Source organism: Mesorhizobium sp. BAC0120, from assembly GCF_033542235.1.
GTDB lineage: Bacteria > Pseudomonadota > Alphaproteobacteria > Rhizobiales > Rhizobiaceae > JAWRCU01.
Genome location: NZ_JAWRCU010000002.1, coordinates 508,150 through 620,781, shown reverse-complemented (window position 1 = coordinate 620,781; position 112,632 = coordinate 508,150). Strand labels below are relative to the sequence as shown.

General features: G+C 62.2%; 108 protein-coding genes, 2 tRNA genes and 1 pseudogene (1 of these 111 only partly in view). 48 read left to right on the top strand and 63 right to left on the bottom strand.

Annotated features, from left to right (window positions below; genetic code table 11):
• From SAZ10_RS06455 to SAZ10_RS06425, 7 genes are all read right to left on the bottom strand, one after another.
• Nucleotides 1-384, bottom strand: the 5' portion of a protein-coding gene (locus SAZ10_RS06455) for a M10 family metallopeptidase (RefSeq protein ID WP_318608359.1). The gene continues 1,056 nt to the left of window position 1, outside the view; the window shows 384 of its 1,440 coding nt (coding positions 1-384); the start codon lies at nt 382-384; the stop codon falls past the left edge of the window.
• A gap of 220 nt (nt 385-604) precedes the next feature.
• A complete protein-coding gene (locus tag SAZ10_RS06450) occupies nt 605-1,144 on the bottom strand; it encodes a MerR family transcriptional regulator (protein ID WP_318608358.1) in 540 nt (179 codons plus the stop codon).
• Nucleotides 1,145-1,290: 146 nt separating this feature from the next.
• Complete coding sequence (locus SAZ10_RS06445) at nt 1,291-1,617, bottom strand: integration host factor subunit alpha (protein WP_318608357.1); 327 nt, start codon at nt 1,615-1,617, stop codon at nt 1,291-1,293.
• A gap of 247 nt (nt 1,618-1,864) precedes the next feature.
• Nucleotides 1,865-2,836 carry a beta-ketoacyl-ACP synthase III gene (locus SAZ10_RS06440; RefSeq protein WP_318608356.1) on the bottom strand — a complete coding sequence of 324 codons (972 nt, stop codon included), beginning with the start codon at nt 2,834-2,836 and terminating at the stop codon, nt 1,865-1,867.
• Between the two features lie 21 nt (nt 2,837-2,857).
• Nucleotides 2,858-3,925: a phosphate acyltransferase PlsX gene (plsX, locus tag SAZ10_RS06435; protein WP_318608355.1), complete on the bottom strand. Its 1,068-nt coding sequence runs from the start codon at nt 3,923-3,925 to the stop codon at nt 2,858-2,860.
• 109 nt (nt 3,926-4,034) lie between these two features.
• Complete coding sequence (locus tag SAZ10_RS06430; RefSeq protein WP_318608354.1) at nt 4,035-4,589, bottom strand: DUF177 domain-containing protein; 555 nt, start codon at nt 4,587-4,589, stop codon at nt 4,035-4,037.
• Entirely contained in the window at nt 4,586-5,086 is a 501-nt protein-coding gene (locus SAZ10_RS06425) for a ubiquinol-cytochrome C chaperone family protein (RefSeq protein WP_412535167.1), read from the bottom strand. Before SAZ10_RS06425 ends, SAZ10_RS06430 begins: the two co-directional genes overlap by 4 nt.
• A gap of 175 nt (nt 5,087-5,261) precedes the next feature.
• Between SAZ10_RS06425 and SAZ10_RS06420 the strand changes: the two genes are divergently transcribed.
• Nucleotides 5,262-5,783, top strand: a complete 522-nt coding sequence (locus tag SAZ10_RS06420; protein ID WP_412535166.1) for an outer membrane protein assembly factor BamE — start codon at nt 5,262-5,264, stop codon at nt 5,781-5,783.
• 200 nt (nt 5,784-5,983) lie between these two features.
• Here SAZ10_RS06420 and SAZ10_RS06415 read toward each other — a convergent pair whose 3' ends face one another.
• From SAZ10_RS06415 to ribH, 4 genes are all read right to left on the bottom strand, one after another.
• Nucleotides 5,984-8,128: a sodium-translocating pyrophosphatase gene (locus SAZ10_RS06415; RefSeq protein ID WP_318608352.1), complete on the bottom strand. Its 2,145-nt coding sequence runs from the start codon at nt 8,126-8,128 to the stop codon at nt 5,984-5,986.
• Nucleotides 8,129-8,463: 335 nt separating this feature from the next.
• Nucleotides 8,464-9,831: a DUF2235 domain-containing protein gene (locus SAZ10_RS06410; protein ID WP_318608351.1), complete on the bottom strand. Its 1,368-nt coding sequence runs from the start codon at nt 9,829-9,831 to the stop codon at nt 8,464-8,466.
• A gap of 247 nt (nt 9,832-10,078) precedes the next feature.
• Entirely contained in the window at nt 10,079-10,579 is a 501-nt protein-coding gene (gene nusB / locus SAZ10_RS06405) for a transcription antitermination factor NusB (RefSeq protein WP_318608474.1), read from the bottom strand.
• A 5-nt stretch (nt 10,580-10,584) separates the two neighbouring features.
• The gene (gene ribH / locus SAZ10_RS06400; protein WP_318608350.1) at nt 10,585-11,040 is read right to left on the bottom strand and encodes a 6,7-dimethyl-8-ribityllumazine synthase; all 456 of its coding nucleotides are present in this window, start codon (nt 11,038-11,040) and stop codon (nt 10,585-10,587) included.
• Between the two features lie 203 nt (nt 11,041-11,243).
• Between ribH and SAZ10_RS06395 the strand changes: the two genes are divergently transcribed.
• The 4 genes from SAZ10_RS06395 to SAZ10_RS06380 are packed head-to-tail and all read left to right on the top strand — an operon-like array spanning nt 11,244 to nt 13,950.
• The gene (locus tag SAZ10_RS06395; protein WP_318608349.1) at nt 11,244-12,194 is read left to right on the top strand and encodes a metallophosphoesterase family protein; all 951 of its coding nucleotides are present in this window, start codon (nt 11,244-11,246) and stop codon (nt 12,192-12,194) included.
• A gap of 21 nt (nt 12,195-12,215) precedes the next feature.
• On the top strand, nt 12,216-12,557 hold the full coding sequence (locus SAZ10_RS06390) for a cupredoxin domain-containing protein (protein ID WP_318608348.1): 342 nt from the start codon (nt 12,216-12,218) through the stop codon (nt 12,555-12,557).
• Entirely contained in the window at nt 12,554-13,159 is a 606-nt protein-coding gene (locus tag SAZ10_RS06385) for a sigma-70 family RNA polymerase sigma factor (protein ID WP_318608347.1), read from the top strand. Before SAZ10_RS06390 ends, SAZ10_RS06385 begins: the two co-directional genes overlap by 4 nt.
• Entirely contained in the window at nt 13,159-13,950 is a 792-nt protein-coding gene (locus tag SAZ10_RS06380) for an anti-sigma factor (protein ID WP_318608346.1), read from the top strand. Before SAZ10_RS06385 ends, SAZ10_RS06380 begins: the two co-directional genes overlap by 1 nt.
• Before the next feature lie 29 nt (nt 13,951-13,979).
• On the opposite strand, the pseudogene SAZ10_RS33560 reads toward SAZ10_RS06380, so the two are convergent.
• The 7 genes and pseudogenes from SAZ10_RS33560 to glyA form a co-directional block, all read right to left on the bottom strand.
• Nucleotides 13,980-14,105 (bottom strand): annotated as a pseudogene (locus SAZ10_RS33560) (CopG family transcriptional regulator); the annotation flags it as partial.
• 98 nt (nt 14,106-14,203) lie between these two features.
• The gene (locus SAZ10_RS06375) at nt 14,204-14,815 is read right to left on the bottom strand and encodes a riboflavin synthase (RefSeq protein ID WP_318608345.1); all 612 of its coding nucleotides are present in this window, start codon (nt 14,813-14,815) and stop codon (nt 14,204-14,206) included.
• Entirely contained in the window at nt 14,815-15,945 is a 1,131-nt protein-coding gene (gene ribD / locus SAZ10_RS06370; protein ID WP_318608344.1) for a bifunctional diaminohydroxyphosphoribosylaminopyrimidine deaminase/5-amino-6-(5-phosphoribosylamino)uracil reductase RibD, read from the bottom strand. Before ribD ends, SAZ10_RS06375 begins: the two co-directional genes overlap by 1 nt.
• 2 nt (nt 15,946-15,947) lie before the next feature.
• A complete protein-coding gene (gene nrdR, locus SAZ10_RS06365; protein WP_318608343.1) occupies nt 15,948-16,412 on the bottom strand; it encodes a transcriptional regulator NrdR in 465 nt (154 codons plus the stop codon).
• Nucleotides 16,413-16,424: 12 nt separating this feature from the next.
• Nucleotides 16,425-16,832, bottom strand: a complete 408-nt coding sequence (locus SAZ10_RS06360) for a type II toxin-antitoxin system VapC family toxin (protein WP_318608342.1) — start codon at nt 16,830-16,832, stop codon at nt 16,425-16,427.
• Complete coding sequence (locus tag SAZ10_RS06355) at nt 16,829-17,062, bottom strand: AbrB/MazE/SpoVT family DNA-binding domain-containing protein (RefSeq protein ID WP_318608341.1); 234 nt, start codon at nt 17,060-17,062, stop codon at nt 16,829-16,831. The genes SAZ10_RS06360 and SAZ10_RS06355 overlap by 4 nt, the downstream gene beginning before the upstream one ends.
• Nucleotides 17,063-17,154: 92 nt before the next feature.
• Entirely contained in the window at nt 17,155-18,468 is a 1,314-nt protein-coding gene (glyA, locus tag SAZ10_RS06350) for a serine hydroxymethyltransferase (RefSeq protein WP_318608340.1), read from the bottom strand.
• A gap of 205 nt (nt 18,469-18,673) precedes the next feature.
• Between glyA and SAZ10_RS06345 the strand changes: the two genes are divergently transcribed.
• The gene (locus SAZ10_RS06345; RefSeq protein ID WP_318608339.1) at nt 18,674-19,237 is read left to right on the top strand and encodes an isoprenylcysteine carboxylmethyltransferase family protein; all 564 of its coding nucleotides are present in this window, start codon (nt 18,674-18,676) and stop codon (nt 19,235-19,237) included.
• Nucleotides 19,238-19,418: 181 nt separating this feature from the next.
• On the opposite strand, the gene SAZ10_RS06340 is transcribed toward SAZ10_RS06345, so the two are convergent.
• The 4 genes from SAZ10_RS06340 to SAZ10_RS06325 all read right to left on the bottom strand — a co-directional run bounded on the left by SAZ10_RS06340 (nt 19,419) and on the right by SAZ10_RS06325 (nt 23,158).
• Nucleotides 19,419-20,690: a L,D-transpeptidase family protein gene (locus SAZ10_RS06340; protein WP_318608338.1), complete on the bottom strand. Its 1,272-nt coding sequence runs from the start codon at nt 20,688-20,690 to the stop codon at nt 19,419-19,421.
• A gap of 349 nt (nt 20,691-21,039) precedes the next feature.
• Nucleotides 21,040-21,555: a transcriptional regulator LdtR gene (gene ldtR, locus SAZ10_RS06335; protein ID WP_318608337.1), complete on the bottom strand. Its 516-nt coding sequence runs from the start codon at nt 21,553-21,555 to the stop codon at nt 21,040-21,042.
• A gap of 146 nt (nt 21,556-21,701) precedes the next feature.
• Nucleotides 21,702-22,121: a DUF6163 family protein gene (locus SAZ10_RS06330; RefSeq protein ID WP_318608336.1), complete on the bottom strand. Its 420-nt coding sequence runs from the start codon at nt 22,119-22,121 to the stop codon at nt 21,702-21,704.
• Nucleotides 22,118-23,158 carry an enoyl-CoA hydratase/isomerase family protein gene (locus tag SAZ10_RS06325; RefSeq protein WP_318608335.1) on the bottom strand — a complete coding sequence of 347 codons (1,041 nt, stop codon included), beginning with the start codon at nt 23,156-23,158 and terminating at the stop codon, nt 22,118-22,120. The genes SAZ10_RS06330 and SAZ10_RS06325 overlap by 4 nt, the downstream gene beginning before the upstream one ends.
• 126 nt (nt 23,159-23,284) lie before the next feature.
• On the opposite strand from SAZ10_RS06325, the gene hemB reads away from it, so the two are divergent.
• The 3 genes from hemB (at nt 23,285) to SAZ10_RS06310 (ending at nt 26,834) form a co-directional block, all read left to right on the top strand.
• Complete coding sequence (gene hemB / locus SAZ10_RS06320; RefSeq protein ID WP_318608334.1) at nt 23,285-24,316, top strand: porphobilinogen synthase; 1,032 nt, start codon at nt 23,285-23,287, stop codon at nt 24,314-24,316.
• 125 nt (nt 24,317-24,441) lie between these two features.
• Nucleotides 24,442-24,972 (top strand): FecR domain-containing protein, encoded by a 531-nt coding sequence (locus SAZ10_RS06315; RefSeq protein ID WP_318608333.1) that lies wholly within the window; start codon nt 24,442-24,444, stop codon nt 24,970-24,972.
• 8 nt (nt 24,973-24,980) lie between these two features.
• Entirely contained in the window at nt 24,981-26,834 is a 1,854-nt protein-coding gene (locus SAZ10_RS06310; RefSeq protein WP_318608332.1) for an adenylate/guanylate cyclase domain-containing protein, read from the top strand.
• 66 nt (nt 26,835-26,900) lie between these two features.
• On the opposite strand, the gene SAZ10_RS06305 is transcribed toward SAZ10_RS06310, so the two are convergent.
• The gene (locus SAZ10_RS06305; protein ID WP_318608331.1) at nt 26,901-27,338 is read right to left on the bottom strand and encodes a CBS domain-containing protein; all 438 of its coding nucleotides are present in this window, start codon (nt 27,336-27,338) and stop codon (nt 26,901-26,903) included.
• Nucleotides 27,339-27,548: 210 nt separating this feature from the next.
• Between SAZ10_RS06305 and SAZ10_RS06300 the strand changes: the two genes are divergently transcribed.
• Entirely contained in the window at nt 27,549-28,445 is an 897-nt protein-coding gene (locus SAZ10_RS06300; RefSeq protein WP_318608330.1) for an arginase family protein, read from the top strand.
• Between the two features lie 5 nt (nt 28,446-28,450).
• On the opposite strand, the gene SAZ10_RS06295 is transcribed toward SAZ10_RS06300, so the two are convergent.
• Nucleotides 28,451-29,458 carry an FUSC family protein gene (locus SAZ10_RS06295; RefSeq protein ID WP_318608329.1) on the bottom strand — a complete coding sequence of 336 codons (1,008 nt, stop codon included), beginning with the start codon at nt 29,456-29,458 and terminating at the stop codon, nt 28,451-28,453.
• Between the two features lie 120 nt (nt 29,459-29,578).
• Nucleotides 29,579-30,184 carry a dihydrofolate reductase family protein gene (locus tag SAZ10_RS06290; RefSeq protein ID WP_318608328.1) on the bottom strand — a complete coding sequence of 202 codons (606 nt, stop codon included), beginning with the start codon at nt 30,182-30,184 and terminating at the stop codon, nt 29,579-29,581.
• A gap of 571 nt (nt 30,185-30,755) precedes the next feature.
• Between SAZ10_RS06290 and SAZ10_RS06285 the strand changes: the two genes are divergently transcribed.
• A complete protein-coding gene (locus tag SAZ10_RS06285; RefSeq protein WP_318608327.1) occupies nt 30,756-31,814 on the top strand; it encodes a LacI family DNA-binding transcriptional regulator in 1,059 nt (352 codons plus the stop codon).
• Between the two features lie 573 nt (nt 31,815-32,387).
• Entirely contained in the window at nt 32,388-34,235 is a 1,848-nt protein-coding gene (locus SAZ10_RS06280; RefSeq protein WP_318608473.1) for an ABC transporter ATP-binding protein/permease, read from the top strand.
• An 18-nt stretch (nt 34,236-34,253) separates the two neighbouring features.
• Here the strand turns inward: SAZ10_RS06280 and SAZ10_RS06275 are convergent, their stop codons facing one another.
• Nucleotides 34,254-34,934, bottom strand: a complete 681-nt coding sequence (locus tag SAZ10_RS06275) for an alpha/beta hydrolase (RefSeq protein ID WP_318608326.1) — start codon at nt 34,932-34,934, stop codon at nt 34,254-34,256.
• A 221-nt stretch (nt 34,935-35,155) separates the two neighbouring features.
• Between SAZ10_RS06275 and SAZ10_RS06270 the strand changes: the two genes are divergently transcribed.
• On the top strand, nt 35,156-36,346 hold the full coding sequence (locus tag SAZ10_RS06270; RefSeq protein WP_318608325.1) for an NADH-quinone oxidoreductase subunit D: 1,191 nt from the start codon (nt 35,156-35,158) through the stop codon (nt 36,344-36,346).
• A gap of 42 nt (nt 36,347-36,388) precedes the next feature.
• On the opposite strand, the gene SAZ10_RS06265 is transcribed toward SAZ10_RS06270, so the two are convergent.
• On the bottom strand, nt 36,389-37,276 hold the full coding sequence (locus SAZ10_RS06265; RefSeq protein WP_318608324.1) for an NAD(P)-dependent oxidoreductase: 888 nt from the start codon (nt 37,274-37,276) through the stop codon (nt 36,389-36,391).
• Nucleotides 37,277-37,466: 190 nt separating this feature from the next.
• Between SAZ10_RS06265 and SAZ10_RS06260 the strand changes: the two genes are divergently transcribed.
• Nucleotides 37,467-37,817 carry a DUF423 domain-containing protein gene (locus tag SAZ10_RS06260; protein ID WP_318608323.1) on the top strand — a complete coding sequence of 117 codons (351 nt, stop codon included), beginning with the start codon at nt 37,467-37,469 and terminating at the stop codon, nt 37,815-37,817.
• A gap of 152 nt (nt 37,818-37,969) precedes the next feature.
• Here SAZ10_RS06260 and sthA read toward each other — a convergent pair whose 3' ends face one another.
• Nucleotides 37,970-39,373 carry a Si-specific NAD(P)(+) transhydrogenase gene (sthA, locus tag SAZ10_RS06255; RefSeq protein ID WP_318608322.1) on the bottom strand — a complete coding sequence of 468 codons (1,404 nt, stop codon included), beginning with the start codon at nt 39,371-39,373 and terminating at the stop codon, nt 37,970-37,972.
• A 175-nt stretch (nt 39,374-39,548) separates the two neighbouring features.
• On the opposite strand from sthA, the gene SAZ10_RS06250 reads away from it, so the two are divergent.
• The 3 genes from SAZ10_RS06250 to SAZ10_RS06240 all read left to right on the top strand — a co-directional run bounded on the left by SAZ10_RS06250 (nt 39,549) and on the right by SAZ10_RS06240 (nt 41,870).
• Nucleotides 39,549-40,019: an RDD family protein gene (locus SAZ10_RS06250; RefSeq protein ID WP_318608321.1), complete on the top strand. Its 471-nt coding sequence runs from the start codon at nt 39,549-39,551 to the stop codon at nt 40,017-40,019.
• A gap of 140 nt (nt 40,020-40,159) precedes the next feature.
• Entirely contained in the window at nt 40,160-40,918 is a 759-nt protein-coding gene (locus tag SAZ10_RS06245; RefSeq protein ID WP_318608320.1) for an arginyltransferase, read from the top strand.
• A 55-nt stretch (nt 40,919-40,973) separates the two neighbouring features.
• Nucleotides 40,974-41,870, top strand: coding sequence for a DMT family transporter (locus SAZ10_RS06240; protein WP_318608319.1), 897 nt, complete (start codon nt 40,974-40,976; stop codon nt 41,868-41,870).
• Between the two features lie 23 nt (nt 41,871-41,893).
• Here the strand turns inward: SAZ10_RS06240 and SAZ10_RS06235 are convergent, their stop codons facing one another.
• The 4 genes from SAZ10_RS06235 to SAZ10_RS06220 form a co-directional block, all read right to left on the bottom strand.
• The gene (locus tag SAZ10_RS06235) at nt 41,894-43,105 is read right to left on the bottom strand and encodes an AI-2E family transporter (protein ID WP_318608318.1); all 1,212 of its coding nucleotides are present in this window, start codon (nt 43,103-43,105) and stop codon (nt 41,894-41,896) included.
• A 141-nt stretch (nt 43,106-43,246) separates the two neighbouring features.
• Complete coding sequence (locus SAZ10_RS06230) at nt 43,247-44,509, bottom strand: RNA polymerase sigma factor (RefSeq protein ID WP_318608317.1); 1,263 nt, start codon at nt 44,507-44,509, stop codon at nt 43,247-43,249.
• Complete coding sequence (locus tag SAZ10_RS06225; RefSeq protein WP_318608316.1) at nt 44,506-44,883, bottom strand: YciI family protein; 378 nt, start codon at nt 44,881-44,883, stop codon at nt 44,506-44,508. Before SAZ10_RS06225 ends, SAZ10_RS06230 begins: the two co-directional genes overlap by 4 nt.
• Nucleotides 44,884-44,888: 5 nt before the next feature.
• Complete coding sequence (locus tag SAZ10_RS06220) at nt 44,889-45,245, bottom strand: YciI family protein (protein ID WP_318608315.1); 357 nt, start codon at nt 45,243-45,245, stop codon at nt 44,889-44,891.
• Nucleotides 45,246-45,464: 219 nt separating this feature from the next.
• On the opposite strand from SAZ10_RS06220, the gene SAZ10_RS06215 reads away from it, so the two are divergent.
• The 4 genes from SAZ10_RS06215 to SAZ10_RS06200 all read left to right on the top strand — a co-directional run bounded on the left by SAZ10_RS06215 (nt 45,465) and on the right by SAZ10_RS06200 (nt 48,667).
• Nucleotides 45,465-45,698, top strand: a complete 234-nt coding sequence (locus SAZ10_RS06215) for a hypothetical protein (RefSeq protein ID WP_318608314.1) — start codon at nt 45,465-45,467, stop codon at nt 45,696-45,698.
• Between the two features lie 87 nt (nt 45,699-45,785).
• A complete protein-coding gene (locus SAZ10_RS06210) occupies nt 45,786-47,495 on the top strand; it encodes an HAD family hydrolase (protein ID WP_318608313.1) in 1,710 nt (569 codons plus the stop codon).
• 105 nt (nt 47,496-47,600) lie between these two features.
• The gene (locus SAZ10_RS06205) at nt 47,601-48,260 is read left to right on the top strand and encodes a MarC family protein (RefSeq protein ID WP_318608312.1); all 660 of its coding nucleotides are present in this window, start codon (nt 47,601-47,603) and stop codon (nt 48,258-48,260) included.
• Nucleotides 48,257-48,667, top strand: a complete 411-nt coding sequence (locus SAZ10_RS06200) for a VOC family protein (RefSeq protein ID WP_412535165.1) — start codon at nt 48,257-48,259, stop codon at nt 48,665-48,667. The genes SAZ10_RS06205 and SAZ10_RS06200 overlap by 4 nt, the downstream gene beginning before the upstream one ends.
• A 260-nt stretch (nt 48,668-48,927) precedes the next feature.
• Here SAZ10_RS06200 and SAZ10_RS06195 read toward each other — a convergent pair whose 3' ends face one another.
• On the bottom strand, nt 48,928-49,431 hold the full coding sequence (locus SAZ10_RS06195; protein WP_318608311.1) for a single-stranded DNA-binding protein: 504 nt from the start codon (nt 49,429-49,431) through the stop codon (nt 48,928-48,930).
• A 1,325-nt stretch (nt 49,432-50,756) separates the two neighbouring features.
• Between SAZ10_RS06195 and uvrA the strand changes: the two genes are divergently transcribed.
• The 3 genes from uvrA to SAZ10_RS06180 all read left to right on the top strand — a co-directional run bounded on the left by uvrA (nt 50,757) and on the right by SAZ10_RS06180 (nt 54,712).
• Nucleotides 50,757-53,678, top strand: a complete 2,922-nt coding sequence (uvrA, locus tag SAZ10_RS06190; protein WP_318608310.1) for an excinuclease ABC subunit UvrA — start codon at nt 50,757-50,759, stop codon at nt 53,676-53,678.
• 159 nt (nt 53,679-53,837) lie between these two features.
• Entirely contained in the window at nt 53,838-54,260 is a 423-nt protein-coding gene (locus SAZ10_RS06185) for a hypothetical protein (RefSeq protein ID WP_318608309.1), read from the top strand.
• 44 nt (nt 54,261-54,304) lie between these two features.
• Entirely contained in the window at nt 54,305-54,712 is a 408-nt protein-coding gene (locus SAZ10_RS06180) for a DUF302 domain-containing protein (protein WP_318608308.1), read from the top strand.
• Nucleotides 54,713-54,762: 50 nt separating this feature from the next.
• On the opposite strand, the gene SAZ10_RS06175 is transcribed toward SAZ10_RS06180, so the two are convergent.
• Together SAZ10_RS06175 and SAZ10_RS06170 are read right to left on the bottom strand one after the other, a co-directional pair.
• Nucleotides 54,763-55,194: a hypothetical protein gene (locus tag SAZ10_RS06175; protein ID WP_318608307.1), complete on the bottom strand. Its 432-nt coding sequence runs from the start codon at nt 55,192-55,194 to the stop codon at nt 54,763-54,765.
• A gap of 60 nt (nt 55,195-55,254) precedes the next feature.
• Complete coding sequence (locus tag SAZ10_RS06170; RefSeq protein ID WP_318608306.1) at nt 55,255-55,716, bottom strand: DUF1579 domain-containing protein; 462 nt, start codon at nt 55,714-55,716, stop codon at nt 55,255-55,257.
• A gap of 250 nt (nt 55,717-55,966) precedes the next feature.
• On the opposite strand from SAZ10_RS06170, the gene SAZ10_RS06165 reads away from it, so the two are divergent.
• Entirely contained in the window at nt 55,967-56,872 is a 906-nt protein-coding gene (locus SAZ10_RS06165; protein WP_318608305.1) for a LysR family transcriptional regulator, read from the top strand.
• A gap of 302 nt (nt 56,873-57,174) precedes the next feature.
• Nucleotides 57,175-57,981 carry a DUF72 domain-containing protein gene (locus SAZ10_RS06160; protein ID WP_318608304.1) on the top strand — a complete coding sequence of 269 codons (807 nt, stop codon included), beginning with the start codon at nt 57,175-57,177 and terminating at the stop codon, nt 57,979-57,981.
• Between the two features lie 28 nt (nt 57,982-58,009).
• Here SAZ10_RS06160 and SAZ10_RS06155 read toward each other — a convergent pair whose 3' ends face one another.
• Both SAZ10_RS06155 and parC read right to left on the bottom strand, forming a co-directional pair.
• Nucleotides 58,010-58,183 (bottom strand): hypothetical protein, encoded by a 174-nt coding sequence (locus SAZ10_RS06155; protein WP_318608303.1) that lies wholly within the window; start codon nt 58,181-58,183, stop codon nt 58,010-58,012.
• Between the two features lie 220 nt (nt 58,184-58,403).
• Entirely contained in the window at nt 58,404-60,674 is a 2,271-nt protein-coding gene (gene parC, locus SAZ10_RS06150) for a DNA topoisomerase IV subunit A (RefSeq protein WP_318608302.1), read from the bottom strand.
• Nucleotides 60,675-60,872: 198 nt separating this feature from the next.
• On the opposite strand from parC, the gene SAZ10_RS06145 reads away from it, so the two are divergent.
• Nucleotides 60,873-62,069 (top strand): hypothetical protein, encoded by a 1,197-nt coding sequence (locus SAZ10_RS06145; protein WP_318608301.1) that lies wholly within the window; start codon nt 60,873-60,875, stop codon nt 62,067-62,069.
• Nucleotides 62,070-62,199: 130 nt separating this feature from the next.
• Here the strand turns inward: SAZ10_RS06145 and aspS are convergent, their stop codons facing one another.
• Nucleotides 62,200-63,987: an aspartate--tRNA ligase gene (gene aspS / locus SAZ10_RS06140; protein WP_318608300.1), complete on the bottom strand. Its 1,788-nt coding sequence runs from the start codon at nt 63,985-63,987 to the stop codon at nt 62,200-62,202.
• Nucleotides 63,988-64,207: 220 nt separating this feature from the next.
• Here aspS and SAZ10_RS06135 point away from each other — a divergent pair, with 220 nt between their 5' ends.
• Complete coding sequence (locus SAZ10_RS06135) at nt 64,208-65,452, top strand: MFS transporter (protein ID WP_318608299.1); 1,245 nt, start codon at nt 64,208-64,210, stop codon at nt 65,450-65,452.
• A 72-nt stretch (nt 65,453-65,524) separates the two neighbouring features.
• Complete coding sequence (rnd, locus tag SAZ10_RS06130; protein WP_318608298.1) at nt 65,525-66,688, top strand: ribonuclease D; 1,164 nt, start codon at nt 65,525-65,527, stop codon at nt 66,686-66,688.
• A 122-nt stretch (nt 66,689-66,810) separates the two neighbouring features.
• Here rnd and ppx read toward each other — a convergent pair whose 3' ends face one another.
• Nucleotides 66,811-68,331 (bottom strand): exopolyphosphatase, encoded by a 1,521-nt coding sequence (gene ppx / locus SAZ10_RS06125; RefSeq protein ID WP_318608297.1) that lies wholly within the window; start codon nt 68,329-68,331, stop codon nt 66,811-66,813.
• Nucleotides 68,328-70,538, bottom strand: coding sequence for an RNA degradosome polyphosphate kinase (locus SAZ10_RS06120; RefSeq protein ID WP_318608296.1), 2,211 nt, complete (start codon nt 70,536-70,538; stop codon nt 68,328-68,330). The genes ppx and SAZ10_RS06120 overlap by 4 nt, the downstream gene beginning before the upstream one ends.
• Nucleotides 70,539-70,705: 167 nt before the next feature.
• Here SAZ10_RS06120 and SAZ10_RS06115 point away from each other — a divergent pair, with 167 nt between their 5' ends.
• A complete protein-coding gene (locus SAZ10_RS06115; protein ID WP_318608295.1) occupies nt 70,706-70,954 on the top strand; it encodes a zinc-finger domain-containing protein in 249 nt (82 codons plus the stop codon).
• 11 nt (nt 70,955-70,965) lie between these two features.
• Nucleotides 70,966-72,192, top strand: coding sequence for an FAD-dependent monooxygenase (locus tag SAZ10_RS06110; RefSeq protein ID WP_318608294.1), 1,227 nt, complete (start codon nt 70,966-70,968; stop codon nt 72,190-72,192).
• 69 nt (nt 72,193-72,261) lie between these two features.
• On the opposite strand, the gene cml is transcribed toward SAZ10_RS06110, so the two are convergent.
• The 7 genes from cml to SAZ10_RS06075 all read right to left on the bottom strand — a co-directional run bounded on the left by cml (nt 72,262) and on the right by SAZ10_RS06075 (nt 79,826).
• Nucleotides 72,262-73,470, bottom strand: coding sequence for a CmlA/FloR family chloramphenicol efflux MFS transporter (cml, locus tag SAZ10_RS06105; RefSeq protein ID WP_318608293.1), 1,209 nt, complete (start codon nt 73,468-73,470; stop codon nt 72,262-72,264).
• Nucleotides 73,471-73,741: 271 nt separating this feature from the next.
• A complete protein-coding gene (locus tag SAZ10_RS06100; RefSeq protein ID WP_318608292.1) occupies nt 73,742-74,410 on the bottom strand; it encodes a TIGR02117 family protein in 669 nt (222 codons plus the stop codon).
• A 95-nt stretch (nt 74,411-74,505) separates the two neighbouring features.
• A complete protein-coding gene (locus SAZ10_RS06095) occupies nt 74,506-75,309 on the bottom strand; it encodes an amino acid ABC transporter ATP-binding protein (protein WP_318608291.1) in 804 nt (267 codons plus the stop codon).
• Nucleotides 75,310-75,327: 18 nt separating this feature from the next.
• Nucleotides 75,328-76,485, bottom strand: a complete 1,158-nt coding sequence (locus tag SAZ10_RS06090) for an amino acid ABC transporter permease (protein ID WP_318608290.1) — start codon at nt 76,483-76,485, stop codon at nt 75,328-75,330.
• 5 nt (nt 76,486-76,490) lie between these two features.
• On the bottom strand, nt 76,491-77,681 hold the full coding sequence (locus SAZ10_RS06085; protein ID WP_318608289.1) for an amino acid ABC transporter permease: 1,191 nt from the start codon (nt 77,679-77,681) through the stop codon (nt 76,491-76,493).
• Nucleotides 77,682-77,741: 60 nt separating this feature from the next.
• A complete protein-coding gene (locus SAZ10_RS06080) occupies nt 77,742-78,770 on the bottom strand; it encodes an amino acid ABC transporter substrate-binding protein (protein ID WP_318608288.1) in 1,029 nt (342 codons plus the stop codon).
• 240 nt (nt 78,771-79,010) lie between these two features.
• Complete coding sequence (locus SAZ10_RS06075; protein ID WP_318608287.1) at nt 79,011-79,826, bottom strand: phosphatase PAP2 family protein; 816 nt, start codon at nt 79,824-79,826, stop codon at nt 79,011-79,013.
• Between the two features lie 124 nt (nt 79,827-79,950).
• Here SAZ10_RS06075 and SAZ10_RS06070 point away from each other — a divergent pair, with 124 nt between their 5' ends.
• From SAZ10_RS06070 to SAZ10_RS06060, 3 genes are all read left to right on the top strand, one after another.
• Entirely contained in the window at nt 79,951-81,135 is a 1,185-nt protein-coding gene (locus SAZ10_RS06070; protein ID WP_318608286.1) for a cystathionine beta-lyase, read from the top strand.
• Between the two features lie 333 nt (nt 81,136-81,468).
• Entirely contained in the window at nt 81,469-82,989 is a 1,521-nt protein-coding gene (locus tag SAZ10_RS06065; protein ID WP_318608285.1) for a hypothetical protein, read from the top strand.
• A gap of 205 nt (nt 82,990-83,194) precedes the next feature.
• A complete protein-coding gene (locus tag SAZ10_RS06060) occupies nt 83,195-83,527 on the top strand; it encodes a hypothetical protein (RefSeq protein WP_318608284.1) in 333 nt (110 codons plus the stop codon).
• 397 nt (nt 83,528-83,924) lie between these two features.
• On the opposite strand, the gene SAZ10_RS06055 is transcribed toward SAZ10_RS06060, so the two are convergent.
• From SAZ10_RS06055 to SAZ10_RS06025, 7 genes are all read right to left on the bottom strand, one after another.
• Nucleotides 83,925-84,740, bottom strand: coding sequence for a substrate-binding periplasmic protein (locus tag SAZ10_RS06055; RefSeq protein WP_318608283.1), 816 nt, complete (start codon nt 84,738-84,740; stop codon nt 83,925-83,927).
• Nucleotides 84,741-84,777: 37 nt separating this feature from the next.
• A complete protein-coding gene (locus SAZ10_RS06050; protein WP_318608282.1) occupies nt 84,778-85,437 on the bottom strand; it encodes an amino acid ABC transporter permease in 660 nt (219 codons plus the stop codon).
• Nucleotides 85,434-86,078, bottom strand: a complete 645-nt coding sequence (locus SAZ10_RS06045) for an amino acid ABC transporter permease (RefSeq protein WP_318608281.1) — start codon at nt 86,076-86,078, stop codon at nt 85,434-85,436. Before SAZ10_RS06045 ends, SAZ10_RS06050 begins: the two co-directional genes overlap by 4 nt.
• Nucleotides 86,075-86,836, bottom strand: coding sequence for an amino acid ABC transporter ATP-binding protein (locus tag SAZ10_RS06040; RefSeq protein ID WP_318608280.1), 762 nt, complete (start codon nt 86,834-86,836; stop codon nt 86,075-86,077). The genes SAZ10_RS06045 and SAZ10_RS06040 overlap by 4 nt, the downstream gene beginning before the upstream one ends.
• A 47-nt stretch (nt 86,837-86,883) precedes the next feature.
• Nucleotides 86,884-88,050 carry an FAD-binding oxidoreductase gene (locus tag SAZ10_RS06035; protein ID WP_318608279.1) on the bottom strand — a complete coding sequence of 389 codons (1,167 nt, stop codon included), beginning with the start codon at nt 88,048-88,050 and terminating at the stop codon, nt 86,884-86,886.
• Between the two features lie 59 nt (nt 88,051-88,109).
• Complete coding sequence (locus tag SAZ10_RS06030) at nt 88,110-89,408, bottom strand: aspartate aminotransferase family protein (protein WP_318608278.1); 1,299 nt, start codon at nt 89,406-89,408, stop codon at nt 88,110-88,112.
• Nucleotides 89,409-89,496: 88 nt separating this feature from the next.
• Entirely contained in the window at nt 89,497-91,044 is a 1,548-nt protein-coding gene (locus SAZ10_RS06025; RefSeq protein ID WP_318608277.1) for an aldehyde dehydrogenase family protein, read from the bottom strand.
• Between the two features lie 264 nt (nt 91,045-91,308).
• Between SAZ10_RS06025 and SAZ10_RS06020 the strand changes: the two genes are divergently transcribed.
• A complete protein-coding gene (locus tag SAZ10_RS06020; RefSeq protein ID WP_318608276.1) occupies nt 91,309-92,151 on the top strand; it encodes an IclR family transcriptional regulator in 843 nt (280 codons plus the stop codon).
• Between the two features lie 224 nt (nt 92,152-92,375).
• Here SAZ10_RS06020 and SAZ10_RS06015 read toward each other — a convergent pair.
• A tRNA-Pro gene (locus SAZ10_RS06015) sits at nt 92,376-92,452 on the bottom strand.
• A 711-nt stretch (nt 92,453-93,163) separates the two neighbouring features.
• Here SAZ10_RS06015 and SAZ10_RS06010 point away from each other — a divergent pair.
• On the top strand, nt 93,164-93,469 hold the full coding sequence (locus SAZ10_RS06010; protein ID WP_318608275.1) for an ETC complex I subunit: 306 nt from the start codon (nt 93,164-93,166) through the stop codon (nt 93,467-93,469).
• 33 nt (nt 93,470-93,502) lie between these two features.
• A tRNA-Arg gene (locus SAZ10_RS06005) sits at nt 93,503-93,579 on the top strand.
• Between the two features lie 161 nt (nt 93,580-93,740).
• On the opposite strand, the gene SAZ10_RS06000 is transcribed toward SAZ10_RS06005, so the two are convergent.
• The gene (locus SAZ10_RS06000) at nt 93,741-94,313 is read right to left on the bottom strand and encodes an NADPH-dependent FMN reductase (RefSeq protein WP_318608274.1); all 573 of its coding nucleotides are present in this window, start codon (nt 94,311-94,313) and stop codon (nt 93,741-93,743) included.
• A gap of 240 nt (nt 94,314-94,553) precedes the next feature.
• Between SAZ10_RS06000 and SAZ10_RS05995 the strand changes: the two genes are divergently transcribed.
• Nucleotides 94,554-95,828 carry a M20 family metallopeptidase gene (locus tag SAZ10_RS05995; protein WP_318608273.1) on the top strand — a complete coding sequence of 425 codons (1,275 nt, stop codon included), beginning with the start codon at nt 94,554-94,556 and terminating at the stop codon, nt 95,826-95,828.
• A 75-nt stretch (nt 95,829-95,903) separates the two neighbouring features.
• Here SAZ10_RS05995 and SAZ10_RS05990 read toward each other — a convergent pair whose 3' ends face one another.
• On the bottom strand, nt 95,904-97,133 hold the full coding sequence (locus SAZ10_RS05990; protein ID WP_318608272.1) for an amidohydrolase family protein: 1,230 nt from the start codon (nt 97,131-97,133) through the stop codon (nt 95,904-95,906).
• A 649-nt stretch (nt 97,134-97,782) separates the two neighbouring features.
• Here SAZ10_RS05990 and SAZ10_RS05985 point away from each other — a divergent pair.
• Nucleotides 97,783-98,067: a hypothetical protein gene (locus tag SAZ10_RS05985; RefSeq protein WP_318608271.1), complete on the top strand. Its 285-nt coding sequence runs from the start codon at nt 97,783-97,785 to the stop codon at nt 98,065-98,067.
• A gap of 27 nt (nt 98,068-98,094) precedes the next feature.
• Here SAZ10_RS05985 and hdaA read toward each other — a convergent pair whose 3' ends face one another.
• The 3 genes from hdaA to SAZ10_RS05970 are packed head-to-tail and all read right to left on the bottom strand — an operon-like array spanning nt 98,095 to nt 100,490.
• Nucleotides 98,095-98,796 carry a DnaA regulatory inactivator HdaA gene (gene hdaA / locus SAZ10_RS05980; RefSeq protein WP_318608270.1) on the bottom strand — a complete coding sequence of 234 codons (702 nt, stop codon included), beginning with the start codon at nt 98,794-98,796 and terminating at the stop codon, nt 98,095-98,097.
• A complete protein-coding gene (locus SAZ10_RS05975; RefSeq protein ID WP_318608269.1) occupies nt 98,780-99,961 on the bottom strand; it encodes an AI-2E family transporter in 1,182 nt (393 codons plus the stop codon). Before SAZ10_RS05975 ends, hdaA begins: the two co-directional genes overlap by 17 nt.
• Nucleotides 99,933-100,490: a CDP-alcohol phosphatidyltransferase family protein gene (locus SAZ10_RS05970; protein WP_318608268.1), complete on the bottom strand. Its 558-nt coding sequence runs from the start codon at nt 100,488-100,490 to the stop codon at nt 99,933-99,935. The genes SAZ10_RS05975 and SAZ10_RS05970 overlap by 29 nt, the downstream gene beginning before the upstream one ends.
• 275 nt (nt 100,491-100,765) lie before the next feature.
• Between SAZ10_RS05970 and purM the strand changes: the two genes are divergently transcribed.
• The 4 genes from purM to SAZ10_RS05950 all read left to right on the top strand — a co-directional run bounded on the left by purM (nt 100,766) and on the right by SAZ10_RS05950 (nt 103,735).
• Nucleotides 100,766-101,848: a phosphoribosylformylglycinamidine cyclo-ligase gene (purM, locus tag SAZ10_RS05965; protein WP_318608267.1), complete on the top strand. Its 1,083-nt coding sequence runs from the start codon at nt 100,766-100,768 to the stop codon at nt 101,846-101,848.
• Nucleotides 101,845-102,552: a phosphoribosylglycinamide formyltransferase gene (gene purN / locus SAZ10_RS05960; protein ID WP_318608266.1), complete on the top strand. Its 708-nt coding sequence runs from the start codon at nt 101,845-101,847 to the stop codon at nt 102,550-102,552. Before purM ends, purN begins: the two co-directional genes overlap by 4 nt.
• A gap of 318 nt (nt 102,553-102,870) precedes the next feature.
• On the top strand, nt 102,871-103,128 hold the full coding sequence (locus SAZ10_RS05955) for a hypothetical protein (RefSeq protein ID WP_318608472.1): 258 nt from the start codon (nt 102,871-102,873) through the stop codon (nt 103,126-103,128).
• Between the two features lie 91 nt (nt 103,129-103,219).
• Entirely contained in the window at nt 103,220-103,735 is a 516-nt protein-coding gene (locus SAZ10_RS05950; protein ID WP_318608265.1) for a histidine phosphatase family protein, read from the top strand.
• A gap of 28 nt (nt 103,736-103,763) precedes the next feature.
• Here SAZ10_RS05950 and SAZ10_RS05945 read toward each other — a convergent pair whose 3' ends face one another.
• Nucleotides 103,764-105,014, bottom strand: a complete 1,251-nt coding sequence (locus tag SAZ10_RS05945; protein WP_318608264.1) for an RNA polymerase sigma factor — start codon at nt 105,012-105,014, stop codon at nt 103,764-103,766.
• 128 nt (nt 105,015-105,142) lie between these two features.
• Nucleotides 105,143-107,272, bottom strand: a complete 2,130-nt coding sequence (locus SAZ10_RS05940) for a molybdopterin oxidoreductase family protein (RefSeq protein ID WP_318608471.1) — start codon at nt 107,270-107,272, stop codon at nt 105,143-105,145.
• Between the two features lie 74 nt (nt 107,273-107,346).
• On the opposite strand from SAZ10_RS05940, the gene SAZ10_RS05935 reads away from it, so the two are divergent.
• From SAZ10_RS05935 to SAZ10_RS05920, 4 genes are all read left to right on the top strand, one after another.
• A complete protein-coding gene (locus SAZ10_RS05935; protein ID WP_318608263.1) occupies nt 107,347-108,195 on the top strand; it encodes a 23S rRNA (adenine(2030)-N(6))-methyltransferase RlmJ in 849 nt (282 codons plus the stop codon).
• A gap of 236 nt (nt 108,196-108,431) precedes the next feature.
• On the top strand, nt 108,432-108,881 hold the full coding sequence (locus tag SAZ10_RS05930; protein WP_318608262.1) for a hypothetical protein: 450 nt from the start codon (nt 108,432-108,434) through the stop codon (nt 108,879-108,881).
• 20 nt (nt 108,882-108,901) lie between these two features.
• Entirely contained in the window at nt 108,902-109,597 is a 696-nt protein-coding gene (locus SAZ10_RS05925) for a ribonuclease T2 (protein ID WP_318608261.1), read from the top strand.
• A 52-nt stretch (nt 109,598-109,649) separates the two neighbouring features.
• Nucleotides 109,650-110,246: a glutathione S-transferase family protein gene (locus SAZ10_RS05920; protein ID WP_318608260.1), complete on the top strand. Its 597-nt coding sequence runs from the start codon at nt 109,650-109,652 to the stop codon at nt 110,244-110,246.
• A 70-nt stretch (nt 110,247-110,316) separates the two neighbouring features.
• On the opposite strand, the gene SAZ10_RS05915 is transcribed toward SAZ10_RS05920, so the two are convergent.
• Nucleotides 110,317-110,973, bottom strand: a complete 657-nt coding sequence (locus SAZ10_RS05915) for an outer membrane protein (RefSeq protein ID WP_318608259.1) — start codon at nt 110,971-110,973, stop codon at nt 110,317-110,319.
• Nucleotides 110,974-111,337: 364 nt separating this feature from the next.
• Between SAZ10_RS05915 and SAZ10_RS05910 the strand changes: the two genes are divergently transcribed.
• A complete protein-coding gene (locus tag SAZ10_RS05910) occupies nt 111,338-112,102 on the top strand; it encodes an SDR family oxidoreductase (protein WP_318608258.1) in 765 nt (254 codons plus the stop codon).
• Nucleotides 112,103-112,632 lie beyond the last annotated feature (530 nt).

Here is a 112,632-nt window from a genome sequence, read left to right as displayed (position 1 = left end):
ATAAGCGTGAGCGGCTGAGCCCGGACTGCTGTGAGTAGTGTAGCCGAAGCGGAGGTCGCCTGCGACGGTGGCGCTGTCGGTTACTTCGCGGAACGTGAGGTTGGCGAAACTCGACCAAGCGCCCAGAGCGGCCCTGACAGCGGCTTCTTCCCCTGCCGTCAGTTCATAGGCCTGTTCAGGCTCCTTGTCGGAGGAGTAGCTCGAATCCCCATTGTATCCGTAATATTCGGAGTAACCTCTGTGGAAAAAACTGAAATCGAGCGTTACGCCGGCACCGAGCGCGCCGCCCCATTTTTCGCCATCCGCGACGTATTTGCCGATACCAAGCGCTGCTGTGTCGAGGTTCGAAGTTACGCCAACCGAGTTATGCGTCGGTGTCGTCACGGCTGTTCCTTTCTTGCTTGATATCAAGTTCGATAAGTCCGCAGATTTCCGAGGAAATTCCGACAGCCACCCCAGCCAAATCCGAGGTTTCTATGAGATCACGGCAAAGTTAAGGCACGATGGCCAACAAGAAAATCCAATGTTCAGGATCGGAATACCGGCGCCGTATCTACTTGCGGGACTGGCGTTGCCCAAGCAAGAGCGGCCGTTTCTTGTTAATTTACCTAACCTGATCCAATAACCGCTTGCATTCGAGCAAGTCGAACAAAGCCTCCTGCAACAGAGCGCGATTGTCGCGCGACAGCTTGCCCGCGTCTGGTTGCACCGGCCCGTCATCATCGGACTTGCCGAAACCGAAGAAACGGCGGGAAGGCTTCACCTTCGGCTCGCCGACCAGCATCTCTTCGTCGGGCACGCGCGATGGCTGAGGTTGCGCGTTCGCGGCTTCGGCCTGCTTGCGCTGCGCAATCGCCTCGATAGCGGCAAGATTGCCGCTACCGATCGCCACGAGGAACTGATTGCCGTTCTCCCGCAGCAGCTTCTGGACGCCCTTGATGGTGTAGCCCTGGTCGTAGAGCATGTGGCGAATGCCCTTGATCAGCTCGATGTCCTGAGGCCGGTAGTACCGCCGGCCACCGCCACGCTTCATTGGCTTGATCTGGGAAAAACGAGTTTCCCAGAAGCGCAGGACATGCTGCGGAAGATCGAGGTCGTCGGCAACTTCGCTGATCGTACGGAACGCGTCGGGACTCTTTTCCATAGGACAGTCTCCCCATCGCTAAGCCCCCGCCCAGGCTCGGCCGAATCGCACTACATCTCAGCGGTTTACTGGGAAATATTCAATCCCCGAAACAGCGCTGGACTTTGACCTTCGTGAAATATTGGCAATTTCCGAAATCAAACCAATCAGGCTTTTGCGACTTTGGCCTTGCTGCTCTGATGCGCCCGCAGGATACGCCCCTTGAGAACATTGGATGCCTTGAAGGTCATCACACGGCGCGGGAGGATAGGAACTTCCTCGCCGGTCTTCGGGTTGCGGCCGATCCGCTCGTTCTTGTCGCGGACATGGAACGTGGCGAAGGACGACAGCTTGACGGTCTCGCCGCGCACGATCGCGTCACAGATCTCATCGAGGACGGCCTCGACAAGCTCGGCGGATTCCGTGCGTGAAAGCCCAACTTTCCGGTACACGGCCTCCGCAAGGTCGGCACGAGTCAACGTCTTTCCTCCCATGTGACCGTAACCGTCCCCTCAGGCGCATTGTTTCTGGAGCCTTGAGACGTTAAGAAATTGCCCCGATGAGGTCAAGGACAGAACCTCAAGCAAATGCAGTTAGATAGAACCGTTTTGCGGCACTAAGCTTCAGCGCTTCACGGGCCAAAGCAGGCATTCACGATTAGCCCACGAGCGCCTGCTCACAATCCTTTTGTCCCACGTCCCGATCGAAAAGTCTGGCGCGCTTTTGCGAAGCCTGCTGGGCTCACCAGCGCAGCAGCAGCGCGCCCCAGGTGAATCCGCCGCCCATTGCTTCCAGCAAGACGAGATCGCCCTGCCTGATGCGGCCGTCGGCAACGGCGACGGACAGCGCCAGTGGCACGGAAGCCGCCGAGGTGTTGCCATGCAGATCGACGGTCGTCACCACCTTCTTCTCGGCGATGCCGAGCTTCTTTGCGGAAGCGTCGATAATGCGCTTGTTCGCCTGGTGAGGCACAAACCAGTCGAGGTCCTTGGCCGAGATCCCGGCATCGGCGAATACCGCCTCAACCACGTCCGTGATCATGCCCACCGCATGTTTGAAGACCTCACGGCCCTCCATGCGCAGATGCCCGACCGTGCCGGTCGTCGAAGGCCCGCCGTCGACATAGAGCTTTTCCATGTGGCAGCCGTCCGAGCGCAGACTTGCCGCAAGCAAGCCGCGGTCGGCGATGGACCCCTTGCCTTCCACGGCTTCGATGACCAGGGCGCCGGCCCCGTCACCGAACAGAACACAGGTCGATCGGTCCGACCAGTCGAGAATCCTCGAGAAGGTTTCTGCCCCGATCACCAGGGCGCGCCTTGCCGCGCCGCCGCGAAGGTAGAGGTCAGCGGTGTTCAGCGCATAGACAAAGCCCGAGCAGACTGCCTGCAGGTCGAAGGCGAAGCCGCTGCGCAGGCCAAGCCGCTGCTGGATCTCGACGGCAGTTGCCGGAAATGTGTGGTTGGGAGTCGAGGTGGCGAGCACGATGAGATCGATATCACCGGCGTCGAGCCCGGCCGACTGCAGCGCGGCTCGCGCGGCCGCTTCACCGAGCGAGGCAGTGGTCTCGCCGCTGCCGGCGATATGGCGCTGCCTGATCCCCGTGCGCTGGACGATCCACTCGTCGGAGGTCTCGACGACGCCCTCGAAGTCGGTGTTCTTCATGATGCGCGGGGGCAAGGCAGAGCCAATACCGCGCACGACTGATCTGATCACGATTAACCTCTTGTTTCGACCCTATTGCGCGGCGTTGCGCGCCGGATCGGCCGGTTTCTGCGCCGGTGCGGGCTGGCGCGAGTGGAAGCTGTCTAAATCGGCCTTGATGCGGGGGAGCAGCCTGTTGCGGACCATGTCGTAGCCGAGCTCGATGGCGGCTGCAAAGCCTTCATCGTCGGTGCCGCCGTGGCTTTTCACAACGATGCCGTTCAGCCCCAGGAACACGCCGCCATTCGATTTGCGGACGTCCATCTTTTCGCGCAGCCTGGCGAATGCCCCCTGCGCAAAGACGTAGCCGATGCGCGCCATCAGCGTTCTGCTCATGGCAGCTCTCAGATATTCGGCAAGTTGCCGGGCAGTCCCCTCCGCGGTTTTCAACGCGATATTGCCCGCGAAGCCCTCTGTCACCACCACGTCGACCGTGCCTTTGCCGATGTCGTCGCCCTCGACGAAGCCGCGGTACTCCAGCGATGCCAGCCCGACCTCGCGCAGCACCCGGCCGGCTTCCTTGACCTCCTCCTGGCCCTTGACCTCCTCGACGCCGACGTTGAGCAGTCCGACGGTCGGCCGCTCCAAGTCGAATAAAGCGCGCGCCATCGCCGCGCCCAGGATGGAGAAGTCGATCAGCTGATGCGCGTCGGCTCCGATCGTAGCGCCGACGTCGAGCACCACGCTCTCGCCGCGCAGCGTCGGCCAGATCGCTGCGATGGCCGGCCGCTCTATGGTCGCGATCGTGCGCAAGCAGAATTTCGCCATCGCCATCAACGCGCCGGTATTTCCGGCCGAGATGCAGACATCGGCCTCGCCGAGCTTCACCGCTTCGATCGCCTTCCACATCGACGACTTCCAGCGGCCATGTCGCAAAGCCTGACTGGGCTTGTCGTCCATGCGAACGGCAATCTCGCAGTGGGTGAAGCTCGACGCCTTCGCAACGCGTTCATGTTGCGAAAGAAGCGGCGCCACCTGCTCCTCGCGGCCGAAGATCAGGAACCGCACGTCCGGACGGCGCTCGATGACCTTGTTCAAGGCGGGAATCACCACCTTGGGCCCGTGGTCGCCACCCATGGCGTCGATAGAAATCCGTATCACGCGGGAATTGTCTCACTGTCTCCCGAACAATCGGGGTTTGGCAGAAGCGGGGCGAAAATAGCGTTTTTGGTAGGCCGTACAACTGGAATTGACGAATGCACGCGTGTTTTCAGGATTTCTCCCGCAGCGACTTGAGCTTTTCGTGCATCGGTCCGAAGTTGTCGGCGGGCCGGGCCTCCGCTTCCGCAGGCTCGATCGCCGCCCCTTCCTTGCGCGGATAAGGGTCGATCGCAAGCGCGAAGAACTCCTCGGCAAGTGCGCCCACGTCGATCGTATCGCCCGCAAACGTCTCAGGGCTGTCCGGCCCTTCGGCGTCGAGATGGATTTCCCCATCGGAGTGGAAGCCCAGTCGGCCGAGCTTGGAGCCCTCAGGAAAGTAGATCTGCGACACCTCTTCGGAGATCGTCACGGCGATCGGCTCGAGCGTCACCACGCATTCCTGCCTGATCTCGCCTTCAACCTTTCCCGAAATCCTGACGCCGTTGCGCTTCCAGGGCGCAACAAGCAGATCAGCCTGCCAGGATTCGACCGAAAGCAGGCCATGATCGGCTGCAAGCGCCTCGCGCTGCCCCTCATCGGCAGTGAGGACAACCGGCATGCCCTTTTGCGGCAGACGTGCGACATTTGCGAGGAAAGAAACCGGGCTCGTGGATTGCTTTGTCATCGCAATTCCTCCCTTTCGGTTGTGTCGGGCAACGGAAAAGTGACCTGCCCCGAAAGGATGTCCGTCAGACTTTGCTCAGCCAGGGCGCTCTGGACCTTGACCACATGGCGGCTCAACTCCGCGGACTCCCTCCACAATGTTTCGCCGGGCCTGACGTTGCGCGCAAGGGCTGCGGCAAGCAATTCGGCATCTCCGCGATCGATAGCCTCGCCATAGGACGCCACGCGCCCGTAGAACATGCGCGCGAACTTCTTCATCCGCTTCGGCACGCTGAGGTCGCCGACACCGAGCTCACGGATCGAATGGTCGAGCTCTGCGAAGAACCGGTCAGTGAGGCCTTGGGCCAGCTCACGGGCTCCGGTCTCACCCCGCAAGCGGTGCAGGACCAGGAACAGATGCAGCGAGATCATCTCGTAACGGCCGAGCGGCGTGTCGGGCACGTTCCAGTCGGCATAGAGCACCGGCTGCCGCGCCGCTGCCACGATTCGGTCATACACGCCCCCTGTTATCCGTTCTTTGGCGGCTCGTTCGCTGCCGAAGATTCGTTTGAACATAATGGGGAATCCTTCCAGGGGACGCCGTCTGCCCAGGTTGCATCGTCGGGGAAGCTGGTTTACCGGTTTTGCGCCCCGCGGCAAGCCGTCGGTGCGGCGGAATGACAGGGAGTTGTTATTGAGCGTGCTGAATTTCAAGGCGAACCGTTCCGCGAGAGCCGGAGTGACGGTTTCGGTGCTTGCCGCGGCATTTGCATTTGCGGGCTGCAAATCGGATGTGCTGTCGACCAGCGAGACACTTACTCAGGGCTACGTCATCGACCAGCAGCAGATCGACCAGGTACCGGTCGGCTCGAGCCGCGAGCAGGTGCAGCTCGCGCTCGGCACACCTTCCACGACGGCAACCTTCGACAACGAGGTCTTCTACTACATCTCGCAGAAGCGGGTTCGAACCGTCGCTTTCCAGAACCCGAGACTGGTCGACCAGCGCGTGCTCGCGGTCTATTTCGGAGATGACGGCCGCGTCAGCCGCGTCGCCAACTACGGCATGCAGGACGGCAAGCTGTTCGACTTCGTCTCGCGCACCACGCCGACCGGCGGTCGCGACCACAACTTCCTGAGCCAGCTGCTCACAGGTGTCGGCAAGGTGCCGGCCGGCCTTCTCGGAGGCAATACGGGCATGCCTGGCGGCGGCCCGTGATAGCCGGCCGCTCTCTACCTGTCCCAGCATAGCTTCCAATCAAAAACCCCGCCGGATCGCTCCGGCGGGGTTTTTGATTGTGTATGCGCCGTTTTCTATGAGAGCGGCGTGCGTTCAAGGTGGATCGCCACGCCGCTCTATCTCATTGTCTGCGCATCGGATTTATCCGAAAACCGCTGCGCACGTTTCGGTCCGATGCTCTAGGCCGAGTGCGCGAGCACCGCGAGCAGCAGGAGCGCAACGATGTTGGTGATCTTGATCGCAGGATTCACGGCCGGGCCGGCGGTATCCTTGTAGGGATCGCCGACGGTGTCGCCGGTCACGGATGCCTTGTGCGCTTCCGAGCCCTTCAGGTGCTTGATGCCGTCCTTGTCGGTGAAGCCGTCCTCGAAGGACTTCTTGGCGTTGTCCCATGCGCCGCCACCCGAGGTCATCGAAATGGCCACGAACAGGCCGTTGACGATCACGCCGAGCAGCGAAGCGCCAAGCGCGGCAAAGGCCGAAGCCTTGGAGCCGGAGATCAGGTAGACGCCAAAATAGACGACCAACGGCGCCAATACCGGCAGCAGCGACGGAATGACCATCTCCCGGATGGCGGCACGGGTCAAAATGTCCACCGCCCTCGCATAGTCCGGCTTGTCGGTTCCCTGCATGATGCCCGGCTTTTCCCGGAACTGCTTGCGCACCTCCTCGACGATCGAGCCGGCCGCGCGTCCGACCGCCGTCATGGCGATACCGCCGAACAGATACGGGATCAGGCCGCCGAACAGCAGGCCGGCCACGACATAGGGATTGGACAGATCGAACGAAACCACGCCCAGGTCGGAGAAGTAGGGGTATTGCGCGGCATTGGCCGCGAAATATTGCAGGTCGTTCGAATAGGCCGCAAAGAGCACGAGGGCGCCGAGGCCTGCAGAGCCGATAGCGTAGCCCTTGGTGACGGCCTTTGTCGTATTGCCCACCGCGTCCAGCGCGTCGGTCGAGTGGCGCACTTCCTTTGGCAGGCCCGACATCTCCGCGATACCGCCGGCATTGTCGGTGACCGGGCCAAAGGCGTCGAGCGCGACGATCATGCCGGCAAGGCCGAGCATGGTGGTCACCGCGATCGCCGTGCCGAACAGGCCGGCGAGCTGGTAGGTCGCGATGATGCCGCCGACAATAACGATCGCCGGAAGGGCGGTCGCCTCCAGTGAGACGGCGAGGCCCTGGATGACGTTGGTGCCATGGCCCGTCACCGACGCCTGCGCGATCGAAACGACCGGACGCTTGCCCGTGCCGGTGTAATACTCGGTGATGATGACGATCAGGCCCGTCACCAGCAGGCCGATCAGGCCGCAGATGAACAGGTTGGTGCCCGTCACGACGATATTGCCGGCCGTGCCGATGTCGCCCCAGCCGATCGTGAGCGACGTTGCCGCGCCCAGGCCGATGATGGAGAGCAGCCCGGTCACGATCAGGCCCTTGTAGAGCGCACCCATGATCGAGCCGTTCGAGCCGAGCTTCACGAAGAAGGTGCCTATGATCGAGGTGATGATGCAGGCGCCGCAGATCGCGAGCGGATAGAGCATCACCGTGCCGAGCACAGCGGACGAGCCGAAGAAGATCGCACTCAGGACCATGGTGGCGACGACGGTCACCGCGTAGGTCTCGAAGAGGTCGGCAGCCATGCCGGCGCAATCGCCGACATTGTCGCCGACATTATCCGCAATCGTGGCCGGATTGCGCGGATCGTCCTCGGGAATGCCTGCTTCCACCTTGCCGACGAGATCGCCGCCGACATCCGCGCCCTTGGTGAAAATACCGCCGCCGAGACGGGCGAAGATCGAGATCAGCGACGCACCGAAGCCGAGCGCCACGAGCGAGTCGATGACCTGGCGATCGGCCGGCTGGTGGCCGAGCGGGCCGATCAGCACCCAGTAGTAGACGGATACGCCGAGCAGCGCGAGGCCGGCGACCAGGAGACCGGTGATCGCACCAGATTTGAAGGCGATGTCGAGGCCCGCAGCCAGGCTGTTGGAAGCTGCCTGGGCGGTGCGGACATTGGCGCGCACGGAGATATGCATGCCGATGAAGCCAGCGGCTCCCGACAGCACCGCGCCGATCAGGAAGCCGATCGCGGCAGAGCCGGAAAGCAGCCACCAGGCGAGCAGGAACACGACGATGCCGACGATCGCGATGGTGGTGTACTGGCGTGCCAGATAAGCCTGCGCACCCTCCCGAATTGCGGCGGAGATCTCCTGCATGCGCGCGCTGCCCTGGTCGGCAGCAAGCACCGACCGCGTCGCCCAAATGGCGTAAAGGACAGAGAGCACGCCGCAGAGAATGACGACATAAAGCATGGTCATTTGCGGATTTTCCTCGATGTGGCCCGCAAGAACCCCTCCCCGGGCCTGACTGGACGAAGCCGGCGAGCGGCTTTCAGTGTGGCTTATGCGAAACACCTCGGCCAAGGTCAATATTCTGTTGGTCTTTTCAGGCGGTTTTCCTTGCCGAGTTTCGGCACGCGGCGGTGCCAAATCGATTTATATTCATGCCGCGGATGGCCGGCTTCGGGCACCCCAGTTTGGGGCGCTAGGCAGCTGACGTTAGGTCATCAAGGCCATCCTGCCGATACCGGAGATATCGGTTTCTGCACAGGCAGGGAGCCGAAAGCCAATTCGGCTGCGCGGATCGTCACACTTCAGTTCAGCTTGGCCGAAGAGTTCAATCGAAGCTCCGCCGCACGCATGAGATCGGCTGCGACCGCCCGATCCTCGTTCGGGTCAAGCGCACGTCCGTCCCACCCGACCAGCAAAATGTCGGTGCCGCCTGCATGCACGTCGACGTTGCCCAATTTGTAGGTTCTCATGATCTCGGGCAACACCGCAAGGAGATTGGCAGGCTGGTATTTTCTCGCCTGCCTGCCGACCCACACCACTTGGCCAAGGCGCTCGATGGCGGACACGTGGACCATCTCCGCAATCGGGTGGGCATGGCGGTCCCGGCAAACTTCCTGCCATGGGAACACGCCGGTGACAGGGAGATTTGCGATCGAACGGAAAGCCTTCGGATAGATCCAGTAAGGGAGTGTCCTCGATTCGTGCTGGGTAGCCTGCGCCCAGCTGGGCGACAGCCTCTTCCATTGATGTTTAACGTCAACTGGAAAGTCGCGATAGTAATGGAGAAGGCGTTTGATCATCCAATCGAGAGAAATGTCATCCAGCGACTCCGGAAATTTGGCCTCGCGCTGCTCTTCCGGAATGTAGCTGCCGCCGACATCGCCGTGGCTTCCCACGAACCAGACCTGCTCGGTCGTGGTCGAGAACTGCTTGAACGGAGGCTTGCGCCAGATCGTCGCCTGGAACGGCTTGCGATGCTCGTCGATCGCGATGGCGTGCAGATTGAGGTTCGTGATCGAAGAAAGCTCGACATTGTGGAATGCATACCGATCCCGGTTGGCGCGCCAGAAGGGTTCGAGTGGCACGCCGAGCGCCCCGACCGTATCGAACACAGCCACGCATTCGACACGGAACTTGTCACGCCAATGTACATAGGGGGTAAGTTCCGTCCAGACGGCAGGAAGCCGGGCATTCGGCGAGGTCCGGTAATATGACCAGGCCTTCAGCTCCAGTTGCTCGGAGCAGTACCTGCGCTGGAGCAGTCCAGTCGCATTCAGATATCCAACGAGGGAACGCGCTGTATAGGCCCCCCGCGAGAAGCCCAACACGAATACCTGGTCGCCCTCCTCGTAATAATAAGACAAGAATCTGTAGGCGTTCCTGACATTGGCACCCAGCCCTTCGCCGAATATGCCGCCGCGCAGCCTGTCAAAGGCGCTCGTGCCGACGCCGCGTTCGTAGAACACGATATTCTCCCGGCCATCGGATGCGAAGCCATGGACGAGCTTTCGGCCCGCCTCGGTTGCCTTTGCCGGCTCGACCCGGGTGGTTTGCTGCTGCCCGAGGGATTTGGCGATCAAATCTCTCAGCCGAACAATATTCGTATCAGTGGGGCCGATATCGGCGTCGTTCCAAGTCCCGTCCAATAGGAGAATGATGCGCTTGGACACAGCCGTTCATCCTCGCAAGAAATGGGCAGCCGTGCAGACTGAATATCAGAGCATCAGTAACGTCAATATTCTTTCGGACTATTGCTGCACTGACCTTCAACTCGGAACGAGTCAGTATCAGGCGCTTCGGCCCCCAAACCCGGAGCCCCAGCGAGTTCGCCTATCGAAGCCGAGGTGGAGCTGGCCGAACCGACGAACGCTGCATGATGTCAGGATAGCCGTAGCAGACTATGCGCCGCATCGGCGCTCACGAAGCGTCCTTGCCGCGCCCCTCGCCGCGCAGCCGCCGCGCGACGCGGTCGAGCACCGCGTTGACGAGCTTCGGCTCTTCCTCTTCGTAGAAAGCCTTCGCGATGTCGACATATTCGGAAACGATGACGGCCACGGGCACATCGTCGCGCGCCATGATCTCGTAAACGCCTGCCCGCAGGATGGCACGAAGCGTCGAATCGAGCCGCGACAGCGGCCAGTCGTCCGTGAGCGCCTGGTGGATAGCCGGGTCAACGGTCTTCTGGTTCTCGACCACGCCCGACAGGATCGCGCGGAACCATTGCGGGTCCGCCTCGCGGTAAAGCGCACCGTCCACCTCCTTGCCGAGGCGGAAAGATTCGTATTCGGCAGCGGTCTCAAGCAGGCCGGAGCCAGCGACATCCATCTGATAGAGCGCCTGCACGGCGGCGAGGCGGGCCGCGCCGCGCTTATTTGCCTGCTTCACGCCGGGCTGGCCGCTGCCGGGCTGATGCGCCATCGCCTTCATGCCCCCAATCGCTCGCGCAGCGCGATCATGGCAAGTGCGGCACGCGCTGCAAAGCCCCCTTTGTCGCCTTCGCTCCTGCGGGCACGAACCCAGGCCTGCTCCTCGTTCTCGGTGGTGAGAATACCGTTGCCGATCGCAAGGGATTCTTCGACGGAGAGGTTCATCAGCGCGCGCGCAGATTCATTGGCCACGATGTCGAAATGAAAGGTCTCCCCGCGGATCACGGTGCCCAGCGCGACGAAGCCATCATAATCCGTGCCCCCATCTTCCGCCGCATCCAGGGCGAAGGAGATCGCCGCCGGAATCTCCAGGGCGCCCGGCACCGTCACCACGTCATAGGAGGCTCCGGCCTCGTCGAGCGCGGCCTTGGCGCCTTCGAGAAGCGCGTCGGCGAGGTGATCGTAGAAACGCGCCTCGACGATCAGAAGTTTGAGGTTGCGAGCGTCGGCCATGTTTGTCTCCGGGGGGGTTGCCGGTCACTTAGGCCGAAGCGGTTGGGTGCGCAAGCGGGAGATAGGACGCCGCATGGGATCTTCACCGGCAGCACCCCACACGCAGACGTGATCGATCGAACACGGGCCCCAGGAATAAACGCAAGCATCGCCCGATCTCCTAGCCGCACGCCGCATTGCGGCTCTGAGCAAGGAGAACGGATGTGACCCACCATGACGACGAAGAAAATGGAATGACGCGCCGACATGCGCTCGAATGCATGATATGGGCGGGAACCGGGGTGCTGTGGACGGTCTCAGGCGGCATACCGAAATCCCTGAGCCTGCTCGACCGCGCTGAGGCTGCCGAGGTGGCGCAGCAGGGGTTCACTTTCCTGCAGATTTCCGACAGCCATGTCGGATTCGACAAACCGGCGAACCCGCATGCAATCGATACGCTGAAGGAGGCGATCGGGAAGGTGGCAGCGCTTCCCGCCAAGCCTTCATTCATGATCCACACCGGCGATATCACCCATCTGTCGAAAGCCGAGCAGTTCGACAACGCCACCGAGATCATCGGCAGCACCGGGCTTGACGTGCACTACGTTCCCGGCGAGCACGACGTGATCGACGAAAATCTGGGCAAGGCCTATCTGGAGCGCTACGGGAAGGGCACCAAAGGCGCCGGCTGGTACTCGTTCGACCAGAATGGCGTGCACTTCGTCGGTCTCGTCAACGTCATGAATCTCAAGGCCGGCGGGCTCGGCAATCTCGGCGCAGAGCAGCTTGCCTGGCTCACTGACGACTTGAAGGACCTTTCCAACTCGACACCGATCGTCGTGTTCGCGCATGTGCCTCTCTGGACCATCTATCCGGAATGGGGCTGGGGCACCGACGACAGTGCGCAGGTGCTTTCGATGCTGAAGCGCTTCGGCTCGGTCACGGTGCTCAATGGGCATATCCACCAGATCATGCAGAAAGTGGAAGGCAACATGGTCTTCCATACCGCGCGATCGACCGCCTTCCCCCAGCCGGCTCCGGGGACGGCGCCTGCGCCCGGGCCGATGCTCGTGCCGGCCGAGAAGCTGCGCAGCTATCTCGGCATCACCAACGTGTCCTTCGCCGTGGGCCAGAACGACCTGGCGCTCATAGACACCACGTTGGCCGACAAATGATGCGCAGCGAGGAGATCAGTCATGAGACGATGCAATGGATGCGCACGCCTGGCGCTTGTCGTCGCCGCCCTGAGCGCGGCTACGGCAATTGGGACGGCAGGTGCACTTGCCAGCGGGCAACTGGTCCAGATCGGCAATTTCGCCTTTTCGCCGGAGAATGTCACCGTTGCTGTCGGCACCACCGTCACATTCCGGAATAACGACGACATGGTCCATACCATTGTCGCGGAGGACGGGAGTTTCCGCTCGAAGGCGCTCGACACTGGTGACGAATATTCCTTCACCTTCGACAAGCCGGGCGACTACGCGTTTGTGTGTGGTCTTCATCCGTTCATGCATGGCAAGATAACGGTCACCCAGTGAACGCGGTGTCCGGCACGGCGTGGCGGAACGCGTTTCGGCGTTCCGCCAGGTTCGAGAAACGACGCGATGTGAGCAGCGAGGCGGCAAGCGAGCGCTTCAAGGAAGTCGTGCTTCCGCATCTTGCGGACGCGATGGCGCTGGCACGCTGGCTGACGGGGAACCAGCATGACGCCGAAGACGTCGTCCAGGACGCCTGTGTTCGGGCGCTTGCGGGAATTGACGGCTATTCGGGACGGGGAGCACGGGCCTGGCTGTTGGCCATCGTGCGCAATTCGTGCTTTGCCTGGCTCGCCAAGAACCGGCCGAAGAGTCTCGTCCTGGTCGGCGACCTCGCCGCAGTCGATGAGATCGGACAATCGGACGATGCCGAACCGGCGCTCACGCCCGAGGCCGAGCTGATCAGGAAGGCAGATGCAATGCTCGTGCGGAGGGCGCTCGAGACCTTGCCCATTCCGTTTCGCGAGGTCCTTGTGCTGCGCGATATCAACGAATTGAGTTACAAGGAGATAGCGGCAATGCTTGCAGTGCCTATCGGCACGGTGATGTCCAGGCTCTCGCGCGGGAGGGGCCTTCTCGCTATCGCAATCGAGCGAGCACGCTAATGGACCGAGGTTCTGACCCCAGGCAACCCGACCAGGATCGCCTCCTACTCAACGCACTGGCGGACGGAGAGCTCGACGCCGCGACGACTCTGTCCCTGGAGGAACGCCTCCAGCGCGATCCTCTTCTCAGGGCCGAGTACGACGGGATCGGCGCGGCAAAGGCTGCCATCCAGCGCCTTGGGCAGCCTGCCGTCAGCGACGAATTCCGCGAGCGCATCGCTGCACTCGCGGCGCCGCGGCCGGCAAGGCTGCACGCTACGCGGGACAGGCCTTGGCTTGTCCCGGGCGGATGGCGGAGCCTGGCGGCCTCGATCCTGATCACGGCGATCGCGGCAAGTGGCGCCACCTACATGCTGGTTACCCCGCCGGCTCCCGCTTCACCAGAGGTCGCCATTGCCGAGAACCACATGCGCAGCCTCCTTGCCGCCAACCCGGTGGATATCGCTTCGTCCGACCGGCACACGGTGAAGCCATGGCTCGACGTGAAGCTCGGCGTATCCCCCCCGGCCATAGATCTTGCCGATCAAGGATTTGCACTGGTCGGCGGGCGTGTCGACGTGGTTGACGGCCACGCAGTGCCGACGCTGGTCTATCGCCACAACGAGCATCTGATCAGTTTGATCGCCGTGCCGATTGCCGGCGACTACATCCGCCTTGAACCGCAGAACCTCGATGCCGGCGGCTATCACATGGTCAAATGGAGTGACGGGGGGTTTTCCTACTGGGCAGCCTCGGATGTGGAAGTGGACAAGCTCAACGAATTCGTGAAGCTCTATCGATCGAAATCGTAGAGCCAGCCAAATTCTGTGTCTATTTCAGCTCATCGCAAGGTCGGCGGCTCGCTTGCGTCAAGCCTGTCTGCCCAGCCCTGCACGGCTTGATGATCGATGACGCGGCCGGCATCCACGTCGGCCATTGCTTCGAGCGTAAGCTTCCGCCGCTTCTCCACCCTCTACACAAGTGGCAGCGGTGCATGCACCTTGGTCTCCATAAGACGATCCATTCTTTAATCAGAACCAATCATGATGATGGAATCTAGCTCAACTAGATCGACGACGCCTCCGCCAGCCGCGCGGCATAGCGCGCCATGGTATCGACCTCGAGATTGACGCGATCGCCGGCCTTGCGCTCGCCCCAGGTCGTCACTGCGAGCGAATGGTGGATGAGCAATACGTCGAAGCGCGTCCCCTCTACCTTGTTGACCGTAAGCGAGGTCCCGTCGAGTGCGACGGAGCCTTTCGGCGCAATGAATCTCGCGAATTCGCGCGGCGCCTCGAGCGTGAAGCGGACGGCATCCCCCTCCTCTTCCCGCGCGACGATCTCAGCCATGCCGTCAACATGTCCGGAGACGATGTGTCCGCCGAGCTCGTCACCGATCTTGAGTGCTCGTTCAAGATTGATGCGCGTGCCCGCTCGCCAGTCTGCGGCGGTGGTGAGCCGCAGCGCTTCCTCCCATGCCTCGACCTCGAACCAGCGCGAATTGGAGCCGCCGTCCGGCAGAGTGACCACCGTGAGGCAGACGCCTGCGCAGGAAATCGAGGCACCGATTGCGATTGTCTTCGGATCATAGGCCGTCTCGATCCTCAACCGCACCCCTTCATCGAGCGGTTTGACCGACGAGACGGTGCCGATGTCCGTGACGATGCCGGTGAACATCAGAGCGGCCTTTCATATTCGATTAGTCGGTCGGAGCCGAAAGATTCTTCACCGACCTGATTGAAATCCGGTGGAACGCTATCTTCGGCAATGGGCGCGGCAACGCCGCTCTCGCCCACTACCGTTTCGGCCGCGAACAGGGCGATTCGGTCGACGAGCCCGGCTTCCAGAAAGCGCCGCGCGGTTTCTGCGCCGCCCTCCAGAAGCACGCTCTTCACGCCGCGAACGCCGAGATGCCGCAGGATTTCGCGCGGCTCGAACCGCCCCTTATAGTCGGAGGTGATCGTTTCGACCGTGGCTCCACGGTCGCGCAAGCGCCCAACGGCCCGCGCTTGCGCCTTGGCGCTGGCAAGAACCAGCACCCGGCTGCAATCCCGCTCGGAAAACATGCGCGCCGCCAGCGGCGTACGCGCGAGCGGATCAACGACCACGCGCAGCGGCGAGCGCTGCGCGAGCCCGTCGAGACGGACGGTGAGCAGCGGGTCATCCTCGACCACCGTCTGGACACCCACCATGACCGCATCGTGCTCGACTCGCATGATCTGCACCGCGCGCCGCGCGATCGGACCGGTGATCGAGACTTGGCCGGCGCCAACGCGGCCGATCCGGCCATCCGCCGAGACGGCAAGCTTCAGCGTCACGAAGGGACGACCTTTTGCCCTGAGCGTGAGGAAGCCCGCCATGGCCCTCTTGGCCGCAACCTCCTCGCAGCCGACATCCACCTCGATGCCGGCGCGCTTCAGGATCGCGACGCCGCGACCCGCGACCCGGATGTCGGGATCGAGAGTTGCGATCACGACCCGTCGTGCGCCTGCTGCGACGATAGCGTCGGCACATGGCGGCGCCTTGCCGATATGCGAGCAGGGCTCGAGCGTGGCATAGATTGTAGCGCCGCGGGCCCCCTCACCCGCCTCGCCGAGCGCCTGCAGTTCGGCGTGCGGCCTGCCGCCCAAGGCCGTGACGCCGCGGCCGACAATCGTCGGCACGCCGTCTACCTCGCGCACCACCAGCGAGCCGACGGACGGGTTCTCGGCGGTAAGGCCCAAATGCTGCCGTGACAGGCGAATCGCCGCCGCCATGAAACGACGGTCCAGCGCTTCCTGCCGCGCTGATGCCGACCGTTCCAGCATGCTCAGCCTGGCTCCTCTTCGCCCTTCAGCTCGCCGAGGACATCCTGGAAATCCTTGGCCTCGCGGAAATTGCGATAGACCGAAGCGAAGCGGACGTAGGCGACATCGTCGAGCGACTTCAGCGCTTCCATGACAAGCTTGCCGATGTCGCCGGAAGTGACCTCGGTCTCCCCGGAGCTCTCCAATTGCCTGACAATTCCCGACACGGCGCGTTCGATGCGCTCGGGGTCGACATTGCGCTTCCTCGTCGCGATCTCGATCGAACGGCTCAGCTTGTCACGGTCGAACGGCACCTTGCGGCCCGATTTCTTGATGACTACGAGATCGCGCAGCTGCACACGCTCGAATGTCGTGAAACGGCCGCCGCAGACCGGGCAGACGCGCCGCCTCCGGATCGCCGCGCCATCCTCGGCCGGCCTGGAATCTTTGACCTGCGTATCTTCCGACTGGCAATAGGGGCAGCGCATCTTGGGCGAATCTCAAACGGTAGCGGGTGATATCAGTCGAACGGTGGGAAAATAAGTACGATAGCGCCTGACATCACGGGTCAGAATCGGGAGTTGGAGGATACTGGCTTGGGCACCGATGAAGAAGTCCGGCAAAACGCCGGTCTTGGTGCCACCGGATGACCTATAGCGATCAAAGACCTTCGCGGCCAGGAACAGCGCAGCACGTGGAAATTCGACGAGTTCCAAGCCCGCTCCATCGACAAACTGATCAAGCTCTTCGATACGGCCGTAGCGGGTAGAGAGTTCGGCGTAAATGACTGCATTGATGAGCAGGGCCCCTTCCATCGACGCATCGTCCAGCGCGGCGATTGACCAGCTCGACCAAGAGGAATCTCCGGTGACAATGTCCAAGAGGACGTTGGTATCAACGAAGGTCAATCATCACCACGCGTCAGCGCCATGATCTCGTCGGTGCTCAGGCCGGGACCGGCATGGCCGAGAAATTTCAAAAAACGACTGGGTGGTCGCTTTTCATCTGTTCTTTTCAAAACAACTTCACCGCCAGGGCCACTCTTGAATTCCACCTTGCTGCCGGGTTTCAGGCCGAGCCGATCCCGCACGGCCTTGGGGATCGTTACCTGACCCTTGGAGGTAACGGTGGTGCTCATCTCATCCTCGGTAAGAATTCATTCTTGGATAGGTATTACCGAGGGCCGGCAAAATCAAGCTCAGCGGGCAGCTCTTGTGATGCCTTCGCGGGTCAGCCGAGATACGGATAGATCGGGAAGCGCTCCGTGAGCGCGATCACCTTCTCCTTCACCGCCGCCTCGACGGCGGCGTTGCCTTCGTCGGAATTGGCCACTTTCAGCCCATCCAGCACTTCGGCGATCAGCTTGCCGATCTCGCGAAACTCGGCCTGGCCGAAGCCGCGCGTGGTGCCGGCCGGCGTGCCGAGACGGACCCCGGAAGTGACGAAAGGCTTCTCGGGATCGAAGGGAATGCCGTTCTTGTTGCAAGTGATGTTGGCGCGGCCGAGCGCCGCCTCGGCGCGCTTGCCGGTGGCGTTCTTGGGACGCAGGTCGACCAGCATCAGGTGATTGTCGGTGCCGCCGGAAACGATGTCGAGGCCCGTCTCCTGGAGGCTCGCTGCGAGTGCCTTGGCATTGGTCACTACGTCATTCGCATAGGTGCGGAACTCCGGCTTCAAAGCTTCGCCCAAAGCCACCGCCTTGGCCGCTATCACATGCATCAACGGACCGCCCTGCAGCCCGGGGAAGACCGCAGAGTTGATCTTCTTGGCGATGTCTTCGTCGTTGGTCAGGACCATGCCCCCGCGCGGTCCGCGCAGCGACTTGTGGGTGGTCGTCGTCACCACATGCGCATAGGGCAGCGGCGAAGGGTGTGCGCCCCCGGCGACCAGCCCGGCAATATGGGCCATGTCCACCATCAGATAGGCGCCAACCGAATCCGCGATCTGGCGGAATCGCTCCCAGTCCCAGATGCGCGAATAGGCCGTGCCGCCGGCAATGATCAGCTTGGGATTGTGGACATGCGCCAGCCGCTCGATCTCGTCCATGTCGAGGAGATGATCATCCCGGCGCACGCCGTAGGACACGACATGAAACCACTTGCCGGACATGTTGACCGGCGAGCCATGCGTAAGGTGCCCACCCGAATTGAGGTCCAGCCCCATGAAGGTATCGCCGGGCTGCAAGAGCGCCAGGAACACGGCTTGGTTCATCTGGCTGCCGGAATTCGGCTGGACGTTGGCGAAATTGCAGGAGAACAGCTTCTTCGCCCGTTCGATGGCCAGGTTCTCGGCAATATCCACGAACTCGCAGCCCCCGTAATAGCGCTTGCCCGGATAACCCTCGGCATATTTGTTGGTCATGATCGAGCCCTGCGCCTCGAGCACGGCGCGCGAGACGATGTTCTCGGAGGCGATCAGTTCGATCTCATGGCGCTGGCGGCCGAGTTCCTTGCTGATGGCGCCGAAGATCTCAGGATCGGATTCGGCGAGCGCCGCTGTAAAGAACGGCCCAAAGCTGGTCTGAGCTGCCGGTGCAGTTGCCATAGTCGCACAATCCTCGGGTTCGGGGGTGATGGCCGCGCATTAACACACTTGGCCGGCGCTCGCCATGTTTGCGGCGCGACATTTTGGCCGCCTCTTGCGGCAGGCGCTATTTCGGACCATCTCGCGAACAGTTGAAACAGCCTTGCCACGGTCTGCACGCCAATACTGCTGTAACGTGCCGCCCATGACATGGATGAACATCAAGATGTCGCCTGGTATCGCGATCATGGATCTCTGGATCGCTTTCGCCGTCACCTGGGCTGTCGCGGCGCTGTGGGCGGCCAGGGCCGAGAAGAGCGCCGGGCTCAGCGTGGAAGCACCCTATCGCATCACCATGCTGGCTGGGGCAGCGCTGCTGGCCGTACCGGCGCATCGCTACCAGGGCTGGATGAGACTGTGGCAGGTCAATGCGGCCGAGGCCTGGGCGTGCGTCGGACTGATGGCTGCCGGCCTGGCGCTCGCCTGGTGGGCGCGGCTCCACCTCGGTCGTCTGTGGTCCGGCAAGATCACGAAAAAGGCCGAGCATCGGATCGTTGAAACCGGCCCCTACGCCATCGTGCGACATCCGATCTACACCGGCCTCGTGGTGGCGATCCTCGCAACGATGCTTGCAAAAGGCACACTGCCCGGCATCGCCGGAGCTGCACTGATCACCACAGGCATTTATATGAAGGCCCGCCTGGAGGAGCGCTTCCTGCGTGCAGAACTCGGCGCGGATGCGTATGACGCTTATAGCCGACGCGTTCCGATGCTCATCCCGTTTACCTGACGTGATTGTGGTGCATGGAGCCCGACCGAATGCTTGCCTATGGCTTTGATTTCTTGCAGTAAATAACTGTTCTCTAGAGCTTTCTTGCTTTGGGCTGGCGCTGCGCTGGCGTCGAACGCAAAACGCGCCAACCAAAAAGGCCGCCCGGAGGCGGCCTTCTAAATCACAACACGCTGGCTGATCAGAGCGCCGTCGACGAGATCTGCAGCTCGTCGACGCCATCGCGTCCGTAGATGTCGTCGCGGAACTGCACCACGCCATCGCCGGTCGACCAGGCCGAGACGTAGGTGAAGTAGACGGGCACCGGGTTGACGAGTTGGATCGGCGTGTTCTCGCCGCTCTTGATCGCCTGCTCGAAATGCTGCCGGTTCCAGCCCGGAGTGTCACGCAGCAGCCAGACCACCAGATCGCGCACGTTCTGAACACGCACGCAGCCCGACGACTCGAAACGCATCAGCTTGTTGAACAAGCCCTGCGAGGGCGTGTCGTGCATATAGACCCCGTCCGGGCTCGGGAAGTTGATCTTCACCGAAGCCATGGCGTTGATGGCGCCTGGATCCTGGCGGAAGCGAAACTTGGCCGCGTCCTCGGTGTTCCAGTCGATCGTCTGAGGATCGATCTCGTTGCCGTCCGGGCCGAGGATGTGAATATTGTTTTCCACCAGATATTTGGGGTTCTTGCGCATCAGCGGAATGATGTCCTTGCGGACGATCGACACGGGGGCGTTCCAGTACGGGTTGACGACGACCTCGTTGATCTTGGAATTCACGATCGGCGTCTGCCGGTCGATCTTGCCCACAATTGCGGTGTGGCGCGAAACGACGCGGTTGTTCTCGACCGCCTCGATCTGCGCAGCCGGGATGTTGACCATCACATAACGGTCGCCGAGGAAGCCCGACATGGAGCGCAGCCGAACGAGGTTGGTTTCGAGCTGACCAAGCCGCACCTGCGCGCTGATGTTCAGCGCGGCATAGGTGTATTTGCCCATCACGCCGTCTGCCGGCAGGCCGTGACGGGTCTGGAAGCGCTTCACCGCCGCGTCGACATAGGTGTCGTAGGCTTGCGAAACGCCGGCCCGAGCCGACAAATCCCCGGAAATGATCAGCCGCTTGCGCAGCACCTCGACGTCGGGATCGACGACGCCCAGCTTAAGCTTCTTCGTCGACGGAACGACCGGCCAGCCGCCCTGCGCAACGATCTGCTGATATTGGCCGATCGCCTGCTCGATATAGGTGACGGTCTGTGGCGAAAAGATCGGCAGCCTCGAGGCGATCTTGTTGCTCTGGCTCGCCTGTGCGTCGAAATCGTCGCTCCAGTTGCCGCGTCCCTGCGATTTCAGCAGCTGGCCGATCGCGTCCAGCCCTTGTGCCTCCTGCGCCAGCGCGGCGCTTGCGATGAGGTCGAGGGCGATCAGGCTCGCTCCGGTAAGAAAAATGCGACGGCTCGTGTTCATCGGCAATCCAGGTAACGCGGTTCTCGGTCAGAGTTGGAGACTTCGGCCGAGAACCTACATGGCCCGGACTTAACAATTCGCCAACCATGAGGTCGGCCCAAGTTCTCCAACCGCTCAAAACATCGTTCGGACCATTTACAGGACCGAGCGTAGTCTCACGCAGTTCATCCGAGATCGGGTAAGTCATCCGAATATGGCCGCAAAGTGGCCAATCCGGCATAGCGAGTTGCAATCGCCGCCAAAACGATGAAACCGGCGACGCAGTGTCACCGGTTTCACACACCGAGCCAATGTCACAAGATCCGCCGCTGCGACAAATCCAGGTTGGAGCCGTGCGTTAGAGGACGAATTACATCCGATACGCGATCGTGTCGTTCCAGAAGCGATCGAGGCGTTGCAGGGCGCGGTTCATCTGCCGGAACTCTTCCTGGTTGATGCCGCCGACCTGCTCGATCGAGCCGACATGACGCTCATAGAGACCGCCGACAACTTCGGCGATCGCCTGCCCCTTTGGCGTCAGGCTGACGCGCACCGAGCGGCGGTCGATGCGAGAACGCTGGTGATTGATGAAGCCGAGGTCGACGAGCTTCTTGAGGTTATAGGAAACGTTCGAGCCCAGATAGTAGCCGCGCGAGCGCAGTTCGCCGGCAGTCAGCTCCGAATTTCCGATGTTGAAGAGCAGCAGAGCCTGGATCGCATTGATGTCGCTGCGGCCGTTGCGGTCGAATTCATCCTTGATAACGTCAAGCAGACGCCGATGCAGACGTTCGACAAGCTGCAGGGATTCCAAGTAGAGTGAACGAATCGCTTCGCGGCGATCGTCGTTTGCTACAGCGGGCTTGGCCGCGTGACGCGAATTGATCATTGTGTTTGCCTCTCGTTTGTCGCCCGGTGATTGTTTTTGTCTGTCACCTTGGCAGTGACCTTAGCGAACACAACTAAAATTCGACTTAAACGCCAAGCTTAACAGTGCCTTACGAAGAGGCGCTTTCAGCGAGGCTTAAGGATTGGTTACCGCTCGGCGCGCTTTTGAAAGTAAATCACCAGGCGGAACACGGCGTAGAGAAGAACCACCAGCGCGTGCGAGAGGATGACCAGCCATCGCTCGCCGAACAGTTCCGGAAAGCCCAGATACATGACCGCTTCGGTCGCCGCGCAAATCACCCAGATCACCGGCCCCCAGGACGTCAGCATCCAAAGCCCGATCGCGGCAAAGGGGAAAAATGCTGCGAGCACGACCGATGCCACGCGCCAAGGGACCGGCATCAGGTCGAACCGCCACAGCGGGCCGTCGTAGAGCCCGATCAACCGTATCCAGTAGAGCACGCCGAAGAGAAGACAGTAGACGGCGATCACGCGATGGAACCAGTAGAAGCTGACCTCGGCGGTCGAGGGCACATAGGTCCGTTCGTGGAGCTCGGTGTGGGTCAAAGCGCGAGCTCCCGTCTGTCGAGCGGCGCGAAGTAGCGGTCGATATCGGCGGCCTCGATATCTTCCAGCGTCGGCGGATCCCAGCGCGGCGCGCCATCCTTGTCGACGATCGCTGCGCGGATGCCTTCGTAGAAATCGTGGCCCGCGAGCATGCGATTGAGGATGCGGAACTCCATGCGCATGCACTCCGCCATCGATTTCCCAGCTCCGAGGGTGATCTCCTTGAATGCGACATGGAGGCTCGTCGGCGAACGTGTCCTCATGGTCGACAGCGTCTTTGCCGCGAATTCGTCTTTCGATGCAGCGGCCTTGAGGCTCCCAACGATCTCTTGCAGCGAGGAGCGGCCGAAATGATGGGCGATCGCCTGCAGCTTCGCCTCGTCCGTCTCCCGCCTGGCCGGCGAAAACACCTCACGTAACGCGAGATCAGGCTGGCCCGTTTCGGCGAGCCGCTCGATCAGGCCCAGCTGGTATTCGGCTTTCATCGTGTAGTTGGCAAGGCCGGACCACAATGCATCGCCGTAGCGGATGCGGTTTCCCGTCAGGCCGAGATACATGCCGAAAGAGCCGCCGAGATCGGGGAGCAGGCGGCTGCCGCCGACATCCGGAAAGAAGCCTATCCCCACCTCAGGCATGGCGAACACCGCATTTTCGGTAAGCACGCGGTGCGAGCCGTGGAAGGAGATGCCGACGCCGCCGCCCATGACGATGCCGTCGATCAGCGCGACATAGGGCTTGGGATAGGCATCGATCATAGCGTTGAGGCGGTACTCGTCGGCGAAGAAATCCAGGGGCGGGTTGTTGCGGTCCGCATTGTAGACCAGCATGAGGTCGCCACCGGCCGAGAACGCCCTCCCCTCCGCCTTGATGAGAACCAGCGCGATGCCGGCGTCGGTGCGCCAGGCTTCGAGCGCTGCCGTCAGCGCCTTGATCATGCGGTGCGTCAGCGCATTGAGGGCCGCGGGCCGGGTAAGCGTGACGACGCCTGCCAGGCCAATCCGCTCGAAGCGGATCTCGTCGCCGCCGCCGAAATCCATGCGTTCGATTCCCTGTTTGCAAGTAAGAGCTAATTCGGCTAGCGCGCCCGCGTCAATTGCGCATGGGCGACGAGGGTTGGTCCGCCCGTGGCCGCATGATAAAAAGCCGATATCGGAGACAGATCGATGAACAAGCACATGGGCAGGATGCCTGCCGGCGCCCGCAGCGTCGACGAGATCACCGGCGGCCGCAGGCTGCGGCGCATGCGCAAGGCCGACTGGTCGCGCCGGCTCGTGCAGGAGAACCGGCTCAGCGTCGACGACCTGATCTGGCCCATCTTCGTGATCGACGGCGAGAACCGCCGCGAGCCTATCCCGGCGATGCCGGGCGTCTTCCGCCTGACCATCGATCTTGCAGTGAAAGAAGCCGAGCGCGCGGCCAAGCTCGGAATTCCGGCGCTTGCCACCTTCCCCAATGTCGATATGTCGCTGCGCGATGAGACCGGCTCGCACATACTTGACCCGGAAAATGTCATCAACCGGGCGACACGTGCCATCAAGGCCGCCGTGCCTCAGATCGGTGTCATCACCGACGGCGCGCTCGACCCTTTCACCAGCCACGGTCATGACGGAATCCTCCGCGACGGGATCATCGTGAACGACGAGACGGTCGAGCAGGTAGCGGCGGCGGCCGTCGTTCAGGCTGCAGCCGGCGCCGACATCATCGCGCCCTCGGACATGATGGACGGTCGTATCGGCGCGATCCGCGACGCGCTGGACGCCAACGGCTTCCAGGACGTGGCCATCATGTCCTATGCGACCAAGTTCGCATCGGCCTTCTACGGCCCGTATAGGGAGGCGGTCGGCACGGCCGGCCTGCTCAAGGGCGACAAGAAGACCTACTACATCGACCACGCCAATTCCGAAGAGGCGGTGCGCGAGGCCGACCAGGACATCGCGGAAGGCGCAGACATGATCATGGTCAAGCCCGGGCTGCCCTATCTCGACATCATCCGGCGACTGAAGGACGAGTTCAGGATACCGACCTTCGCCTACCAGGTGTCGGGCGAGTATTCGATGATCAAGGCCGCGGCAGCCAACGGCTGGATCGACGGCGAGAAGGCGATGCTCGAGTCGCTGCTCGCCCTCAAAAGGGCAGGCTGCGACGGAATACTTACATATTTCGCGCCGGAAGTAGCGGAGATGCTGGCGCGCTAAGCAGGTTCTGCAAAGGTGCCCACCGTTTAGCGACACGAACCTGCGACAAACAAAGCGAATAAGCAGGCATTAACGGGCCAAAGCCCGAATGCCTGCTTCGGAGGTTTTGATCCAGGAGGGTACCGATGCGCCCGGGAAGCGGTGTTTTCCTTTTGGCGTTTCTCAACGCGCTCGCCATCATGGCCGGCCTCGATGCCGCATTCGCTCAGGCACGCAGCGGCGGCTGCACCATCGCGCAGGTCGGCGGGACCGGCCGCCAGGTCGTGCAGTGCAGCAGCGGCCTTTCGGTCACCGTCGAAAGCGGAGCGAGGTTCACGATGCTCGACCGCAACCGCGACGGCAACGCCGATACCGTGCGGCTCTCCCGCGGGGCAGTACTGCTCGATGTAGAACGGCCCGTGGAACGTATCGAGGTGATCGCTCCGCAGGCGATCGCGTCGGTGCGCGGCACCAATTGGGCGGTCGACGCGCAGGCCACCCGCACGTCCGTCTTCGTCGTCAGAGGCACCGTCGATGTGCGCCGCAGAAGCGGCGCCGCCCGCGTCTCGCTCCACGCGGGCGACGGCGTCGATGTGGATGCAGGCGCCGGCCCACTTACCGTCAAGCGCTGGCCGGCGGCGCGCGTTGCCGCCCTGCTCGCGCGCTTCGGCCAGTAGCGTGAGAGATGGTCGGCGTCCGTTGGTTCCGGTTGCTGGCCGCCCCCCTCCTGGCAGGCTTGTGGGGTGCAGTTCTGGGAGCAGCGCATCTGCAAGGCCAAGCTCCGATTCTCGACCGTGTCGAAGCCGCCCTGACTGACCTGAGGACAGTGGCACGGGGCCAGACGCCGGCGCCGGACCTGATCACCATCGTCGCGATCGACGACGCCTTGATTGATCAGGCGAAGGCCTATCCCCTGCCTCGCGCCACGCTCGCGCGGATCGTCGAAAGGATCGCAGCCCTTGGCCCTCGGGCGATCGCGCTGGATCTGCTGCTCGTCGAGGCGGGACCGGACGATGGCGATCGGCTGTTAGCCGAAGCACTGGCCAAACGTCCCACAGTGATTGCGGCAGCCGCAATCTTCATCAAGGGCGGCCGAGCCGAGGCGGATGCCAGCGGCCCCCTCGCCCGTGTCCCCGTCGCCGATCATTTCCTGCTGCCCCTGCCGATCTTCGCGCAAGCGGCACAGACGGGCATAGTCAACGTCGCCACAGACCCGGACGGCGTGCCGCGCTCGGCTCCGCTGCTCTTTCGGACCCCCGACCGGATCGAGGAATCGCTGGCGCTGCGCGTCGCGGCCGTAGCGACGGGCAGCGATCCGGTCATTGAGCCCGGCCTGGTGACGGTCGACGGCAAGTCTCTCCACACCGACCTTGGCCAGGACTTGCCGCTCGGCTTTTACGGCCCGCGCGGCACGATCCGAACATTGAGCGCTGCCGACGTGCTCAACGGCCCGATCGAGGCGCGGAGCATCGAGGGGCGCATCGTGGTGATTGGGGCGACAGTGACCGCGGGCGGCGATGTATTGCCGACGCCGTTCGACCCGGTGCTGCCCGGGGTCGAGGTTATCTCCACAGCTATTTCGAATTTGATGGCAGGGGACGGCCCGATCCGGGATCTCAATGTGCGCCTTACGGACGCCGCGATCGCAGTCGTACTTCCGGCTGTCCTCGTCACACTTCTGGCGTGGCGGCGCAACGTGATCGGTCTTGCGGCCATCGCAGGCGTCTTGATCGCCTGGGCGATCCTCAACATGCTGGCATTCGAGCACGGCATTTGGATGAGCGCTGCGCTTCCCCTTGCCGCAGCTGCGCCGCCTGCGATCCTCTTCGGCGCTGGGCAGATCTGGCTCCAGAGACGGCGGGCCTATCATTTTGCGCGGCAGGCAACGGTATTGCAGCGCGTACAGGCTCCCGGAATGGCGCATCTGCTGGCTCAGGATCCGGAGTTCCTGAAGGAGCCGGTTCGTCAGAACGCCGCGGTGGTTTTCGTCGATCTTTCGAGTTTCACAGGGCTCAGCGAGTCGCTCGGAGCTGCAGGCACGCGCGAGCTGCTGGATGACTTCTACGACCGTGTGGACGCGGAAGCCACCGCTTGCGGCGGTGCCATCACGAGCTTCACCGGTGACGGCGCCATGATCCTGTTCGGCCTGCCGGCGCCATCGGAAGATGATGCGGCCGCGGCGGCGCAATGCGCGATCGGCCTTTGCAGTGGCATGCGCGACTGGCTCGGCTCGCTCCCCGCCTCGATCGCACCGCGTATCGGTTTCAAAATCGGCGCCCATTACGGGATTGTCGTCGTCTCAAGACTGGGCCATGGCCGCACGCAGCAGATCGCCGCGACCGGCGATACGGTCAACGTCGCGAGTCGCCTGATGGAGGTTGCTGCCCGCTTCGGCGCCGAACTTGCCGTAAGCGACCATCTGTTGCGGGCAGCGGGCCGAGCCGCATTTGAGCCTGCCGTGCTTACCGGCCCGGTCGAGACCCGGCTGCGCGGCCGCACGCAGCCGCTTCAAGTGTGGACCAATAAGACAGGGCAGTAAGGGAATAGGGCAATATGGCAATAGGAAATGCATCCTACTGCCCTACTGCCCTACTGCCCTACTGCCTCAATGCGCCGTTTGCGAATGCTGGCCGCCATGCTGGGAGATGCCGTTCAGGGCCTCCCCTGCCTTGCCTGCCTCGCCGTTGGCGACCAAGTCGCCGAGCGAAACGATGCCGACCAGCTGCTTGTCGCGGTTGAGCACTGGCAGCCGCCGAACCTGGATGTTGCCCATGTTCTGAAGGACGTGGTCGATCTCTTCGTCCTCGAAGCAGTATTTGACCTCGGTGGTCATCACATCACGGATCTTGGCGTCTGGACCCCTGCCTTCCGCTACACCGCGCACGGCGATATCGCGGTCGGTGATCATGCCGATCAGCCGATTGTTCTCGGCCACAGGCAAGACACCGGCGTCGAGGCTGGCCATGGCCTGGGCGGCCTCCCTGAGCGTATGGTCGGGATCGGCGATCTTGACGCTGCGCGTCATGCAATTGCCAATTTTCATAGCTCGCTCCCTTGGTTTGAGGCACCCCGCCAAACGGTGTTGCAGGAAGAATGAGCGCCTCCCGGAAACGTTCCGTCGATTTGACTCAGCGGCGCCTTGATGGATGTCGACCCAGGCAGGAGCGCGGGACGAATATCGATTTCGGCGACCGTCTGCTTGCATTGCCCAACCATTCATGCGTGAGAATGTCGATGAGCGGGGGACTTTGACATGACACGTCGACCGATCGTCATCATCGAGGCGCCCACCAATCTCGGCCTCATGCCGCCGGCGCCTGGTCAGGAGCCTGGAACGCGGCATGCCCCCGACGTATTGCGGGAATTGGGGCTCCACGACCAGCTGAACGTGCGAGAGGTCGTTCGCGTGGAGCCGGGTCCGTATTCGAAGGACGAAGGGCGTTCGATCAACATCCGAAATGTCGAGGCGATCGCCGAACATGCTCTGCGCCTCTCCGACGCGATTGAAACCGCCATAATGGCGGGAGGGCTTCCGTTGGTACTTGGCGGAGATTGCAGTCTCCTGATCGGCTCCATGCTGTGCATGCGGCGGCTCGGCGAACCGGCGCTTCTCTTCATCGACGGCCATTCCGATTTCTTTCTGCCGGAACAATCATCGACGGGCGGCGCAGCCGGCATGGATCTCGCCCTGGCGACGGGCTGGGGTCCCCCCGAACTGACGGACCTCGAGGCCCGGCGTCCCTATGTTCCGGCCGGCCACGTGGCTGCGCTCGGGAACCGCGATTTCAATCGCCGCCGCGAAGCAGATATTCCGGATATCGCGGATGCCGGCTTTTACTATCGCTCGCTCGTCGACATGCGGCACGAGGGTATAGAACGAGCCACGGGAAAAGCGGTGGCCGCCATAACCTCGAACAGTCGGCGCTGCTGGATTCACCTGGACGTCGACGCGATCGACTCGGCCCTGATGCCGGCTGTGGATTCGCCGCAGGCAGACGGATTTTCCTGGACCGAGATCGAGAAGCTATTACGCGCCGCGCAGCCGTATGACGCTGCGGGCATGCAAGTAACGATTTACGACCCCGAGCGAGATCCCGGGCATACGGCGGGCAAAGCCCTGGTCGATCTGCTGGTCTCGGTCCTCGGCTAAGGGACTCAAGCGGCTGTGCCTTCATCGATTCCGACCGAAGCAGGCTTTGGCGGAGCGAGCAATTCGATGAGATCTCCAAGGTCCCGGCGCAGCGTTTGAAAGATGAACGGCAGCACCGCCGCAGCAGGCGGCACTTGCGGCTCTCGATCCAAGGCGAGCTGCAGCTTCATGATGGCCGCGTCCAGCTCGCCGAGGTCCGGCACGTGGTTTGAGGACAGAAGCGCTTCAGAAAGCGCTTCGAGTGCCGCGCGAAAAGCGTCTCCGACCTCGCTCAGCGGAGGACCCAGACCACGCCAATCCAGGTCACCGGTCGACGTGGCGCGACCGACGAACGCGATGTCGCTGCGCAGTCGGCGCATCGTCCTCACCAGCCTGTCCTGCGCGGGCTCGCTATTCCCGAGGAGCGGAAACTCGCGCCGTACCTCCCGCGCTGCAGTCGCGATTCTGCCCAGTTCGGCAAGCGTTCTGTCGTTGATGCGATCGATTGCCACGCGCCTCATCGGGTCCGGCATCTGCAGGTGAAGCATCAAAGCTTGTGCCAGAAGCTTGAGCATCTCGGCGGACCGTTCAAGGCAAATGTGTCTTGCTCGCGACGGCAGGACAAGGATCGAGACGATGATGCCGATGACCGTACCAAGAGCGATCTCGACCACACGGTATATTGCCGAAGTCACGGGAGAGGCGCTGCTCGGCGTGGCCAGCAAGACGATTGCGGCCGTCAAGGGTGCTATCCGGAAGCTTGGGCGGAGTGCTGCGAGAAACGCCAATGGCGCCACCGTCACAACGAGAAGAAGGGCCGGATGAGCGCCTGAAAGCTTGCCCACCAGCGAGGCAGCAACGCCGACCACGGCACCAGCCAATGTCCCGAGCAGCCGGTCCACACCGGCGGCAATCGTTCCGCCCAGGCTCAACTGGACGATCATCAATGCCGTGATGACGGCCCACAGGCTTTGCGGAAGCGATAGCGCCTCCGCGACCATGAAGGAAAGCGCTGCTGCGGCGACGACTCGCACGACAAGGCGCAATTCCGATCGATAGTTTGAGGCCAGGTTCGGCATGCAGCGGATGTAGCACCTAGAGCAGGATGGATCAGAGTGGAGTCACTCATCCCGCTGCCGCATGACCTTGAAAGCTCAAGCAGCCGAGCGCGGCTCCGCAGCCTGGCCGGCGCGCCTATAGCATATCAGCATGATGCCCGAGCCGAGCTTCTGGCTTCTTTCGAGGGCAAGTGGCAGCTTGGTGCCGGCAGGAAACAGACGCTTTCCGCGACCGAGCACTGTCGGATAGACCATCAGCCTGAACTCGTCGACGAGCTCATGCTCGATCAGCGCATGGACCAGGACAGCGCTGCCATAGACGAGAATGTCTCCGCCCTCTCCCGCTTTCAGCTTGGCGACCTGCTGCGGTCCGTCGCCGCGCAGAATGGTCGTTCTGTTCCACTCGGCACGCTCCAGCGAGTTCGAGACCACGAATTTCGGCATGCTGTTGATGCGCTCTGCAAACCCGGTATCGTCTTTGACGTGAGGCCACACGCCAGCAAAGGCGTCGTAGGTAGCGCGGCCAAGCAAAACAGCGCTGCTGTCGAACAATTCACCTATCTTGAACCTGTCGCCATCCGGCCCTCGCTCGAATGGACCCGTCCAGTCCCCAAGCCCAGAGCCTTCCATGCCGACGGGGTCCTCGATGACGCCGTCGAGCGAGATGTATTCCGTTACGATCAGGTTGCGGGACATGTTCATTCCTCCCTTCCGATGCCTTGCTCAGGTTCGTGCAGGTCGGCCGAACTCAGTCGCGGCGTTCGTTCTGCGGAAAATCGAAAGGTGGCGCTGCAGCGGGATTCTCGCGCGCTTTTTCGAAGGCCTTTGCTCCGCAGTCCACGGAATCCCCCAGTAGTCTCTGTAGATCTCCTCGAACAGGTAATTGACAGGATGCATATTAGCCTCCATCGTTTTGAATCGATCCAAAGTCCGGGTCAAAAAATGAGCGCACTGAATCGATCGAGAAGTAGATTCCATTTGCTGCGCCGGCGACGCGAAACAGGCCTACCTGATCTTGCGCAGTCGCATTCCTGACCAGGCGGGCGAGCTTTGACGCTGCCGCCGAGCGACCTCGCCTGAAGAGTCGCGATCAGCGCAGTTTCCAGAACATGCATAGCGATGCTCCATGCTTTGGCTCGATCCAATCAAATCCGATACCAGAGGCATTGGATCGATTCAAAGCTAGCTCTCGCAGTGCGAATGTCAAGCAAAATTTTGAATCGATCCAACATTCGTGCTACCTCTCTGACATCGTTCAACGCAGAGAAAGCTCTTGCAGAGAAAGTCAATCAAACTGGCAGATGTGGCCAAAGCCGCCGGCGTTTCGCATGGGACGGCGTCCAATGTCTTCAGCAGGCCGGAGGTCGTGCGTCCGGAGGTCCGGGAGCGGGTGCTGGCAGAAGCGCAAAAGCTTGGCTATGCCGGTCCCGATCCGCGAGGCAGACTGCTTCGCGCCGGCAAGGTCAACGCGATAGGCGTGGCAACGGCCGAGCCCCTCTCCTATTTCTTCAATGATCCTTTCGCGCGCGTGGTCATGTCCGGCATCACACAGGCCTGCGATGCGACCGGCGCCGGGATCTCCCTCGTATCGGCTGCCAACAACGAGCAGCTTGCCTGGAATATCCAAAGCGCGGTCGTGGACGGCTTCATCGTCTTTTGCCTTGAAGGCGGATCGCGCCTTGTCGAACTGACCAGAGAGCGCAGGCTGCCCTTCGTGGCGCTGGATTTCGGCTATGACGACGAGACCATCAACGCGATCGGAGTCGACGATTTTTCCGGTGCCGGCATGGCAGCGCGGCACCTCGCCGAACTCGGGCATCGCCGGTTCGGGGTGCTCGCATTGCCGTTCGACGATTCCGGGTCGGGTCCGGCCTCGGTCGAGCGGGCGCTGACCGCTGCCTATGCCGGCACGCGTGATCGGCTGCGCGGCTATCTCGACGTGCTCGCCGGCTTCGGCGTCGATACGTCAGCCGTTCCTATCTACGAAACGGACAACGACGAAGTGACGACCAGGGCAGGCCTCGAATATCTCTTCGCTTTTCCCAACCCGCCGACGGCGGTGCTGGCGATGTCCGACAAAGTTGCGCTGATCGCGATCGACTGGTTCCGCGAGCGGGGGATTGCGGTGCCTGACACAGTCTCAATCGTCGGTTTCGATGGCGTGCCCGAAGGCGGGATTTCCAAACCGCCGCTTACGACAATTGCGCAGCCGATGGAGGAGATGGGCCGGCGCGCGGTGCAGACGATCCTCGAATTCGACGGCACCATCCGGCGCGAGACGATGGAGCTCAGACTCATTGGGAGAGCATCGACCGCCCCGCCTCTCCATTGACAAACGCATGCCTCCGGCTGGGCGCAAGCGCGCTTGCGAAGACCGCCGCCGAAGCGTCCACCACCCAGATGCATGTCGAACAGGTGGGCGCGCGCCTGGCCGGGAGCAATCGGGGGGAAAATAGCCGCAATTGCGCGGTTCAGGGCGGCAATTGCGGCGGCAGTTTGGTTCGGTATCGAAAATTTAGCCTTGCTAAAGCCAATATTTTAGGATTTTTGCGAGTTCGGTGCCGATGTTCGCACCCTCTGCGACCGCGTCCAAAGCGTCATCCCCGATCGGGCTGCGAGCCTTCCGGCCCTCGAAACGGTCATCCTTTGTGACTATGTCGACATGCGAAGTTGGGAGATACCCGCCTTGTTGCGCGGTGTATCCCAACAGCAACGAATCCACCGGTTGGCGACGTAAGCCGGATACCGTGATTTGAAATAGATCGATCTATGTTACCATATAAGATCAAAAGAAGGGTGTAAGGGTGGGAAAGCTGTGATTCGGGTCGACGCTTTCATGTCGACTCTTCTAAGCAGATGGAGTCGCGGCGCGGAGAGACCTCCGCTGCTCACTCCTGTATCCTCGATGCGCGGATTCTGGGGCCTGATGCGGGCCTACTGGTTCTCCGATCGCTGGCAGGAAGCATGGGGGCTGACGGCCGTTCTCGGCGTCCTCACCGCATTGTCCGCCAAGTCCAGCGTCTGGTTTGCCGAAGCATCCGGCGATCTGATCAACTCGATAGCGCTCTTTCACGATCCCCAGAACGCTACGCCCCTGGCCTCCCTGCTGACGAGCGCCGGCTGGCTCGTTGCTATCGTGTTGCTCAAGGACGCCGGCTTTACCGGCATCCGTCACTTCTTCTCGACCACGTTGCATCGGAAGTGGCGCATGTGGCTCGACAGCCGCTTCAACAAGGCGCTCCTCGACGCCAATCACACGCATTTTCACGTCCAGAACGGCGCAAGCGCGCCCGACAACATCGATCAGCGTGTCCAGGAATCCATCAAAGGCATGACGGGCGGCGCGATCGGCCTCGCCATGGGTGTTGCCGGCGTCGTGCTCTCGCTTCTCTTCGTCGGCCAGAAACTGCTCGAGAACTCGACCGACGTGAGCGGGCTGGAATTCCTCGGCAGCTACGGCAGCGCGGTGCTCGCGCTGGCGGTGGTCGCGGCCTATGTCCCGCTGAACACGCTTATCGCCGTGAAACTGGGCGCCTTTCTGCAAAGGCTGACGGTAAAGATGCAGCAGGCTGAAGGCAGCTACCGTGGCGAGTTGACGACATTCCTGCGCCGCAGCTTCCATGTTGCCGCAGCGCGCAGCGAGAACGTGCAGAGGTCAATGCACGCACGGCTCTATTCCGATATCGACACGACCTGGGCGAGCCTGAACAAGATCAATGCGGGCTACATGTCCTTTGAGCTGGTCTACAATTTCCTGGCTGCGCGGATCGTAGCCTATACGCCGAGCCTGCTCCCTTTCATCAATAATAAGATCAGCCTGAAATATTACGTCACCGGCGCCGAGTTGGTCGCTTCGCTGATTAGCCAGTGCTCTTGGTTCATCCATGTCATGCCGGAGATCGCGACCTTGAAGGCCAATGCTCGCCGCGTCACCGATCTCGCCCAGGCGATCGAGGACGTGCAACGGCCCCGCGATTTCTACCGGCGCATGGGTCGGTCGGATTTTCGCTATACGACTCAGAACGCCGCCTTCGGTCTTGCCATCCGCAATCTCGAGCTCACGCATCAGGGCACCAATGCCCTGCCCTTCCTGAGCGCGGCCAATCTCAGATTCCGCCCCGGCGAATGGACTTTCATGAAGGGCGACTCGGGTTCCGGCAAGACGTCTCTGCTCAAGGCGATAAACGGCCTGTGGCCGTACGGCCAGGGCAGCATCATCTTCCCCGAAGGCGTCAAATCCTTCTACGCCGCGCAGGAAGTCAAGCTGCCGCGCATCACGCTGAAGGAACTCGTCTGCCTGCCCGGCTCTGCGGACCACCATTCTGATGCGCGTGTCGCAGCAATGCTGCATAAAGCCGGGCTCGGCGAATTCATCGAGCACCTCCACGACGAGAACCGCCAAGGAAAGAGTTGGGACGATGTTCTTTCGGGCGGGCAAAAGCAGAAGCTGGTGCTCGCACAGATCCTCCTGCAGCAGCCGAACCTGCTGTTTCTCGACGAGGCCACCAGTGCTCTCGATCCGCAGGCGGCGATCGCGTTCTACCAGGCAATCAAGGACAATTTGCCGGACGCCACAGTGATCAGCGTGACGCACGAAGCCATTCCGCCCAAATCGGCCGCGGGCGCCGAGTTTTACGACTGCATCCTGAGCATTGTCGACGGTGTGGCCTCGAAGAGGCCGCTCGTCAGCGTGCCGTTCGACCAAAAGCGCGCAGGCCGCAAGTGGCCGCTCTTGCCGGTCGCCCCCGCCTGATCGCCAATCGGGCGACGGTCAGCTCGTTCGCGAGAGAGCTAACGCAGCTGCCGGCCCGGCAAGCCATTCCCTCACGACTCTGGCGTCCTCGGCGCCGAACTCGTGGCCGGAGCTGACGGTCCGAGCGTCAACCACCGCCCCATGGCTTCGCAGCAGTGCCACGAGCTCAGGGGCGAAGGGCGCATAGGTAACGTCGCTCGCGCCTGCGACGACCAGGATCCGCGATTTCGACAGATCACATGACGGCGGATGATCGAGCACCGGCATGGCGCGCAAGAGAGCGGCACGCCGGATGAAGCCCGGGTGCATGAGCATCACGCTCGAAACGAGATTGGCGCCGTTCGAATAGCCGAGGAACACGGCCCGCTTGAGATCGAGGTCATGTATTTCCGCCGCTCTGACGACGAAGTCGGCGAAGGCATCCGCCTCGGTCCTGATGCTCTCCTGCTCGAAGCGGGTCGGCGTGATCCGCGTGAACCAGCGTATGTTGCCGTCCTGGATGATGCGGCCTCGAACGCCGAGCAGCGTCGCGCGAGGCATGATTTCCCTTCCAAGTGGAATCATGCTCGTCTCGTCCGGGCCCGAGCCGTGCAGGAGAACCAGGACCTCGCCACTCTGATGCTCGGGGCGGTGCAGTCGGTAGAGAAAAGGCAGACCGTGGTGCAGCCCATCGATTTCCGGCTTTCCTTGTGAAGTCATCGTCCTATCCGGTTGATCCCAATTCCATTCAGCAGCTGCATTTTGGTGTCCTGATTTCGAAGTTCGCTCCGTTTTCGATCGGAACAACAAATCAGCAGAATGGTTCTAGCTTCGGTGGCGGCAAGACTCCACCGAGATGGCCTCGCCGCCGGTCAGGCGAGTCGATTCAAGCTGAGCTTTGCACCGGCCCGACCTTGGCATCGGCCCGCGCGAGGTTCACCATGGCCGAGGCAGCACTTCGCAGCTTCATGATCAACTTCGGGCCACAGCATCCCGCCGCGCATGGCGTCTTACGTCTGGTGCTCGAGCTTGACGGCGAGGTGGTCGAACGCGTCGACCCGCATATCGGGCTGTTGCACCGCGGCACCGAGAAACTCATCGAATTCAAGAATTATATGCAGGCGCTGCCCTATTTCGACCGGCTCGACTACGTCGCGCCGATGAATCAGGAGCATGCGTTCTGTCTTGCGGCGGAAAAGCTGCTTCAGATTTCGGTGCCGAAGCGCGGTCAACTCATTCGCGTTCTATACTGCGAGATCGGCCGGCTGCTCTCGCATCTCCTCAATGTCACCACTCAGGCGATGGATGTCGGCGCTCTCACTCCACCGCTCTGGGGCTTCGAGGAACGCGAGAAGCTGATGGTTTTTTACGAGCGTGCGTCTGGCGCCCGCCTGCACGCCAACTATTTCCGGGTCGGAGGCGTGCACCAAGACCTCCCAGACGACCTTCTCGACGACATCTGGGATTTCTGCGATCCCTTCCTGAAGACTTGCGACGACATCGAAGGCCTGCTCACCGACAACCGCATCTTCAAATTGCGAAATGCCGATATCGGCGTGATCTCCCTTGACGACGCCTGGGCCTGGGGCTTGTCAGGCGTCATGGTTCGGGGTTCGGGCGCGGCCTGGGATCTGCGCAAGGCGCAACCCTACGAGTGCTATGCCGAAATGGATTTCGACATACCCGTGGGCAAGCACGGCGACTGCTATGACCGCTATCTCATACGCATGGAGGAGATGCGACAGTCGGTACGCATCATGAAACAATGCCTCGAGAAACTGCGCTCGCCGGACGGCCAAGGGCCGTATGCCATCCAGAACTACAAAATCACGCCGCCGCGGCGCCCGGTCATGAAACGGTCAATGGAGGCGACCATCCAGCACTTCAAGCTCTATACGGAGGGACACCACGTGCCGGCCGGCGAGGTCTATGCCGCAGTCGAGGCGCCGAAGGGCGAATTCGGCGTCTATCTCGTCTCAAATGGGAGCAACACGCCCTACCGCTGCAAGATCCGAGCACCCTCCTTCGCCCACCTGCAGGCGATGGATCACATGTCCAGGGGTCACATGCTCGCCGACATTTCGGCAATCATAGGTTCGCTCGACATCGTTTTCGGAGAGATCGACCGATAAGCCGGCGCCGCGAAACTGTCCCCGGCGCTTCATTCGCCGGCCTCAGACATATTTCCGCCAGTCGTGCTCCTCCTTGAAACCGAGCACCTCGCGGGCCTTGCGGTTGGAGAGCGGCGCCTCGCGCTCGCCCATGGGGCGCTGGATCGGGGTGCCGGGCGCCCAGCGCTTCAGGAATTGCTCGGTCGGCTCATTCGCGGTGATCGTATCGTTGACGGCATTGAATACCTGGTAGCCCAGCCCGTCCTTCTCCAGGCACAGATGAACGATCTGCCCGAGGTCGCGCGCATCGATATAGCTCCACGCGTTGCGCTTGCGCGACGGCGGATTGGCCAGGAAGCCGGGGAACAGATCGTATTCGTGCGGCTCGATCACGTTGCCGATGCGCAGCGCGTAGATGTCGGCGCCGTAGCGCATTGCAAATGCGCGGGCAGTCTTTTCATTGACGACCTTGGAGAGCCCGTAGCTATCCATCGGGTCGACGTCATAGTCCTCCTCGAGGGGGAATTGATGAAAATCCTTGTCGCCTTCGGCAAAGCAGACACCATAGGTCGTCTCGCTCGAGGCGATCACAACTTTGCGGATTCCGAGCTTCATCGCCGCTTCGATGACGTTGTAGGTACTGACCACGTTGACGCTGTAGGTCGTGTTGTCAGGGGCGATCAGCACGCGCGGTATTGCGGCAAAATGAACGACGGCGTCGACCTTGGCGGGTCCCTGCCCGGTGTCGTAGCCCTCGAACCCGAAATGCATCGACAGCGCGTTGAAAACCTGTCCGCTGTCGGTCACGTCGGTGATCAGGGTGTTGACGCCTGGGCAGTCGAGCGGTTTCAAATCGAGGTTGAGGATCTCATGGCCCTTGCCCTTCAGCCATGGCACGACATGCCGGCCGGCCTTGCCGGAGCCGCCGGTGAAGACAATGCGTTTTGCCATGGCTTTTCCTCCGGAATTGTTCGCGACCGCTAGTGCTAGCGGACTTCCACCCTATGCGGCAAGCTATAGCATCGACCGAAAGGGGCCCATCATCAGATCGGCTGATACGCCGTGACGCAGCGCGCCCATGATGTGCAAGCGATATCGGAGGTCAGAACCTATTCCGGCGCAAGGCAGCAGCGAAATGTTCATGAACTCTGACCACCTCTTCGTTCTCGCCGCCGGGCTCTGCGGCGCGGCCGGCGTCGGGCTTTCAGCCGCCGCGGCCCATGGAGGCGGCGCTTTCACCGGCACCGCAGCCTCGTTCCTGCTCGCGCACGCGCCTGCTTTTCTTGGAATCGGATTGGTCAGCGGCAGCCGCATGCTGCGCATCGCCGGTTTCATTCTTCTGATCGGCGTCGTGCTCTTCTCGGGCGACCTCATCGCCCTGGATTTCCTCGGCACGCGGCTCTTTCCGCTTGCGGCACCGGTGGGCGGCACTCTGCTGATCGCCGGCTGGCTGCTTATTGCTGCTTCGGCGCTGTCGGGGAGAAAATCTTGAATATCAAATGGCGAGCGCCCCCTTCACCACCTTCGGCGGTCCCTCTGCCCGCTTCGCAGGGGAGGATCCGAGGTCGCGCCCAGCAGCGCCGATAGTCCTCACCCGCTTACGGGAGCCGTGGGGCATCCGCAATCGCCGATCGCAGGAGGTGCTCAGGCCTCCGCCTGCGCCTGCCCCATCCGGTTCCAGGCATCGAGCCCGGCAATCTTGTAGGCCTCCGCCAGCGTCGGATAGTTGAAGGTGTTGTTGACGAAGAAATCCACGGTACCGCCGAGGTTGATCACCGCCTGGCCGATATGGATCAGCTCGGTTGCGCCCTCCCCGGCGATATGAGCGCCGAGCAGGCGGCGGTTTTCCAGCGCGAAGATCAGCTTCAGAAAACCGGAGTCGACACCCATGATATGACCGCGTGAGGTTTCTCGGAAGCGCGCCACGCCGATCTCGTAGGGCACGCCGCTCTCGCGCACCTCCTCCTCCGACTGGCCAACGGTCGAGATCTCCGGCACTGCATAAATGCCATAGGGAAATGTCTCGGGGGGCGGCGGCAGCTTCACGCCGAACGCGTGGCAGGCTGCAACACGGCCCTGCTCCATCGATGTCGAGGCAAGGCTCGGAAAGCCGATCACGTCGCCGGTCGCGTAAATGTTCGGCACGCTGGTCTGGAAGGTTTCGGGATCGACCTTGATGCGGCCTCGTGCGTCGGCTTCGATGCCAACAGTCTCGAGACCGAGGCTGCCGACGTTGCCGGTGCGGCCGGCGGCGTAGAGCACAATTTCGGTGCGGATCACACGGCCGTCGGCGAGCGTGATCTGCGCGTAGTCTTCATGCGCCGCGACTTCCTTGACACTCACGCCCAGCCTGATCGTCATGCCGCGATCGCGCATCTGGTGGATGAAGTCATCGACGATCTCCCGGTCGACGAAATCGAGGATCGTGTCGCGCTGCTCGATGAGCGTCACCGGAACGTCGAGCGCGGAGAAGATCGTCGCATATTCCACGCCGATGACACCGCCGCCGATCACGGTCAGCGTGCGCGGCAGGTGGTCGAGTTCCAGCATCTCGTCGCTGTCGAAGATCCTCTTGTCGTCGAAGGGCACGCTGGTCGGCCGATGCGGGCGGGTTCCAACCGAGATCAGCGCATGGTCGAAGCCCACTTCGCTGACGGCGCCGGTTTCCGCGGTTACCGTTACGATATTGGCGTCCTTGAAGGCGGCCAGTCCGCGCATCGATCGAACGCCATTGCGCATGAATTGGTGCTGCAGCACCTCGACTTCATGGTCGAGCGTCTTCCTCAAGCGCTGGATCAGGTCCTCGATCGAGATGTCCTGCTTGACGCGGTAGCCGCGGCCATAGAAGCCGCGTTCACGCCAGCCGGAGAGATTGAGCACGGTCTCACGCAGCGTCTTCGACGGGATAGTGCCGGTGTGCACGGAGACACCGCCAAGTCTCCGGCCCTTGTCGATGACAAGCACGGACTTGCCTAGCTTCGCGGCCTGGATTGCGGCACGCCGACCGGAAGGCCCGCTGCCGATTACCAGCATGTCGTAGTGATCCATGATTCCCCTCGTCCCGCCTGCCGCAATCCTGCAAGTAGCGCGTTCCCCGATCGAAACTCAACTGAGCGCTCGCATTTCAGGTTTGGGCGCCAGCGTGATGTTCTTGAATTCCCGGCGCCGATCACCATTTGCATGGAGCCGCCGGAGGTTAGCTGCGGCATGTGAAGGAACGACGATGGAATCGCGGGTGCTCGACGGCGAGATCATCAACAGCCGTCTCGACGACTACAGGCTCTACGAGGGCGTGCGCACGCGGCGCGTCTTCGCGTTCCTGATCGACTATCTGATCGTGCTGCTGCTTCTGATCCCGTTCGGCATCCTGGTCTTCTTCCTCGGATTGCTGACGCTCGGCTTGGGCTGGATGCTGTTCTCGGTGCTCTTCCCTGCGGTGGCGCTCACCTATGTGTGGAACACGCTTGGTGGGCCGAAGCAGGCCACGACCGGCATGCAGGCCATGTCCATCCGGCTGGAGCGGTTCGAGGGCGGTCGCATAGACGGGCTTTTTGCGGTCGTGCACACGGTGCTGTTCTGGGCCGGCAACGTGATCCTCACGCCGCTGATCCTGCTTGCAAGCCTGATCCTCGACCGCAAGCGCACTGTGCATGACCTCCTGCTGGGCACGGTTGTTGTGCGCAGCGACCGTTAGGCTTAGCGCCACCGCCGTTAGGCTTATCCCAGGATCAAAAAAAATTGGCCCGGGCCACAGGAGCCTGACCGCATTCCCTGTTGACGTTTTGTCCGCCACGTCCAAGGTATTGCGATCATGGAACCTTCCTTCAGGCATCTATGACGCAGCACCCGACACAGTCGCCGCAGTTCTTCCTCACGGCGCCGTCACCATGCCCCTACATAGAAGGGCAGTTCGAACGCAAGGTCTTCACCCATCTGGTCGGCGACAAGGCTCCCGAGCTCAATGACCTCCTGACCCAGGGCGGGTTCCGGCGTTCGCAGAACATCGCCTACCGTCCGGCCTGCGAGACCTGCCGGGCCTGCATCTCGGTCCGCATCATCACCGACGAGTTCAAGCCGTCGCGCAACATGCGGCGCGTCATCGAGCACAATTCCGACCTGATCGGGACCATGCACGAAGCCGAGCCTTCGACCGAGCAGTATTCGCTCTTCCGCTCCTATCTCGATTCCCGCCACCGTCGGGGCGGCATGTCGGACATGACGGTGCTCGACTATGCCATGATGGTCGAGGACACGCATGTCGATACCAGGGTCATCGAATATCGCCGGCGTGGACCGGACTCCTTCATCACCGGCAAGGGCCATGGCGAGTTGCTCGCCGTCGCGCTGACCGACAAGATGGCTGACGGCCTCTCCATGGTCTATTCCTATTTCAGCCCGGATCATGCCGAACGATCGCTCGGCACCTACATGATCCTCGACCACATCGCACGGGCCAAAGCCATGGGGCTGCCCCATGTCTATCTAGGCTACTGGGTCAACGGCTCGCGCAAGATGAACTATAAAATTCGCTTCCAGCCGCAGGAGCATCTCGGCCCAAAGGGCTGGGAACGCTTCGAAGAGCCAAAGAAGTAAGACAAATCCGGCCCGTTCCACACGCTGCCGTTGATTTCCTGACGGGGGCGAAGCGTTGCATTCCACCGACCACAACTATCGAAAGGGCTTGATCCTAACGGCGATCGGCGGTCTGGTGCTCAGCGTCGATATCCCGTTGATCCGGCTCGCCAAGGGTGAGCCGTGGTCGATCCTCATGGTGAGGACCGGCACGACCTTCCTCGCAGCTATCGTGATCTGGGCTGTCTGGCGGCTGATCAGCCGCAACGCGCCGAAGCTCATTCCCGGCCGCAAAGGGCTTGTCGTGTCGGCGCTTTACGGCCTCGGCTCGATCGCCTTCATCACCGCCGTCTACAACACTTCGACCGCCAATCTGGTCTTTATCCTCGCCTTCAACACAATGTTCTCGGCGCTGCTTTCCTGGATTTTCCTGAAGGAGCGACCGCGCCCTGCAACGCTTCTCGCCATGGCCGTCATGATCCTCGGCATCTTGATCATCGTGGGCGATTCCATCGGCAACGGCACTGTGTTTGGCGACCTGATGGCGCTCGCTTCCGCCTTCGCGATCGCAGCAGCGATTACCATTTCGCGGTCGAGCAAGGAGGATATGGGCTTCACGTCTCTGATCGGCGTCGTCTTGCCCTTCATCGTCGCCGCCTTCCTGGTCGGCCAGACCGGGTACCGGATCGATGCACCGTGGTGGATCATCTTCAACGGCGCGGTGGTCATGCCCCTCTCCTTCTTCTGCCTCGCCTCAGGGCCGCGCTACATCTCCGGCGGCGAGGTGGCGATGTTCTATCTTCTCGAAACAGTACTCGCGCCGGTGTGGGTCTGGGCGATCTTCTTGGAAGTGCCCTCCCGCAACAGCCTGATCGGCGGTCTGATCCTGATCACCGCGCTTGTCGCGCATTCGCTCTGGCAGCTCTTTTCGACCCGGCGGCGACAAGGCTCGCCGGTTGCCCAGGCCGCGTAATCGCAGCCTTGATCTTACAGATCTCACCCGGTTTGGGATTTCCTCGGCCCTTCGCTGCCGAGCACTTCGATCCGGGCGGGTTCGCGTCCTGATATTTCTGCCGGGGCGCGTTCGTCGGCCAGCTCAACCTCGCGCAGCCACTCCCGCCAGATCGCCACCAGGAGAGCCATCAGCACAGGGCCGATGAAAAGCCCGAGGAAGCCCATGGTCTTCACGCCGCCGATGAGGCCGAAAAAAGTCGGCAGGAAGGGCAGCTTGATCGGCCCGCCGACAAGCTTGGGTCTCAGCGTCTTGTCGACGATGAACAATTCGATCGAGCCCCATGCGAACAGGCCCACGCCTGCGATCCACGAGCCGCTGGCGACCAGGTAGATCGAAACCAACGTGAAGGCCAAGGGCGCTCCACCGGGGACCAGCGCCATGATGCCGGTGATCGCGCCGAGCGTCACGGGCGAAGGCACGCCGGCGATCCAGTATGCGATGCCTAGCACGACACCCTCGCCGATCGCGATCGCCGTCATGCCAGTCACAGTCGAGCTGATCGTCGCTGGTACCACGCGCGAGATCCGCTCCCAGCGGGCCGGCAGGATGCGCTCGCCAAGCCGATCGACCTGGGCTGCGAAGGACTCGCCGTCGCGATACGCGAAGAACAGCGCGATCAGCATGAACAGCAGCGTGAGCAGCAGATTGAAGATGCTGCCGCCGGCCACCAGCACCCCGCGATAGATGTTGCCTATGTTGGCGCCGCTGACCACCTGGATCAGCTCGCCCAAGCCGCCGGGATGGTTGATGTTCTTCGTCCATAGTTCGTTGAGCCACGTGCCGATAACGGGCATGGTGGCGATCCATTGCGGTGTGGGCGCGCCGTCGCGGTTGGCCCTGAAGGCCCAACTCACCCAATCACGGACCTCGCCGGTTGCGTAGCTGCCCGCGAGTGTGATCGGCACCACCAGGAAGGCGATGATGAAGATGATCGCCAACGCCGCCGCGACTGTCCGGTTGCCGCCGACACCATCAAGCAGCCTCCTGTAGAGCGGCCAGGTCGCGAAGGCGATGACAAGCGCCGCCAGCACCGGGAACACGAAACCGTGGAAGAAATAGACGCCGGCGGCGAGGATCAGGATCAGCAGCCATCGCGCCGCCGAGAGGGGCTGGACAACGGCCGAACGCACGGGCGCGGACGTTCCGAACAGGCGCCGCTCGCGCACGGGTTTCCCGGCTTCTGGCTCTCTCAACTACTCGGCCTCCTTCGCGCGGCGGATCACAGTGGCGCGCCCTGCCCCCAAACAAGACATTGTCGGCAAACATGGTGCAGGAGCAAGCCATTTTGAATGGCAAATCGCCCGACGCAAGGAAAGCTGGAAATGCGCGGTTGCCTAACTTTCCGGCCCAGCGCCGAGTCCCAAGGCCTGCCGCATCAGCAATTCCCGCACGGGTCCCTGCTGCGCGAGGGACAGCGCCTTGGCGTAGGAAGCCCGCGCTTCGTCGAGGCGGCTCAGCCGCCGGCAAAGCTCGGCGCGCGCGGCATAGGCGGGATGGTAGTCGGCAAGATCGCCGCGTGCCAGGATCGCATCGATCAGCGCGAGTCCTGCCTCGGCCCCGTCGCACTCGGCCATCGCCGCCGCACGGTTCAGCTCGGCGACCGGCGAGGGATCGGCACGCAGCAGGAGGTTGTAGAGCGAGACGATCTTGCGCCAGTCGGTCCGGTCGATGCTGTCTGCATGCGCATGTTCGGCGGCGATTGCGGCCTGGATGGCATAGGAGCCGACCTCGCCGCCCGCGAATGCCCGCCTCACCAGCGCCAGTCCCTCTTCGATGAGGCCGCGGTCCCAATGCGAGCGGTCCTGGTCCTGGAGAAGAACGATGGCGCCCGAAGCCGTGGCGCGCGCCGCGTGACGCGATTCCTGCAGGAGCATCAGCGCAAGCAACCCGAGCGCTTCAGGATCGGGCAGCAACTGGACCAACAGCCGGCCAAGCCGGATGGCCTCGGCCGAAAGATCGGCACGGGTGACGGATGCGCCCGACGAAGCGAGATAGCCCTCGTTGAAAACGAGATAGACCGCGCGCAGGACATATTCGAGCCGCCCGGAGAGTTCGTCGCTGGCCGGCGTCTCGTACGGTATGTTCTCGTCGCGGATCCTGGCCTTGGCCCTGACGATGCGTTGGGCAACAGTCGGCGCGGAGACCAGAAAGGCAGCGGCGATCTCCTCGGTCCTCAGCCCGCATACCTCGCGCAGCGTCATGGCGACCTGCGCGTCCGGCGACAGGGCGGGATGGCAGCACGTGAAGATCAGCCGGAGCTGGTCGTCCTCTATCAGCTTGTCATCCCATTCCGGCGGCTCGGCCGCTTCGGATTCGAATTGCATTGCCAGATCCTTCAAGGAGGCGTCGTGGCGCGCCTTGCGGCGCAGCCGGTCGATGGCGCGGAAACGACCAGCCGAGACCAGCCAGGCAAAGGGCTTCTTCGGAATGCCGTCACGCGGCCATTGCGCGGCAGCGGCAGCAAATGCGTCGGCAAGCGCCTCCTCGGCGCGATCGAAATCGCCAAGCAGGCGGATCAGCGTGGCCAGCACGCGACGCGCGTCACTCCGATAGATCGCTTCCAGCTTGCCGCTGGTGACGGCACCCGTCTCGTTCAAACTTGCTTGTCTCCGATCTCCATGCGCTCAAGCTCCCTTACCGGGCGAACTTCAATCGTGCCGAGGCGGGCCATGGGGATGTTGCCGGCGAGCCGGATCGCCTCATTGAGGTCGCGCGCCTCGATGACGATCAAGCCGGAAAGATGCTCCTTCGTCTCGGCGAAGGGTCCGTCGGTCGCCGAAAGCTTGTTGTCCCGAACCCTGACCGATACCGCCGCCTCAGGCAGTTGCAGCGCATTCGCGTATACGAAGTTGCCGCCTCGGCGCAGCGCTTCGTCGCTGTCGAGCGCTTCATTGACGAACAGGCCGCGTTCATAGTCGGACATTGGCGCGAAAATCGATTCATCGAGATAGACCAGGCAGACATATTTCATGGCGATCAATCCTTCGGGATTTCGTAGACCGGGCGTAGTTCGATGCTGCCATATTTCGCCATGGGGATAGCCGATGCAATGCGCATCGCCTCGTCACGGCCGGCCGCCTCGACCAGGATGAATCCGCAGAGATGCTCCTTGGTCTCTGCAAAAGGCCCGTCGCTGCTCGACATCCTGTTGTCGCGTACCCTGAGCGTGATCGCGGTCTCCGTCGATTGCAGAGCGTTGGCGTGGATGAAGTGGCCGCTGCGCTGAAGTTCCCTGTCATAGGCGAGCGAGTCACGGTTGAGCGTCCGCTGCTCCTCCTCGGACATCCGGTCGAAGGCCGCCGGCTCGCAATAGACCAGGCAAATATACTGCATCACGCTCTCCTCCAAATTGGTTCATCGCCGAATAGTCGCTTGCAGGAAGGATAATTCGACACTGCCAGAGAAAAATCCTGTGCAGGCCGAAAAAATCTCGATCGGTTGTCGAAATACGGTTCCTCCTCGCGACTGTTTGGCAAGGAAGTGGTCGTCCGTGACGGCAGCTTCCTCAACCAGGCGCCCGCCGGGCGGAGCGCCCTGCCCCGGAGAAAAGCCATGCACGCGCTAGAGGTCGCACTCATCGCCAATCTGGCGTCCAAGACACAAAGGGAACCAACGCCTCGGCGCAAGGAGCTCGTTCCATATGAACCGGTCTCACGCCGGTCGATCTTCGTTGCCGCAATCGCCGCCATAGCACTGTCCTTTTCACTGGCTGTGCTGACTTCAGACCCCGTCGCTACTGCGAACCGGACGGCCGCCATGGCCGATCTCGCAAACGACAGCGACTGAACCGGCTGCCCATCTCGAAGATCACGAACCGCCTTCATGCCAGCCACCAACGAGGAACGCCTGTCCGGCGATGAGCGTTGACGCAGCATGTACTTTATGGCGCTCGCAACTGACTATGATGGAACCATCGCCCATGACGGCGTCGTCCGCGAGGAGACGGTCGCCGCCCTGCAGAGCCTCAAGGACACCGGGCGCAAGCTCATCCTTGTCACGGGGCGCGAGCTCGCCGACCTCAAGCGAGCTTTTCCGGCCACGGAGCTCTTCGACAAGATCGTAGCTGAGAACGGAGCGCTTCTCTATACGCCATCCAGTGAGGAAGAGCGTACGCTCGCGCCGCCGCCGTCACTCGAATTCATCCGTCGCCTGAAGGCGCGCGGCGTCGAGCCGATCTCCGCAGGCCGTTCGATCGTCGGGACCTGGGAGCCGCACCAGTCGACCGTCCTCGAGATCATCCAGAAGCTCGGCCTGGAGCTGGAGATTATTTTCAACAAGGGCGCGGTGATGGTGCTGCCGACCGGCGTCAACAAGGCGAGCGGACTGGCCGCAGCGCTCGCAGATCTCAAGCTTTCTCCCTACAACGTGGTCGGCGTCGGCGACGCCGAGAACGACCACGCATTCCTCAAAGCCTGCGGATTGAGCGTGGCGGTCGACAATGCCATTCCAGCCGTGAAAGAGACGGCGGACCTTGTCACAAAGAGTGCTCGTGGAGCAGGCGTCGAGGAACTGGTCACCAACCTGACCGAACGCGACCAGGAACTCGCGAGCGACCATGGCGGCATTGTCATCGGGTACAAAAAGAACGATCGCCCGGTCGAGCTGAGGCCACAAGACATCGTGCTGATTGCAGGCAAATCCGGCCTCGGCAAATCATCGCTTGCGATTGCGCTCACCGAACGCTTCGTCGAGAACAAATTCCAGTTCTGCGTGCTAGATCCCGAGGGCGATTTCGAGGGACTGGAGGGCGCAGTCACGCTCGGCAATGCCGACACGCCGCCGCAGGAAGCGCAGGTGGTGGACCTGCTCGACAAGCCGGAGAACAACGTCGTCGTCAGTGCTCTCGCCTTGAAGCTCGAGGAACGGCCAGACTTCTTCGCCAAGATCATAACTGCGCTGACCCGTCTGCGCGCGAGGACAGCGCGGCCGCATTGGCTGATCATCGACGAGGCGCACCACCTGCTCCCCACGTCGCGCGACAGCCAATCGCTGGCGCTCGCAAAGGATTTGCAGGGCACGATAATGGTGACCGTTCATCCGGATGCCATCGCCAAGGATGCGCTTGCATCCGTCACAACGGTGCTGGCTTTCGGAGAGGAGGGCAACGGCATCATCAAGGTCTTCTGCAAACAGGCTGGTATCAAACGGCCGGACAAGGTGCAGAAGCTGACCGAGAAGGACGTCCTTTTCTGGCGGCCGCAGTCGGACAAGCCGCCGCAGCCAATCGCAGCCGAGAAGCGGCGCCAGTCGCACAAGCGGCACTCGCGCAAATATGCCGAGGGCGAGCTTCCCGAAGAGGCGAGCTTCTATTTCCGCGGCCCCGAAAACAAACTGAAGCTCAGGGCGCAGAACCTCATGATCTTCCTTCAGATCGCCGAAGGCGTCGACGACCGCACCTGGCTGCACCACCTCGAATCCGGAGACTATTCGCGCTGGTTCCGCAAGCAGCTCAAGGACAAGAAGCTGGCCAAGGAGGCCGCATCCATCGAAGAAAACAAATCGCTATCCGCACAGGAGAGCCGCAAGCTGCTGTCGGACGCCGTGCGCCGCCGCTACACCGCGCCCGCTACGGCGAGCGAGTAAAGCCTGTCAGCTCCTGCCCCGGCATCGGGACTTCAACAAAGCCTGACGCATGATCTTCCGCCGCGGCAGGAAAACCCATACCGTACCGACACCGGAGGGGATCCGATGCCGAGTCACGAGAGCCTGCTCAACGCCTTTCTGACAATCCTGGTCACCATAGATCCGCCCGGCCTGGCGCCGCTCTTCCTCGCGTTGACCCGCGGCATGAACCGCGAGGAGCGGACACAAGTCTCGGTCCGGGCAAGCACCATCGGTTTCGGCGTGCTGGCGCTTTTTGCGGTGGCAGGCGCGGCGATCCTCACCGTGCTCGGCATAACGCTGCCGGCGTTTCGCGTGGCCGGCGGCCTGCTGCTCTTCTTTATCGCCTTCGAGATGGTGTTCGAGCGCCGCCAGGACAGGAAAGAGAAGAGCGCGGGCGTAGCGATAACCAAGGACTTCATCCACGACATCGCCGCCTTCCCGCTCGCCATTCCGCTGATTGCGGGCCCTGGCGCGATCTCGGCGACCGTGCTTTTGTCAGGCTCCTTCCAGGGCCTCGCCGCCAAGAGCGCATTGGTCGGCATCATCCTGGTCTGCCTCATCCTGACCTATCTGGTTTTCGTGCTCTCCGAGCGCATCGACCGCTTCCTCGGCCACACAGGCCGCTCGATCCTCACCCGCCTGCTCGGCGTGCTGCTCGCAGCGCTCGCGGTACAGTTCGTCGCCGATGGAATTCACGCGCTGGTCATGGCGGGCGCTGCCGTGCCGGCGGCGTTGACGCCATGAACGATCAAGCTCCGCGGCCCGGCGCAGGCCCGCTCACCCTCAGCGCCGAACCCGTGATCTTTGTTACCGACATAGAAGCATCCTGCGACTTCTACGCTGCGAAGCTCGGCTTCTCCATCGCCTTCACCTACGGCAATCCGCCATTCTTCGGGCAGGTCCAACGAGACGGCGCGAAGCTCAACCTCCGGCGAGTCAAGGCACCAGTTATCGAACCGCAACTGCGCGACACCGAGGACCTATTATCTGCTGTTATTACACTCGACGACGCCAAGCCGCTGTTTCTTGAATACCAAAGAAGCGGCGCCGAATTCCATCAGGCGCTCAGAACCGAGCCATGGGGCGCCCGCACATTCGTCGTGCGCGACCTCGATGGTAACCTGATCCTCTTCGCAGGGAATGGCGGCTAGCGCCTGCTGTTTTTAGGCTGGCGCTGCCCCTCACCCTTACCCTCTCCCCGTAAGAACGGAGAGAGGGGGTGGCAACGTCTCAGAATCCCCTCTCCCCGTTGTTCACGGGAAGAGGGTAAGGGTAAGGGTGAGGGGCAGCGCCGGCGCCTGGCGATTGCAGAACGCTCTGGCTTCGAGAGGATGTCACCGGGTGCCAACATCGTCCCACGTTTCTGATTAGAAAGCTTCTTCCAGCGACCTCTATCTCGCGCCAAAGCCGATCAGAACGGGATCTCGTCGTCCAGCTCGCGCGAGAAGCCACCGCCTCCGCCGTTGCGGTTGTTGTTGCCGCCGCGATCATTCGGTCCCGACTGGCCGAAATCTGAGGAGCGTCCGCCACCGGAATAGCCGACCTGCGCGTCGCCGCCCTGACCGCGGGTGTCGAGCATCTGCAGCTCGCCGCGGAACTTCTGCAGCACGACTTCCGTCGTGTAGCGATCCTGGCCGTTCTGGTCCTGCCATTTGCGGGTCTGCAGCTGGCCTTCGATATAAACCTTCGCGCCCTTCTTCAGGTACTGCTCGGCAACCTTGGCGAGATTGTCGTTGAAGATCACGACACTGTGCCACTCGGTCCTGTCCTTGCGCTCGCCGGAGTTCTTGTCGCGCCAGGTCTCCGTGGTGGCGACCCTGAGATTGACGACCGGATCGCCCGAGTTCAGCCGCCTGATCTCGGGATCCGCCCCGAGATTACCGATCAGAATGACCTTGTTCACGCTACCCGCCATGATACTTCTCCGCGCTCGTCCGAAACCGTCGTCAAGTCGAAGGGCGAACTGTAGCCGATCGGCACACTCCTTGCCGCGCCCTCGTGGATTTTCTCTGCCCTGTCCACAGTTAGTTTGTTCTTATTTTGTTCTAAGCCATCGCTTGGTGACATGCAAGCGTCATTTAGGCATTTGCGGCTGAATTTCACGCCTTCTGCTCATCTACGCTCGCCGCAGGCAGTGCATGACGCCGCGCTCGCTCGATGGCTCATGTTGGTGGGCGGCCTCGCTCCCGCGCTCTCAACGCAATGAAGATGCCGGACGACATCGAACTTCGCGCATGGCTACGGGGTCATTTCCGGCTATGCTGCAGTGATGAAACGCAGCTGGCCGACGCTACCCCGATCCGTACTGCTGGCCTGCCTCGTCGGAGTGGCGAGTGGAACAGCATCTGCCGATCAGAAGCCAGCTGCATCCTCAAAGCTGCCGGGCGTCGACGCCAAATCCCGTATCGTCCGCTCCGCGCAACCCCTAGCCGAGCCGGAGCCGGAGACGGTCCAGTCACGCCCGCCGTCAGCCCCCGGCCAATGGGACGTCACAGTGTCCGGGACCGTCACGACAGACATTACTACCGGCGGCCTGCCCGTCCCGCGGCATTGATCCAAGTCGCTTCCGCTGTAGGCAAAAGAATGTCTGGCAAAAGAATGGCCCTGCCGCTTTGTCTAGCGCGCAGGGCCTTTCGGGATTTTGATCCTTAATGTTCCGGTCGTATCCGACCGGTTTTCTTCGGATACCTACCGGCTTACGCCGCGATCCGACTCTTAGTCTCTTCGATGTGGATGATAACGACTGGCTAGTCTGCCGAGCGCTCAGGCACTAAAACCGGCCGCGGCCCCGCCTTTATGCAGAGCCGATGCAGACTGGTCCGGTGGATTCATGCTCCACTCCTTGTCTGGTTGCTCCAATGCCTGTTTCGACCACCGCGATGCCCACGACATCTCGTGAGCGGCATTACGCCTCGCGGGCGATCGAAAAGACAGTTATAATTTTGGCACTCTGGCAATAGCCGTCAACCCATAACCGGTTCACGAATGTGAAATGTGATCGCCGCAGGCGATTTACCTGCAGCAGGCGAAGCTTCGCGCCCGCTGAGGATCAGCTGGAGCTCTGTGTCGACGCGTTCTCCGCCTGACGCTCCTGCTGACACGACGTTGTCAGGGGAGAGTGTTTCCGTTGCGTTCTTCTCTCGACATATTGCGGCGACCCACTACATTTGGGCGACCGACAGGCCCTGGCCCCGCCACGCGCCGATTCGCTTAGCTCCTATTTTCGCATTATGGATGGTCATGGCCGACCACAAGTTCATCTCCATTCGCGGCGCCCGCGAACACAATCTGAAGAATGTCGATCTCGACCTGCCGCGTGACTCGCTGATCGTCATGACGGGCCTGTCGGGGTCCGGCAAGTCGTCGCTCGCTTTCGACACCATCTATGCGGAGGGCCAGCGGCGCTATGTCGAGAGCCTGTCGGCTTATGCGCGGCAGTTCCTCGAAATGATGCAGAAGCCGGATGTCGACCAGATCGACGGCCTCTCGCCTGCGATCTCTATTGAGCAGAAGACGACTTCGCGCAACCCGCGCTCGACGGTAGGCACGGTCACCGAGATATACGATTATATGCGCCTGCTCTGGGCGCGAGTCGGCATTCCCTATTCGCCTGCGACCGGCCTGCCGATCGAGAGCCAGACGGTGTCCCAGATGGTCGACCGCGTGCTGGCGCTGGAAGAGGGCACTCGACTCTATATCATGGCGCCCATCGTGCGCGGCCGGAAAGGCGAATACCGCAAGGAGCTTGCCGAGCTGCAGAAGAAGGGCTTCCAACGCGTCAAGATCGACGGCGTCTTCCACGAAATCGCCGACGTGCCGGCGCTGGACAAGAAGTACAAGCACGACATCGACGTCGTCGTGGACCGCATTGTGGTGCGGCCGGATCTTGCTGCCCGCCTCGCCGACTCCCTGGAAACCTCGCTTAAGCTCGCCGACGGGCTTGCCGTGGCCGAATTCGCCGACCGCCCGCTGCCACCGGAAGCTACGGCGGAGGAATCCGCCTATAAGTCGAAGAACGACACGCACGAGCGTATCGTCTTCTCCGAAAAATTCGCCTGCCCGGTCTCCGGCTTCACCATTCCGGAGATCGAGCCACGGCTCTTCTCCTTCAACAATCCGTTCGGCGCCTGCCCGACCTGCGACGGGCTCGGCAGCCAGCGCGCCATCGACCCGGACCTCGTCGTGCCCGACGAGAACGTCACGCTGCGCGACGGCGCCATCGCGCCCTGGGCAAAATCGACCTCTCCCTATTACAACCAGACGCTCGATGCGCTGGGCAAGGAATACGGCTTCAAGCTCGGCGACAAGTTCTCCAGCCTGTCGGAGGCGGCCCAGCAAGCGATCTTGCGCGGCACGGGCGAGCGCGAGGTCACCTTCCACTATGACGACGGGCTGCGCTCCTACAAGACCACCAAGACCTTCGAGGGTGTGGTCCCGAACCTGGAGCGCCGCTGGAAGGAGACGGAGTCGGCCTGGATGCGCGAGGAGATCGAGCGCTTCATGTCCTCGACCCCCTGCCCGGCTTGCAACGGCTACCGCCTGAAGCCGGAAGCGCTCGCGGTCAAGATTGCCGGCAAGCACATCGGCGAGGCGACGGGGTTGTCGATCCGCAAAGCCGACCAGTGGTTCACCGAACTGCCGCAGGCGCTGAACGCCAAGCAGAACGAGATCGCCAGCCGTATCCTCAAGGAGATCCGTGAGCGGCTGCGCTTCCTCAACGATGTCGGCCTCGACTACCTGACCCTGTCGCGCAATTCCGGCACGCTCTCGGGCGGCGAGAGCCAGCGTATCCGGCTCGCCTCACAGATCGGCTCGGGGCTGACCGGCGTGCTCTATGTGCTCGATGAGCCTTCGATCGGCCTCCACCAGCGCGACAATGAGCGCCTGCTCGATACGCTGAAGCACCTGCGCGATCTCGGCAACACGGTCATCGTGGTCGAGCATGACGAGGACGCTATCCTGCACGCAGACTATGTCGTCGATATCGGCCCAGCGGCCGGCATCCATGGCGGCAAGGTCATCGCCGAAGGTACGCCCCGGCAGATCATGGCGAACCCGAACTCGATCACCGGCAAATATCTGTCGGGCGAGTTCGAGATCCCGATGCCGGCAAGGCGCCGCGAGATGAAGAAGAACCGCCGCATCAAGGTGGTCGGCGCGCGCGGCAACAATCTGAAGAAGGTGACGGCCGAGATTCCGCTCGGCACCTTTACTTGCGTCACCGGCGTGTCCGGCGGCGGCAAGTCGACCTTCCTCATCGAGACCCTGTTCAAGGCGGCCTCGCGCCGCATCATGGGCTCGCGCGAGCACCCGGCCGATCATGACCGGATCGAGGGGCTGGAGTTCCTCGACAAGGTGATCGACATCGATCAGTCGCCGATCGGCCGCACGCCGCGCTCCAACCCCGCGACCTACACCGGCGCCTTCACGCCGATCCGCGACTGGTTCGCGGGCCTGCCGGAGGCGAAGGCACGCGGCTACCAGCCCGGCCGGTTCTCCTTCAATGTCAAGGGCGGCCGCTGCGAAGCCTGCCAGGGCGACGGCGTCATAAAGATCGAGATGCACTTCCTTCCGGATGTCTACGTCACCTGCGACGTCTGCCACGGCAAGCGCTACAACCGCGAAACGCTGGAGGTGCTGTTCAAGGGCAAGTCGATCGCCGACGTCCTGGAGATGACGGTCGAGGAAGGCGTCGAGTTCTTCGCAGCAGTGCCTGCCGTGCGCGACAAGCTGCAGACGCTCGCCAAGGTCGGCCTCGGCTACATCCATGTCGGCCAGCAGGCGACCACGCTGTCAGGCGGCGAGGCGCAGCGCATCAAGCTTGCCAAGGAGCTGTCGCGCAAGGCGACCGGCAAGACGCTCTACATACTGGACGAGCCGACGACCGGCTTGCATTTCCATGACGTGGCAAAGCTTCTTGAAGTGCTGCATGAGCTGGTCGACCAGGGCAACACAGTGGTCGTCATCGAGCATAATCTGGAGGTCATCAAGACCGCAGATTGGATCCTCGACCTCGGCCCCGAAGGCGGCGACGGCGGCGGCGAGCTGGTGGCAGCCGGACCGCCCGAGGACATCATGGCCGAGCCCCGGAGCTATACCGGGCAGTTCCTGAGGGAGTTGCTGGAGCGCCGGCCGAGAGGGAAGAGAGAAGCGGCGGAATAAACGAGCCGAAACAACCGGCGCCGGTGCCACCACCGACTCTTAAATGAGGTCGCTCGGAATTCGGGCGGAGTGAGATCACCGGAGGGTATCCGAGGACGGGACCGTTGTCTTCATTCGATGGACGGCCTTTCTCGTTCTCCAAAGCGATAGGAGGAGAACATGCAAGACACGGGTGTCTTGAAGGTTCTATTCATCGCCGGATTCGGTCCAATCGTTCGCGATGCTGCAAGCCGGAAGCTTTATGCCGAAGATCTCGGAATCGCTTTCAGAGAGGAATCCGACGGCTATCTCCACACGGAAGCGCTTCAGGGCGCCAGAAGTTTTGCCCTTTGGCCCCTTTCACAAGCCGCGCGATCCTGTTTCGGCAGCACCTCCTGGCCTGACGAGATTCCGGCACCTCAGGCATGGATCGAGTTTGAGGTGGACAGCGTCGAAACGGCTACAGCGGCACTCGAGGAGCGGGGCTACCGGATGCTCGTCAGGAACAAGAAGGAACCGTGGGGCCAGACGGTCAGTCGACTCCTGTCCTCGGAAGGCCTTCTTGCCGGCGTGACCTTCACCCCCTCGATGCGGGAAGGTTGATGGCCGTTTCCCGTGCATAGCCAGGAATTAAGGGTAGCGCGTCGATGTCCACCTCCGGCATAATCACCGTCGAGAGCCGTTTCGGCGTCAAGGAAACCATCGATCGATTGGCTAAGGCCGTTCAGGGCGCTGGGCTTCTCGTCTTCGCCCGCATCGATCACCAGGCTGGCGCACGAGATGCCGGCATGGTGCTGAGGCCGACAGAGCTCTTGATCTTCGGCAATCCGAAAGGCGGTACGCCGCTGATGCAGGACCGGCAGATTTGCGGTATCGACCTGCCGGTCAAGGCGCTGGCCTGGGAGGATGAAGACGGCAAGGTGTGGCTCTCTTACAATGATCCGCATTGGATCGCCGAGCGTCACGGCCTCGAAGAAAAGAGCGATCAGGCCGTCAAGGCGATCGCCGTCGGCATGGAGAAGGTCATCACGGCTGCCGCGGGAAGTCGGCACTGAAGGACACCTCTAGGCCGGCTCGCCCTTTTGCTTTTCTCCGCACACTCGGATCAGGCCAGCTCGAGCTCTTGCAAAGCCTTCTCCTCATCCTCATGCGAGAGTGCCAGGAGTATCTTCAGATCGTCATCTTCCCGGCGCACGACATAGCTAGTTCGGAAGGTCGCTTCGGCGGCTTTTTTGCCCTCTGGCGCGAAGCGCAGCCGCCATTTCGCTTCCACCAGAAGGTGATTTGGCGCAAGCGGCGTCGTGCCGATGACCTTGATCGCCGACTGAGCCAGCCCCAGCCTGCTCATCGCCTCAGCCTTGGTCTTGAGTGCCCGCTTGTATTCCGCGTCAACGTGGAACACCTCCACGGTCGAGGGGGCGGCTTCGATATAGGTCGAAAAATACGCGATACTGACGGCCTCCGCATCTCCAGCCAAGGATGCCGCAGCATACGCATCGAAGAACGTTTGGATGCGCTTATCATCGACAGATGTCATGGTTGAAAGGCCTCGGATTGAAGAATGAACCGAGCTCTCGTCGCTTGGCTCGATGCCTTGTCATCTAAACTGCATTGACCAATTCTGTTCCCACGTTTTCCCCCCGTCTGACGAGAACGACTGTTCCCACAGGGGGCCAGCGCCGGCGTTCTTGAGCCATACGAAACGCACCTTTATTGGTGTCCCGTTCCAACGATCGTCGGCGATGAACTCGCCTCTATCTCCCTCGAATCTGCCCACTACCGGAGCGCCAATTTCCGAGGGGGAGCGCAGGTCAAGCCACCATATGCGCCAAAGGCCGGTGTCACTCTCGAACGCGCGCAAGGCCGCTGCCCGGTACGCGCCATTAGGGTCGTCGATAAAGTTGTCTTCGATGTTACCGTGTCCGGCCATAATCGGCCGCGTCGAGCTTGTGCCGTCGAATTCATACCAGTCGTTCGCCCCGGCAAGCCTGGTTGTCAGCTTGCGATGCCGGACATTCCAGTCCCGGTGCAGAAAATCGAAGTCATGTTCGACCGTCATCAGAAGTCCTTCTAGTCAATCGAGCTGGAGCGAGAGCCGTCCGTTTGTGGTTTGCGCCCCGTTTCCAGGCTCATGCTGGTGCCCGGACGACAATCCCATTGGTCTTCACCATCATGCCCGCCATTTCCTTGAGGAGCTTCGCCCACCCCGGCAGTGAGCTTGGCGATCGTAGTTCTACAAATGGATATCTACCTTCCCCATTTGTTTAGGTCCATTTCAAAGTCATGACGCTTATGATAAGCGGAGCTTAATGTTTGATCTCGCCCGCCTCAGGCTCCTGCGTGAGCTGTCCCACAGAGGAACGATGACTGCTGTGGCAGCCGCAAGCCGGCTGACCCCTTCGGCAGTGTCGCAGCAACTTGCCACGCTCGAGAGCGAAGCGGGCGTTGCGCTAATCGAGCCAACCGGCAGGCGGGTCAAACTCACGGCTGCTGGCATGCGCCTTGCTGCGCACGCCGAAACGATTTTGAACGCGGTCGAGGCGGCCCAACTTGATATGGGCGGCGTCTCGACGCAGCCACGCGGAACATTGAAAATCGGTTGTTTCGGTACGTTCGCAAAAGCACACGTATTGCCGGCGCTGGTTCGGATTCGGAAGTGTCACCCCGATTTGCATGTGGTGGTACACGAACTCGAGCCAGAAGACGCAGTCGACGCTGTTCGCATTGGGCGGTGCGATGCCGCCATCATCTACTCACATAGCCTCGTGCCGAGGCCGGTCGACCCGAGCTTCGTCTCGCATAAGCTGCGCGAGGAACCTGTGCTGCTCGCGTTGCCCGCCAGCCTCCATTCCATGCCAGCGATCGTCGATTTGACAGAACTGGCCGATCGCGACTGGATTGGTGGTTCACGCGGACCGGGTGGCTATGATTTGACCAGCCGCGCTTGTGCTCTCGCCGGGTACGCTCCCCGCATTACACATTCCATCGACGACTACGACCTTTTGCTGCGTATGGTGTCCGCAGGCATAGGGATGAGCTTCGTTCCAGCCATGGCCCTGGAGCTATACCCCGATACCGGTGTTACCGTTCGCACCGCTTCCGGGCCTGCCTTGCGGCGCCGGATCGACATCATCACCCGACCTGCCATTGCCTCGTCCCCGACGTTCGTTTCATTTCTTGCCGAGTTTCAGCTACCTTCGTCGGATGGGAAATAGAGGCCGGACATTTGTGCCCTGAGCACTTCGACGCCAGCGGTTGACCAAGCGGCGCCTAGCAGGAAACTAGCAATTGCGTCCGCTAGATTGCCGGATCGAGATCGAGCTGGCCGTCGTCCACCTCCATTTGTAGTGGACGTTGAACCAGGACATCACGCCGCCGTCACACCACAATCGATTCATCGATCACTGGACGTGCTCCTGTCAGGAGAAAGAGCCCGGAAGGGCATTTCGGGTGACGCCCTCGGCCTCCCGATGATACCTTCGCCGCTCCGAGACAGGCATGAGGAGAGCTATCAGATATGGCGGGAAGGGGAAAAATCCGCGCCGGCATGGGCGGGTGGACTTTCGAGCCTTGGGACAGCTCCTTCTATCCGGAGGACCTGCCGAAGGCCAGGCAGTTGCAATATGCGAGCCAGCAAGTCCCGACCATAGAGGTCAACGGAACCTTCTATTCGACAATGCGGCCCGCGACCTTTGCCAAATGGGCAAAAGAAGCACCGGACGGGTTCGTCTACTCGCTCAAGGGACACCGCTTCGTGACCAATCGAAAGGTGCTCGCCGAAGCCGGGGATGGCATTAGCCACTTCCTCGGGTCAGGCATCGTCGAGCTCGGCGAAAAGCTCGGCCCGATCCTGTGGCAGCTCGCACCGTTCAAGAAGTTCGATCAAGAGGACATCGAAGCCTTCCTCAAGCTGCTGCCGGACAAGCAGGACGGCGTGAAGCTGCGTCACGTGCTCGAGGTCCGGCACGATTCCTTTGCGGTACCCGAATTCGTCGCGCTGCTTCGGAAATACCAAGTCCCGGTCGTTTACGCCGACCACGCCACCTATCGGGCGATCGCCGATGTTGCTGGGGATTTCGTCTACGCAAGGCTTCAGGCCGGCAAGGATGATAACCTGGACTGCTACACCCCAAAGGCGCTGGATGAATGGGCCAGCCGCGTGAAGATCTGGGCCGAAGGCAAGGTGCCGGCTGACCTGCCGCGTGCCGATCCGTCGAGCGAGGCCGAGGTCAAGCCGCGCGACGTCTTCGTCTATTTCATCACGGAGGGTAAGGTCCGCGCTCCATTTGGCGCTATGGCGCTGATGAAGCGGGTGGATGGTTGAGGAGCCCTCTTCCGCTCCTATGCGATTTTCAGTGTCTCGCTTTCAGCAGCCGCTCAATTTCTTCGAGTTTCATATAGGTGGCGCGCAGGCCCGTGTTCATCGCGTCCAGGCCCTGAATCATGAAGTTGAGCGTATTCTGCAACCCATCGGGCATGTTGCCGGCCGCCGGAGCATTGTTGTTTTGCGCCAGCCGAAACATCATGCCTGCAATTTCCGTCGGTCTCATTGTCGTTCCTCCTTGAATTGCTCCGATCGCCACGACCAAAGCAGCTCAGGGTCTCACAATCTTGTTTCAGGACAGCGCTGCTTGACCTCGCTGCACTTCACCCGAATGTAACAGCTCCTTCATTCTCATCGGTTTGATGACATTGCCGCGCATCTTTCAGGCTCGAGGCCAGAAGCGCAGAGTTGCTTGTGGCCTGCTATCCGAACTTGCCCGTGCGCGGGAAGCCTTTCGGGACGAGGCGACCAGCCGCGGCCCGGGCGCTGATCCATTCGGTCAGCTCCTCGCGCGACTTGACGAAGGTGCGGTCGGCCGAATCCTGCCAGGAGAGGCCCGCCGACATCTCGAACGTCTTGATGTCGAGCAGCCTGCCATCCTTGTACTTCTGCAGCCGCACGCCCTTGCCACGCGTCATCTCCGGCACTTCGGCAAGCGGGAAGACTACCATCTTGCGGTTGTCGCCGACCACGGCCACGTGATCGCCGGCGACGAACACGCAGCGCACCGCCTCGTCCGGCGCTCGCACGTTCATGACCTGCTTGCCCTTCCTCGTGTTGGCGACCACCTCGGCTTCCGGCACGATGAAGCCATTGCCGTCATGTGAGGCGAGCAGCAGCTTGCGGCCCGGCGCGTGGACAAACGCGGTGACGATGTCCTGATCGTTCTCCATGTCGACCATGATGCGGATCGGCTCGCCATGGCCTCGCCCACCCGGGAGCCGGTCGGCGCCGATGGTGTAGAACTTGCCGCCGGTGGTGAAGACCAGGATCTTGTCCGTCGTCTGAGCGTGGAAAGCGAGCTTCAGGCCGTCGCCCTCCTTGAAGGCCAGCACCGAGAAATCGGTGAGATGGCCCTTCATGGCGCGCAGCCAGCCCTTTTCCGACACAACGACTGTGACCGGCTCCTTTTCCACCATCGCGTGGTGGATGTCGGCATCGTCGTGCTCCGGAGCATCGGCGAAGGCCGTGCGCCGCCGGCCGAGCTCGGTATCGGGGCCGAACTTCTTGCGAACCTGCTCGACCTCCCACCGGATGGTCTTCCACTGCTTCGCGTTCGACGCGAGCAGCCCCTCGATCTGCTTCTTCTCCTCGGTGAGGCCGTCGAACTCCTTGCGGATCTCGATTTCCTCCAGCTTGCGCAGGGCGCGCAGCCGCATGTTGAGGATGGCTTCCGCCTGGTTGTCGGTGAGCGAAAAGCGCTCCATCATCACCTTTTTCGGCTCATCCTCCTCGCGGATGATTTTGATCACCTCGTCGATATTGAGATAGGCGATCAGGTAGCCGGCAAGAATCTCGAGCCGTCGCTCGATCTCGGCAAGCCGGTGCCGAGAGCGGCGAACAAGCACTTCCTTGCGGTGTTCGAGCCATTCCTGGAGCGCGCTCTTGAGCGACAGGATGTTGGGCACCTTGCCGCGCGACAGCACGTTCATGTTGAGCGAGATGCGGCTCTCCAGGTCGGTCAGCTTGAAGAGCGATTCCATCATCAACGCAGGATCGACGGTGCGGCTCTTCGGCGTCAGCACGATGCGGACGTCCTCGGCGCTCTCGTCGCGCACGTCTTCCAGCAGCGGCAGCTTGCGGGCGACCACCAGCTCGGCGATCTTCTCGATCAGCCGCGATTTCTGGACCTGGTAGGGAATCTCTGTGACTACAGCGACCCAGGTGCCACGACCCTGGTCTTCCTTCTCCCAGCGCGCCCGAACGCGGAAGCTGCCGCGCCCGGTGCGGTAGGCTTCGAGGATCGTTTCACGGCTGTCGACGACGACACCCCCCGTCGGAAAGTCGGGGCCCTGCACAAGCCCATCCTCGTCGTCCTTGCTCATCAGCGCCTCGACAGGCGCCTTGGGATCGTCGATCAGCAGAAGCGCCGCCGTGCAAAGCTCGGCCGCGTTGTGCGGCGGGATCGAGGTCGCCATGCCGACCGCGATGCCGGAAGAGCCGTTGGCAAGCAGGTTCGGGAAGGCGCCGGGCAGGACAGCGGGCTCCTCGTCCTCCTCATTGTAGGTCGGGCGGAAGTCGACCGCATCCTCGGTGATGCCTTCGAGCAGATCGGTCGCCACCTCGGTCATGCGCGCTTCGGTGTAGCGCATGGCAGCCGGCGCATCTCCGTCGATATTGCCGAAATTGCCCTGGCCGTCGACCAGCGGGTAACGCGAGGAGAAATCCTGCGCGAGACGCACCAGCGCGTCATAGATCGCCTGGTCGCCATGCGGATGGAATTTGCCCATCACCTCGCCGACGATGCGGGCGCATTTGGCGAAGCCCTGATCGGGGTTGAGCCTCAACAGTCGCATCGCATGCATGATACGGCGATGCACCGGCTTCAGACCGTCGCGCACGTCGGGCAGCGCCCGGTGCATGATGGTCGAAAGCGCGTAAGCGAGGTAGCGCTCTTCCAGCGCCTTCTTCAGATCGACGGGTTCGATATTGTCGCCGTTGTCGAATTCCGGCGGTTTCTGGCCTTTTCCCATGATTTCCGACTAGCCGAGCTGCTGATTCGCGGCAAGTGGCGGCTGTCGGCATTGACAATGCCGCGAATCGAGCAAATCCGCTGCCATTGCCTTTTCCGGGTTTTTGCCCATTGTTCAAGGCGAGCGTCATCTTCAGGTCCAGTTTGCGGGATCAGGAGAAGGTGCAACGGATTGCAACCAGTCTCAGGGAACATGTTCATGAAACCATACCGTTACGCATTTCGGCACCTGGCCGCGACAACGGTCATCGTGCTTCTGCCGGTCGCCTCGGCACATGCGCTCGACGCCAACGCCTTCGGCACACGTCTGAAGGGGTTGGTTGCCGAGCAAGGAGCGGACATCAACTGGACGAGCCTTACCGAGAGCGGCTCCCAGATCGTGCTGGAGGGCGTGACGATCGGTGCCCAGGGCAAGCCTGACAAGGTCAACCTCGGCGACGTCACACTGAACGACGTCACCGAGGAGAATGGCGGCTACAGGGTCGGCACGCTGACGCTTCCCAACTATTCGACCACTGAAGAAGGCGTGACGGTCGACATCAGTGGAGCGACGATCAACGGGCTCGTCCTGCCCGCCGAGAACTCGAACGACGTCATGGCCTCACTGATGCTGTACAGCGACGCCAAGCTCGCCAATGTCTCGGTCAAGAAAGGCGACAAATCGCTCGCCTCTCTGGAAAACCTTCATGTCGAGATCACCCCGATCGCCGACGGAAAGCCCCTGGAATTTTCGGCCGCCGCCGAGAAGTTCTCGGCTGATCTCTCCCAGACGGAAGACGCACAGACGAAGGCCGTGATCGATGCCCTGGGCTATCAGTCGATCGCCGGCTCGCTCACAATGGCAGGCTCCTGGCAACCGAAGGACGGCCATATCGCGCTCTCAAAGTACAATCTGTCCGTCGAGAATGCCGGCACCTTGGGCATGACCTTCGATCTCGGCGGCTACACGCCGGACTTCATCAAGTCCATCAAGGACCTGCAGAAGCAGATCGCGGCGCAGCCGGCGGGGGCCGACAATTCTGCGCAAGGGCTTGCGGTGCTCGGGCTGATGCAGCAGCTCACCTTCGGCTCGGCCTCGATCCGTTGGGACGACGACTCTCTGACGAAGAAGGCGCTTGACTTCATTGCCTCGCAGCAGGGCCAGAAGGCTGAGGACATCGCCAACCAGGCGAAGGCGATCGTGCCCTTTGCGATGATGCAGCTCAACAATCCCGAGCTCACCAAGCAGGTGACCGAGGCCGTGAACAAATATCTGACCGATCCGAAGAGCATCGAGATCAAGGCAAAGCCGGGCAGCGAGGTGCCGTTTGCCGTTATCATGGCCGGTGCAATGTCGGGGCAGCCTCAGGAGCTCACAAAGACGCTCGCCGTATCGGTCAGCGCCAACGAAGATTGAGCCCTGCCGTTGGCATGGGAAAAATGTCAAAAGGCCCGGCGCAAGCGCCGGGCCTTTTTTCAAACCGTCATGCCAAGTGGCACCCCAGATCCGCAGCCGCAATCGCTGCGATTTCAGCCAGCCGAAAGCTTCAGTCCTTCTTCTGCGTCACGACCCTGAGATGCAGGTCACGAAGTTGCTGGGGGGTAGCTTCCGAGGGCGCGCCCATCAGTAGATCCTGCGCCTGCTGGTTCATCGGGAACATGGTGATCTCGCGCAGGTTCTTTGCGCCGCAAAGCAGCATCACGATGCGGTCGATGCCCGGCGCCATGCCGCCATGCGGGGGCGCCCCATACTGGAAGGCCCTATAAAGCCCGCCGAAACGCTCCTCGACCAGCTCGCGCGAGAGCCCGACGATCTCGAAGGCTTTTACCATGGTCTCCGGCAGGTGGTTGCGGATACCCCCTGAGGCGATCTCGAAGCCGTTGCAGACCAGATCATATTGATACGCCTTGATCGACAGCGGATCCTGGTCGATCAGCGCCTCCATCCCGCCTTGCGGCATCGAGAAGGGATTGTGCGCGAAATCGATCTTCTTCTCGTCCTCGTTCCATTCGAAGAACGGGAAATCGACGATCCAGCAGAGCTCGAAACGGTCGCGGTCGAGGAGGTTCAGTTCCTCGCCGACGCGCGTGCGCGCCGCGCCGGCAAAACTCGCGAACTTCTTCGGGTCGCCGGCGACGAAGAACGCGGCATCGCCGTCTGCAAGTCCGAGTTGGGTCCGGATCGCCTCCGTGCGTTCCTCGCCGATATTCTTTGCGATCGGACCGGCGCCCTCGAGCTTCTCGCCTTCCTTGCGCCAGAAGATGTAGCCCAGCCCGGGCTGCCCCTCGCTCTGTGCCCACACGTTCATGCGATCGCAGAAGGCCCTGGAGCCGCCGGTCTTTGCCGGGATCGCCCAGACTTCCGCCTTGGGATCGCCGGCCAGGATGCCGGCGAAAACCTTGAAACCGGAACCACGAAAATGTTCCGACACGTCCTGCATGACGATCGGGTTCCTGAGGTCGGGCTTATCGGAGCCGTATTTACGCATCGCTTCCTCGAAGGGAATGCGCGGAAAGCTCTGCGTCACCGGTTTGCCGTTGGCGAAGGTCTCGAACACGCCGCGCATGACCGGTTCCATCGTGCCCAGCACGTCGTCCTGTTCGACGAAACTCATTTCGAGATCGAGCTGATAGAATTCGCCCGGCAGCCGGTCGGCCCGGGGATCCTCATCGCGGAAACAGGGCGCGATCTGGAAGTAGCGGTCGAAGCCCGCCACCATGATGAGCTGCTTATAGATCTGCGGGGCCTGCGGCAGCGCGTAGAACTTGCCTTCGTGAATACGGCTCGGCACCAGGAAGTCGCGCGCGCCTTCCGGCGAGGATGCTGTCAGGATCGGCGTCGAATATTCCGTGAAGCCCGCCTCCGTCATGCGCCGGCGCATCTCTGCGATGACCCTGGCACGCATCACGATGTTCCGGTGCAGCGTCTCGCGGCGGAGATCCAGGAAGCGGTATTTGAGGCGGATATCCTCGGGATAATCCGGCTCGCCGAACACCGGCAGCGGCAATTCCTTGGCGACCGACAACACCTCGATCTCGCGCGCGAATACCTCGATCTCGCCGGTCGGCAGGTTGGCGTTGACAGTTTCGGGGGCGCGCGCCTTCACCTCGCCGTCGACGCGGATCACCCATTCGCCGCGCACGGTCTCCGCCGTCTTGAAGGCCGGCGAATCGGGATCGGCGACGATCTGGGTGAGCCCGTAATGGTCGCGCAGGTCGATGAAGAGCAGTCCGCCATGATCGCGGACGCGGTGCACCCAGCCGGAAAGGCGGACGGCCTGGCCGACGTCGGTCTTCCTCAATTGAGCGCAGGTATGGCTGCGGTAACGATGCATGAAATCTGTCCGTCTGTCGGGTGGTTTGTCCGGCGCTCAATGGGGACATGCCCATGGCGGCCGAAAAATTCGCGCGAAAAGCGCATGCAAGGTGCGGTTTGTCAAGGAGAAGACGGAATCAGCCACAAACTCGATTGGCCTAGCTGCTATGCCCAGTGGCGCATCGCCATGCCTCGGGCATGCAACTATACAGTGATTCACCGCTCGGTGCCCAAAGTCCATGTCCACCCTCCGTCCGCTCATCCCGTTGCTGATCACCGCCGGCCTGCTGCTCGGCGGCAACGGCCTGCAGGGAACGCTGATCGCCATGCGCGGATCGCTGGAAGGCTTCCAAGCCTCGACGATCGGCTTCATCGGCACCTTCTACTTCCTCGGCTTCCTGCTTGGCTGCCTTACGATCAGCCGGATGATGCGCGCCGTCGGCCATGTTCGTTCCTTCGCGGCATTGGCGGCGATCGCGGCGGCAGGCACTCTGCTTCTCGTCCTGGTGATAGACCCGGTGATGTGGTCGGCAGTCCGCTTCGCGACTGGCTTCTGTTTTTCGGGCCTGTTCACCGTCATGGAGAGCTGGTTGAACTCCGGCGCCTCGAATGCCGACCGGGCGCGGGTTCTGGCGCTCTACCGGATTATCGACATCGGCTCCGTCACCGGAGCGCAATTCATGATCCCGGTCCTGGGCGCGGACGGTTTCACGATCTTCGCCATCATGTCGATGATGATCACGCTCTCGCTGGTCCCGGTCTCGATTGCGGACCGCTCGAACCCGACGCCGCCCGAAGAGGTCAAGCTCGATCTTGCCAAGGTCTGGCGCATCTCTCCGCTGGGCTCGATCGGCTGCATCGCCGTCGGCATCACCAACAGCGCTTTCCGTACGCTCTCGCCCGTCTATGCCGAGCAGATCGGGCTGTCGGTTGCAGACGTCGCAACCTTCGTCTCAGTCAGCATATTCGGCGGGGCAGTCATCCAATACCCGCTCGGCTATCTGTCGGATCGCTGGGACCGCCGCACCGTCCTGCTTGTCTCCACAGCAGGATCATTGGGTGCAGCTCTGGCGCTCGTCTTCCTCGCCGGCTCCGAGCCCCTTGCCAACTTCATCCTGGTCTTCATCTTCGGCTCGTTCGCAATGCCGCTCTATTCGCTCTCGGCAGCACATGCCAACGATCGCGCCGGCAAAGGCGAATTTGTCCTGGTAAATGCTGCCCTGATGCTCTTCTATTCGATCGGCGCCATCGGCGGCCCAGTTACCGCATCCTGGTTCATGCAGCATTTCGGACCGCAGTCGCTGTTCCTCTTCAGCGCCGGAGTCTATCTCATATTCATCGTCATCATCGTCTACCGGATGGGCACGCGGTCGAGCGTTCCTGACGCCAAACGAGGCCGTTTCACCGCCCTTTTGCGCACCTCGACGGTATTTGCCAAGCTTGCCCGTGCCGGCGAATCGGAGGACTCCTCCGGCAAAAGCTGAGTGTGCCCGCGCTTGACGAACAGCCTCTCGCCTGAAAAGGACAGAAGTTCCTTACGCACCTAAAGATTGTTCATGCATCTCATCACCAAGCAGGACGACCTCAATTCGGTCATCGCCAGGTTCGAAGCCGCAGAGTTTGTCACCGTCGACACCGAGTTCATCCGAGAGACAACCTACTGGCCTGAACTCTGCCTGATCCAGATCGCCACGCCGGGCACTTCGGCGCTGATCGACCCCCTTTCGCCCGAGATCGAGCTCGAGCCGTTCTTCCGGCTGATGGCCAATGAGAAGATCGTGAAGGTCTTTCATGCGGCGCGCCAGGACATCGAGATCATCTTCAATCGCGGCGGTCTCATCCCTCACCCGGTCTTCGACACGCAGGTCGCAGCCATGGTCTGCGGCTTCGGCGACAGCGTCTCCTACGATCAGCTCGTCCAGAAGATCACGGGCGCGCATATCGACAAATCCTCGCGTTTCACCGACTGGCGCAACCGCCCCCTGACGGACAAGCAGCTCGAATACGCGCTCGCGGACGTCACCTACCTGATGGAGGTCTATCGTCATCTGAAGGCCGAGCTCGAGCGCGAGGACCGCGCCCATTGGCTCAACGAAGAAATGGAAATCCTCACCTCGCGCGAGACCTATGACCCGCATCCGGAGGATGCCTGGAAGCGGCTCAAGATGCGCATTCGCAAGCCGCAGGAATTGGCCGTGCTGAAGGCAGTTGCGGCCTGGCGCGAACGTGAGGCGCGCGAGCGCAACGTCCCGCGTGGCCGCGTCGTCAAGGACGAGGCAGTCTACGAGATAGCGCAGCAGCAGCCGCACGACGCAGCAGCGCTGGCGCGGCTGCGCACAACCCCGAGGGGGTGGGAACGCTCGGCGGCCGCCACTGCGCTCCTGGCGGTGGTCAACGAGGCGCTTTCGGTGCCGAAAGAACAATTGCCGAAGCTGCCGCGCCCGCCGCAAGCGGCCGAGGGCTCGAATGCTGCCGCGGAGCTTCTGAAGGTGCTTCTAAGGCTTATCGCCGAAAAGGAAGGCGTCGCCACGAAGGTACTCGCCTCCGGCGACGACATCGACAAAATAGCCAATGAAGGCGAAAAGGCTGATGTTGCCGCGCTTCGCGGCTGGCGGCGCGAGGTCTTCGGCGAGCAGGCGCTGAAGCTCGTGCGCGGCGAGATCGCCATCAAGTTCGAAAAACGAAAGATCGTGGTGTTTGAGACGGGTGAAGGGGAATAGGGCAATAAGGCAATAGGGCAATAGGGGCTGGCTTGCTCAATAGCTTGCGGATAGCCGAAGCAACTTGCTCCTGCTTTCAATGGCGATCGCGAGATCCCCTACTGCCGTATTGCCTTATTGCCCTATTGCCCTTCCTCCACCACCAGCCTCAGCTCCCTGCCGCTGACCTTGGCGAGCTGTGCAATTCGGCCGGCCGGGCGCTCGCCGTCGAGTGCGCGGAGCTCCCGTGGAATCACAAGATCGAGGCCGCCATTTTCGCGGCGCTGCCAGCGCAGTTTCGGGATCACGCCCGGCATCGCGGCCGATAGCAGGTAGACGACCCGCATCATGGCGCCAAGCAGGCGGGCGCGCTCGACATAGCGCGGCGGGGCCAGCGCCTTGAGGTCGGTAGCAAGCGTCTCATCGAACACGCCTTCATGGCGATAGAGGTTCGTAAGCGCAATGAAGGCTCGGCCCGGGTGGTCGATGCCGATGAAGGAAGCGTGCGCGATGATGTTGAGCGACTGCGTGCCCCGATAATCGGGGTGCGCTCGCCAGCCAATGTCGGCAAGCAGGCAGGCAGCACGCCGGTAGCGCACTTCCTCCTCGGTCTCTTCGATGCCGAAGGCGGAGAAGGTCGCGCCGGTCCAATCCGCCAGCTCGCGCGCATGCGTCACCGAGCGGGCGCGCAGCCACGCCAGCTCCTCCGCCGCCGAGAGCAGCGGGTCGGTCCGCTGCTCTTCCGGGGACAGCAGCGAGTAGAGGAAGCCTTCGCGCACGCCGAGCGCCGACACGACGATCTTCGACGGCTTCATAGCGGCAATGATTTCCTGCAGCACGATCGCACCATAAGGCAGGAGTGCGCGGCGGCTTCTCGACACGCGCTCGATGCCGGGAATCTTGTCCATCTCGCCGCGCCCGATCTGGCGCAGGAAATTGGCCGAGGTATCCGGAGCCATTTCGTAGTGGTGCATGACCGCGAGCGGATAGTTCGTCGCGGTCATGTGCAGCCGGGCGAGGTTTCGCCAGGTGCCGCCGACGGCGTAGAAGGCCCGCCCCTGCCCTGTCGAAAGGAGCTTGGCGCGCCGGAGCTGCTCGCGCACATATTTCTGGGCGGCCACGAGCGAGCCCTTGGATTGATCCTGCAGGCGCAGGCCGCCGAGAGGCAGGGTGATGCCGTCGCCGATTGAAATGCCGTCGACATCGATCAGTTCGAGGCTGCCGCCGCCAAGGTCGCCGGCGATGCCGTTCGCCGGATGGAAGCCCGAGATCACGCCGAGGGCGGAATAATGGGCTTCCTCTCGGCCAGAGAGAACACGGATTTCCGTGCCGAGGATCGCCTCGGCTCTGTGGATGAAATCCATGCCGTTCTCGGCCTCGCGCGCTGCCGCAGTCGCGATGACGTAAAGCTGCTCGGAGCCCGCCTGCTCGGAAAGGGCACGGAAGCGGCGGAACTCGCCAACGGCGCGCGTCACTGCCTCGGGATCGAGCTTGCCGGTGGAAACGATACCGCGACCGAGCCCCGCCAGCATCTTCTCGTTGAACAGGATCGTCGGCGAGCGCGCTATCCCCTCATAGATGACAAGTCGAATCGAGTTCGACCCGATGTCGATGACGGACAGCGGTCGGCGGTCCTGCAGCCGGCCCTGTGAATGGGAGATCATTTGGCGGGAGCTAGGTTCGCTTTTCTACTGCGCTTGAACTGGGCGATCCGCTTCGGCGCGTGCGACTTGAGGGCACCGCCGCGACCTGACAGGCTGGGATTCGTCATGAAATATTCCTGCGCGTTGAACGGCTCCTCCCCCTCCTCGAGCGTTTTGCGCCGCGAGGTTCCGTCAGCCAATACTTCGAAACTTTGCTGATTGTCCATGACATTGCCCAGCATGATCTGGCCCAGGACCTGCTCATGTACGGTAGGGTTGGTGATCGGCACCATGCATTCGACGCGCCGATCGAGGTTGCGCGGCATCATGTCGGCCGAGCTGATATAGACGATCGCCTCGTCGGAAGGCAGCCCGTAACCATTGCCGAAGCAGTAGATGCGGCTGTGCTCCAGGAAGCGGCCGACAATCGACTTGACGCGGATATTCTCGGAAAGGCCCGGCACCTGCGGGCGCAGGCAGCATATGCCGCGCACGACCAGGTCGATCTCGACCCCGGCTCGACTGGCCTCGTAGAGCGCATCGATGATGATCGGGTCGACCAGCGCGTTCATCTTCATCCAGATCTGCGCGCGCCGACCCTGCCGCGCGTGCTCGACCTCGTCGGCGATATGGCCCAGGATCCGATCGCGCAGCGTGTAGGGCGAGAGCGCAATCCGCATCTCCTTCGCCGGCTCCGCATAGCCTGTGATGAAGTTGAATATCTGCGCCACATCGCGTGCGATATGCGGATCGACCGTGAAGAAGGACAGGTCGGTATAGATGCGCGCCGTGATCGGATGGTAGTTGCCGGTGCCGAGATGGACGTAGTTGCGCAGCTTGCCGTCCTCGCGGCGCACGACCAACGACATCTTGGCGTGCGTTTTCAGCTCGACGAAACCGAACACGACTTGCACGCCGGCACGCTCGAGATCGCGCGCCCAGCGTATGTTGGCCTCCTCGTCGAAGCGCGCCTTGAGCTCCACCAGCGCCGTCACCGACTTGCCGGCCTCCGCCGCGTCGATCAGAGCACGCACGATCGGACTGTCGTTTGAGGTACGGTAGAGCGTCTGCTTGATCGCCATGACCTCCGGGTCCAGCGATGCCTGGCGCAGGAACTGCACCACGACATCGAAGGATTCGTAGGGATGATGGACAATGATATCCTTCTCGCGGATTGCCGCGAAGCAATCGCCGCGATGTTCGCGGATGCGCTCGGGAAAGCGCGGGTTATAGGGCTTGAACTTCAGGTCGTCGCGCGGGATTGCGACGATCTCCGATATCTGGCTCACGGCAAGCGGCCCATCGAGCACGCTGATGCGGTTTGCCGGAACGCCGAGCTCGGTGGCAACGAAGTCGCGCAGCTCCTCCGGCATGCTCGAATCGAACTCGATACGGATCACCGAACCGCGACGGCGGCGCTTGAGCGCCGTCTCGAAGAAGCGGACGAGATCCTCCGCCTCTTCCTCCACCTCGATATCGCTGTCGCGGATCAGACGGAACGTGCCGGCGCCCTTCACCTCGTAGCCGGGAAATAGCTTTTCGATGAACAGGCTCACCGTTTCTTCCAGGGTGATGAAGCGGACGAGACCCTTGCGATCCGGCAAGCGAATGAAGCGCTTCAGCGTCTGCGGCAAGCGCAGCAGAGCCGTCATTTCGTGCTTGTCCTTGAGGTGTCTCAGTTGGAGACCCATCGAGAAGCCGAGATTGGGGATGAATGGAAAAGGATGGGCCGGATCGATCGACAGCGGGGTCAGCACCGGGAAATGCGTCTCGAGAAAGTGATCCTCCAGCCACATCCTGTCGTCGCGTGACAGTGTGCCCGCTGGAACCATTTCAATCCCCTCTTTCTTGAGGAGTTCCATCAGGCTGCTGAGGCTCGCCTGCTGATCCTCCTGGAGACGGCTTACCTCGAGGAGAAGCTGCTCCAGCTGCTGCTGGGGCGTGCGACCGTCCGGGCTCCTGTCGACGATGCCTTCGCGGACCTGGCCGGCAAGACCGGCAACGCGCACCATGAAGAACTCGTCCAGATTGTCGGCGGAGATCGAAAGGAAGCGGACGCGCTCCAGGAGCGGATGATTGGGATTCTGCGATTCCTCGAGCACGCGGCGATTGAACTGCAGCCACGAGAACTCGCGGTTGACGAAGCGGTCGGGGTTGCCGTCCGAGCCTGGTTCCGGCGTGGCGGCCTGGGTGACGAATTCCTTCTGGACAGGCGCTAGCTCGTTCATCTTTATCAACCCTTCGCCGCCGCTCCGCCGCGGGCGGCGTCCCCTAGCCTATCTCGTGACAGGCAAATGCAACAGTTTGATTTCACCATCTTGCAAACATGCGGCATATGCTCCAAACGCAAACCCATGCTTTTGGCCGCCGAAACAAGCGGTGTAGGAGACTTGACATGGCTGGCGGAACCGTACCCCATTTCCAGAACGATGCGGGCCATCCCGTCATCGAAATCGGCGTGAAAGAATTCATGTGCGTGGGCGCCAACCCGCCTTTCGATCATCCGCATGTCTTCCTCGACATGGGCAGCGACAATGAGAAGGTCTGCCCTTATTGCTCCACCCTTTATCGCTACTCGCCCGGGCTGAAGGCCGGCGAGACCCGCCCCGACGGCTGCCTCTACGTCACGCCGGCAGCAGCTTGAATCACTGACATATGGCGCGAAGGGCCTCCCGCCAGGTCATCGTCGCCGGCGGCGGGATCGCGGGGCTGACGGCCGCTCTCGCCTTCGCCAGGCGCGGCATTGCCGTCCAGCTCTATGAGCGCGCCCCACGGCTCGACGAGGTGGGCGCCGGCCTGCAACTTTCGCCGAACGCTACCCGGCTGCTCGGTGAGCTCGACGTGCTCGACGCGCTGCTATCGGTGGCCGTGCGCCCCGACGACGTGACGCTCGTGGATGCCCGCAGCCTTGCCGTGCTGGCCCGCGTAAAGCTCGGCGACTTCGCCGAGCGGCGCTGGGGCGCACCCTATCTCGTCGTCCACCGAGCCGATCTGCAAAATGCGCTGCTTGCCCGCGCCTCAGGTGAACCGGGCATCACATTCAGCGCCGGCGCTTCCGTCAGCCACTTCGCGGTCAACGCGAGAGGCGTCACCGCCTCGATCGACCGCGAGGGCAAGATGGCGGAAGAGCATGGGTTGCTTCTGGTCGCTGCGGACGGAGTCTGGTCGAAGCTTCGCAGCCTCGCCGGGGCGAAAGGCAGGAGCCGGTTCTCCGGCAGCATTGCCTGGCGCGCGACGATGCCTGCACAGGGTGAGGCAGGCCAGATTCTTGGCAGGATTACCGACGCAAGATCCGTCAGCGTCTTTGTCCATCCGGCGTTCCACCTGATCGTTTATCCGCTGCGCGGTGGTGAAACACTCAACCTCGTCGCCGTCACAAGAGGCCGGCCGCTCGATCATGGCTGGTCAGGACAGGCCGACGCCGCGCTGCTGGGTCAAGCGGTCGACGGCTCCGCGAAGGAAATCCGCAGGCTGATCGAGGCGATCAAGGGCTGGACGGTCTGGCCGATCCATACCGTCAGTTTCGAAGACTGGACACTCGGCAGCTCGTTCGCGCTGATCGGCGACGCCGCGCACGCCATGACGCCGTTCGCCGCGCAAGGCGCGGCCATGGCAATCGAGGATGCGGTGACGCTGGCCGACACGGTAGCGGCTGCCTCGGCCGACGCCACTGGCGCGCTTGCGACATGGGCCGCGGAGCGGCGCGCGCGCGTCTCGAAGGTTGTCCGCCGCGGCGGACTGAACCGCTTCGCCTGGCACGCCGTGGGGCCGGTCGCGCTCGCCCGCAACCTGTTCCTGAAGTCGCGGTCGCCAGAACAACTCGCCACCGATCTCGACTGGCTCTATGGCTGGCGGATGAGCGGTCGCGACGACGTCCAATAGCAGAGCGGACACATCTGCGCCCACGATAGTGCGGGCGACCTCGCTCGAAGGCCGCCCGCGCAGATGCGGTCAGGCGGGAAGCGGACGTGCCTGCCGATTGCGAACCCACAGCAACGCTGTAAGCGTAATCGCCGCCATGGCGGCCGCATAGCCGATCAATGGCCAGGCTGTTTCGCCGTTCAGCGCCACGACAAAACAGGTACCGACGACGCTGGCAATGATGCTCTGGACGCAGAAATGCAGGGCGACTGCGCTTCCGGCAATGTCCCCAAACTCCTGCAATGCACCGTTGGCCGTAACCGAGGTCGTGCACACAATTCCGACCGCCATCAGCCATACCGGCAGAATGAAGGACCAGAACGATGGCGGCAGGCAGAGTTGGCCCAGTGTCAGTAAACCGGCGCCAAGAATCAGTATTGTCATGCCGCGGATGGCGGTGTCGGCGATTCCCCGCCGCCTCACGACGCTCTTGGTGAAGCGTGTCGTGACGATCATCACAAGCGCAACCGTGCCGAATGCTACGCTGAACGCGAGTTCCGACAGCCCAGCCCCGTCGATCAGAACTCGCGGAGCGGTGGAGAAGAACACGAAGAATGTGCCCATGGCCGTGCCGAAGCCGAGCGTGTAGGCCCAGAAGGCGGGGCTTTTCAGCACGGGACCGAATACGGCTTCACGCGGCGCCCCTCCGAGGCGACGTGTCTCGTGCCAGTTGGGTAGCGCCCATACGAGCATCACCACGGCGAGTATGCCCAGAAGCACGAAAATGGCCCGCCAGCCGAACGACCCGGCAACCAGCGCGCCCGCCACGGGACCAAGCGCCGGCACGAATGCCAGTATTGCGTTCATCAGGCTGTAGATCACTGCACTTTCCGGCCTTTCGGCGTAGACGTCTCGTATTGTCGCAAAAACGGCCACCAGAATTGCCGATGCCCCAGTCGCCTGGACCAGCCGGAACGCGACGAAGGGGTAAGCCGCCGAGGTGGCGGCCAGCGCGAGTGACGCAGCAGCGAAAAGCAGCGCACCACCGATCAGCACCGGGCGGCGACCGAGACGATCGGACAAGGGTCCGAATACCGTCTGCCCGATGCCGAGCATGATCATGTAGAAAGTCAGGGTCATCTGGATGACCGCTGGCGTGGTCCCGAGAATCCCGGGCATCGCAGGAACGACCGGCAGATAAATGTCCATGCCGAGCGAGGCGAGAATGTCGAAGGGAGCCAGCAGCATCAAAGCGACCGGCAGGCTGTAGGCCCACAGCCGTGGGTTCTGAGTAGGCATCACGAAGCATCCGCTCAAATGAATGAGATTTGGCGGGCGGCCTGCGCTGTATTGGACCGGAAGAGGAACCGGGCAGACTGCCGCAACAACGAAGAGGGGTTGTTGCGGCCTATCTGTCTGCTTGCTTAGATTCCATGTTTCGCGCCTGTGTAAGTCGGCCAATCGGGCTGAAGAAGGTGCACTTACCAGCGATGCAGCGCCCTATCAACCGGCTCGTCTGTTCGTGTTGAATGGCGGCTGCCCAGGAATGGCCGAAGTCTGGCTTTCGCCATCAGTTATAGATCATCAGCGAATAGCCTAGCGTCGCGGGCAGCGGGTTCCACCATCCTGTCCGGAGCCCCGCTTCGCGCAGCGCTGCGGCGGTCCAGGTGTTGCAACCGAGCAAGGCATTGAACGAGCCGATCGCCTCGAAGAAGGTATCGCTCTCTCCGTAGCCCGTGCCCGGCAGGCGAACCGGCGCACCATCCGCCTCTGCAAAGGTCCCCCTGACGAAGGAGAGCAGGCGGGTGAGTCCATCCTCGGATATCGTGTAGGCTGAGACAAAAGGTTGAGCCTCGTCGATCGCCCCGGTCACCTGGACATGCATGACGGAGCTGTCGAGCATAAAGGATTTCAGCAGCGGTCCAAGGTGGATGTCCGTCAGCTCCGGCGTCGCGACATAGAACGCCTTGCCGCCCCAGCCGAACAGCACCCAGCGCGCATTGGAATTGTCGACCGGCAGGGATGCTTCGCGCAGGAACTCGAATTCCGCATCGGAGAGTGCTTCGGCCGGAACGGCAATGTCGGTGTGGATCGGGCTCGAAAGCACGAGAATGCGCCGCCCTTCAGGCCCGCTGCCCGCGGCCTCTTCGAACAGCGGTCGCGGCAGCACCGTGCCGAGGATCAGCGCGGCGAGCACTGAACCGACAACGGCAACGAACCAACGGAGCCCCCTCCTCATACTCCCGCTGCCCCCGACAGCGTACGCTCGTCAGCGCGGCTTTCAAGACGACGGCCGCCATGTCAGTGGACGGCCATCCTGACACTGAGATGCCCTTAATGCAGGATCTGGCTGAGGAACAGCTTCGTGCGCTCGTGCTGGGGATGATCGAAGAACTCGTTCGGCGTGTTCTGTTCAACGATCTGGCCCTGGTCCATGAAGATCACGCGGTTGGCGACCTTGCGCGCGAAGCCCATCTCATGCGTTACGCAGAGCATGGTCATGCCCTCCTCGGCCAGGCTTACCATCGTCTCCAGCACTTCCTTGATCATCTCCGGATCGAGCGCCGAGGTTGGCTCGTCGAACAGCATGATCTTGGGGTTCATGCAGAGAGAGCGGGCAATCGCCACGCGCTGCTGCTGGCCGCCAGACAATTGTCCAGGATATTTATGCGCCTGCTCGGGGATCTTCACACGGCGCAGGAAGTGCATGGCCGTCTCCTCGGCCTGCTTCTTCGGAATCTTTCGCACCCAGATCGGCGCCAGCGTGCAGTTCTCCAGGATGGTCAGATGCGGGAAGAGGTTGAAGTGCTGGAACACCATGCCGACCTCGCGGCGGACCTCGTCGATCTTCCTGAGATCGTTGGTGAGTTCCTTGCCGTCGACGACCACCTTGCCCTTCTGGTGCTCCTCCAGGCGGTTGATGCAACGAATCATGGTCGACTTGCCCGAGCCAGACGGCCCGCAGACCACGATCCGCTCGCCCCGCATGACCCTCAGATTGATGTCGCGCAGCACGTGGAACTCGCCGAACCATTTGTGCATCCCGACGATGTCAATGGCGACGTCCGTATCGGAGATGTGCATCTTCTTGAGATCGACCTTGATCTCTTCCGCGCTGACGATGTTCTCGGTACTCATATAAATCCGGTTCCCTGGTTATCGTTTGTGGCCGGTGTCGAGCCGGCGTTCCATATAGATGGAATAGCGCGACATGCCGAAGCAGAATAGCCAAAACACGAAACCGGCAAAGACGAGGCCGCTGATCGGCGTCTGTGGCGAGGCCCAGTTCGTGTCGGAGAAGGCCTGGCGTACGATGCCAAGCAGGTCGAACATGCCGATGATGCCGACGAGGCTGGTGTCCTTGAACATGCCGATAAATGTGTTGACGATGCCGGGTATGACGAGCTTGAGCGCCTGCGGGAGGATGATCAGCCCCGTCTTCTGCCAATAGCTCAGCCCGAGGGAATCGGCGCCCTCGTACTGCCCCTTGGGTATCGCCTGCAGCCCGCCGCGCACCACCTCCGCCATATAGGCCGACGCGAACAACGCAACGCCGATCAAGGCTCTCATGAGCTTGTCGAAGGTAACGCCGGGCGGCAGGAACAGCGGCAGCATGACGCTCGCCATGAAGAGCACGGTCACCAGCGGCACGCCGCGTATGGTCTCGATGAAGATCACGGAGATCATCTTGACGATCGGCATGTTCGAGCGTCGGCCAAGCGCCAGCAGGATGCCGAGTGGGAGCGAAACTGCGATCCCTACGAAGGAAAGCACCAGTGTGACGAGCAGACCGCCCCAGAGTGGCGTCTCGACGTGCTCGAGGCCGAACCAGCCGCCGACCAAAAGGAAGAAGGCGACCACCGGGAAGACGCCGAAGAACAGGATCGCATTGGTGCCTTTATACGGGAACCTCGGGATCATCAGCGGCACGAGCAGAATGACGAACAGTATGCCGGTAAGCACCACACGCCAGCGCTCCGCGAACGGATAGCTGCCGAACATGAACTGTTGGAACTTTGCCCCGACGAAGGCCCAGCAGGCCCCCGACCAGCCGTCAGGCTGCGCGCCGCCCTGTGCCACAGTCGAGCAAGCATTGCGGTCGACCCCGACCCATTGCGCATCGATGAAGGCCCAGCGGACCAGCGGCGGCACGATCAGGAAGACCAGGATGACGCCAACGATCGTCAGAATGATATCGGGGATCGAGGCAAAGAGATTCTTCTGCAGCCAGGCGACAAGCCCGGCCTCGCTGCGCGGGGGCTTTTCGGCCAGCGCCATCTCGACACGGACGAAGGTGAGGTCGTGCTCCTGCATTCCCCTTACCTCTCCACCAGCGCCATCCTGGTATTGAACCAGTTCATGAACCCTGACGTCGCGAGGCTCAGGCCGAGATAGATGACCATCCAGATGACGACGACCTCGATGGACTGGCCCGTCTGGTTGAGGATGGTGCCTCCGATCGCCACGAGGTCGGGATAGCCGATGGCCACGGCCAGGGACGAGTTTTTCGTGAGGTTGAGATACTGGCTGGTGAGCGGCGGGATGATGATGCGCAGTGCCTGCGGCACGACGACCAGGCGGAGGATCGCGCCCGCCCTCAGCCCGAGCGCCGCAGCCGCTTCCGTCTGGCCCTTGCTCACGCCAAGCACGCCGGCGCGCACGATCTCGGCAATGAAGGAAGCCGTGTAGAAGGACAGCGCCAGATAGAGTGCGAGAAATTCCGGCGTGACCTTGAAGCCGCCAGCCATGTTGAAGGTCGCCTGCTTCGGGTATTCGATCTCGAGCGGCATTCCCGCCGCGAAGAAGGCAAGCAGCGGGAGGCCGACAATAAGGCCCACCGACGTCCAGAACGCGGGGAACTGCTGCCCTGTCGCCATCTGCCGCTGACGGGCACGATGGGCGACGAACGAGCTCATGGCTATCGCGAGCAGGAAGCCAAGCGGGATCAGCCCGGCCCCCTCGCCCCATACCAGCCTCGGCAGAAAGAAGCCGCGGCTGTTCAGGTAGGAGCCGAACGGGAGATGATAGCTGTCACGCGGCAGCGGCAGCACCGCCAGAACGCCCAAATACCAGAAGAAGATGACGAGCAGCGGCGGGATGTTGCGAAATACCTCGACGTAAACGGTCGATATCTTACGGATGAGCCAGTTCCGGGAGAGACGGCCGATGCCCACGAGGAAGCCGACAATCGAGGCGGTAACCACGCCAGCGACGGCGACCATCACCGTGTTCAGCAGCCCGACAAGGAGCGCGCGGCTGAAAGTAGAGTCGGACGAATATGAGATCAGGCTTTGGCTGATGTCGAACCCGGCCCTGCCTCTGAGAAAAGCGAAACCCGACGCGATCTTGGCGCGCTGCAGGTTTTCAACGGTGTTGTCGACGACCCACCAGACGAAGGCGACGAGGGCGATGAAAAGGAGTAGCTGGTAGATGACCCCGCGGATCCTTGGATCATTGATGTACGAGGCCCAGGCGGGCTCGGCATGCCGGATCGTTTCCTGAGACGCCATCAGACTCCCTTCCAGCTGATGCTCCGGGAGGCGGCAGCCCGCCTCCCGGCCTCTCGTCGATCAGCGGATCGGAGGAGCGTATTGCAGCCCCCCCTTCGACCATTGCGCATTGATGCCGCGCGCGATCTTCAGCGGTGAGCCCTGCCCGACATTGCGCTCGAAGATCTCTCCGTAATTGCCGACGGCCTTCACGATCCTGACGACCCAATCATTGGTCAGGCCAAGGTCGGTGCCGATCTTGGTGTCGGCTTCTTCGCCGAGCACGCGCTTCACCTCGGGATTATCCGACTTCTTCATCTCCTCGACATTGGCCTGGGTGATACCGAGTTCCTCGGCGTTGAGCAGTGCAAAGTGCACCCACTTGACGATGTCGAACCACTGGTCGTCGCCCTGGCGAACGGCCGGACCGAGCGGCTCCTTGGAGATGATCTCGGGCAGCACGACATGATCGTCCGGGGCGGCGAGCGTGAGCCTCGTGGCGTAGAGGCCCGACTGGTCGGTCGTAAGCACATCGCAACGGCCCGAGTCGTAGGCCGAATTGGTTTCCTCGAGCTTCTCGAAGACGACCGGGTTGTACTCCATCTTGTTCGCCTTGAAGTAATCGGCAAGATTAAGCTCAGTCGTCGTGCCGCTCTGCACGCAGACCGATGCGCCCGAGAGCTGCAACGCGGAATTCACGCCCGGCAGCTTCTTGGCGTTGATCATGAAGCCCTGGCCGTCAAAGTAGTTGATGCCGGTGAAGTTGAAGCCGAGCGCCGTGTCGCGGCTGATCGTCCAGGTCGTGTTTCGGATCAGGACATCGATCTCGCCGGACTGCAGTGCGGTGAAGCGGTCCTTGGCCGACAGCGGCGTGAACTTGACCTTGGTCCCGTCGCCAAAGACCGCAGCGGCAACCGCGCGGCAGTAGTCGACGTCGAAGCCGGTCCATTCGCCCTTGTCGTTGGGCGCGGCAAAGCCAGGCAGTCCGGTATTGACGCCGCATTGCAGGAATCCCTTCTTCTTGACGTCGTCGAGCGTGCCCGCCGAGGCTGCCGACACAGCCGAGCCGACCGCCGCAGCCGCAAGCAGACCGATCAAAATTTTCTTCATACCCGAAACCCTTTTCTGTTGTTCAGGACCACCGACCGAGCCCGTTTTCGGAAAGAGCGTCTGTCCCCCGTCCCACCCGGGGGCTGGCGCCTCGCAGACGCGAGCGCCCTTCTCGTTCACGAATTGCATCGAAGGGCATTATTTGTTGCTGGTCAAGTACGAAAGACTTAACTGGACCATAGCCAGCAACGATCTCGTCGCCTCATGGTTTGAGGGAATCGGCGGCTGCTGATCGGGCAGCTAGGTCCTGGATTTTCTCGCTATAGTCGCCGCCGGTACGGGAAGGACTTTTCCCGCAACGAAGCGAAAGACCGCGCCGCGGCTGGCCAGCCACCGCGCAATCACGATCGAGAAGAATATCCCGACGAGGAAGCCCGTCGCCACATCGGAAGGGTAATGCGCTCCCGCCGCGATGCGGGTGGCGGCGAAGAACAGACCGAGTTCGATCGTGACAAGCCGCCAGCGCGGGTACCAGATCATCACTATACCAACGATCGCGCCGACCGTGGTCGAGTGCCCTGACGGGAAGCTCGCATGGAGATAGCCAAAGGTGAACGGGTCGAAATGGAAGGGGCCGACCTCGTCGATCAGCCGCGGCCGTGCGCGGCCGAAAATCACCTTGACGATATTGACGAAAATCCCGGAGAGCGCGACCGCCGAGAAGACATAGGCTGCCTGACCGAACAGGAATGAGAGGCGCGCCTTGCCGCGCATTCCCTGGCGTGACCAGTCGAGCAGGCCGACTGCCAGAAAGATCAACGCGGCCGGCACCAGAAACCACTGCGATTTGCCGACGTTGGTAATGTAGGCCATGAAGGCGATAATGGCGTCCTGCGAGCCGTGCACGTAACGGATCGCTGCAGCATCGGTCAGGCTCGCGATCAGTGCGAGGCAAAGCCCGACTGCGAGCCAGCGGCTCATCTCGGGAGTCCAGATCGGGTCGACCGAATGAGAGCGGCCGCGCATCAGTCGCTGTCGTGCACCGACCAAGGCGGTCGCGAGACGCCTATGCGGCCGCATCCGGCCCGGCTCCATCTCCACTCTCTTGTCCATCATTCATACGTGGCGACGGCCCTTACGCCAATCAACTGCTTGTACCAATCGACAACCCGCTTCGGGCCGTTGCGCCCGCCATCCCGCATGACTATGCGTATCGCCTTTCTTCGGCAGGCAGGTTCGCATGGCTAAGGACGAAACGGCAAAGCACTCGGGCATCAATACCCGGCTCATTCATTCCGGCAACGATCCACACGGCTATTTCGGCTTTGTCAATCCGCCTGTCGTGCATGCCTCGACCGTGCTCTTTTCCGAAGCGCGCCTCATGGCCAGCCGACGCGAGGGGAGCCAGAAATATACCTACGGAATGCGCACCCCTACGACCGACGCGCTCACTTCGGCGATCAACGAGCTGGAAGGCTCGGCCGGCACCATCATCGTGCCGTCGGGGCTCGCCGCCGTCGCCGTGCCGCTGCTGGCCTTCCTTTCGGCTGGCGACCATGCGCTGATCGTCGATTCCCTCTACAACCCCACCCGCAGGTTCTGCGACACCATGCTCAAGCGGTTCGGCGTCGAAATCGAATATTACGACCCGGAGATCGGCGCCGGCATAGCGGCTTCAATGAAGCCGAACACCAAGGTCGTCTTCACCGAATCGCCCGGCTCCAACACCTTCGAGATACAGGACATCCCGGCAATTGCCGAGGTCGCGCATGCCGCCGGTGCAATCGTCATGATGGATAACACCTGGGCTACGCCGCTTTATTTCAAGGCGCTGCACTATGGCGTCGACGTCACCATTCATGCCGCAACCAAATATCCCGCCGGACATTCCGACGTGCTGCTCGGCACCGTATCCGCCAATGCGGCCCATTGGCCGCAACTCATGAGCTCCTCGGAGGCGCTCGGCATGTGCGCAGGCCCGGACGACGTCTACCAGGTGCTGCGCGGGCTGCGCACAATGGGCGTGAGGCTTGAGCATCACCAGAAAAATGCCCTGGAGATCGCGCGCTGGCTGGAGGGCAAGCACGGCGTCGCCCGTGTGCTGCACCCGGCGCTCCCGAGCCATCCCGGCCACGCCATCTGGAAGCGCGACTTCTGCGGTTCCTCCGGGCTTTTCTCGATCGTGCTTTCCGGCGGCGGGGAGCAGGAACAGCTGGCGTTTCTAGATGCGCTGAAGGTCTTCGGGCTCGGCTATTCCTGGGGTGGTTACGAGAGCCTCGCTGTTCCCGTCTTCATCGGCGACCGCGTGATCGCCAAGGGCCCTTACGAAGGCCCGCTGATCCGATTGCAGATCGGCTTGGAGGACGTCGAAGACCTCAAGGCCGACCTCGAGCGAGGCTTGGCAGCGGTCGCCGCACTCTCCTGACTGCGCACACAAAAGATTACCCTCCCTCACCCGCTGCCATCTCATGCGAAATGGGGAGGATCGATCAGCCTTTCGTGCAAACAAAATCCCGAAGTGATGACCAAATGGTGGAGGTATCCGCAATAGATACCCCAGACCCATGCGATTCTTTGACTCCGTGCAACTCTTGATACCGAGCCGGTCCGCCCTAAAACGTACCGAGTGAGTGCATTAATACATTTATCATTTGGTTCTTGTGCAACAAGGGGTCTTTCAAGCGAAAGTTGCGCCTGTAAGAGAGCTTACAGCACCGTGAATACAAGGTAATTGTTCTTTAGCGCAGGGGTATGCGTCATGAACTTCAAGGGTCTGATCAGGCGTGAAGACAGCGTAGACGAAAAAATCGACCTGGCTTTCGAGGAGCTACAGATCGAAATGGGCGAAGCCTTCGACGAGAACCTCGGCCTGGAGGGCCCGGAGCCGGCGAACGACGACACAGCCAACGATGACGTGGCCGATGCGGTGGAAGCGCCGGAAAACTCCGCCGCCAATGAAAACGAAATGCAGCCGCAAGAGGATCTTGCCGACGCGAGCCTGCCTGAACCTGTCGAGGAGGCCGCGGACAACGCGCGCCGGCTGACCTCGCATACGCAGAGCCGGCTGGCGGCGCTGAGCTCCTTCGACCAGCTCTATCATGAGGCGCACGAGCACCTGCAGGAGATCGGCACGAAGCTGGCCGAGGTGACGATCTCGCACAATCTGACGCGGGAATTCTTCAATATTCTCCATGCCGACATCCACCGGGCAAACGAGCTGGAGCTGGCGAATGCCAGCTTGATCAGTGAGCAGCGGAAGCTCGCGGAGCAGCTCTACGACGCAGAACGCAAAGAGCAGGAGCGCGAAAACGCGATCGAAACCTTGAGGCAGCGTGAGACGGCCCTGCTCCAGGACAAGGAGGCGCTGCGCGAGATGGTCGCCGCCGCCAAGCTGGAACTGGTCGAGGCGAACAATGCGATCGCCCGCAGCGAGGCCGAGCTCGGCGACCTCGTGAAGATGCTTTCAGCGCGTGCGCTCGAAGCCGAAAGGCGCGCGCGCGAGAACGACCTCCTGCGCGAGAAGCAGGTGAGCCTGTCGATCGATCTCGACAAAACGATGAAGCGGGAAGCCGAGGCAAGGCGCAAGCTGGACGAGATATCTACAATCCATGCCAGCGAGGCCGCCCGCCATGCGGAAATGATCGCGACGCTCGCCAAGAGCGAGAAAGAGGTGCTCAGACTTCAGAAGGCGCTCGAGGCCGCACAGGTGAGGCAAGCCGAAATGGCGGAGACCGCCCGCAGCACGGAAGCGGACAGGGAAGCCGAGGTCGAGCGTAATCTCGCCGAGATGCGAGGCCTGCGATCGGAGATCCAGAACCTCCAACACCGGCTGGAGACAGCCGCAGGCGAGCAGAACGAGGCCGCGAGCGAGAATGCCAGGCTCAAGACCCAGCTCAGCGACGCGCTGGCGGAGAAACATGTTGCCGACCAAAGGCTCGCCGCGCTCATGCAGGAAACCGAGAACGACAAGATGAACCTCTCGGCGGCAAGCGCGAACATCTCCCAGCTGTCGCTGCAGCATGCCTCCGAGCAGATCCAGCTCGATATCCATAGGCAGGAATGCGAGGACCTGCGCGCCGAGATCGCAGCCCTCAACACCCGGATCAAGGAGCTTCTGCCCTACGAGCGGCTTTACAGGGTCATGAAATCCAAGGAGCAAGAACAAGACGGCACGGCGGAGGCCGCCAGCGTGAGCACGGATACCTCGCGCCGCAAATCACCCTCGCGCCGGATCAGGCCGCAAAGCCGCGCCGTCTCAGCGGCAATTGCCGGTAAATGAGCGACGGCCGCTAAGGCCGGAAGGTCGGCGGCGCGGGATAGCGGATCGTTTGATTTTTCCCGTTTGCCCTGCCCGTGATTGCCGGAAATGATCTGCGGAACGGCAACCGATCTATAGGTGCAGCGAGTTGTTCTATGTTAGCCGCGCCGGCCGATGCGCCAATAGCGGCCAGGCAATCAGCCGCGGATCGGAGGAGAGTTTCGCCATGGCCGCAAAAACCACTTCTACCACACGCGGCAACCTCATCCTCGCTGCCGGCGCGATTGTGGCACTCGGTGCTATGGTGGCCGGCTGCCAAACCAACTACGCCTTGATGTACGATCAGGAGGCGCATGCGCAACGGGTCGCGGCATGGTGCCGTGCCTATTCAGGAGTCACGCCGGCGTCGCCGCTAGGACAGGATTGCATCAGGCGGGCCTGGGTCGGAGTGCCACCTGGCAAGTGTGTCTACGGCTGCATCGACCAATTCACGGCGTTCTACCCGAAAGCCTACCATCGTGTGCACCATCCCGCCAAGCGAGGGCCGATCTATAAATGAACTCCTTTGGTAGAATTCCCGCACGCAGCACGGGATAGGCCCTGTGCAATTGGCGCAGATTGTCCCGGCCCTGTTCGGGTCTGCGGTTGAAACCAGCGCTGAAAGGCCCGCGGCAGTCGACATTGCCGCTGCCACGACCCAACACGACGCGGCCGCGTGGCGTGCGCTGGCAATTAAAGTAACCTGGCGCTGGGAATCGCAGATCTAGGCCGCGTTCGCAACCGGCGAGCGGCTCCGTCGCGACCTCGGCACTTGACATCCTGCAGCCAGAAGGAGCGATCAGACGGTACGGCAACTGCCGGCTGCCGCAAGGCGGTGCGTGTGGACGGGCCGCACGCCGCGTCAGGGTTCACTTTCGAACCCGGGAAGCTGGCGAGCGGCCTTCGAGAAAAAGGCGTTACTCGATGACGCGGGCTTCCCCGACGTCAGCGGCAGAAGGATCGAGGCCGTAGGCCTTGAGCGCCTCCGCGATGGCACCGTCCTTGCGGTAAGCTTCCAGCGACGCGTCGACGGCCTTCACGAAATCCTCGTTGCTCTTGTCCAGGAGGAAGGCGGTCTGCGACGGATTCATGGTCGCATCGATGCGCGGATCCTGCTTGAGGACGCGCACCTTGTAGTCCTGCCCTTCGTTCTGGACGACCGCAGAGCCGAAGCCGTCGAGCGCCGCCTCGATACGGCCGGCGTGGAGGTCCTGAGCGAGATTTAGCGAGGACGGGTAGGTCTTGGAGCCGTCGTAAAGCTTCTCCATGTCCTGAACCCAAAGGTAACCTTCCACGGTGCCTAGTTTCTTGCCGAGCAGGCCATCCACCGTGTCGACGCCGTCGGCCGAGGTGACAGACAGTTGGTCGAGATAGACCGGCGTGGACAGGGCAACGACCTTCTCGCGCGCGGCGGTACGGTAGAAACCGCCAAGCCCGATGTCCGCACGCCGGGACTGAACCGCGGAAACAGCGCCCGGATATGTGAAGATCTCATAAGTGATCTCCAGGCAGTTTTCCTTGGCGAAGCGCTTCACGAGTTCGCCGTCGATACCGGCAATACCGCCATCCTTCTCCAGCGAGTAAGGGGCAGTGTTGGTGAGCGCGACAGTGAGCTTGCCCGCCGTGACGGTCTCAAACTTATGCTGCGGCGTGCAGTCCTGTGCGGAAGCTGCGCAGATGCCGAGGCCCGTTGCGATCGTCGCAGCGACGGTAAACTTGACCCATTCTTTCACTATGCTCTCCTCTGAATTTCAATGGGTGGTTTGCCGGTCAGCCGAGATGGCTGCCCAGCCTACGTTCGGTGTACGAGACCAGCCATCCGAAGGGGACAGTGATGGCGAGATAGAACAAGCCCGCCAGGATCAGCACATCGAGGTAGAGGTAGGTGGCCGCGCCTACGCGATAGGCGCGAGCCAGAAGCTCGGGAATGGCGATGGTGTAAGTGAGAGCCGTCGCCTGGAAGATGATGATGGCGAAGCCCATCAGCGCGGGCACCGCGAAAAGGATCCCCTGCGGGATGACCACGAAGCGCAGAACATCCTGATGGGTCATGCCGAGCGCCCAGCCCGCCTCGATCTCGCGATGCGGAACCGCATTCAGGCCGGCGCGGAGAATCTCGCTCGTGTAGGCGCCGGTGGTCAGTGCCAGAGCGATCGCTCCGGAGGTGAAGGCGCTGACTGTCAGGCCGGAAGCGGGCAGCCCGTAATACACCATCTGCAGCACGACCAGCGCCGGCGCGCCACGCCCGATCTCGACCAGCGCCACTGCAATGTGACGGACAAGCCGGTTCTTGCTGGAGGAAATGAGCGCCAGAATCAGGCCGATAGGCATTCCGAACAGCAGGGCCAGCCCGGCCAATTGGACGCTGACGAGCAGTCCCTTGAATAGCTGGGGTGACCATTCCAGCCAGTTGATTAGCATCTCGGTCATTTCGCCTGCCCCCGGGCGCGCAATCGCTCGTCCATCACACGCGCCATCACGGCGACCGGGATCGAGAGCAGGATGTAAAGAAGGGCCGCAAGGATGAACGGTGTAAAATTGCCGCTCCCGCCCTGGGCTTGTTGCGACGCATACATCATGACGTCCCTGACGCCGATCGTGGATGCCACGGTCGTGTCCTTGAGCAGGCCGACGAGAAATGTCGCCATGGGCGGGAGGCAAACTCGGAGGACCTGCGGCGCGAGCACGTAGCGGAGAGCGTCGATGCGTGTCATGCCGAGGGCCATCGACGCTTCCTGCTGTCCGCTCGAAAGCGCCAGGAAGCCGCCTCTGTAGATTTCGGCGAGATAGGCCGTCGAAACCAGTCCCATGCCCAGGATCGCGGCCTGCAGCGAGCTCAGCACGATCACGCCGTTGCCCAGACCGAAGAAGATGATGAACAGCCAGACGATCGGCGGGATGCCACGGACAACGTCGATGTAGATGCGCGCCGGAATCCGCAGCAGATGCGAGCGGGAACGCCGCATGAGACTCAGCGGCACGGCGGCGGCGGCTCCGATCGCAAAGGCGCCGAGCGTCACCATCAGCGTGGCCGGGATGCCTTTGAGCAATGAAACCAGCAGGTCGATCATTTGCGGTCCACGACGGCGCGGAAGAACTGCTGCGTGCGGGGCGAGGCAGGATTGAGGATCACGGAGTCAGGCGGACCCTGCTCGATGATCTCACCATTGGCCATGACGATCACGCGGTCGGCGACGTCGGCGGCAAAGGCGATCTCGTGCGTGACGATGATCATCGTCATGCCTTCCTCGGCAAGCTCGCGCATCACGGCTAGCACCTCGAGCCCGAGTTCCGGGTCCAAGGCGCTCGTGGGTTCGTCGAAGAGCATCACCTTGGGATCGAGTGCCAGGGCGCGAGCGATCGCGATGCGCTGCTGCTGCCCGCCGGAAAGGCGAGCCGGATAGGAATGCGCCTTGTCCGAGAGATGCACGCGCTCGAGCAGCTGGGCAGTGCGCGCGTCCGCCTGTTCTTTTGTGCGTCCCAAAACCCGCATCTGCGGCAGAGAGATGTTGCGCTGCACGGTCATATGCGGGAACAGGTTGAAGGACTGGAAGACCATTCCGGTCGAGCGCCGGAGCTTCAGAAGTTCTCCGGCTGCGAGGCTGCGGCCGACGGCGAAGCTGAAAGCGCCGACCTCCAGCGTGCCGGATGACGGCTGTTCGAGCATGTTGATCGCACGCAGCAGTGTGCTTTTGCCAGCACCGCTGGGGCCGACGATCGCAACCACTTCGCCGCGCCTGATGTCGAGCGAGACGTTCTTCACGGCATGATGGCCGCCATATGTCACGTGGATGTCCTTGATGCGGACGATGTTCTCTGCCTCGGGCATGGTTTCACTGTCCCTGCACTAGCGGGTTGTCTCGGGTGTCCCGCTGGTCACGCCGCCGCATGCGCGGCGGGGATGTTTCTTTCCGGGGTCGGAGCGAGTTGCCGGGCTTCCGGCATCAATGTCGGGGCACCCTGGAGCACCCAGTCCGATACGGTCAGGCCGATCACCGGCGAGAGCTGGATCCCATAGCCGCCCGCGCCGGCGGCCGTGATCACGCGCGGCTCGGACGGATCGATTGGTCCGACATGGGGGCGGTGGTCGGCGGTCACGGGATAGAGGCCCGCCCAACCACGGCCAAGCCTGGCACCCGGCAAATCGGGCACGCGCTTCAGCAGCATCTCTGCCAGCCAGACCTTGGACTCTTCCTCGCACTGCTCGTTGTAGTTGTCGGGATCCTCGGGTTGCGGAGAAGCAACCTTGTGGATCTCCGCGATGAGCTCACGCGCCTTCTCATGTCGGAAGTTGAGCCCGGTGCCCTGACCGTTCACCAGGTCCATGACCATCGGCATCGTATAGGGCAGCGGCTCGTCCAGATGGATCGCCAGCGCCTCATGGCGCTCCGGAAGGATGTGCAGCGTCTGCCCGAACATCTCGGCCACGCGCGGCGCCCAGGCGCCGGCCGCATTCACGACGAAGTCGCATTCGATCGGCCCCTTGCTGGTCTCCAGCCGGTAGCCACCGGCTGTCCGCGCGACGCCGAGCAGCTTACGGAACTGGAAAACCTCCGAGCCGAGCTTCTTTACCTCTTGGGCCAGCAGCGTGCACATCTCGTGTGGATCTAGGAAGCCGTCGTCCGGACCAAAGATGCCGCCTTCGAGTTCATCCGAGCTCATGTGCGGCACGAGCTGCTGAAGCTCGTTTGCCTGGTAGACCCGGGACCTGAAGCCTGCTTCGCGCTGGATCTCCGCCGAGCGTGCGAACAGTTCCATCTGCTCTGCGGTCCGTGCGAGGCGCAGATAGCCTATATGGTTGAAGCCGAGCCCGAGGCGCTCCTCCCACTGACGGACGCGCCGCACCGAATGCATGCGCAGCTGGATTTCAAACGGGTCCGTCAGCTGCGTACCGACGACCCCGACCGATCGGCCGCTGGAGCCAGACGCAACGGATTGCGCGTCGATCACGCTGACACGAGCACCCTGCTCGGCGAGTGCGTGCGCGGAACACATCCCGAGCGTGCCTGCTCCGATGACGACGACGTGAGGAGAAGCTGTCATTTGACTTCCGTATGTTGCTTCATTGCCCATCGCGGAATGCTCCGGCGATGGATGCGCTGTCATTGCTGCGCCGCGACTTCCGCCAGCGCTCCGTCGATTGCCGCGAGGATCTCGCGCGCATCTTCGTGCGTCATGGAGGTGGACAGCGCGAAAAGTCCGTAGCTTGCCGAGAGCACGCCGCGGTCGATAAGGCTCTTGTGGAAGAGGTCGAGCTTCCTGCGCTCGGACGCACCCGGATAAACCGATCGGTAGTCGCTGATCGGCAGCGCCGTGAAATGTACCTTGAAGAGCGAGCCGAGCCCGACGCATTGTCCGTCGAGGCCATGGCGAGCGAGCGAGGCCGTGATGCCCTCGCGCAGCAGGGCTCCGATCGCGTCAAGATGCGCGAAGCTGGCCGGCGTCAAGGCGCGCATGGCCGCAAGGCCGGCTCGCATCGTCACCGGGTTCGCGGTGAAGGTGCCGCCATGCGGCAGCGCAGGCTTTCCGCGCGTCGGATCGAACACCGCCATCACATCGGCCCTGCCCCCGACCGCGCCAACCGGAAAACCGCCGCCGATGATCTTGCCCAGCGCCGTCAGGTCTGGCGTGATGCCCCACAGGCCCTGCGCGCCCGAATAGCCGAGACGGAAGGAGATGACCTCGTCGAAGATCACGAGCGAGCCGGCGGCATGGGCTATCTTGACCATCGCATCGAGGTAATCCTTCCGTGCGGGAACAAGCCCGGCACGGTTCGGCATCGGGTCGATCAGAATGCCCGCTATCGTGTCGCCATACGCGCCGAAGACAGCCTGCAGGGCAGCGATATCGTTGAAGGGCACGGCAATGACGTCGTCGAGAACGCCGCGCGGCGTGCCTTTCGCGTAGGGCGTCGAAGCTGGCATGTCGCCCCAATTGGCGGGCGAACTGTCAAGGCTGACCTCCGCGAAATCGTACGAGCCATGATAGGCGCCTTCGATCTTTACGATCTTCGACCGTTCGGTGAACGCCCTAGCCGCCTTGATCGCCATCATCACGCCTTCCGTGCCGGAGTTGGCGAACCGGATCTGCTCGACCGACGGAAGGCGCTCGCACAACAGTTCGGCGAGATCGAGCTCACTCTCGGTGGGCGCTCCGAAAGCCGAACCGTGGGGCATCTGGTCCACCACCGCCGCCGTGACATCGGGGTGGCCGTAGCCGTGGATCATCGCCGTGAAATTGTTGATGCAGTCGTAGTAGACGTTGCCATCGACATCCCACACACGGCAGCCCTCGCCGCGCTGGGCGTAGATCGGGAACGGGTCGATGAAGACCGTCGTCCGGGTGTTTCCGCCCGGCATGACCTTTCGGGCCCGCTCGAACAGCGCGCGGGACTTCGGCATTGAATCTGGATAGTGACGCATGATCTCACAATCGATTGAGGAATACAGGCTTGGACGGGCCGCGACGGAAGTCGCGACCATCTCCGGATCACTTGGTCATTATCGTGTGGCTCTGCTCGCGCAGGTACTGTGGCAGGAACCAGGAGCCGAGACCGCCCTTGCCGCTGACGCCTGTGCCCTTCCACCCGCAGAATGGCTGCGCGCCCGGCCATGCGCCTGTCGTCGCCCCGCTTGCTCTATTGGCATAGAGGACGCCTGCCTCGGCGTTATCGAGGAAGTACTGCAATTCGCTCTCGTCGTTGGTGAAGATGCCGGCCGACAGGCCATAGGCAATGTCGTTGCCTTCCGCGATCGCCGACTCGAGATTGTCGTACCCGCGGATCACGACGAAAGGCATGAAGAGTTCGTCGCGGGTAAGGCGACCGGGCGCGTCGAGCTCGACGACAGTCGGCAGAACGTAATTATCCGCGAACCCCTGCCCGAGAGCGCGTCCGCCGAAATGGATCTTGCCCTTGCCCTCGACTTCTGAAATCGCGTCCTTGAAGCGAGCGACCGTCGCGTCACCATAGACCGGGCCCATGAAGGTCTCGGCCCTGCGCGGATCGCCCACGACCAGCTTGCCCGTAAATGCCACCAGCTTCTCGATGAATTCAGCTTTCACCTTCTCGTCTACATAGACGACGGAGCATGCCGAGCACTTCTGTCCCTGCAGGCCGAAGGCCGAGCGCGCCACGCCCTGCGCCGCACGGTCGAGATCCGCCTTGCTCGTCACGTAGGCCGGGTTCTTTCCACCCATTTCGGCGATGACCGGCTTCATGTGCGGCAGCGTCGCCATGTGCCGGAATATGCTCATGCCCGTCTCGTGCGAACCCGTGAAGGCAACGCCGTCGATCCCGTCATGGGTTGCCAGCAGGCGACCGACCCCGCCGTCACCAAGAACGATGTTGAAGACACCTTCAGGAAGGCCTGCCTTCCGGAGAGTTTCGGCGATCAGCAGTCCGGTGAGCGCGCAGCCCGGCGACGGCTTGTAGACCACCGCATTGCCCGTCAGCAGCGCACCGGAGACCATGCCGATCGACAGAGCCAGCGGGAAATTGAAGGGAGCGATGACCGCGAACAGCCCGTAGGGCTTCATGAAGCTTGTGGCGGTCTCGTTCTCGACCAGTTCGTTCATCGGCCGTATGTAGCCGTTGTTCGTCCTCAATTCGGATGCATAGTATTCGACCATGTCGAGGCATTCGTCGGCTTCACCGAGGGCCTCGATGCGCGACTTCCCGATCTCGTAAAGGGCGGCCAGACCCAGGTCGTATTTCCGCTCCGCCAACGCCTCACGCCAGCGTGCAGCGAATGCAAGGCGCTCCTCCAGCGTCGAGCGGTTCCATCGCTTTGCAGCGGTCCGGCCAGCCTTGATGGCGGAATCGATGTCGGACGCAGTCGAGACCGGGAACTTGCCGAGGGAAATGCTGCTGTCGATCGGGCTGCGGATTTCCACACGCGCGCCGTTTGCGAAGGGCGTCGACCACTCGAGACCCAGGCTGCTCTTCTCGAAGGCAGGGATCAGCGCGTCGATGTGAGCGTGCACCGGAGAGAAGTCCACTCCGATGTTCGAATAAGTCACACGTGGGAGTTCAGCCATCTTTAACCCTCCGAAAAACGGTACTGGTTCCGATAATCAGTATCCTGCTTGCGAGTCAATCCAGAATTCCGTAAATCGAGACTAATGCCACATTTCGGAATGAACACGTGGGTGAAGCCCCGCATGTCTGCGTCGAGCCGGTTGCTCGCAGCAGAACAGCTGGCCGAAGGAACGGCGGGATAACGGGAGGCCGACCTTGCCCCTGGTATTTGTTTTGAACGATAACGTTTTCAGCAGTCGCAATTGTCAGGCGGATGGGTGCCCGTGAACAGGAAGTCGAAGAAGCCGAGCACCAAGGACAGTCCGCTCGAGCGCTACATCTCGATCATGGAAACGGTGGCGCCGTTCGAGGACGGCCTGACGGCGACAGAACTGGAAACGACGCTGGGATTGCCCAAGACCACGATCAACAGGCTGCTGCATGCCCTGATCGAAAGCGGAATGATCAACGCAGACAGCGGTCGCAACCGGTCATACCGCCTTGGCGACCGCCTGCTTCAGCTGCTTCAGATGTCCCCGGACAGCGGCTGGCTCGCAACGCTCGCCCAGCGACCGCTCCAGGATCTGGCGGATCGGACCGGGCAGTCCGCCTTCCTCTCGAAGTTCGATGGCGTCGAAGTGCGCTCCGTCACGTGCGTCGCGCCCGACAGCCCGATACGGACCTATGTCATGCCGGGAATGACGATGCCTGTGAACGCCACCGCCTCGGCCAAGGCGATACTTGCATTTCATCCGCCGGAGACTGTGAAAAAGATATTGGCGACGGAGCTGCGCAGCTACACCGACAGGACAAAGACCAAGCTCTCGGAGCTGATCAGGGAACTCGCCGAGGTGCGCCAGCGTGGTTACGCCACCGACCTGGCGGAGCATGTTCCGGGTCTCGGCTCGGTCGCTTTCCCGATCAATCCGACCAGCGGCGAGGTTGTATATGCGGTGGGACTGACCGGCCCCTACGGGCAGATCATCGACCAGAACTTCGATCAGCATTGCGAGGCGCTCGCAGAGGCTGCCCGGCGGATGGCAAAGCTGGCCCAGATGGGCTCGACCAAAGAATCCGCTGCCGCCGCCAAGGGCTCCGCAAGCGATTCGCGACAGGCGGGCGCCTGAACGCCTGGTCTTAGCCCATTCGGCTCCGGAACCGCGCCAAGCAGGTCGGCGAATCATTCGAACTGCTTGTCTCGTTGTCAGGACCTTCTCGCGGCGGATCATCCTTGGAAAGGATCTGCGATCAAGCGCGGGATCGGCTCGTCTGCGTGCCCTGCATCCTGGCGAGAGCAGGTCACATCAGAGACATCGCTGGGCGAGTCAGCTACCCTCAGCCGAAAAAACAATGGTCGGAGTGGCAGGATTCGAACCTGCGACCCCCTGATCCCAAATCAGGTGCGCTACCAGGCTGCGCTACACTCCGACGAAGCGCGACACCTAGTTTCTCAAAGCCTTGAAGGCAAGTGCGAAAAATAGCCAGGACCGAAACGTCGCAGAATCAGTGTCTCCCCTGCCTCGCGCGTGGCATCGTGAAATTTGATGTCGGTTCATCGACGATACCGGGTTGAAGCGAGGCTCTGGCTCTCAGCTGGTTTTCGTTCTTACCGCCCATCAAGCCGTCTGCTGAACTGCGGAAGGCAACACCGGCGGGGTCACTCTCGCAGCTAGCGGCTGGAGGGGACGAGGCTGCCATTGATCTAGATCAACACCATTGCGGCTGGACACTGTCATCGATGGCCAAGCTCAATGGGGTTCATCATGTCCACCGATACTGTGCTCGTCGTCGCTGCCGTCCTGGTTGTCTTTGGCATCTTCGTGGCAACACTCGCCTACGCCGACGCAAGTTCGCGCTTCCGCTAGCTCGGGCGCCTTAGTCTCCGCCTCGATAATAGCGCGGCGAGTTGGCCGCTCGACCTTTTGCGAAGCCGGTCGCAAGAGGCGCGCTCAACAGCGCGCCTCTTGCATACCGGGGCAGTGCCGCCGGCGCCAATGGCCCGTCTGCAGCCCTCAGGTGGCGGCAAGTAGACATCGCCGTTGCGCGAGGCCCCTGCCCTGACCTATTTGAGCACCCTTTCGCCACAAGACATTTTTGATTAAACGGTGCGCAACGAAGCGCAGACCCGAGGTTCCGAGCATGTCCGCACGCATTTTCAGCCCAGCCAGGACCGCCATGCAGTCCGGCACGGCCAAGACCGGCAATTGGGTCCTCGAATTCGAGCCCGAGCAGCGGCGCAAGATCGATCCACTGATGGGCTACACTTCTTCGGGCGACATGAAGAGCCAGATCAGGCTGGTGTTCGAGACGCGCGAGGAAGCGATCGCCTATGCTGAAAAGAACGGCATTGCCTACCGCGTCGAAATGCCGAAGGAACCCAAGCGCAGGCAGATTTCCTACGCGGAGAATTTCCGCTATGACCGCAAAACGCCTTGGACGCATTAGGGCTGTAAAGATTCCCTAGGCGCGGTGAACCACGGTCCCGTAGCTCAGCTGGATAGAGCACCGGCCTTCTAAGCCGATGGTCGCAGGTTCGAATCCTGCCGGGATCGCCACTTTTCAATTTATTTGACGAGGCATGATCCTCTTCACCTACGACCTCGCCTGCATCGCCTGACGACCGAGGGACACGTTCGAGAATGCAAGTCGTCGGGACGGCAGGCTTGCTCCAAGTCCCGGCACGGCAATCGGCCTGCGGATCTGCAGGAACAAGGCTCTACGCGTCCTTGGGCAGCACCGACCGAACTCTGGCAACGAAGATATGGTAATCCTGCATGAAGGTGCGCAGGAACTCGGCGGTGCTTGCGTCGGTGACTTCGCCATCGTCCGTGATCAGCCCCGGAGTGAACTGGATGTAGGCTTCGGGCGCGTTCATCTGGGGCGAATTGCAGAAACTCAACACGCTGCGCAAATTCTGCTGGGCAATTGCGGTGCCGATCGCGCCGGGCGATGTCCCGATGACCGCCGAGGGCTTGCGCGCGAAGGAATTGGTGCCGTAGGGCCGGCTCGCCCAATCGATCGCGTTCTTCAGGGCACCTGGTATGGATCGGTTGTATTCGGGCGTGATGAACAACACGGCATCGACGGCCGCGATGGCGGCCTTGAATGCCTTGGCAACCGGGGGATAGTCGGGGTCATAGTCGTAGCTGTAGAGCGGCAGATCCCTGAAGGAAATCTCCGACATTTCTAGTTCGGCAGGTGCCAGCTTTACCAGGGCCTTGGCGAGCTTGCGGTTGATGGAGGCCGTGGCGAGGCTGCCGATCAGATAGCCAACTTTGTGCGTGGTCATGAGGTTCTCCTGTTCCGTCGGACGTTGTCCGATCGGGCACGACCCGGCATCCCTCGACATCGTTTCTCGGTGTTTCGCCTCTCGAAACCGAATGTCAGCCGAATTGTGCCGCTGCAGCATTGGCAGCAAACTTCACGATACGTTGATCGGAAGGAAACCGTCTTACCGTCGCTGCGGATGCTCCTAGGTAACATCCCAGTCGTTCCAGGCTGCGGAGGGTCGAGCACGAAGGAGCCCGCCATGGTTGGGAACGCTCACGCCGACGGCGCTTCCGTTGTCCTGACGGGCATGACCAAGCTGCTGCCCGACATCGAAGCGCTTTACAAGGATATCCACGCCCACCCTGAATTGTCGATGCAGGAGACCCGCACGGCGGGGATTGCCGCCGACAGGCTCCGGAAAGCGGGCTACGAAGTCACAACCGGCGTTGGAAAGACGGGCGTGGTCGGACTGATCCAGAACGGCGCGGGGCCGACGGTCATGCTGCGCGCCGACATGGATGCCCTGCCGATCGCTGAAAATACCGGCCTTGCCTATGCGAGCAAGGTGACGGCGACGGACGCCGAGGGGAAGGTCGTCCCGGTGGGGCACATGTGCGGCCATGACATGCACGTAGCGTGGCTCGTCGCGGCTACGACCCTGCTGTCGCAGGCGCGCAATGCCTGGAAGGGTACCCTGATGGCGGTCTTCCAGCCGGGTGAGGAAACGGCCCAAGGGGCCCAGGCCATGATCGATGACGGCCTGCTCCAACGCTTCCCCATGCCGGACGTGGTGCTTGGACAGCACGTCATGGTCGGTCCCGCGGGCACCGTCGCCGGAAGCGCCGGACCAATCACTTCTGCGGCGGACAGCCTCCAGATCCGTCTGTTCGGGCGCGGCGCGCATGGGTCGATGCCGCAGGCCAGTATCGATCCCGTGGTGATGGCGGCATCGGTCGTCCTGCGGCTCCAGACCATTATCTCCCGCGAAGTTGCGGCTACGGATGCCGCGGTGCTCACGGTCGGCGTGCTGCAGGCCGGCACCAAGGAGAACGTCATCCCCGACGACGCCGTCATCAAGCTCAATGTGCGGACTTTCGACCCGGGCGTGCGCAAGCATGTGCTCGACGCCATCGAGAGAATCGTCAATGCCGAGGCCGAGGCCTCGGGCGCTCCCCGCAAGCCAGAGATCACGCCGCTCGACCGCTATCCCTTGAACGTGAACGACGAGACGGCGAGCAACCGTATCGCGGAGGCATTTCGCGGCTACTTTTCGGCCGACCGCGTGAAGCACACCGGCCCCGCGCCGGCGAGCGAAGACTTCGGCTGCTTCGGCACAGCCTGGCAGGTGCCATCTGTGTTCTGGTTCGTGGGCGGCAATGATCCCGAGACTTATGCAAAAGCCAAAGCGGCCGGCAAGCTGAACGAATTGCCGGTCAATCACAGCCCGCAATTCGCGCCCATTCTGCATCCCACTTTGGAGACAGGCGTCGAGACGCTCGTCGTCGGCGCCCTGGCATGGCTGGGCACAAGCTGACCTAGTCTGCCTGGACTGTCCGAAAATGCGGAAGCTCGACACCAGCGCATCGAATTTTCAGGGCGAGCGGCCCCGTCACTGGAGAAGATCGAAGGATCCGTGCCGGTAGACCTGACCACCCTTCATCACAAAATCCACTTTCGCGGTGACGGCGATATCCTCGAACGGGTCTCCCGGCATTGCGACAATGTCGGCCAGCTTGCCCGGCGCCAGCATGCCGATATCATCGCGTTGCAACAACTCGGCCGCCACGGCGGTGCCTGCCTTCAACGCCCGCGCCGGGCTGAGGCCAGCCGCAGTCATCGCCTGAAACTCGAGAATTCCATCGCTGAAGGGAAACATGCCGCAATCCGTTCCATACGCAATCTTCGCATTGCTTCGTGCCATGCGCCTCTGCGCATCCTCGATCGCGGCAACGTCACGGCGGAATTTCCAGACCGCATGTTGGGGAAGCTTTCCTGCCAGCAGGAGCGCCTTGTCCTCGCGGGTCATTTGCATGGTGGGAACGAGAAACGCGTCTGCCTTCTCCGCCATCGCAATGCCTTCGTCATCGATCAGGTAGCAATGCTCCAGGCTGCGCGCGCCGGCACGCAGCGCCTGTTTGCATCCTTCCGCGGCGCCGGTATGCACCGCCAAAGGGAGGCCCAGCTGTTGTGACGTCTCTCCGAGAGCCAGCATCTCGTCTTCGAACCATGTCACTCTCGCCGGATCATCACCGGCGCTCATATAGCCGCCGGTGTTCAGCGTTTTGATCCAATCGCCGCCGAACGCGTGCTCCATCCGTACCAGCTCGCGAATTTTGGCCGGCGAATCCGCGACCCTGGACAATCCCATATGGCAGCGGCAGGGGAACATGCCCTGCATATCGCCGTGCCCTGCGGTTGCGCTGATCATATGGGCCGCAACGATCAGGCGCGGCCCACGCGCCAGACCGTGGTCGATGGCGTCGCGCAAATTAAGGGTCGGCCATTCCGGGTCGAGCGCGCCCATGTCCCGAAGAGTAGTGAAGCCGAAGCGCATGTACTGCTGGGCGTAATGGAGTCCTGCGAGTGCTTTGACAGGGGAACACTGAAGTGTCTGCCGGGCCAGATTCAGTCCGTCCACGCAAAGGTGAACATGGGTGTCGATGAAACCTGGAGACACCGTGCGGTCGCTCAGATCAAGGACCTTCGCATCGCCTGGCCGGCCGACCGAGCCGGAAACTTCGGTTATGGTGCCATCTTCGACCAAAACTTCCATCGGACCGAGCGATGCGTCGCTGACACCGTCGAACAGGTTTCCGCAGATAATGACGGTCTTGGGCATGGGAGCCTCCTAACCTAGCTCGCCGCCGCCCCCCTTCTGGTTCGTGCGTCTCGCCCGCCACGATGCCCGGCGGGCATCAGCCGCGGCCGATTGCGCAAGCGAAGCACGACGCACCTCCCGCAAGCCCCTATGGACTGAGAAACTCGCTGATTTTGCTTACGGCAGGAACTGTGCTGTCGAGGCCGACAATCAAGACACATCTGCTTGAAACTCGATCCGGGCAAAGCGCTTGTGCAGGCCTCTGTCCGGGGATCGAGGCCGGTTGCATTTCGCGCCTGTAAGGCAGGCGTACGTGAACCGAGGTCGAGGCAACGACCGGCACCGGCTATGCTGCCAGCTAGTCCTTGCACCCAACCGTCCAGCATCAACGCCGACCGGGCCAGCCTTCGCTGCTACGTGATAACTCGCAGCCGAATTATGTGGGCTTCGGGCGCTGTCTCTGGTGCGCAACAGGGTTCGGTTATAAGGGGGTATGCGGAATTGCAAATCCGTTCCTGACGGCGGCGGTCCAAAGCGAGAACAGGATTGAAAGTTCTCAACGAAAACGCAACAGGATCAATGGCAGTGGCCGTCCTGCCGGGATCGCCTGTCGCTCGCAAAAAATGCCGAGGCAGGAACGCTCGAGCCGGTGGGTGACCGGGGGAGAGAGATGGAAGTCGCGCATATCATTGTCGGGCAGCTTGCCGACCCTTTTCGGATGGGGCTCCTAATTGCGCTGCTTTTCATGGCAGCCAGGCCATCCGGCGGCGGCCATCACCGGTGGCTGCCGATCGCGCTTGGCCTCGTCTTTGTCGCGGTGCTTATCCCGACCGCCATGGCCTCTAACGCTGCCGACCCGGTCTCCGCACAGATCGGAGTCGGGCTCCTCTCCAACGGCATAATCGTCGGGATCATGCTCTTTGCCGAGGCCGTTTTCGAGCGGCTTCGTAGGTAGGGGCGGCGTCCGGCCCTGCACTGCCGGCTACAGGTCCAACTCCCCCTGCCCCTCATCCAGCGAACTCACCACTTCGGCGGCAAGCGCTCGCGTGATGCGCGTCTTCTCTTCCAAGGCAGCCTTGTCGAGCCGTTCGACGACGCTGATCGCAGTGGCGAGCGAGCGCTCGATGCGGCGCACGAGGAATTGCACGACATGCGGATCGACCTCGACCTGACGGTCGGCGAACAGCTTGGCGATCACACCTGCGAGAACGACATCGTCGGGTTCGCGGATCTCGACGGTTGCCGCCGCCTTCAGCCGCGATGAGAGATCCGGCAGACCAACGCCCCAGGCCTGAGGGAATCGCCGCGCGGTGAGCAGCATGTGCGTGCCTGCCGAACGGACGGCGTTGATGGCATGGAACAGGCCGGTCTCGTCTAGCCCGCCGGCGTCCGCATCGTCGATGAAGAGCGTCCTTCCCTTGCTGGCAGACTCCACCGCATCGCCTATCGTCCGACGATCGAGCACGAGTGCGCCCGACATCTCCCGCCAGATCGCGCCGAGATGCGATTTCCCCGAGCCCGTCGGTCCGGCAAGCACCACCACGGGCGAGGGCCAATCGGGCCAGCGATCGATGAGCGCGACGGCCGCCTTGTTGGCCTCCGACACGACAAGGTGATCGCGGGAACGGCCTTCGCGATGGACAAGATCGAGCGGAAGCTGGCGCGGCCTATTTTCTGGTGGCATTGGTCTTTACAGTCCGCCTCTGCGGCCTTTCGGCAGCCACTGGCAGTTCCTCGGGCTCACCAGTGTAGAGCGGCGATTCCAGATAGCGGCTGAGCGCAAAGCGCACCAGCACTGCGATCGCCGCGGCAGATGGGACTGCAACCAGCAGGCCGACGAAGCCGAACAGCGCGCCGAAGGCGAATAGCGCGAACATCAGCCAGACAGGATGCAGCCCCACGCTCTTTCCGACCAGGCGCGGCTGCAGGATGTTGCCTTCGATGAACTGGCCGATGAGGAAGACCAGCAGAACCGCGCCGATCATCCAGTAGTCCGGCCAGAACTGTACGATCGCCACCCCGATCGACAGGACCAGCCCGACCAGGGAGCCAATGTAGGGGATGAAGCTGATCAGGCCGGCGAAAAGGCCGATCAATATGCCGAAATTCAGACCGACGAGCGTGAGCCCGGCTGCGTACATGATGCCAAGCACCAGACAGAGGGTACCCTGCCCACGTACGAAACCGGCTGTCGCCGTGTTGATGTCGGTCGCGATCGCCCGCACCGTCGCCACATGCTCGCGCGGCACCCAGCTGTCGACCTTGGCGACCATGCGGTCCCAGTCGAGCAGCATGTAGAAGGCGACGACCGGCGTCACGACGAAGAGGCTCGCGATATTGAAGAGGGCGAGACCTGAGCTCCAGATGGACTCGGCAATAGTGGTCGCGAAGCTGAAGCCCTGGCTGATGAGCGAGCTCAGCCCGGTGCGCAGCGCGCCGAGGTTCACGCCGAAGGTCTGTTCCAGCCAGCGCGGATCGAAGCTGGTGATCACCTCCTGCAGCCTGGAGAGATACTGCGGCAGTCGGCCGATGAAGTCAGAAAGCTGAGAAGCCAGGATCGGAACGATGATGATCAGCGCGATTGCGAGGACAACGATGAAAGCGACCAGAATCAGGATCGCCGCCATGAAGCGCGACAGCCCGAACTGCTGCAGGCGATCGGCTACGGGATCGAGGAAATAGGCGAGCGCCATGCCTGCGACGAACGGCAGCAGGATGCCGCTGAAGATATAGAGGAATAGCGCAAGGACGATGGCTGTGACCGTCCAAAAACGAATCTGTCCGCGAAGCCGCGCCGTCAGCGCAGCATTCGCAGTTGCATCATCCGCTTCGGGCCGCGCCTTCGCCATTACCGGTCATATGTCTCAGCCAGGGCACGAGATAGGCTCCGGCGGAAGCAGCGGTCAAGACCCCGCACAGCAAGATCAGGACCTCGCGGACCAGCCCCAGGTTGACGCCCAAGGCGAGCTCTCCCAGCACGATCGCAGCAAGCACGATCTGCACGGCCGTGTTCGCCTTGGAGACGAAGAGCGGCTTCACGGCAACGGGCTTGGCCATGATGGTGGAGAGCAGCACGGCGCAGACGATCAGCGCATCGCGCGTCACCGCGGCCACCACGAGCCAGAGCGGCAATTCGCCCATGAAGCCCAGCACCACGAAGACGCTGACAAGCAGCACCTTGTCGGCCATCGGGTCGAGATAGGCGCCGAGCTCGGAGCGCTGGTTGAACTGGCGGGCGATGAAGCCGTCAACGCCGTCCGAGATACCGGCAGTGAGGAAACCCGCAAACGCCCAGTCCACGCGCCCGGAAAGAAGCGCCCATACGACGCCCGGCACTAGCAGAAAACGCAGGATCGTGATCAGATTGGCAGCGGTCAATCGGCGTTTCCAGGTCGGGCGTTACTCTGTGGACGTTTCTTCCCGCTAAATGGGCTGGCCGGCGCTCTTTGGCAACATACCAGCGCGAACGCGCGGACTGTCCACCGTTCAATGCTGGCCACCGCCGACAGTTTACATTGCCGCAAAAGCGGCATCCCTTCCACCCAAGTCGCGCCGCCTGCAAAAAGTAAACCGTCCCCGGGAGCCGCCGTCTTGCCGCACCTTCCGGTTCATGCAAAGAGCCTAGGCAACAGGCGCGGCCAGACGGAAGAGCCATGGGCGGAAAAAAGAAGAAGCGCGAGAGCAAGAACGGGCTCACCTATGCCGAGGCCGGCGTCGACATCGATGCTGGCAATGCTCTGGTCGACAAGATCAAGCCGCTGGTGCGTCAGACCCGTCGGCCGGGCGCCGACAGCGAGATCGGCGGCTTTGGCGGACTGTTCGACCTCAAGGCTGCCGGCTTTGCCGACCCGGTGCTGGTTGCCGCCAATGATGGAGTCGGAACCAAGCTCAGGGTCGCCATCGAATCGGGCAGGCACGACACGGTCGGCGTCGACCTCGTCGCCATGTGCGTCAACGACCTCGTCGTGCAAGGCGCCGAGCCGCTCTTCTTTCTAGACTATTTCGCGACCGGCAAGCTGGACCCCGACCAGGGCGCCGCGATCGTTTCCGGCATCGTCAAGGGATGCAAGCTGGCCGGATGCGCGCTGATCGGCGGCGAGACGGCGGAAATGCCGGGAATGTATCGCGACGGCGACTACGACCTCGCAGGCTTCGCGGTCGGCGCTGCCGAACGCGGGCAGTTGCTGCCGACCGATGACGTCGTCGAAGGCGACGTGCTGCTCGGCCTTGCCTCGTCCGGCGTTCACTCGAACGGTTTCTCGCTGGTCCGCAAGATCGTTCAGCTGTCCGGGCTGAAATGGAGCGATCCTGCGCCCTTCGCCGACGACGCGACGCTTGCCGAGGCGCTGCTCGAGCCGACGCGAATCTATGTGAAATCGATCCTCAAGGCGATCCGCGGCACGCATGGCGTGAAGGCTTTGGCCCACATCACCGGCGGTGGCTTCCCCGACAATATCCCGCGCGTCATCCCCAAGGATTTCGCGGCCGAACTCGACCTTTCCTCGATCGACGTCCCGCCCGTCTTCTCATGGCTTGCAGCAACGGGCGGCGTGCGGGAGGAGGAGATGATGCGCACTTTCAACTGCGGCGTCGGCATGGTGGCGGTTGTTTCGGGCGGCCAGGCGGCGCAGGTCGCCGCCATCCTTCAGGAGGCGGGCGAGACGGTGACGCCCATCGGCCGTATCGTGCCGCGCCGCGACGCCGGCGTCATCTATCGCGGGACCATCGCGCTATGAGCATGGCAAAGAAGACCGTCATCCTGATCTCAGGCCGCGGCTCGAACATGGCTGCGCTGATCGAGGCCGCGGCCGAGCCCGCCTTTCCGGCCGAGATCGCCGGCGTGATCTCCGATCAACCCGACGCGCCGGGCCTGATCATCGCGAACCAGCGCAAGATCCCCGCGCGCATCATCCCGCGCGCCGATTTTGCAAGCAAGGAAGCGCATGATGCTGCCATCGACGCCGCCATCCAGGCGCTCGGTGCCGAGATCGTCGCGCTTGCCGGCTATATGCGGCTGCTGACGCCCGGCTTCGTCAACACATGGCAGGGCCGGATGATCAACATCCACCCTGCCCTGCTCCCTGCCTTCACCGGGCTCGACACGCACCGCCGCGTGATCGAGGCGGGTGTGCGGCTCTCCGGCTGCACGGTGCATTTCGTGACGCCGGAGGTCGATTCCGGGCCGATCATCGCGCAGGCTGCCGTGCCGGTCCTGTCGTCGGACACGGAAGGCTCGCTGGCAGCCCGCGTGCTCAAGGCAGAGCACCAGCTCTATCCGCTCGCATTGCGGCTCGTCGCGGATGGCCGCGTACGCATGGAAGGCAGCCGCGCTGTCTTCGACCTTGGGGAAGGCTTCGAGCGCAGTTCGGCCCCGCTCATCGCTCCGGAGATCAGCCCCGCAGTGCCCAATCTCGAAGACCTGGCGCGGTTCACGCCATAGCTGCCGCACCCTGGTCGATCACGCCAGCGAATTCCGGGCATCGACGGTTCTTAGTCAGAATCCAAGGTCGTTCCGTTCGCCGGACCACCGCTCATCTTGGACGTGGCATTTCACTGTCGCCTCGACCTGCGCGACGGATTGCATGCCAACAATATGGGATGCAACGGCAATCAGAAGCCAAGTACCATCCCTTCGTATTCCAGCTGAAGCCGGCTGCGTCGTAGTCCTGATCACGATGCACTCGGAGGAGATGCAGCAATGAACCATACCATTCGCAAATGGACAATCGGCATTGGCCTGGCCTTTCTTTTGACCGACATGACGTCGACAACCGTCCCGGAATTGTCGGTTGTCGCCGACGCTCAGGCAGTCGTCGGCAGGCCGGCAACTCCCGGCAGTGCCGCGGGGGTCGCACGGCGCACAACGCGGCGGGTCATTCGGCGATCCACGACATATGTGAACGCATTACCGAAGGGCTGCGTCAGAACGAGCGTCAATGGAGTGACCGTGTGGCGCTGCGGCCCGACATACTACCAGCCCTATCAGGGGCGCTATGTAGTGGTGTACATCAATTGACCATCAGCCACCTGCCATCCTGACGGGGTCCAAGCGTCACGGGTGGATCGGTGGTAGAAAGAACCCGTGGAGAAATGTCCGTGGGCAAACGATGAAAAACCTGCTCCTCCTCCGCCATGGCAAATCGAGCTGGGACGATACCTCGCTTGCGGACTTCGACAGGCCGCTCGCGCCGCGCGGGGTAAAGGCAGCCAAGCGCGTGGGCCGAGAGCTCGCTGCCCGTGACTGGCTGCCGGAGCAAGCCCTGGTCTCGCCGGCGGCACGCTCGCGCGAGACCTGGGAGCTGGTCGCGGCGGAACTGCCGGATGCGCCCTCCGCCGATTTTCCGAGAAAGCTTTATGACGCGTCGTCCGAAGACCTGCTTGCCCAGATAAGGCGAGTGCCCGGAAAAGTGGAAACGCTCCTCCTGCTCGGCCACAATCCGGCTCTCGAGGAGCTCGCCCGGCAGCTTGCCAGCGACAATTCAGACGATAGCGCCCTCGCCCGGCTTCGCGAGAAGTTTCCGACCGCTGCGCTGGCGCGCTTCAAATTCGAGGCCAATTGGAAGGAACTCGGCCCGGGAGCCGCTCGCCTCACGCATTGCCTGCGCGCCAGGGATTTGGGGTAGCTTCCCGTCCCCCAGCACTTACCCGAAATTACCCACACTCACTCGCGCGTGCCAGCAGCAGCTCGCGCTCGCGAACATTGCGGGTCATCGCAGCGGCGCGCTCGAATTCGACACGAGCTTCGTCCAGCCGCCCGAGCTTGAATAGGAAATCGCCACGTACGCTGGGCAGCAGATGATAGTTCTTCAATGCAGGCTCCCCGGTGAGCCCGTCGACCAGCCTCAGCCCCTCTGCCGGGCCGAATGCCATGGCCATTGCGACAGCCCGGTTAAGCTCGATGATCGGGGATGGCGCGACCACCGCAAGAACTGAATAATAGGCCGAAATCCGTTTCCAGTCGGTCTCCTCGGCAGTGGTGGCGCGTGCGTGGCAGGCCGCAATGGAAGCCTGCAGCACATAAGGTCCCGGCACACCGCCGATCGCCTCGGCCCTGTCCAATGCGGCAAGCCCCCGGCGGATCAGCATCTGGTCCCAAACGGTGCGGTTCTGGTCGAGCAACAGGATTGGCTCCCCGCCCGGCCCCACTCGGGCGCGCGAGCGCGAGGCCTGGATCTCCATCAGGGCGATGAGGCCATGCACCTCGGCTTCTTTCGGCGCAAGCTCGGCAAGGATTCGGCCGAGCCTCAACGCCTCATCGCAGAGCTGCGGCCGCATCCAGTCGTCGCCGACGGTCGCCGAATAGCCCTCGTTGAAGATCAGGTAGATGACCTCCAGCACCGAAGCGAGCCGCTCCGCGAGCTCAGGGCCGCGCGGCACCTCGAACGGCACCTTTGCTTCGGCCAGCGTCCGCTTGGCGCGCACGATGCGCTGCGCGACCGTCGGCTCCGGAACGAGGAAAGCGCGCGCGATTTCCTCGGTGGACAGCCCGCCAAGCAGCTTCAGCGTCAAAGCCGTGCGCGCCTCCGGCGAGAGCACGGGATGGCAGGAGATGAAAACCAGCCTGAGCAGATCGTCGCCGATCTCGTCGTCGAGCGCCTCGTTTAATTCCGCAGTCGGGTCGCGCTCGGCCTCGAGCTCACGGCCGATCTCCTGATGCTTGCGATCGAGCATCTTGTTGCGGCGAAGATGGTCGAAGGCGCGCCGCTTGGCCGTTGCCATCAGCCAGGCGGCGGGCCGGTCAGGAACCCCTTGCGCCGGCCACTGCTTCAGCGCCGCGACCAGCGCCTCCTGTGCGAACTCCTCGGCAAGCCCGACATCTCGCACAATCCGTGTCAGCGAGGCGATCAGCTTCGCCTGCTCGATGCGCCAGACGGTTTCAATCGTGCGGTGTTCACTCGGCAAGAGATGCTCTCTGAGGGGAGTAAGGGAATAGGGCAGTAGGGGAATAGGTAGGGGACAGGAGTCGCTCGTATGTAGCAGATCTCAATGCTGCTTTACCCATTCCCCTACTGCCCTACTCCCTTACTCCCCTATTCCCCTGCCCTCTTGACCCACACCTTGTTGTCATGAAAAGCGGCCCCACCGTAGGGCGCGGGCGCATCCGAGCCGGTCAGCACGTTGATGCCCTCGCCGCGTTCATGCGCGCTGTTCGGCCAGACGCCCTCGGCAATCACCACGCCGCGCTTCAGGCCGTCGAACAGCTTCGCATGCAGCACCACCTCCCCGCGGGCATTGCCGATCTCGACACGCTCGCCCTCTCCGAGGCCCAACCTCGAGGCGTCTTCGGGGTGGATCAGCAGCTGCGGCCTGATCTCCCGCTCCTTCGAGCTCGGCGTCTCGGTAAAGGTCGAGTTGAGGAAGTTTCGTGCCGGCGAAGTCGCCAGCCGGAACGGATGCTCCTCGTCCGCCACCTCGATAAGATCGACATGGTCGGGGAACTCGGGCAGACGATCGTAAGGGCCGTAGATTCCCATGCTCTTCGGCGGCCGGTTGGGTGCGATAGTGCCGGTCCAGTCCGGGCGGAAGCGGAACTTGCCGTCGGCATGACCGAAGCCGTTGAGGAAATGTGCCGTCTCGAAGTCGGGCTGCAGATCGACCCAGCGCTGCGCCTCGAGCGATGAGAATGTCAGCCCGTGCCTGGTAAGCAGCAGGTCGATGTGCTCGCGCTCGGTGAGGCCGAAGCCGGGCATCTCGGCGACGCCAAGCCGCTTCGCCAGTTCTTCGATAACGTAGTGGTTGGTGCGCGGCCCTTCCGGCGGATCGATGAGCTTCGGACCGAGAGTGACGTGCTGATTGCCGCCGCCCTTGTAGATGTCGTCATGCTCGAGGAACATCGTCGCCGGCAGCACGACATCGGCCAGCTTTGCCGTGTCGGTCATGAACTGCTCGTGCACGCAGGTGAACAGGTCGTCGCGCAGAAAGCCCCGCCTTACCAGCCGCTGCTCGGGGGCGACATTGGCGGGATTGGTGTTCTGGATCAGCATCGCCGTCACGGGGGGCCCGCCGTAGAGCGCGTCGGGACGGCCGGTCAGGATCGGGCCGATGCGCGACTGGTCGAGATGGCGGATATTCGGGTCGCGCAGGCGGCTGCCTTCCAGCGTGTCGGTCGCCAGCTTCAGGATACCGGAATTGGAGTGGAATGCGCCGCCGCCCTCATATTGCCAGCAGCCTGTCACCGCAGCGATCGACAGCGCAGCGTGCATGTTCACCGAGCCATTGCGCTGGCGTGCAAAGCCGTAGCCCAGCCGGAAAAATGTGCGCTTCGTGGTGCCGACCATACGCGCAAAGGTTTCGATTTCCTCGACCGAAAGACCGGTGATGGCCGAGGCCCATTCGGGCGTGCGCGTGGCAAGATGCGCTTCGAGCCCGGCCGGATCGTCCGTGTATTTCTGGAGATAGGCACGGTCGGCCAGATTGTCGCGGAAGAGCACGTGCATCACCGCGCAGGCCAGCGCGCCGTCGGTTCCGGGCTTGAGCACAAGGCCCAGATCGGCCTGCTTGATTGTGGCGTTCTCGTAGACGTCGACTGCAACGATCTTGGCGCCGCGTTCCTTGCGCGCCCTCACCGCATGCGTCATCACATTGACCTGAGTGACCACCGCATTGGTGCCCCAGATCACGACGCAGTCCGACTTCGCCATCTCGCGCGGGTCGGCGCCGCGCAGCGAACCCGTCCCCATCACGTAGCCGGTCCAGGCGAGATTGGTGCAGATGGAATCGAAATATCCGGAATATTTCTTGGCGTGGCGCAGCCGCTCGATCCCGTCCCGCTGCACCAGCCCCATCGTGCCGGCATAGAAATAGGGCCACACCGTCTCGCTGCCGTATCTTTCCTCGGCCGCGATGAACTTCTCGGCGACGAGGTCCAGCGCGGCCTCCCAGCTCGCCTCCTTCCATTGACCGTCGCCCTTGGAACCCGCACGCACGAGCGGCTTCAGCAGCCGATCGGGATGATGGACGCGTTCGGCGTAGCGCGCCACCTTGGCGCAGATGACGCCGGCCGTGTAGCTATTGTCCTTGGCACCGTGGACGCGGCCAATGCGGTTCGGGCCGAGTATCTCCACGTCAAGCGCGCAAGTCGAGGGACAGTCATGCGGACACGCCGAATGACCGATCTTCACTCGGGCCTGGGATTCGGCAGTGCGGACATGCGTGTTCATGGCGCGCAACCTAGCCGTTTCGCGCGGCAGCGTGTAGAGCGCGATCAATCAAAAGATTTCATGGCGACGTAAGGATGAATTATCGCCACGTCTTTCACGCGGGCAATTTTGCCGATGTCGTCAAGCATGTCGTGCTGACGCGCATCATCGAATATCTGAAACGCAAGGACGCCGCCTTCCGGGTCATCGACACCCATGCAGGCGTCGGCCTCTATGATCTGTCGTCCGAAGAGGCGGCAAGGACCGGCGAGTGGCGCGACGGCATCGGGCGGCTCGCCGGCCAGCGCTTCGCGCCGGACGTGGAGGCACTGCTTACGCCCTATCTCGACGCTGTCGGACTTGGTGGCGCGGCTGGTCGGGTCGCCGAGTATCCCGGCTCGCCGCTGATCGCCCGCCGCCTGCTGCGCGAGCAGGATCGGTTGTTTGCGATCGAGCTTCACCCGCAGGATGCGTCGGCCCTCAAGAAGCTCTTTGCCGCCGACATACAGGTACGCGTGATCGAGCTGGACGGCTGGTTGGCGCTTGGCGCGCATCTGCCGCCGAAGGAGAAGCGCGGGCTGGTGCTGGTCGACCCGCCATTTGAGGAGCCCGGTGAATTCGACCGAATCGTTGCGGCCTTCGCCAAGGCGCATCGCCGTTGGCCAGGCGGCGTTTATGCGATCTGGTATCCCATCAAGGATCGCGCTGCGGTGGCCCGTTTCCGCCGGGCACTCTCAGAGACGGGCATTCCAAAGATCCTCGATATCTCGCTGGAAACCCGCGCCCCCTCGCCCGAGCCGCAACTGGATGGCTGCGGAATTGTGGTGGTCAATCCACCCTATACGCTGGAGGGCGAGATGAAGCTGCTGCTGCCGGCGCTTTCGAAGATCCTGGCGGACGGCCCCGGGGCGAGCTTTGCGACCGTTTGGATCGCGGGTGAGTGACGGGAAGTCCCTGAGCAGGCGTCGTGGGCTAACCCACGAATGCCTGCTTAGATTCCTTTGTTTGTCGCAGCTTCTTATCGCAAAACCGTGGGACAATTTTGCGGAACCTGCTTAAACCCTGCGGCGGTTCTGCAACGCCTTCCGTGAAATCATCGACAGGCGCTTGACCGGGAAGGAGTGTCCGCGCAAAGTCCGCCTCGGAGTTGGGTGCCTACCGTTCACCGGGGAGACGTTCCATGCGCCGATTGCTTGTCTCAGCTTTGTTGGCAGCCTTTGCTGGCTTCTGGTCACATGCGGCATCGGCCTCAGACCTGATTTACGAGAGCCCGCCCGTAGGGATTTGGTCGAATCTCGTGCCTCGCTATTGCGACGACCCCTATGTCCTTTCCATGATCACGGACCGGTTTCAGACCCAGGCGTTCAACGTCCTCCATCGGCCCGATCTCAGGATCACGGATTTCAGGCACATCAGCGAGGACCGCTATTTTCCCTACAGTGAGGAATGGCCGATAGCGCGTCGCTATTGCGCCGCCAAGGTGCTGATGTCGGACGGGTACAAGCGCAAGATCTGGTATCTGGTCGAGGATGGAATGGGGATCATCGGCATCGGCGACAATGTCGAGTTCTGCGTGTCCGGCCTCGATCGCTGGCTGGTCTATAACGGCAGCTGCCGGGTCCTGCGCTGACGCCAGCCACGACACGCGTCATGCGCGCCGCCGCGCTCGCGGCGGCAATTGGTTGTGCTTTTCTGGTTTCAGGCTGCGAACAGTCTTCCGAATCCGCACCGCCGGACGCGCCAGCCACTTCTTCGACCGAGGTGCCAGTCGGCAAGGGCTTCGATTTCTACGTGCTCGCGCTCTCCTGGTCTCCGAGTTATTGCGAGGCCGAAGGCGAGGACGCAAACCAGCAGCAATGCAGGGCTCAGCGGCCCTACGCCTTCGTCGTCCACGGGCTGTGGCCGCAATTCGAACGGGGCTATCCGGAAGATTGCGTGACCAGCGATCCCAAAGTTGCGAATGAAACGATCAGAGGGCTCTACGACGTCATGCCGTCGTCCGGGCTGATCCGCCATGAATGGAAGCGGCATGGCGCCTGCGCAGGTCTTTCGCAGGACGACTATTTCAGGGTGCTTCGCGCGGCCCGCGAGAAGGTGCAGATCCCCGAACTATTCCGGCGCCTCGACGACTATCTGACGGTTGCGCCTCGCGAGGCCGAGGCGGCATTCCTCAATGCGAATGGTGGCCTGCCGGCGGAAGGCATCGCAGTCACCTGCGACAAGCGGTACCTGCGCGAGGTACGCATCTGCATGACCAAAGACCTGCAGTTCCGCCCCTGCCCCGAGATCGACCGGCGCGAGTGCCGACTTGATAAGGCGGTGATGCCGCCCGTGCGCGGCAGCTAGCCCGCTGCCTACCCCCCTGACAAAGAGATCACGCAAGATAAAAGGAATTGCGGTGCCGACAGTGCTCTACTCACCCGCCTCGCCCTATAGCGCCAAGGTCAGGATGGCGGCGGCTTATGCGGGGATTCCGCTCGAAGCGAGGATGGTAGACACCAACGCCAACCCGGCGGAGCTGCTTGAGAACAATCCGCTCGGCAAGATTCCCGTGCTCATCACCGACGACGGAGCGATTTTCGACAGTCGGGCGATCACGCAATACCTCAATCGCATCTCGGGCGACGCGCTCTTCCCCAGCAATCCGGAGGAGCGGACCGCGGCCGAAAGGCTCGAGGCTCTGGCGGACGGCATCTGCGACTGCCTGCTCGCTCACGTCTACGAGCGCCGCACTCGGCCTGAAGAAAAGGTTCATCAGCCCTGGCTCGACCGGCAATGGGAGAAAGCAGCGCGCGCGCTCGATCAACTGGCATCCTCGACGCCTGATCTTCCAAAGAAGGTGACGGCGGGACACCTGGCGCTGCGGGCCACATTAGCCTATCTCGATCTGCGCTTCCCGGGCAAATGGGAGCAAGGACGAACGGAGCTAAAGGGCTGGGCGACCCGATTCGACGAGAAGTTTCCCGAGCTCCTGCCCTATCTGCCGCACGGATGAGAGAAAGCCGGGCACGAGGCCCGGCTTCCGCAACTCAGAATACGCGTAAACTCGGGATACGCTTACTCAATCAGAACTTCATGCCGATGCCGAAGGTGACCCTGTTCTCCTTCGAGTCGATCGACTGCGTGCCGAGGCCAGTGGTAAAATCGCTCGAGCCGAAGTCTGTATAGCGGTATTCGACACGGCCGAAGACACTCTCGGTCAGCTTGATGTCCGAGCCGGCGCCGACCGTCCAACCGAGCATGGTGTTGCTGTCGGAGCCGGTGAAGTCGCTGACTTTCAGGCGCTGGGCGGCGCCGCCGGCGGTGCCGTACAGCAGAATATCGTCGGTCACCGCATAGCCAAGACGGGCGCGGAGCGAGCCGTCCCAGCTGCTCTCGGAATCGGAGATGCCGTTCGAGCCGGTCACATGCGTGTAGCCGACATCGCCCTCGATGCCATAGACGAAGGGGCCGCCCTGGAAGTTGTAACCGCCGAAGACGTTACCGACGAAACCGTCGGTGTTCATATCGCCCGTCAGAGGTGCCGAAACGGTACCTGAAAAGCCGTAGCCGAGCGAAATACCCGCATAAGGTCCTTCCCAAGTGGGCAGCGGCGGGGTTTCGACCGGTGCGGCCGGTGGCGGCTCCTGAACCACGTCGGCTGCAAAGGCAGGAGCCGCGCCGAGGAGCGCGATCAGACCGAAAGCGGCTGCGGGCCGCGAGAAACGAAACTTGGCTTGCATTCCTTACTCCTAATGCCGCGAGAACCGCCGAGATTGGGTTCCGAAGGGCGCACGGGTCGTCGGGAGGAACAAACGGCCCCTGCGCCTCGCAGTTCCGAATGTCGTATCCAAATGCGGCCGACCGGAGCCACAAATGAGGAAATAGGCTGACGCCATTAAGACGGAAAAATGATGTTGCTGCGCTGCAACAGGCGATGTCAGGACGATTCCGGAACTGCCGCTAAGCTGCCCTTTTTAAAGAGTTTTTGCGCCCTATATCTCGGCAGCAGCTGCAATATGGGAGGCATCTCTTTTCTGCCGGCGACCACATTGAGGCCTCAACTGTGAACAGGGTCTGTGGCCGGTGTTTACGTTCGGGTGAGATATGCACAGTTCTGACAAAGTCGCTCTGGTTACCGGCGGCGCGAAGCGCATCGGCGCTGCGATCGTCAAGGATCTGGCCGCCCACGGCTTTGCCGTCGCAATTCACAGCAACCGCTCTACCGCCGAGGCGGCGGCGCTCGCGGGAGCGATCGCGCGGGCCGGCGGCAAAGCAGCGGCCGTCAATGCGGACCTCACCGAAATCAGGCAGGCAGAGACCTTGATCGAGCGCGCATCCGCCGCACTCGGACCGATCCGGCTGCTGGTCAACGACGCATCTATTTTCAAGGATGATTCTGCACTCGATCCCGATTTCGCAATCTGGGAGAGGCATTTCGCCATTCACCTCAAGGCGCCGGTGCTTCTGGCATCGAAACTGGCGGCGCAATTACCGGAAGGCCAAGAAGGCCTGGTCGTCAACATCATCGACCAACGCGTCTGGAAGCTGACGCCGCAATATTTCTCCTACACGCTTTCCAAATCGGCGCTATGGACGGCAACGCGAACGCTTGCGCAGGCCCTCGCGCCGAAGGTGCGCGTCAACGCCATCGGTCCAGGACCGACCTTGGCGAGCTCGCGGCAGGACCCGTCCGATTTCGACGCCCAGATCGACGGCTTGATCATGAAACACGGTCCTGCCCTTGGTGAATTCGGCGCGACAATCCGATATCTATGGGAGGCGCGCTCGGTAACTGGCCAGATGATAGCGCTCGATGGCGGCCAGCACCTTGCCTGGCAGACGCCCGATGTGACCGGCATGAAAGAGTGACCTTCTTGAAAAGCCCGAAAAAGTTTTTGTTTCTCGTTACCTAAGGCGGGCTTCGCATCGCGCGGAAAAAGGGGACAAAACAGGTCTCGTGTGACTTTTTTGGGCGGTTCGTGACAAAAATTCACACGAGATTCCCACGGGGATTGCCGCTTTGTTCCGCCGGCGGCGTTCAACCGCTGTTGCCGCCGTCCCGGAACGCCTACTGCACGCCAACTGAGTTTGGTTGGCCGTCCTCTCCGACCATGGCGGCCAGCAACTTCGTCTCTGGTGCGCTGCACGGAGCACGCCCTTCAAGGGAGTCCCATCAAAATATGTTGGCGAAGATCGCTTTTGTTCGCAAATTCGCCTTGAAATGCCGCCGACCGAATGGCGGACAAAGGTCAGAATTTCCGGTTCGGGAAGGACGCAGTCGCGCCACGAACGGTCCTTGAGCTCGACCTGTGTGAATGACGGCTAACCGACGCCATTTCGGACGCTGATTTGGTCCGGGTACGAACACGCCTGACCGGCAGGTCCGTCCAAGGGGCACG

Bases quoted from the DNA above. Each gene is read 5' to 3' on its own strand.
- sthA (WP_318608322.1), bottom strand. From the start codon at position 39,373: ATGGATCACTACGACATGCTGGTAATCGGCAGCGGGCCTTCCGGTCGG.
- ppx (WP_318608297.1), bottom strand. From the start codon at position 68,331: ATGATCTCCCATTCACAGGGCCGGCTGCAGGACCGCCGACCGCTGTCC.
- SAZ10_RS06155 (WP_318608303.1), bottom strand. From the start codon at position 58,183: ATGATGTTTCGGCTGGCGCAAAACAACAATGCTCCGGCGGCCGGCAAC.
- SAZ10_RS06215 (WP_318608314.1), top strand. From the start codon at position 45,465: ATGCACGCGCTAGAGGTCGCACTCATCGCCAATCTGGCGTCCAAGACA.
- SAZ10_RS06040 (WP_318608280.1), bottom strand. From the start codon at position 86,836: ATGCCCGAGGCAGAGAACATCGTCCGCATCAAGGACATCCACGTGACA.
- SAZ10_RS06380 (WP_318608346.1), top strand. From the start codon at position 13,159: ATGGACCGAGGTTCTGACCCCAGGCAACCCGACCAGGATCGCCTCCTA.
- SAZ10_RS06260 (WP_318608323.1), top strand. From the start codon at position 37,467: ATGAACTCTGACCACCTCTTCGTTCTCGCCGCCGGGCTCTGCGGCGCG.
- SAZ10_RS06245 (WP_318608320.1), top strand. From the start codon at position 40,160: ATGACGCAGCACCCGACACAGTCGCCGCAGTTCTTCCTCACGGCGCCG.
- SAZ10_RS06430 (WP_318608354.1), bottom strand. From the start codon at position 4,589: ATGACAAAGCAATCCACGAGCCCGGTTTCTTTCCTCGCAAATGTCGCA.
- SAZ10_RS06210 (WP_318608313.1), top strand. From the start codon at position 45,786: ATGTACTTTATGGCGCTCGCAACTGACTATGATGGAACCATCGCCCAT.
- SAZ10_RS06035 (WP_318608279.1), bottom strand. From the start codon at position 88,050: ATGACAGCTTCTCCTCACGTCGTCGTCATCGGAGCAGGCACGCTCGGG.
- SAZ10_RS06185 (WP_318608309.1), top strand. From the start codon at position 53,838: ATGCAAGACACGGGTGTCTTGAAGGTTCTATTCATCGCCGGATTCGGT.
- SAZ10_RS06070 (WP_318608286.1), top strand. From the start codon at position 79,951: ATGGCTAAGGACGAAACGGCAAAGCACTCGGGCATCAATACCCGGCTC.
- SAZ10_RS06175 (WP_318608307.1), bottom strand. From the start codon at position 55,194: ATGACATCTGTCGATGATAAGCGCATCCAAACGTTCTTCGATGCGTAT.
- SAZ10_RS06045 (WP_318608281.1), bottom strand. From the start codon at position 86,078: ATGATCGACCTGCTGGTTTCATTGCTCAAAGGCATCCCGGCCACGCTG.
- SAZ10_RS06030 (WP_318608278.1), bottom strand. From the start codon at position 89,408: ATGCCGAAGTCCCGCGCGCTGTTCGAGCGGGCCCGAAAGGTCATGCCG.
- aspS (WP_318608300.1), bottom strand. From the start codon at position 63,987: ATGCATCGTTACCGCAGCCATACCTGCGCTCAATTGAGGAAGACCGAC.
- SAZ10_RS06115 (WP_318608295.1), top strand. From the start codon at position 70,706: ATGGCTGGCGGAACCGTACCCCATTTCCAGAACGATGCGGGCCATCCC.
- SAZ10_RS06225 (WP_318608316.1), bottom strand. From the start codon at position 44,883: ATGAAATATGTCTGCCTGGTCTATCTCGATGAATCGATTTTCGCGCCA.
- SAZ10_RS06170 (WP_318608306.1), bottom strand. From the start codon at position 55,716: ATGACGGTCGAACATGACTTCGATTTTCTGCACCGGGACTGGAATGTC.
- SAZ10_RS06075 (WP_318608287.1), bottom strand. From the start codon at position 79,826: ATGATGGACAAGAGAGTGGAGATGGAGCCGGGCCGGATGCGGCCGCAT.
- rnd (WP_318608298.1), top strand. From the start codon at position 65,525: ATGCATCTCATCACCAAGCAGGACGACCTCAATTCGGTCATCGCCAGG.
- SAZ10_RS06060 (WP_318608284.1), top strand. From the start codon at position 83,195: ATGGCCGCAAAAACCACTTCTACCACACGCGGCAACCTCATCCTCGCT.
- SAZ10_RS05995 (WP_318608273.1), top strand. From the start codon at position 94,554: ATGGTTGGGAACGCTCACGCCGACGGCGCTTCCGTTGTCCTGACGGGC.
- SAZ10_RS06270 (WP_318608325.1), top strand. From the start codon at position 35,156: ATGGCCGAGGCAGCACTTCGCAGCTTCATGATCAACTTCGGGCCACAG.
- SAZ10_RS06280 (WP_318608473.1), top strand. From the start codon at position 32,388: ATGCGCGGATTCTGGGGCCTGATGCGGGCCTACTGGTTCTCCGATCGC.
- SAZ10_RS06165 (WP_318608305.1), top strand. From the start codon at position 55,967: ATGTTTGATCTCGCCCGCCTCAGGCTCCTGCGTGAGCTGTCCCACAGA.
- SAZ10_RS05955 (WP_318608472.1), top strand. From the start codon at position 102,871: ATGACGTCGACAACCGTCCCGGAATTGTCGGTTGTCGCCGACGCTCAG.
- SAZ10_RS06195 (WP_318608311.1), bottom strand. From the start codon at position 49,431: ATGGCGGGTAGCGTGAACAAGGTCATTCTGATCGGTAATCTCGGGGCG.
- SAZ10_RS06145 (WP_318608301.1), top strand. From the start codon at position 60,873: ATGAAACCATACCGTTACGCATTTCGGCACCTGGCCGCGACAACGGTC.
- SAZ10_RS05950 (WP_318608265.1), top strand. From the start codon at position 103,220: ATGAAAAACCTGCTCCTCCTCCGCCATGGCAAATCGAGCTGGGACGAT.
- SAZ10_RS06265 (WP_318608324.1), bottom strand. From the start codon at position 37,276: ATGGCAAAACGCATTGTCTTCACCGGCGGCTCCGGCAAGGCCGGCCGG.
- SAZ10_RS06390 (WP_318608348.1), top strand. From the start codon at position 12,216: ATGAGACGATGCAATGGATGCGCACGCCTGGCGCTTGTCGTCGCCGCC.
- SAZ10_RS06450 (WP_318608358.1), bottom strand. From the start codon at position 1,144: ATGGAAAAGAGTCCCGACGCGTTCCGTACGATCAGCGAAGTTGCCGAC.
- SAZ10_RS06445 (WP_318608357.1), bottom strand. From the start codon at position 1,617: ATGGGAGGAAAGACGTTGACTCGTGCCGACCTTGCGGAGGCCGTGTAC.
- SAZ10_RS06025 (WP_318608277.1), bottom strand. From the start codon at position 91,044: ATGGCTGAACTCCCACGTGTGACTTATTCGAACATCGGAGTGGACTTC.
- SAZ10_RS06010 (WP_318608275.1), top strand. From the start codon at position 93,164: ATGTCCGCACGCATTTTCAGCCCAGCCAGGACCGCCATGCAGTCCGGC.
- ribH (WP_318608350.1), bottom strand. From the start codon at position 11,040: ATGGCCGACGCTCGCAACCTCAAACTTCTGATCGTCGAGGCGCGTTTC.
- SAZ10_RS06090 (WP_318608290.1), bottom strand. From the start codon at position 76,485: ATGCAGGAGCACGACCTCACCTTCGTCCGTGTCGAGATGGCGCTGGCC.
- SAZ10_RS06305 (WP_318608331.1), bottom strand. From the start codon at position 27,338: ATGAAAATTGGCAATTGCATGACGCGCAGCGTCAAGATCGCCGATCCC.
- SAZ10_RS05975 (WP_318608269.1), bottom strand. From the start codon at position 99,961: ATGGCGAAGGCGCGGCCCGAAGCGGATGATGCAACTGCGAATGCTGCG.
- SAZ10_RS06050 (WP_318608282.1), bottom strand. From the start codon at position 85,437: ATGACCGAGATGCTAATCAACTGGCTGGAATGGTCACCCCAGCTATTC.
- SAZ10_RS06325 (WP_318608335.1), bottom strand. From the start codon at position 23,158: ATGGATTTCGGCGGCGGCGACGAGATCCGCTTCGAGCGGATTGGCCTG.
- SAZ10_RS06000 (WP_318608274.1), bottom strand. From the start codon at position 94,313: ATGACCACGCACAAAGTTGGCTATCTGATCGGCAGCCTCGCCACGGCC.
- SAZ10_RS06250 (WP_318608321.1), top strand. From the start codon at position 39,549: ATGGAATCGCGGGTGCTCGACGGCGAGATCATCAACAGCCGTCTCGAC.
- SAZ10_RS06310 (WP_318608332.1), top strand. From the start codon at position 24,981: ATGGTCGGCGTCCGTTGGTTCCGGTTGCTGGCCGCCCCCCTCCTGGCA.
- SAZ10_RS06415 (WP_318608352.1), bottom strand. From the start codon at position 8,128: ATGACCATGCTTTATGTCGTCATTCTCTGCGGCGTGCTCTCTGTCCTT.
- parC (WP_318608302.1), bottom strand. From the start codon at position 60,674: ATGGGAAAAGGCCAGAAACCGCCGGAATTCGACAACGGCGACAATATC.
- SAZ10_RS06160 (WP_318608304.1), top strand. From the start codon at position 57,175: ATGGCGGGAAGGGGAAAAATCCGCGCCGGCATGGGCGGGTGGACTTTC.
- SAZ10_RS05915 (WP_318608259.1), bottom strand. From the start codon at position 110,973: ATGCAAGCCAAGTTTCGTTTCTCGCGGCCCGCAGCCGCTTTCGGTCTG.
- ldtR (WP_318608337.1), bottom strand. From the start codon at position 21,555: ATGATCAATTCGCGTCACGCGGCCAAGCCCGCTGTAGCAAACGACGAT.
- SAZ10_RS06375 (WP_318608345.1), bottom strand. From the start codon at position 14,815: ATGTTCACCGGCATCGTCACGGACATCGGCACCGTCTCGTCGGTCAAA.
- nrdR (WP_318608343.1), bottom strand. From the start codon at position 16,412: ATGCGCTGCCCCTATTGCCAGTCGGAAGATACGCAGGTCAAAGATTCC.
- SAZ10_RS05910 (WP_318608258.1), top strand. From the start codon at position 111,338: ATGCACAGTTCTGACAAAGTCGCTCTGGTTACCGGCGGCGCGAAGCGC.
- SAZ10_RS06085 (WP_318608289.1), bottom strand. From the start codon at position 77,681: ATGGCGTCTCAGGAAACGATCCGGCATGCCGAGCCCGCCTGGGCCTCG.
- nusB (WP_318608474.1), bottom strand. From the start codon at position 10,579: ATGGCGCATCAGCCCGGCAGCGGCCAGCCCGGCGTGAAGCAGGCAAAT.
- SAZ10_RS06135 (WP_318608299.1), top strand. From the start codon at position 64,208: ATGTCCACCCTCCGTCCGCTCATCCCGTTGCTGATCACCGCCGGCCTG.
- SAZ10_RS06180 (WP_318608308.1), top strand. From the start codon at position 54,305: ATGTCCACCTCCGGCATAATCACCGTCGAGAGCCGTTTCGGCGTCAAG.
- cml (WP_318608293.1), bottom strand. From the start codon at position 73,470: ATGCCTACTCAGAACCCACGGCTGTGGGCCTACAGCCTGCCGGTCGCT.
- SAZ10_RS05990 (WP_318608272.1), bottom strand. From the start codon at position 97,133: ATGCCCAAGACCGTCATTATCTGCGGAAACCTGTTCGACGGTGTCAGC.
- uvrA (WP_318608310.1), top strand. From the start codon at position 50,757: ATGGCCGACCACAAGTTCATCTCCATTCGCGGCGCCCGCGAACACAAT.
- SAZ10_RS06205 (WP_318608312.1), top strand. From the start codon at position 47,601: ATGCCGAGTCACGAGAGCCTGCTCAACGCCTTTCTGACAATCCTGGTC.
- SAZ10_RS06355 (WP_318608341.1), bottom strand. From the start codon at position 17,062: ATGAGCACCACCGTTACCTCCAAGGGTCAGGTAACGATCCCCAAGGCC.
- glyA (WP_318608340.1), bottom strand. From the start codon at position 18,468: ATGGCAACTGCACCGGCAGCTCAGACCAGCTTTGGGCCGTTCTTTACA.
- ribD (WP_318608344.1), bottom strand. From the start codon at position 15,945: ATGCTGGAACGGTCGGCATCAGCGCGGCAGGAAGCGCTGGACCGTCGT.
- SAZ10_RS06200 (WP_412535165.1), top strand. From the start codon at position 48,257: ATGAACGATCAAGCTCCGCGGCCCGGCGCAGGCCCGCTCACCCTCAGC.
- SAZ10_RS05985 (WP_318608271.1), top strand. From the start codon at position 97,783: ATGGAAGTCGCGCATATCATTGTCGGGCAGCTTGCCGACCCTTTTCGG.
- SAZ10_RS06220 (WP_318608315.1), bottom strand. From the start codon at position 45,245: ATGCAGTATATTTGCCTGGTCTATTGCGAGCCGGCGGCCTTCGACCGG.
- SAZ10_RS06275 (WP_318608326.1), bottom strand. From the start codon at position 34,934: ATGACTTCACAAGGAAAGCCGGAAATCGATGGGCTGCACCACGGTCTG.
- hdaA (WP_318608270.1), bottom strand. From the start codon at position 98,796: ATGCCACCAGAAAATAGGCCGCGCCAGCTTCCGCTCGATCTTGTCCAT.
- SAZ10_RS06340 (WP_318608338.1), bottom strand. From the start codon at position 20,690: ATGAACACGAGCCGTCGCATTTTTCTTACCGGAGCGAGCCTGATCGCC.
- SAZ10_RS06315 (WP_318608333.1), top strand. From the start codon at position 24,442: ATGCGCCCGGGAAGCGGTGTTTTCCTTTTGGCGTTTCTCAACGCGCTC.
- SAZ10_RS06080 (WP_318608288.1), bottom strand. From the start codon at position 78,770: ATGAAGAAAATTTTGATCGGTCTGCTTGCGGCTGCGGCGGTCGGCTCG.
- SAZ10_RS06290 (WP_318608328.1), bottom strand. From the start codon at position 30,184: ATGAACATGTCCCGCAACCTGATCGTAACGGAATACATCTCGCTCGAC.
- SAZ10_RS06065 (WP_318608285.1), top strand. From the start codon at position 81,469: ATGAACTTCAAGGGTCTGATCAGGCGTGAAGACAGCGTAGACGAAAAA.
- SAZ10_RS06300 (WP_318608330.1), top strand. From the start codon at position 27,549: ATGACACGTCGACCGATCGTCATCATCGAGGCGCCCACCAATCTCGGC.
- SAZ10_RS06345 (WP_318608339.1), top strand. From the start codon at position 18,674: ATGTCGCCTGGTATCGCGATCATGGATCTCTGGATCGCTTTCGCCGTC.
- purN (WP_318608266.1), top strand. From the start codon at position 101,845: ATGAGCATGGCAAAGAAGACCGTCATCCTGATCTCAGGCCGCGGCTCG.
- SAZ10_RS05935 (WP_318608263.1), top strand. From the start codon at position 107,347: ATGAATTATCGCCACGTCTTTCACGCGGGCAATTTTGCCGATGTCGTC.
- SAZ10_RS06095 (WP_318608291.1), bottom strand. From the start codon at position 75,309: ATGAGTACCGAGAACATCGTCAGCGCGGAAGAGATCAAGGTCGATCTC.
- SAZ10_RS05940 (WP_318608471.1), bottom strand. From the start codon at position 107,272: ATGAACACGCATGTCCGCACTGCCGAATCCCAGGCCCGAGTGAAGATC.
- SAZ10_RS06120 (WP_318608296.1), bottom strand. From the start codon at position 70,538: ATGAACGAGCTAGCGCCTGTCCAGAAGGAATTCGTCACCCAGGCCGCC.
- SAZ10_RS06100 (WP_318608292.1), bottom strand. From the start codon at position 74,410: ATGAGGAGGGGGCTCCGTTGGTTCGTTGCCGTTGTCGGTTCAGTGCTC.
- purM (WP_318608267.1), top strand. From the start codon at position 100,766: ATGGGCGGAAAAAAGAAGAAGCGCGAGAGCAAGAACGGGCTCACCTAT.
- hemB (WP_318608334.1), top strand. From the start codon at position 23,285: ATGAACAAGCACATGGGCAGGATGCCTGCCGGCGCCCGCAGCGTCGAC.
- SAZ10_RS05930 (WP_318608262.1), top strand. From the start codon at position 108,432: ATGCGCCGATTGCTTGTCTCAGCTTTGTTGGCAGCCTTTGCTGGCTTC.
- SAZ10_RS05925 (WP_318608261.1), top strand. From the start codon at position 108,902: ATGCGCGCCGCCGCGCTCGCGGCGGCAATTGGTTGTGCTTTTCTGGTT.
- SAZ10_RS06110 (WP_318608294.1), top strand. From the start codon at position 70,966: ATGGCGCGAAGGGCCTCCCGCCAGGTCATCGTCGCCGGCGGCGGGATC.